The organism is Ensifer sp. GW821-FHT05G01, assembly GCF_059419585.1.
In genome coordinates this window covers 172,449-267,410 of the sequence record NZ_JBWKSC010000014.1, presented here as the reverse complement: position 1 = coordinate 267,410, position 94,962 = coordinate 172,449, and the positions used below count along the sequence as shown (strand labels likewise).

Genomic DNA, 94,962 nt, shown 5'->3' with positions numbered 1-94,962 from the left:
GCCGCCCGAACGCACAACAACACAGGACCGCGCAAGGGTCGCATTCCGGCCGACAAAGTGGAAACTGTTCAGGGACGGGCACGCTCTCGCCACGCCGAAGCAGGAAGGTGCTGCGGCTGAAGAACCGCAACTGGTCGCGCAGGCCTGAAACACGAAAGCGCCGGCACTGCCGGCGCTCCCCCAGTTCATGTTCGCGGATCGCTCCGCTGCCTACTGCCCGGCGGGCAGCGACAGCGGCGCCAGGTCGCGCATCGGCCGTTTCTTCGGATCGTTTTCCGGCGCCTTGCGACACGCGTAATCCTGGGCTTCCTGCAGCAGCGCCACTGCGCCGTCGTAGTCGATCATGGTCGGACGTCCATGACGCACCACGCATTGCCCGTCGACATAGACCTCCTCGACCGCCCGTTCGGCAGCGCAATGCAGCAGGTTGCGCAAGGGATCATAGACCGGCTGCATCGCGTGGTGTTTCAGATCGACGACAAGAAAGTCCGCCTTCGCACCGACCGCAACCCTGCCAATATCGTCACGGCCAAGCGCACGGGCGCCTGCAAGCGTTGCCGTCTCGAGAATATCCGCGGTCGAGACGTCGAACACCGACTTGCCGGAAAGCCTGGCGCAGATCATCGCCTGGCGCATCTCTTCCAGCATATTGAAGGGATAGCTGTCGGTCCCGAGCGCAACGTTGACGCCGGCGCGGCGATACCTGCCCACCGATTCCAGCGCCATGCCGCTTCGCGAAAAGGTGACGGGGCAATGGCCCACTGTGGTGCGCCGTGCCGCCAGCAGGCCGAGATCGATGTCGGTGCGCTGGCGTGTCCAGGAATGGCTGTCGACGAAGATGCAATGGCCAAGGATCAGGTTGTCGCCGAGGACGCCGAGGCTTTCCAGATACTGCACCGCAGTCAGGCCGGTCCGGCGCAGAAGTTCTTCATGCTCCGCCATCGTCTGGGCGGAGTGGATGGTGATCGGCATGCCGCGCTTGCGCGCCTCGGCTGCCGCGTCCTGCAGCAATTCGGCCGAACAGGTTTCGATCTGCGATGGCGCCACCACGCCACCAAGGCGGCCTGAGGGATGGCTTGCGGCCGCATCGACGACATCGAGCGCCCGGGCGAACGCATCGCGGCCGCGCGCCTTGTCCCAGATGAAGTCGAGGCGATGGCTGTCTTCGACGTGCCACTGCGCTTCGCGGAAACCGGGAGCGACGAAGGCGCGGGCGCCGCTTCGCGCCAATGTCGGCAGCCAGCTTTCATGGGGTCCGGCAATATCGAGCAGCGTCGTCACGCCGCTGCGCATCAGGTCGCCCAGCATCACGGTCAACGACGCCTCGATGGCACCGTCGTCGATCTCCAGCAGGTTGGAGTATTCGTAGAGAGCATTGCCCCAAAGCGCTGACGTCCCTGCATCTTCGAAGATGCCCTTGGAGATCGGCTCCTCGCCGGAATGGCAATGCACATTGACGAAACCGGGCATCACCATGCGGTCAACGCCTGAGTTTTCGCTGGTGAAGGCACCGTCGTAGTGTCCGCCGACATGCACGAAGCCGGTCTCGTCATAGGCGACGTCGGCGTCGTAGAGGTAGACATGGCTCTTCGCTTCGGCATTGAAGCCGACGACGGTGTGCGCCTTGCGGATGACGTGAACTGACTTAGTCATGCGTGGTCCTGAAATATTGCTCGAGGAAACGACTGTAAGCGCCCATCAGTGCGCTGAAAAAGAAGTAAACGACCGCGGCGAAGACGTAGCCTTCGAGCACGGCGATGCCCTGCCATTGCGGGTCGCGCATGGCGGTACGCACGGTATCGAGGAAATCAAGCAGGCCAACGATGGTTACCAGCGTCGTATCCTGGAAGAAGCCGATGAACAGGCCAACAAGCGGCGGGATGACCTTCTTCAACGCCTGCGGCAGCACGATCTTGGACATGATCTGCCAATAGTGCAGCCCGAGCGAATGGCCAGCTTCGATCTGCCCCTTAGGCACTGCCTGCAGGCCGCCGCGCACGATTTCGGCGATATAGGCGGCGGCAAAGAGAATGATCGCCACCTGGGCCCGCAGCAATTTGTCGATGGTGATACCGTCGGGCATGAACAGCGGCAGCATGACGGTTGCCATGAACAGGATGCTGATCAACGGGACGCCGCGGACGATCTCGATGAAGCCGACGCCGAGGACACGGATCGCCGGCAGGCTCGAAGCGCGCGCAAGGGCAAGGGCGATCCCCAGCGGCAAGGCACAGGCGAGCCCGACGAAGGAGAGCATGAAGGACAGCGGCAGGCCGCCCCATTGCGTGGTCGGCACGGGTGTCAGGCCGAACATGCCGCCGGCCATCAGCGTGTAGAGCGTCGGCAGGATCACGACGATCCAGGCAACGGCAAGTGCCCTGCCCCAAGTCCGCGGCACCATCGAGACCCCGCAGGCGCCGAGGAACAGAAGCATCGCCGTCAGCGGCCGCCACTGCTCGTCGAAGGGGTAGAAGCCGAAGAAGATATAGCGCAGCTTGGCAGACAGGAACGGCCAGCACGCGCCGCTGGACGCCTTGCACTCCGCCGGCGTGCCGGCGAAGATCGCATCGACGAACAGCCAGCCGATCGCGAGCTTGGCAAGGCCGAAGATCGTGCCGAGGCAGACGATCGTAATCAGGGCGTTGCCCGGCGTTCCGAAATAGGCCGAAAGCCAGGTGCGGTTGTGGGCGGGCGGCCGGGCAGCGGGCGCCGTCAGGGTCGGGTCGGCAACGAAGCCTTCGAACTGGGCCATGGCTCAGCGCTCCCTCAGCGCAACGCGCGCGTTGTACCAGTTCATCACCAGCGAGATCAGGATGGACAGGCCGAGATAGACGGCCATGAAGATGGCGATGGCTTCGATCGCCTGGCCGGTCTGGTTCATGATCGTGTTGGAGACCATCACGAGATCGGGATAGCCGATGGCAATCGCGAGCGAACTGTTCTTGAAGACCGTCAGATAGGTGTTGGTCAGCGGCGGCACGATGATGCGCAGCGCCTGCGGCAGGATGACGAGCTTCAGCGTGCGCGAGCGCGGCAGGCCTAGGGCCGTTGCGGCCTCCCATTGTCCCTTGCTGACCGCTTGAATACCGGCGCGGACGATTTCGGCGACGTTGGCCGAAGCGCTCAGTGTCAAGCCGATCAACAGCGCCACAAATTCCGGCCGCACGTGGTAGCCGCCGGTCAGGCGAAACCGGCCGAGTTCGGGGACGTCAAGAGACACCGAGATGTCGGCGAAGAGCAAGGTTGCCGCAAGCGGCAGCAGCAGGGCGAGCGCGGCGAAGGTCGCAATCGGCATGTCCTTGCCGGTCGTAATCCGGCGGCGAGCAAGGATGCGCTCGATCACCACGGCGGCAACGATGCCGACGACAACGGCGACAAATAGCGCCTCGAAACCGCTTGCCCAGCGCATGGCCGGCATCACCAGGCCGCTATTGGACAGGAAGACGCCCGGCAACATCTCGATCGCCTGCTTGACGGGCGGAAACACCGAGATGATCAACGAATACCAGAGCAGGAGATAGAGGAGCAACGGAACGTTGCGCAGCGCCTCGACATAGGCAAGCATCAAGCGCGACAGCACCGGGTTGTGCGAGAGACGGCCGATGCCGACGAGCACGCCGAGGATCGTTCCGAAGAAAACGGCGAGCGCCGAAACCTTCACCGTATTGGCGATACCGACAAGGATGGCACGGCCGAAGGTATCCGTCGGCTCGTAAGCGATCGCGGTCTCGGTGATGACAAAGCCCGCCTGGCGCGCCAGGAAGCCGAAGCCGGTGGCGATATCCTGCTTGGCAAGGTTGGCGCTCGCCGTACTGAACATCGCCCAGGCGACAAAGACGACGGCGCCGATCGCGACCAGTTGGTAGAGGAACGCGCGGATGCGCGCGTCATAAATCAGGGACATGGCGACACATCTGCCAGGCAAGGGGAACGTCGAAGACGGAAAGGCCCGCGCCTAGGCGCGGGCCGACGAATATCAACGGAACGGCGGTGCGTAGAGCAGGCCGCCTTCGCTCCAGCGGGTGTTCGGCCCACGGGTCAGACCAAGCGCCGTCTTGGTGCCGAGGTTGCGCTCGAACACTTCACCGTAGTTGCCCACACCCTTGACGATGTTGTAGCCCCACTTGTTGTCGAGGTTGAGCATCTTGCCGAGCTCTTCGCTGACGCCGAGCATGCGCTGGATTTCCGGATCCTCGCTCTTGGCCATCTCGTCGACATTGGCCTGAGTGATGCCGCGCTCTTCAGCCGCCATCAGCATCCAGACCGACCAGGAGACGATATCGCGCCAGTTGGAATCGTTCTGTCGGACGGACGGCGCAAGCGGCTCCTTGGAGATCGTCTCGGGCAGAACGACATAGTCGTCCGGGTTGTTGGCGACGGCGCGGATCGATGCCAGGTCAGAGCGGTCGGACGAGATCGCCTCACAACGGCCGGAGAAGAAGGCGTTGCGGTTTTCATCCGGGCTTTCGAAGACGACCAGCTCGAACTTGCCGCCGATCGAGCGGAAGAAGTCGCTGAGGTTCTGGGCAGTGGTCGTGCCGGGCAGCGTGCAGATTGCCGCATCCGTCAATTCCTTGGCGCTGTTGACGCCGAGCGACTTCGGCACCATCAGGCCCTGGCCGTCGTAGAACACGGTCGGACCGAAATCGAGACCGAGCGAGACTTCACGCGAAAAGGTGTGGGTGGTCTGGCGCGACAGCATGTCGATTTCGCCCGACTGCAGCGCCTGGAAGCGGGTGTTGATGTTCGTCAGGACGAAATCGACCTTTTCCGGATCACCGAAAACCGCCGAAGCAACGGCACGGCAGACGTCGACGTCGAAGCCCTGCATGTGACCCTTGGCGTCCGCGGTGGCAAAGCCGGGCGTGCTCATCGAGACGCCGCAGATCAGCTTGCCGCGCGCCTTGACCGTTTCAAGCGTGGTCGCGGCGTTGGCGGCAAACGCCGTCAGGCCGATCGCCATGCCGGCTGCCGTGGCGCAGAGTTGCAGAATTCTTTTCTTCATTTTCCCCTCCCGATGACTACGACAATCTCGACCCGCAGCGGGTCACGCGATCCTCTTCGCATGCCTCCTCCCGCCTGGGCCGGCGCCAGGGGTATACCACCGGCGCCATCAATTGCATACGATAGTCGGATACAAATGGCAACATTATTGTATACAATATTGACGCGCATGGCTGGGGGCGCTATCGAGGTCATGGGACATGTTTTGCCGACCGCATTCGGCTTGCTTGGGGAGGCAACCTTGTCTGAGAGATCTAGCCGCAGCGAGGTCGTCTATCGGTTGTTGCGCCAGGCGATCCTGGAGCAGGCCCTGAAGCCAGGCACCAAACTTTCCGAAGACACGATCGCCGATCATTTCAAGGTCAGCCGCACCAGCGTGCGCGGTGCGCTCGTGCGCCTGAACGCCGAGGGGATCGTCGACCTCAGAGCCAACAAGGGCGCATGCGTGGCCGAGCCGACGCTGGAAGAGGCGCGCGACATCTTCTCGCTGCGCCGTATGCTGGAGGCGGAGGTCATCCGTCGCCTCGTGGCGGACCTCGGCGCCTCAGGCTTCAAGCGCCTTGAGCAGCATGTGCGCGAGGAGCAGGCGGCGCTTTCCGATCACGGACCGCTGTCGATACGCCTTGCCGGCGAGTTTCATATTCTGCTCGCGGAATTGACAGGCTCCCAGGCGCTGACACGGTTTGTGCGTGAAGTCGTCTCGCGCTGCTCGCTGATCCTCGCCCGCTTTGCCCGCCTGCACTCGCCCGAATGCGCGGTCGACGAACATATTCAGATCATTCGCGCGCTGCGGTCGAAGGATACTGCCGCGGCCGAAAAGATCATGCTTGAGCATCTCGACGCCGTCGAGCTTCGCGCCGAACTCAACCCTGACAAGGCCGAGCCGGATATTTCCGAGATCCTGAAGCGCTACGCCAGCGAAAGCTGACAGCCGTCACAACGCCGTTGTTGGCGGTCAACAGCCTTCTCGCTTACAGGCGGCATCACCATCGACCTGAGGCGCGAACCGCGACCGACGCAGGATCAGGTCTATTCGATCGCCCATCTGTCGATGGCCGAGTGGAACGACACCCGCTTTCAACGCGAAGACTTCGTCGAGCTGATCCCTGCCGCCCACGGCGAACTCGACGAGGGCGGCGGCTGGATCGACAATTCGAACGGCGAACTGACGGGGCCACGGCCAGGTTCGTCAAAAGGAAAAGCCGGAGGCCCTGGATCAGGCTCTCCGGCAATCATCAGCGTCTTGGCTTAAGCAGCTCTCGCACGGGCGAGCGCCGCCCGATGCCGACGCTTAGCGGTGGCGCAGCGACAGCATGCCGTCGTCGGCAATACCCGCTTCGATATCGTTGTAGCGGGCGAGCGTCATGTGCGGCGTGTCGGCTGCGGCGTCATGCGCACCGGTGATGACGATGACTTCCGCGCCGGCTGCCCTGCCGGCGAGAATTCCGGCCGGTGCGTCTTCGAAAACGATGCAGTCTTCCGGGCGAACACCCAGTTTCTCGGCAGCCAGGAGATACCCTTCCGGATGGGGTTTTCCGACAGACACATCTTCGCCGGTGATCATCAGCTTCGGCGTCGGGATGCCGGCGGCCGCGAGGCGGCGAACGGCGAGGTCGAGCGGCGCCGACGTGACGATCGCCCACTTCTCCGCCGGCAATGAATTGAGAAAGGCAATGGCGCCCTCGATCTCGATGATGCCTTCGACGTCGGCGATTTCAGCGAGCGCAAGCTCGTGGGCTTCATGCTCCGGATCAACGCCCGGCAGTTCAAGTGTGCGGATCGTGTCCACGGCGCGAACGCCATGGACCGTCTTCATCATTTCCACGGGATCGAGACCGTTGCGCACGGCCCATGCACCCCAGACGCGTTCGACGACGGCCATAGAGTTGAGCAGCGTGCCATCCATATCGAAAAGGAGAGCAGCAAAATTCTTGGCGAAGAGAGATGAAGGCGCGGTATCCAACGGTGATCCCCTGAAGCTGCGATAATGGGCGGGAAAGCCAGCCCGACAGTTTCGGCACACCTACAGCCTGCCGGGCAGGCGCACAACGCAATTCGGCGAACCCTTGATCATCTTCCGCAACGCCAAGTTACAAACGGTCACCGCCGCCAACGCTCAGAAAACCGATGGGGCCACCCGGAATGTCGTCGTCAAAGATGGCGCAGGAAAGACTGCCGCCGAACACGGCCGCCGAATCCACATTTGTGCGGTTGCCAACCGTCGAAGGGTTTCTTCGGCTCGGCGTGTGGCCGTGGCAAAGATGTTTGCCCCAATAGTCACCCGAATAATGATCCGGGCGCCGGATCCAGAGGAAGATTTCGTCGCCCTGCCGCTCCAGCGGCATGGTCTCGTCGACGCCCGCATGCACGAAGATGCGAAACGGCTCGACGATAATGGAAGGAAGCTGCATCAGCCACTTCAGATGGGTTCCGGGAATGACGTTGTCGTAGGATGCCAGTGTCTCTTTGCCACCGTTGAATAACCACCAGTCGACATCGCTCTCGCCGCTACGGGCACCGAGCAGCATTTCCTCATGGTTGCCCTTGAGTGCCAGCCAGCTCCAGCCCTGCTTCTGCGGACCTGCCATGATCAACTCGACGACGCCACGGCTATCGGGGCCGCGATCGATCATGTCGCCAAGAATGATCACCCTGCCCTCAGGCGCATAAGCTTCGATCTGAAGCAGAAGCGCCTGTAGCTCGGCCAGGCAGCCATGGATATCGCCGACGGCAAAGGTCAAATGCTGCGCACACATGCGCCAGTCCTCCGGCGTTCGACGAACACATAGACGCCGCAACGGATGTCCGACGTTTGAATGCGAACGCCGATAGACTGCACGGATGGCGGAAACACGGCAAGGCCGCCAATCGCAGCGCCGGCAAAACAGACGACCCGCCGGTCAGGAATGACGCCTCGTCTCAGGTTCGAACTGGAGCACGGAAATCGTCGTCGCTAGCGACGGGAATTTCCCTTGGCGATAGCCGAACTGGCAATGGAAACGGGATCGCTGGCCGGAAAGGTGTCTTCGAGACCTTCGTCGAGCTGCTCTTCCATCGTTCCCGTGTCATGCGCAGTGCGCGCATTGGGCAGGGGGTCCCTCGCCGCGGCACCCGGACGCGGTTGATTGGACGCCTCCAGCGCCGTTTCGTCGGCTTCAATCGCCGCCGACAGAATGGCCTTTGCCCTGGCCACCGCATTCAACCTGTTCAACGACGCCTGCGCATCCTGCGGACACGTGACCGTGACGACTTCGCCTTCCGCGCCAACGAACTCTACGGTGAAGCCGGCCTTGCCGGCGCGTTCAGCGGAAACCTGTATTCCGACGACCTGCATCAGTTTCTCCCTCAGCAAAAGGACGGATTGCCGGCGCCGACTGGCGTGGCGTCTCCGTCCCCACGCGCTTGCAGCAGACTTGCTGCCGCAAACAAATGGATATGCAGGGAAGTGCGCGGACGGATGCTTTGTTCCAAGCGTCGATCCGATTTGTTCTGCCTCCAGCGGTCGGGCTGGACCGTTAGAGCGCCTTGGCGTCTGGCGGGGCGGTAACAGGCACGACCGCGGCCGGCAGGTCCTTCGCCGTATCGGCAGCCTGGAAGGTTGACACGGCCGGTTTGCCCGCAGGCCCCTGCCGGGTGCAGTTGGCGAATGCATCGAGATCGCGGTTGTAGACCTTCGTCTCAACATCCATCATGCCAAGCACGGTGTGGAACAGGTTGTCATGTGACTTCGGCTGGTCCGTCTCCTTGGCAAGGCAGCTCGTATCGACGCCCATCGCCGCCTGATACGGCTTTGAAAACCATGTGACGAAAGGAACCTGCGTCTGCTCGCGCGGGGCGATCGCATAGGGCGCGCCGTGCAGATAGATGCCGTTCTCGCCGAGGGATTCGCCGTGATCGGACATGTAGATCATCGCGCCCGAGATGTCGTTCTGATGCTTTTCCAACAGGCGGGCAACGCTTGCGAGCACATAGTCGGTGTAGAGGATGGTGTTGTCGTAGGCGTTGGTGATTTCCTCGACCGAGCATTTCATCAGTTCGGGCGTGCGGCAATCCGGTTTGAACTTCCGGAATTTTTCCGGATAGCGCAGATAGTAGGACGGACCGTGGCTGCCGAGCTGATGGAGCACGATGACGCTGTTCGACTTGGTCGCCGACAGCTTCTTGTCCAGTTCGCCGAGAAAAATCTCGTCGAGGCATTCGCCATTGTTGCACAGCGGGCTGTTTTTCTGGCCGGTCATGCTGGCGAAGTTGATGAGGTCGGCGATGCCCTTGCTGCCGGTGTTGTTGTCCCACCAGGACACGGACACGCCAGCGCGGGTCAGCACGTTCATGAGGTTTTCGGTCGAACGGGCCTTCCAGTCGCTATACTCGTTGCGCGGATAGACGGAGAACATGCAGGGAAGCGAAATCGCCGTTGCCGTGCCGCAGCTTGTTGTGTCAGTGTAATTGATGACCCCGAGAGATTTGAGTTCAGGATTGGTTTCCCTCTCGTAGCCGTTCAGCGAGAAGTTCATCGCCCTGGCGGTTTCACCGGCAACGACGACTACGACGACCGGCTTGCCTGCCGCCGCAACGCGCGCGCCCTGCCGGGCATCGGTGCCGAGCGGCTGCACCACGAGGTTGCGCTCCTTGTAAGTCGAGGAAGCGTATCTGACGGCCGCGGAAACGGGCCCGGTCGGATTGAAGCGCTTCATCAGATCCTTGTGCTCGCGGATGACATAGGCAACGCTGGCGAAATCCGAATAGATCAACCCGCCGCTGACGAGCAGGCACGGGGTTATGACGGCGAGATTGAAAGCCGCCTTGGGCAGCAGGCGCCGATGGCGAACCTTGACCCAAAGCACGAACATCGAAGGAATGACCGCGTAAACCAACAGGTGCAGCATCAGGCTGCCGGTCAGAAGATGGCCCGCTTCCGCCTGGGTGGTGACGGCCGCATTACCGATCATGTCCTTGTCGATGATCACACCGAAATAGTCGACGAAATAGGCTGACGACGCGGAGACGACGATGAGGAAGATCAGCACCGGCTTCATGACGTATTTGACCGACGCAAACGTCAAAACAGCGAAAGTCGCAAGCGCGAGCGCTGTCCCGAACGACAGCAGCGACAGCCGCGAGTGATCGAAATACATCACCGCGTGCTTCCAGAAGGAATTGTTGGTGATAGCGAGCAGATAGATGCTGACGATTGCGCTGAGCGTGATGCTGCCGAGCACTGGCCGGCGAATTCTTGGGACCATCAAAACAGTCTTCTCCTGCTGCGACTGCCGGGCCGATTTTTGGCATGCGGCCAACGTTGTCGCGGGCATCCATTAGAGGCGGAGGCCGCGTCATGCGGGGTCGCCGGTTCGATTGCAGCCTCCTCCTGCCCTGTCGAGATACGCCCGGTAAGCTGTCGAAACCCCGTCAAGATTGCCTATTGGCTCTTCGACACCCGTTTTGGTTGGCCCGGGCGAAGGAGTTGGCAGCCGCGGAGAAAGCCCATATGGTCGGGCCAAGAATGGTCATACCGAGACGACTCGATGCGCCTGCTCCTGGTTGAAGACAGTCCGCGACTGGTAGAACTGGTCGGAGAAACCATGCGCGACGCCGGCTGGCGGCTCGACGCTGTCTCGAGCGTTTCGGACGCTGAGGCCGCCATCGCGGCTCAGGAGCACGATCTGATCCTGCTGGACCTCGGCCTGCCGGACGGCGATGGACTGGCGCTGTTGCGCCGCGTTCGTCAGGAGTATCCTGGTCTGCCCGTCTTGATCATCACCGCTCGGGGATCGGTCGACGAGCGGATTGCCGGTCTGGATGCCGGCGCCGACGACTATCTGGTCAAGCCCTTTCACCATCGCGAGCTGTTGTCGCGGTGCCGCGCCATGCTGCGGCGAAATCCGCAAGCCGTGCAGCCGGTGCTCGAGGCGGGCACTCTGCGCTACGACCCTGCAACCGCAGACCTGACCTGCGACGGCGTCGTCGTCCCGCTGCCGCCACGCGAACGTTCGCTGATCGAGATCCTCATGCGCGAGGTCGGTCGCGTCGTGCCCAAACGGAAGCTCGAAACCGCCCTCTCGGAGTATGGCCAGGAAGTCAGCCCCAACGCACTTGAACTCGCGGTTTCTCGGGTGCGCAAGCGGCTGCAGGCCTACGAGACCGGCATCCAGATCGAGACCGTGCGCGGAATTGGTTATCTTCTCAGGCGCGCTTCATGACGAAGCCGAACCCGTCGCTGATCGGTATCGTCTCCCGTCGCATCCTCGCCTTTTCCCTGCTCGCGATGGCAATCCAGATCGGCGTTGTCTTTGCGGACTACTGGTTCGACGACGACAAGCTCAGCGTCCTCATGCTGCAGCAGGAAACAGAAGCGCTTTCCAGCGCCATCCATGTTCGCAACGGCATTGCGAGTTTCGAGCCAGACCGCGAACTGAGTGAACGTTACCTGGACCGCCATGACCGCGATGGTTCGATCTTCCTGAGGGTGCGAACGGCGTCTGGCGCTTTGCTCTACTCAAACTGCACAACGGAATGTGCCGAGCATTTTTTGCCGCTCAGCATCGATGCGCCGAATTTCTGGAAGCGCGAAATTCAGCCGGGAAAGCCGTTCAGCGTCGCCGGAGGGCAGACCTTTGAGCGTGCTGGCGCGACGGTCCTGGTCGAACTGGCCATCCTGAAAGATCCGAATGGCTTCATGTACGGCGCGCTGCTGCACGAGATGTTTGATTCGATGATCGTGCCGATGACCTTGATGTTCTGCCTCGTCATCGGCGCGACGATCTGGTCGATCCGAAGCGCACTGAAACCGGTGGCCATGGCGGCGGCAGCGGCAGATCGGCTGGATCCGCGCGACAGCAGTGCACGCCTGCCGCTCACCCGCATGCCGGAGGAGATTGCGCGTCTGGTCACAGCCGTCAACCGTATGCTGGCCCGGGTTGCCGACCTTATCCAGTCCCAGAAGCTGTTCTCCTCTTCCATCGCGCACGAAATCCGTACCCCCGTTTCGATCGCGAAGATGGAACTCAGCCATATCGACGACCCCCGCGCCCGCAACGCCGAGCGTGATCTCGATGCCCTCACGCATATTCTCGAGCAATTGACCTCACTTGCCCGCGCCGACGCCGTGGATCCTTCGGCCTATCAGACGGCGGATCTTTCGCAGATCGGTGCTGGCCTTGCGGAGGCGATCGCGCCCTTTGTCTTCGATCACGACAAATCGCTGGAATTCGTCGACGAGGGAACGCCCACAGTCACGGTCATCCCGGCGCTCGTCGAAAACATGCTGCGCAACCTGATCGAGAATGCGGTCAAGCATAATCCGCCGGGCACCCGTATCGTGCTGGCCTGCGGCCCGGGCGCAACGGTCAGCGTCGAGGATGATGGCCGGGGGCTGGTCGACCTCCCCGAACATCATGAAGATCTTGGCTACATCAAACGATCGGGTCAGATTGGTCTCGGGTTGAAAATCGTCCAGCGTATCAGCGAGTTGCATAATGCCCCGATCACGGTCGAGACTGCGCCCGACAATGGGACGAAGATTACCATCGACTTCTCAGCGGCGCGGTCTGACGGCATGACGGTTTCATGATCAGCGGCTGCGCGGCTTGCGCCCACAATGCTTCCGATGCAGGCGCCATGCATATATTTTAATCCGTCGCGTTTTTTTGGATGCAGATTCCCTGCCCAATCCATCGCCATATGCTATTGGACTGAGCAATCAGTGATCCAGTCGCCCGCGAGTTTCCATGTCGAAGGCCAGCGCTTATCTCAAGCGTTTCATCCCATCGCTCGTTCCGATCAGCCATATGGAGCGGCTACGCGCGTCGCTTGGCGCGCTTGTCGGCATTCTTCTGACCGGCCTCGTCAGCACGCTGGCACTTGGCGCCGATGCCAACCTGCCGCTGCTGATAGCCCCCATGGGCGCGTCCGCAGTCCTGCTGTTTGCCGCGCCGTCCAGCCCGCTGGCGCAGCCGTGGTCCATCCTCGGGGGCAACATCGTCGCGTCCGTGATCGGGGTTACCTCGGCCCTTCTCATTCCGGAACCGGTCGTTGCCGCGGCAGTCGCCGTCGGGCTTGCAATCGCGATCATGCTGTTACTCGGCTGTCTTCACCCTCCGAGCGGCGCGGTCGCCTTGACTGCAGTGCTTGGCGGCACATCAATCCATGAGGCCGGCTACTGGTTCGTACTGTCGCCGGTCGCGATCAATTCCGCCCTCATCCTCGTCGTCGCCCTGTTGTTCAACAACGCGACGGGCCGGCGCTACCCTCACCTGGCGCCCGCCGGCAACACGCACCGCACCGACGATCCCCTGCCGACGCACCGTCTCGGCATCGTCCCGGACGACTTGCAGGCAGTGCTGGCGCAATATGGCGAAGTTGTCGATATCAGTCCTGACGAGCTCGATGCGCTCATCCATCAGGCGCAGATCCGCGCCTTCAATCGACGCTCGGGCGAAATCACCTGCGGCGAAGTCATGTCGCGCGACGTGGCGACAGCAACGCCGGAGACCTCGCTGCGCAAAGCCTGGCAGACCTTGCTCGAACACGACATCAAGGCCTTGCCGGTTGTGACGGAAAAGGATGGCCTCGTCGGCATCATCACCCAGACCGACTTCATCAAACACGCGATGCTGGCACCGCATGCCGGCTTCACGCAACGGCTCGGCAGCGTCATCGGCTTTGGACCGAAAGCCCCCCGGCTCGTTTCCGAGATCATGACGCGTCGCGTGCAATCGGCACTGCCGGAAACGATGATCGCCAAACTCGTCCCACCAATGGCCGACATGGGGCTGCACCACATGCCCGTCGTCGACGCCGACAACCGATTGGTCGGCATCGTCACGCAGTCCGATCTGATTGCCGCACTCTTCCAGCGCAGGCTGGAGAATGACGACGAGCGCGACGTCGCCTGACATATTCCGAGTTCGCTGCCTGTAAGAGCGCTGCCAAGCCGAGTCTGAGCGAATAGTGCGCCGGGCTTGCCAGCGGCAGGCGTCATCCAAGCCATCATAAATTCATTCGATTGACTTAATTTCTTGGCTGTCGTAATATGCGCACATGATGAAAAACAAGAACTCCCCATCCGGCCCCAAACCCGATCGCGGCGACGCCACGAAAGAGAAGCTGCTTTCGATGTCGATCGATGTCTTCGGACGCTATGGTTTCGACGGCGCAAGCACCCGCAAGCTCGCGGATGCCGCTGGCGTCAACCTGCAGGCGATCCCCTACTATTTCGGCGGCAAGGAAGGTCTCTACATTGCTGCGGCCGAGCATCTGGCGGCGATCATCGGCGGGCACGTCGCCGACCTGCGAACGGTCATCCTGGAGCGCTTGGCACGGCTTGATGCGGAAGGTGTCGCAATGAGCGCCAAGGAGGCACGTGCCCTGCTGACGCAGATGGTCCAGCGCATGGTTGGTTTGTTTGTCAGCCGGCAATCCGAGAGCTGGGCACGCTTCATCATCCGCGAACAGATGGAGCCGACGGAAGCCTTCGCGCGGGTCTATGAGAACATCATGGGACCGATGATCTCAATGGCCGGCCGGCTGGTCGGCACGATCCTGGGTGAAGATCCGGCATCGGAGCGCGTGCGGCTGAAGACACTGTCCTTCGTCGGCAGCATCCTCGTCTTCCGCATGGCGCACGCCGCAGTGTTGCGGCAGATGCGGTGGGACGCCATCGGCCCCGCCGAACTCGAAATACTGAAAAGCCACGCAGCCGGGCTCGTCGAAGGGCTCGGCGAGAATACGGACCGCCAGCCATGAGCCGGAAAATACCCATTGCCGTCGCCGTGCTTGCCGGAGCCGCAGCCGCCGGCTGGTGGTTCGAGCTTCCTGCACGGTTCGGATGGTTGGAGCAGCGGCCGGCCTCGGTGCTCTACGGCAATGTCGATATCAGGCAGGTGTCTCTCGGCTTTCGTGTCAGCGGGCGCATAGCCAAACTGGCCGTCGACGAAGGCGACCCGGTCAAGACCGGTGATCTTCTTGGCAGCCTCGATCCCACGCCTTTTCAGCAGGCCGTGGACGCGGCGAAGGCTGACCTTGGTGCACTGCGTGCCAATCTTGAAAAGCTGAAGGCCGGGGCACGCAAGAGCGAAATCGCTCAGGCGCGGGCCGTCCACGAGGAGCGGATCGCTGAACTCCAGAATGCCGACCTTGCCTATGAGCGGGCCGTGCAGTTACGGCCGAATGGCACGATTTCGCAGGCGAACCTGGATGAAGCGAGTGCAGCACGTGCAGCCGCCGCCGCCCGCACCACCTCTGCCCGCGAAGCGCTTGCGTTGCTTGAGGAAGGAAGTCGGGTCGAAGACATCGCCGCTGCCGCCGCTCAGGTCCAGGCGGCGGAGGCCAGGCTCGCCAGTGCCCGCACCTCGCTTTCCGATACGAGGCTGCTGGCGCCCGACGATGGCATCGTCCTTTCCCGCGTTCACGAAACTGGCGCGATGATTGCGCCGTCGGACACAGCCTATGTGATTTCCTTGAACCAGCCCGTATGGGTGCGCGCCTACATCGCCGAACCCGACCTCGGACGCGTCCATCCCGGCATGAAAGTCGAGATCGTCTCGGATACGGCCCCGGACCGGCCGTACGAGGCAACGGTGGGCTTCATTTCTCCCGTTGCCGAATTCACGCCGAAGTCGGTGGAAACACCGGAACTGCGGACCGATCTCGTCTACCGCCTGCGTATCGTCGTGGCGAAGCCGGGAGTGAATCTTCGCCAGGGCATGCCGGTTACCGTTCGCCTGCCGCCGGCTGCAGGAGGCACATCATGATCGCCGACGAGCACTTCGTGCAGATCTCCGGTGTCGTCAAGCGTTTTGGCAAAGAAGCGCCCGCGCTTGATCATGTCGACGGAGAAATTCTCGGCGGTCGCATCACCGGCCTTGTCGGCCCCGACGGCGCGGGAAAGACGACGCTGATCCGGCTGATGACCGGCCTGATGCTTCCCGACGAAGGGACAGTGGCGGTATTGGGCTTCGACACCGCCAAGGACGCCGCCAGCATTCAGGCATCCATCGGCTACATGCCGCAGCGCTTCGGGCTTTACGAAGACCTGAGCGTGCAGGAAAACCTCGATCTTTACGCCGACCTGCGCGGCCTTCCGCTCGTTGAACGCACGGCGACATACGACGAACTGCTGGAATTCACCGACCTCAAGCGCTTTACATCCCGGCTGGCCGGCAAGCTTTCCGGAGGCATGAAGCAGAAACTCGGGCTTGCCTGCGCTTTGCTGCGCAAACCGCGTCTTCTTCTGCTCGACGAACCGGGCGTCGGCGTCGACCCCATATCCCGGCGAGACCTGTGGAAAATGGTCGAAAACCTGACCGCTTCCGGTATCGGCGTTGTTTGGTCGACGGCCTATCTCGACGAGGCGGAAGCCTGCGACAGGGTGTTGTTGCTGAACGAAGGCAAATTGCTTTTCGAGGGCGCGCCCGCCGAGTTGACAGGACGGGTCGCCGATCGCGTCTTCAAGATTGCCGGCACGACGGGACGAAAGCGCGAGGCCCTTGCACACTACCTTGACGGAGACGGTGTCGTCGATGGCGTTATCCAGGGGGACGCCATCCGGCTCGTCATGGCGCCGGGGTTTGCCCCCCCTGAAGAGCCGGCCGACACGACCGGAACCGCGCCATCGGCAACCGTTGCGCCGTCGCGGTTTGAAGACGCATTCATCGATATGCTGGGCGGTGGTCCCGGCGGCCGTTCGAAGCTGGCGGAAGCCCAGACGCCGTTTGCCAACGAGGATGGCAAGCCGGTGATCGAGGCGCATGGGCTGACGAAGCGCTTCGGCGATTTCACCGCAGCCGACGACATAAGCTTCGACATTCCACGCGGCCAGATTTTTGGCCTGCTCGGGCCGAATGGCGCGGGAAAGTCGACAACGTTCAAAATGCTGTGCGGACTGCTGAAGCCGAGTGCCGGCGAAGGCCGGGTCGCCGGCTTCGACCTTCGCCGTGATGCCGCCGAAGCCCGCAACCGCCTCGGATATATGGCACAGAAGTTTTCGCTCTATGGCGATCTCAGCGTCGCGCAGAACCTGAGTTTCTTTGCCGGTGTCTATGGTTTGTCCGGCGAACGCAAGCGGGAGCGGACGCGGCTGATGGTCGAGATTTTTGGGTTTGATCGCCTGCTCGACATGTCTGCCAAGGACCTGCCGCTCGGCCTCAAGCAGCGCCTCGCGCTTGCCTGCGCCGTTCTGCACGAGCCGGAAGCCCTGTTTCTCGACGAGCCTACCTCCGGCGTCGACCCGATCACGCGGCGTGAATTCTGGACCCATATCAACGGCCTCGTCGAAAAGGGCGTGACGGTGCTGGTCACCACTCACTTCATGGACGAGGCCGAATACTGCGATCGCATTTCGCTCATCTATCGCGGCCGCTCGATTGCGCTCGGCTCGCCCGACGACCTGAAAAAGCAGGTGGCCACTTCTGCGCTCCCCGACCCGACGATGGAGGACGCCTTCATCGCACTGGTGCAGGGATCGGAAGAAAGGCAGGCGGCGGCATGACGACGCCTGCGCAAATCGAGAAACCGACATCCGGACGAGGACGCCGCTTTGCTGCACTGGTACGCAAGGAAAGCTACCAGATCGTCCGCGATCCCAGCAGCATTCTCATCGCCTTGGTCCTGCCTCTGATCCTTTTGTTCCTGTTCGGCTACGGCGTATCGCTCGACACGACGCAGACACGCATCGGCCTCGTGGTGGAACAGGAGACGCCACTGACGCGCGATCTCGCGGCCGGATTCCAGGCATCGCGCTATTTCTCCGTCAGCCTCGGCCGAGACCGCCGCGATTTCGAGGACGATCTCGTGCTCGGGCGGCTCCGCGGGATCGTCGTCATCCCTGCCCGCTTTACGGCCGACCACGCCGCCGGACGGCATCCGGCATTGCAGGTCCTGGTCGACGGCTCAGACCCGAACACGGCCAACTTCGTGCAGAATTACGCCCAGGCGACAGTCGCCAACTGGGAGCGCCAGCAACGCGGGCAAGACGCTGGCCCGCCACCGGCGATCTCAGCCGAACAACGCTTCTGGTTCAACCCGGAGCTGACCAGCCGCAATTTCCTCGTGCCCGGCTCGATCGCCATCGTCATGACGCTCGTCGGCACGCTTTTGACCTCACTGGTGGTCGCGCGCGAGTGGGAGCGCGGCACGATGGAGGCGATGATGGCGACGCCGGTATCGGCAGCAGAACTGCTCGCCGGCAAGCTCCTGCCCTATTTCCTGCTCGGGCTGGCGTCGATGACGCTCTGCGTGCTCCTGGCCGTCTTTCTCTTCGGCGTGCCGTTCCGGGGCTCGGTTGCGGCACTCTATGCGCTCTCGGCGACATTCCTGATGCCGGCACTCGGTCAGGGCCTTTTGATTTCGGCGGCGACCAAGAACCAGTTCCTCGCGTCGCAACTTGCACTGATCTCGGCCTTTCTGCCCGCCTTCCTGCTCTCCGGCTTCCTGTTCGAGATCAACTCCATGCCGACGGTCATTCAGTGGATCACCTTCATCGTGCCGGCGCGCTATCTCATCCCGAGCCTGCAGACGGTGTTTCTGGCTGGCGACATCTGGCCGATGTTCCTGCAGGCGATCGCCGTCATGCTTTTGATCGGCTGCGTCTTTTTCGCGCTCGCGGCACGAAGCACCAGCAAAAGGATCGGCTGACATGTGGTGGACACGGCTGAAAGCGCTGATCGTCAAGGAACTGCTGGCGGTGCTGCGCGACCCTAAGGGTCGGGCGATCCTGATCGGACCGCCGATCCTCCAGCTTCTGGTCTTTTCCTATGCGGCCACGCTCGAAGTGACGAACGTCGACGTCATGGTTCTCAACCGTGACAGTGGCCATTGGGGCCACGAACTCGTCGAACGGATCGACGGCTCCCCAACGTTTCGAAGCATCGCGTTCACCGATAATCAAAACGAGGTTCGCGACGCAATCGACAGGCAACGTACGATTGCCGCCCTGGAGATCGGCCCGACCTTCTCGCGTGACATCGAAGCGGGCCGGCCCGCCGAGGTCCAGATTATCCTCGACGGACGCCGATCGAACGCGTCGCAGATCGTCTCGGGATATCTGGGACGCATCGTCGCCGCGCTTGCCGCCGATACGCCGGCCGGCAAACGCTCGGCCTCCGAGGCAATCGCGGTCATCGCACGAAACTGGTTCAATCCCAACCTCACCTATCAATGGTTCATGGTGCCCAATCTGGTGGCCAGCATCGCATTGTTGATCGGCCTTATAGTCACCGCACTGTCGATCGCGCGCGAAAGGGAACTGGGCACCTTCGACCAGCTAATGGTTTCGCCGCTCAGGACACATGAGATCCTGATCGGCAAGTTGATACCGCCAATGATGATCGGGATGTTCCACATCACGGTCTACATTATCGCCGCGGTCTTCATCTTCGGCGTGCCGCTGCGCGGGTCGCTGTTCCTGCTTTACGGCAGCGCGATATTCTATCTCGCAGCGGTGGTTGGTCTCGGGCTGTTCATTTCAGCGTTGTCGATGACGCAGCAGCAGGCGATCCTTGGCGCCTTCCTGTTCATGGTGCCGGCAATGTTGCTCTCGGGCTTTGCGACACCGATCGAGAACATGCCTGCCTGGCTGCAGCCGGTGACGCTTGTCAATCCGCTGCGCTACTTCCTGGTGATCGTGAAGGGGGTGTTCCTGAAGGATATCCCGCTGGCCGAGGTCGTGCGCCAGACGATACCGCTTTGCGTCATCGCCCTCGTCACGCTCTCGGCCGCTTCGTGGTTGTTCCGTCGCCGGCTGGAGTAACTGTCAGCCCCTGACGAAGCGCTCGATTGCGGAGATTTCATTCTGGCGGATGTCGTGGCCACCGGCATGCCATTCGATTTCAGTGTCGGTGGCCTGTGCCGTGAAATAGTCCGCCAGCGCCTGCGTCTGGGGCGCCGAGCAAATCGGGTCGCGTTCACCGGCCGTGATCAAGACGTGGCGCCCTGCAAGCGCCGCATTGTCCTTCGGCCGGAACGGGATCAACGGATGCATCAGCACCGCCTTATCGAAAAGGCCATACTCGATCAACACGTTGGCAAGAATGTTTGCCCCATTCGAGTAACCGAGGCCAACGATCTCAGACGCCTGGTGTTCGTCGGCAAGGGCCTTGACGAAATCGGCCATCTTCTTCGTCGCTCGGGACAGGTCCGCCATGTCGTAGACGCCCTCACCCGTCCGCTTGAAGAAGCGGGCAGCACCATGCTCCGACACATCGCCACGCGGCGACACGATCGTCGCTTCAGGCATGAGCTGCGCACCGAAGGTGAAGAACTGGTTCTCGTCGCCACCCGTGCCGTGGAAGACGAAGAAAATGGGATTGCCGGGCTGACCGGCCTTCAGTTTGTGGACGTAGCCGTGATCGGCCATGGAGATCTCCTTGTTTCTTGCGGGATGTCGCATCGGCGGCGGGGCATCGCCCGACCGCCCTGCGTCCTAAGCTTCAAGCTTCTGCAGATGGCTTTCGAGAACCGGGCGCAGGTGCTTGTGCTGCTGCGGCAGCTTCAGCGCTTCGCCGAGATGGGCGAGATCCTCGTCGCGGTTGAAGCCCGGTTCGTTGGTGGCGATTTCGAACAGGACGCCGCCCGGCGTTCGGAAGTAGATCGCCCAGAAATAGTCGCGATCGATCACCGGGGTCACCTGATAGCCGGTGTCCATTAGCGCCTTGCGCACTTCGAGCTGCCTTTCGCGATTGTCGACCGCAAAGGCGATGTGATGCACGGAGCCTGCACCCTGGGCAGCGCGATTGAGGTTCGGCATGGTCTCGAGGTCGATCAGACCCGCGCCATTGCCCCCAGGCAGGATCAGTCGTGTAACGCCATCCTTGCGATCCAGTTCCTCGTAGCCCATGAACTTCAGAAGCTCCGCGGTCGCGCCTTCGTCGCGCAGCCGCATAGCCGCCGAATGAAAGCCGCGGATCGCGTGGTCCCCCGAAACACCGCCGTCCGTCCAGGGCGCCCGCTTGTCGTCGCGCACTTCGACAAGCGCAAAGCCGTCGCCATCAGGGCCCGCGAAATTCAGGCGCTTTTCACCGAAGGTCTGTTCCTCCTTGAGGCCGGTGACACCGAGTTTTGCGAGCCGCTCGCGCCAGAAGCCGAGCGCACCTTCAGGAACGGAAAAGACCGTTGTGCCGACTTCGCCGGTGCCGGCACGCCCGCGCGGCATCTGTGGAAACGGAAAATAGGTCATGACCGTGCCGGGGGTTCCGGCCTCATCGCCATAATAGAGGTGATAGACGTCAGGGGAATCGAAGTTCACCGTTTTCTTGACGCGGCGCATGCCGAGTGTCTTGGTGAAGAACTGGTTGTTGGTGAAGGCATCGTCGGCCATCGAGGTCACGTGATGCAGGCCCTTGATCTGATTGAGCATTGCCTTGATCCTTTCCGCCCGCCGAGACCGGGCTTTGTCATGACGCATAGATGCGCTCATCCCGGTCGTTGCGAAAGACAGTCGCCACCAAACGCATTGTCTACGTTTTGTTGACGACAAGGGAAAATCGTTGAACGAACAGTGAGGACATAGCCGACGCCTTGTGGGTGGGCCGGCGCCTGCTTAAGATTGGTATCAGCCACAGCGTGGCTATCGGGAGCGAGCGGGAGGAGGAGCCCAGACATTCCGTGAAATACCGCCTGATCTTTGCCGTCCTCCTGCTGCCGCTGGCGGTTGCCGTCCTTGCCTGGCAGGGCAATGCCGTGGCGACGCGCAGCTATCTCGACGAAGCATCTGCCCAGGCAAACACCGCCCTGCGGCTCGCGGTGGCGGCGCTGGACGGCCACCTCAACCGATACCAGGCCCTGCCCGCCCTGATCGCCGATCACGACGATATCAAGGAGCTTGCCACGCGGCCCCGCGACCGGCGTCTGCGGGAATCGGTCAACGCCTATCTCAAGGATATCAATGGGCTGCTGCACTCCTCCGATATCTATGTGATCACACCCGGCGGCGATACCATCGCCGCCAGCAATTATGACGGCCCGACGAGCTTCGTCGGACAGAACTTCAGCTATCGCCCCTATTTCCAGGAGGCGTTGCAAGGGCGGCAGTCCAGGTTCTACGCGCTTGGCACGACCTCGCTGAAGCGTGGCTATTTTTTCGGCGCTCCCATCCGCGTCGGCGAAGATATCCGCGGTGTCATCGTCTTCAAGGTCGATGTCGAAAGCATCGAGGCGTCCTGGCAGGGCGGTGAGTACAAGATTTTTGTCTCCGATCCCGAGGGCATCATTTTCATGACCGGGACGCCGGAGTGGCTCTATACCGCGATCCTGCCCCTGACGGAGGAGCGGCGCGCCCAGACGGTGGCTTCGAGGCGCTATGCGGATGCCACCGTTCGCCCCTTGCCTCTGACGCGCCACGACAGCGGCGACCACCACTTGATGCGCATATCCGCCGGTCAGTCCGGCCGCGAATATCTTGTCGTGTCGCAATACATGACGGACGCCGACTGGACCGTAAACGTGCTCGCGGACACGGCCTCGGTGAAAACGCAGGCCCTGACGACGACGATTGCGGCGCTGCTGCTGATCTGCCTTGCCGGACTGGCGGCCGGGATCCTTTGGCAGAGACGTGCGCGGCTCAACGAACGCATCTCGATGCAGGCCGAGGCACAGACGGAACTTGAACGGCGCGTAGACGAACGAACAGCGGATCTCGCACGCGTCAACGCGCAGATCGAGGAGGAGATAGCCGAGCGCCGCCTGACCGAGCAACAACTGCGCCGCACCCAGGCCGATCTCATCCAGGCCGGCAAGCTCGCGGGCCTCGGGCAGATGTCGGCGGCGTTGTCGCACGAGTTCAATCAGCCGCTGGCGGCCGCAAAGACCTATGCTGACAGTGCAACCTTGCTGATTGAGCGCGGGCGAACCGATGAAGCCAGCGACAATGTCAGGCGGATCTCCGGCCTCGTCGACCGCATGGCCGCCATCAGCCGGCACTTGCGCAATTTTGCCCGTAAGCCCAACGAGAAGCTCGGACCAGTGCTGATCGAGGATGTCGTGCGCGACACGATGGAAATCGTCACAGTCAGGCTCAAGGCGGCGGCCGCCGAGATCGACATCAATCTCGGGCCGGAGCCGCTGGTGGTTCGCGCCGGTTCCGTTCGCCTGCAGCAGGTTCTGGTCAACGTGATCTCCAACGCGGCCGATGCGGTCGAGGGGCTGGAGGATCGCCACATTCGGCTTCGTGCCTGGCGCGACGGAGACAAGGTTGTGCTTGCGGTCAGCGATCACGGCCCCGGCGTGCCGGCGGCAATCGCCGAACGGATCTTCGACCCGTTCTTTTCGACCAAGGGGGTCGGCAAGGGGCTGGGCCTTGGCCTGTCGATTTCCTATAACATCGTCAAGGACTTCGGCGGCAGCCTTGTTGCCACGAACCTCGCTGAAGGCGGTGCAGAATTCCGCATCGAACTTCCTGTTGCAGACGACCTGGGCCAGGAGGCCGCCGAATGATCGAAAGCCGTGTCCTGCTCGTCGATGACGAAGAGGAACTGCGCCATTCGAGTGCGCAGGCGCTGGAGCTTGCCGGCTTCCGCGTCGAAACGTTTGCCAGCGCCGAGCGCGCCCTGGAATTCATCGGCTTCAGTTTTCCCGGCGTCGTCATCAGCGACATCCGCATGCCTGGCATGGACGGCATGACCTTCCTGCAGCGCATCCGCGAGATCGACGTCGAGGTGCCGGTGATCCTTGTTACCGGCCATGGCGACGTTCAGCTCGCCGTCCGCGCCATGCGCGAAGGCGCCTATGACTTCGTCGAAAAACCCTTCACCGCCCAGATGCTCGCCGGCACCATTCGCCGCGCACTCGACTGGCGCGCGCTGGTGCTCGAGAACCGACGGCTCAAGGCAGTTGCCGGCAAGCGCGACGACATCGAGCAGCGGCTGCCTGGGCGCAGCCAGGTCATGGTCGACCTGCGTTACCGCATCCGCGCGATCGGCGCCTCCGATGCCGATACCTTGATCATCGGCGAGACCGGTGTCGGCAAGGAGGTCGTGGCTCGTACCCTGCACGATCTGAGTGCTCGGGCGAACAGTCCCTTCATCGCCATCAACTGCGCAGCCCTGCCGGAAAACCTGATCGAGAGCGAACTTTTCGGCCATGAGCCAGGCGCTTTTCCCGGCGCGATCCGTCCACGCTACGGCAAGTTCGAACATGGACGCGGCGGAACCATTCTGCTCGACGAAATCGGCTCGATGCCGATCGACCTGCAGGCAAAATTTCTGCGCGTTCTGCAAGAGCGCGTGATCACGCGGCTGGGCTCCAACGAGGTTGTGCCGCTCGACGTCCGTTTCATCGCCACCAACAAGGTAGATCTGGAGCTGGAAGTGGCAGCAGGTCGCTTCCGGCCCGACCTTCTCTATCGCCTCAATGTCGCGACGCTGCGCGTGCCGCCGCTCGCGCAACGCCGCGCCGACATTCCGCTCCTGTTCCTGCAGCTCGCGCGCGAATCCGCTGCGCGTTATGGCCGAGACGAAGTCGAGGTTTCACAAAACATGCTGGCAGAGATGGCGGAACGCAACTGGCCGGGCAACGTGCGCGAACTGCGCAATGCTGCCGAAAGGCTTGTGCTTGGGCTGGACTCCACATCGAGCGAGACCGCCTCGCCCATGACGACCGGCAGCCGCCTGGCAGACAAGGTCGCTGCCTTTGAGAAGGGGCTGATCGCAAACGCCATCGCCGCGCATGGCGGCGCGCTAAAACCGGTCTATGAATCGCTCGGCATCTCGCGCAAGACGCTCTATGAAAAGATGCAGAAGTTCGGACTCGACAAGAAGCTGGTGGCCGCCGACCTGTCCGGCGACGGTGACGGTCTTTAGGCCTGTCGTATAACCCCAACCAAAAGCAGGGGCGCGAACATCGCGCCCCTGCAAAGCTGTGACAGGACTGTTGGCCTCAAACGTTGAAGGCCGCGCCGATCAGCGTCCTGGTATACGGCTCCTTCGGAGCATCGAAGATCCCGTCGGTATCGCCTTCTTCGACGATCTTGCCGTTTTTCATGACGATCACGTAGTCCGACATCGCCTTCACCACGGACAGATCGTGGCTGATGAAGATGTAGGACAGGCCGTGTGAGCGCTGCAGATCTCGCAGAAGCTCGATCACCTGCCCCTGGACCGAGCGGTCCAGCGCCGATGTCGGTTCGTCGAGAATGACGACCTTCGGCTTCAGGATCATGGCGCGAGCAATCGCGATGCGCTGCCGCTGGCCACCCGAAAACTCGTGCGGATAACGGTTGCGCGACGCCGGATCGAGCCCGACTTCCTTCAGCGCTTCGATGGCGCGACGGTCGCGATCGGCGCGGCTAAGCGCCGGCTCGTGCACGTGCAGACCTTCGGTGATGATTTCACCGACGGTGCGGCGTGGCGACAGCGAACCGTAGGGATCCTGGAACACCAGTTGCAGCGCACGCCTGAGCGGACGCATCTGTCCGCGATCGAAGCCGGAAATGTCTGTCGTTCCGAAGCGGTAGTAGCCGCTGCTCGGCAGAAGCCGCAACAGCGCCCGCCCGAGCGTCGATTTTCCGGACCCGGATTCGCCGACAACGCCGATGGTCTGGCCTTCGCGGAGCTTCAGGGTGACCTTGTCGACGGCACGGAAGACGGCGTTGCCGCGGGTGAAGAAGCCGCCGCCGATCGCGTAGTCGACACAGACGTCCCGGCCTTCAAGGATGATCGGTGCATTGTCTGTCGGGGGAGCCTTGCGACCGCTCGGTTCTGCCGCGAGCAGCATCTTCGTGTAGTCGGCCTGCGGCCGCTCGAAGATGTCAGCGGTGGTGCCCTGCTCCACCACTTCGCCGCGGCGCATCACTGCCACCCGTTCAGCGAAATGCTTGACGATGCCGAGGTCGTGCGTGATCAGCACGATCGCCATGCCGAAGCGCTTCTGCAGCGACTTTAACAGATCGAGGATCTGCGCCTGGATCGTCACGTCAAGGGCCGTCGTCGGTTCGTCGGCGATCAGAAGATCCGGTTCGTTGGCAAGCGCCATCGCGATCATCACACGCTGGCGCTGGCCGCCCGAAAGCTCGTGCGGATAGCTGTCGATGCGCCGACCCGGCTCGGGAATGCCTACCAGTTCGAGCAGTTCCAGCACGCGCTTGCGCGCCTGCTTGAATGTGCCGCCGCGGTGATGAACGATCGGTTCGGCAATCTGCCGGCCGATCGTATAGAGCGGATCGAGCGAGGTCATCGGCTCCTGGAAGATCATGGTGATCTTGGAACCGCGCACGCCATTGAGCGCCTTGGGCGAGAGGCCCACCAGTTCCTGACCGCGATAGCGGGCAGAACCGGTGACGGTGCCGTTCTTGGCGAGCAGGCCCATGATGCCCATCATCGTCTGGCTCTTGCCCGAGCCAGACTCGCCGACGACGGCAAGCGTCTCGCCGGTGCGCACATCGAGATCGATGCCCTTGACCGCTTCGACCGTACCGTCCGGCGTCGAGAAGTTCACCTTGAGGCCGCGGACGGCCAGAATGGTTTCGTTTGTGTCAGCCATATCAGCGGTCCTTCGGGTCGAGCGCGTCGCGCAGGCCGTCGCCGACGAAGTTCAGCGAGAACAGCGTCAGAACAAAGAAGATGGCCGGGAAGATCAAGAGCCAAGGGTACGACTGGATATTCTTGGCGCCTTCCGAGATCAGCGCGCCCCAGCTCGTCAGCGGCGCCTGGACGCCCAGGCCGAGGAAGGAGAGGAAGCTCTCGAGCAGGATCACCTTCGGCACGACGACGGTGACGAAGACGATGACGGGACCGATGGTGTTCGGAATGATGTGCCGACGGATGATCTGCCAGTCAGTCAGACCGAGCGCCTGCGCTGCGCCGACGAATTCCCGCCGTTTCAGCGCCAGTGTCTGACCGCGCACGATGCGGGCCATATCCAGCCATTCGACCGCGCCGATCACCAGGAAGATCAGGATGAACGAGCGCCCGAAGAAGACGACGAGAACGACGACGAGGAAGACGAAGGGCAGAGAATACATGATCTCCACCAATCGCATCATGACGTTGTCGACGCGGCCGCCGATATAACCCGACGTCGCGCCATAGACGACGCCGATGCCGAGCGACACGAGACTGGCGAGCAGGCCGACGGCGATCGAGATCTGGCCGCCAAGCATGACGCGGACCAAGAGGTCGCGACCGTTCGAATCGGTGCCGAACGGGAAGTATTCGCGGTCGACCTGGCCGGTCACCTTGAGGGTGCGGCCTTCATCCTCGGTCGCCACGACCTGTGTGTCGCGGAACTCATTGGCACGATCGAAGTAGCGCGTCGCGCGTGCATCGATCGGCTGCTCGGAGGTGATGGTCGCGGTGAAGGTCTCCCCCTCGACGTTGAACTCCTTCAACGTGACGCGGGCGCGTGTCGCGATCCCTTCCATGACCCCTTGCAGGGTGGACGCATCCGGACGAGGCTCGAGGCTCGGCCCGATATTCACATAGGACGGGAACACCTGATCATAGGTGTGCGGCACGAACAGCGGCCCCAGGAACGAGAAGATCGCGATCAGGGCAAGCATGACGCAGCCCGCCATGGCCGCGCGGTTGCGCTTGAAGCGCATGGCAGCCAGCTGGAAGAGGCTACGCCCCTTGGTTTCCGGCGTTGCCGCCGGTGTCTGGACGATATCAGTCATGGCGAACCCTCGGATCGAGCAGGCCGTAAAGAATGTCGACCAAAAGATTGAAAACGATAACGAAGATGGCAACGAGAATGACCGTGCCCATCACCAGCGTATAGTCGCGGTTGATCGCCCCGAGGACGAAGTAGCGGCCGACGCCAGGAATGGTGAAGATCGTCTCGACCACCGCGGAGCCCGTCAGCAACGCCGCCGCGCAAGGTGCGAGGTAGGAGACGACAGGCAGCATCGCCCCGCGCATGGCGTGGGTGACGACAACCGTTCTTGCGGGAAGACCATAGGCCTTGGCGGTGCGGATATGATCGGTGTGCAGCGCCTCGATCATTGAACCGCGGGTCAGGCGCGCGAAGACGGCCAACTGCGGCAGGGCGAGCGCGATCATCGGCAGGATCAGGTAGCGCATCGAACCGTCACCCCAGCCACCGGCCGGCAGCCAGGCGAGGAAGATGGCGAATATCAGCGTCAAGACGGGGCCGACGACGAAGTTCGGCACGGTGACGCCAAGCGTCGAGACCGACATGATGGTGAAGTCGAGGATGCTGTTTTGCCGAAGTGCAGCGATCGTGCCGGCGATGACGCCGCCAATTACCGCGAACAGCAGCGCATACAGGCCGAGTTCTATCGAATAGGGCAAGCCCTTGCCGATCAACTGCGCAACGTTGTTGTCCTTGTAGATGTAGCTCGGGCCAAAGTCGCCGGTCACTGCATTGCTGAGGTAGTGAACATATTGGCGCCACAGGGGCTGGTCGAGCTGATACGTCGCCATCAGGTTCGCCATCGTTTGTGGCGGAAGGGGACGCTCAAGGTTGAAGGGGCCGCCTGGGGCAAACCGCATCAGGAAAAAGGAAATGGTGACGACGATAAACAAGGTCGGCACCGCACTCGCCAATCGGCGAAGGATGAAGGAAATCATGGACGTACTCCGGAGGCGACGCGCGGCATTTTCGCCGCGCGTCGTCCCTGTTCGTTATTCGGCGACGCTCAGGAACCGGCTCAGGTGCTGGTTCGGCGAGTTGTCCTGCCAGCCCTTGACGCGGTCGGAAACCAGCCAAAGGTCGGCCTGGGTCAGAAGCGGAGCGATCGGCTGTTCCTTCATCAGCAGAGCTTCGGCTTCATGCAGCAGCTTGGAGCGCGCTGCCGGATCCTGCTCCTCGTAGGACTTCTTCATCAGGCCGTCGAATTCAGCGTTTTCGAAGTGGCCGTAGTTGAAGGTCTTGTTGGAGCTGAGGCTGAGAGCGAGGAAGTTCTCGGCATCGGCGTAGTCGGCAACCCAGCCGGCGCGCGCCACGTTGAACTTGCCGCCTTCCTGCAGGTAGGCGTAGTGCGACGACACGTCGAGGTTCACCAGCGACACCTTGGCGCCGAAGGTGTTCTTCCACATGTCAGCAACGGCAGTTGCAACGCGCTCGTGGTTCGGGTTGGTGTTGTAGCGCAGCTCGATTTCGAGCGGCTTGCCACCTTCGCCGTAACCGGCTTCCTTCATCAGGGCCAGTGCCTTGTCTTCACGATCGAGCTGCGACAGGGTGCCGAACTCGGCCTTGGACGGCTCACCGTAGCTCTCGATGCCCGGGGGCACCATCGAGTAGGCCGGAAGCTGCGAACCAGCGTAGATTTCCTTGGCAAGGAAGTCGCGGTCAACCGCCATGGACAGCGCCTGACGGACGCGAACGTCGCTATAGGGCTCCTGGCGGGTGTCGAAGGCGTAGTAGTAGGTCGCGAGCGTCGGCGACACGTGGACCTGATCGCCATGGGACTTGCGGAGACGATCGAGCTGATCGGCCGAGAAGTTGTAGGCGAGATCCATTTCCTTGGCTTCGAAGCGGCGGACCGAAGCGGCCTGGTCGTCGATCGGGTAGAAGATGACCTTGTCGAGCTTGACGTTGGCGGCATCCCAGTAGTTGGGGTTCTTGACGGCGGTCAGGCTGTCGTTCGGAACGTGGGCGGCAAGCGTGAACGCACCGTTCGAAACCATGACGCCGGGCTTGACGAAGTCCGCGCCGTTCTTTTCGACGCTGGCCTTGCTGACCGGAAGTGCAGTCTGGTGCGCAAGCAGTTCGAGGAAGAACGGGGTCGGGCGCTCAAGCGTGATTTCAAGCGTCTTGTCATCGACGGCCTTCATGCCGAGCTGGTCGGTCGGCAGTTCGCCCTTGTTGACTTTTTCGGCGTTCTTGATCGGGAAGAGAATGTTGGCGTAACCGGCCGCAACCTTCGGGTCTTCGACACGGCGGAACGAGAAGACGAAATCTTCGGCCGTCACCGGCGAACCGTCGGACCACTTGGCATCAGCGCGCAGCTTGAAGGTGTAGACCGTGCCGTCGTCCGAAAGCTCCCACGTTTCGGCTGCACCCGGGACGATCTTGCCCGATGCGTCATAGACGGTGAGGCCTTCGTAGAGATCCTTCAGGATGAACTCTTCGATGTTGATCGACGTATGGGCCTGGTCCAGCGTCTGCGGCTCACCGGCATTGCCACGATGCAGGACAGCTTCGGCAAGAGCCGGGCTTGCTCCGATGAGCAACGAGCCGATCAGCGCGGCAGCGCTAAGGTTGAGTTTCAGTGAGGCCATTTCGTTTCTCTCCTTCCCCTTTTTTGGGTTTGTGATCGCAGGAGAGAAGTGCAAATCTTTCTCAAACGCAAGGCGGATTCTGCAGCCGGCTGCATCTTTATCTATAGAGCCGTAATTTTGTGAACTTTAAAGTTGTATTTCGTTTGCGATCGTTTTCGTCGTTTTTGCGACGCAGATATGACAGCGGCGCGGTAATCCACGCCTATCTCCTGTAACGTTTTAGATGCGACCGCCATTTTGCCGGATCGAGGCCAAGAATCAGCCGTCGTGCAAACTTCGTGAATTCGAGGGGCAGTTTACGTAATGTGCGAAAAGAAACAGGGCCTTTGCCGCAATCTTCTTGCAGCACATCCACTGAACGGTCACGCAGCGCTTCCTCACAGGCCATTTCCAACTCGGTGCAGCTCGGCATCGGCGCGCGCAAAGGTAGCATTTGGCCCGATCGATCCGACCCGCGGTGACGCACCACTAGAAAGCGAAACGGTTAGATCCGTCCTGTTGCATCCAGTCCACAGTAAAATCGATTGAAGCGCGTCCGGCACCCCTCGCAGCCAGCCTGTCGCCCGTTGCCAAACCACTTTGATGAACTATTGTGCGCCTGACTTCGGTGGGCGCGACCATTTCGCACGCGTTGTCACGTCGCACGACAAATCCGGCCATCGACTGGCGTCGATGAAACCACGTGCGGCGACATGGCCGGACCATTTTCGTCGCGCACCAAGCTGCGCAGAGACATATAAAGGGAGATTATCGAATGGCATTGATCACATTGCGGCAACTGCTCGACCATGCGGCGGAGAACGACTACGCACTGCCGGCGTTCAATGTGAACAATCTCGAATACATTCAGGCCGTCATGCGCGCTGCAGACGCGACTGATTCTCCCGTTATCCTGCAAGCAAGCCGCGGCGCTCGCTCCTACGCGGGTGACGCCTTCCTGCGCCACCTCATCCTGGGTGCTGCTGAAGAATATCCGCATATTCCGGTTTGTCTGCATCTCGACCACGGCGACCAGCCGTCGACGTGCATTTCGGCGATCACCAACGGCTTTACATCGGTCATGATGGACGGTTCGCTTGAAAAGGACGGCAAGACCGTCGCGAGCTATGAATACAATGTCGCAGTCACCGCCGAAGTCGTGAAGATCGCGCACGCGGCCGGCGTTTCCGTCGAAGGCGAACTCGGCTGCCTTGGCAACCTGGAAACCGGCGCTGGCGACAAGGAAGATGGCCACGGCTTCGAGGGCAAGCTGTCGCGCGAGGAACTGCTGACCGATCCGGAGCAGGCTTTCGACTTCGTCACCAAGACCGGTGTGGATGCGCTCGCCGTCGCCATCGGCACCAGCCATGGCGCCTACAAGTTTACCCGTGAGCCGGATGGCGACATCCTGTCGATCGAAACCATTGCCAAGATCAACAAGCGTCTGCCGAACACCCATCTCGTGATGCACGGCTCGTCCTCTGTTCCGAAGGATCTACAGGATCTGTTCAACACCTATGGCGGCAAGATGAAGCCGACCTGGGGCGTTCCGGTCTCGGAAATCCAGAAGGCGATCCCGCTCGGCGTTCGCAAGGTCAACATCGACACCGACCTGCGTCTCGCCATGACCGGCACGATCCGCAAGAACTTTGCCGAAAATCCGGAAAATTTCGACCCGCGCACCTACCTGAAGCCGGCGACGGCGCTCATGACCGAGGTTTGCCGCGAGCGCTTCGAAGCCTTCCGTACCGCCGGCAAGGCATCGAAGATCCGCACCCTGCGCCTGCCGGAAATGGCCAAGCGCTACGCCGCGGCCTGATCGGCATCAGGCACGCCGCCGTCAGAATGTCGGCGGCGTGTTGATCCACAGAAGGACCGTTTCGCCGTCATGCCGGTTTGTCCAGGCATGGCGGCGTTTGCTTTCGAAGTAGAGCGAATCGCCGACCCCAAGGTCGTAAAACTGGTCATTGTCGAGAATGAACTCGACGCGCCCCGAAAGCACATAGACGAATTCCTCCCCCTCGTGCCGGTAAGCGCCTTCGCTTGAAGCACCGGGCTCCAGCACGAAACGATGGCAGTCCATCTGGTTGCGACCGTCGGCAAGGAGTTGGACCGTAACGCCGGGTGTGGTCTTCGGCCAGGCCCGCCATTCTCCCGCGCGGACGACGGCGCGTGCGTCCGCCTCTTCCTCGCCCGAAAGGCTCGAAACCGTCGATCCGAAATATGCGGCGATGTTGTGCAAAACGGCAACTGACACGCCTTGCGAGGTGCGCTCGAGCGTCGAGAGTACGGAAGCGGCAATCCCGATCTCGCCCGCGACCAGCTCTAGCGTCTTGCCGGCGGCATGGCGCAGACTGCGCAATTTGCGGCCGACCTGGTTGTCGATACCGCTCTCTCCCGGCGCAGGCGCGTCATCATCCGCAGCCACCTCGGCTTCGAGTGCTTCTCTGATAGCCGCCGGGTTGAGACCGCGTTCGACGCGAAACCAGGAAATGCGTTTCAGTCGCGCCAGATCGGCTTCCGTGTATTGCCGGTGGCCCGTCGGTGAACGCTCCGGCACGACCAGTCCTTGCGTTTCCCACAATCGGAGCGTCGAGGCGGACACTCCCGCCAATCGTGCAGCCTCGGCAACCTTGTAGCGCACGCCGCTCATTTTCTCTTCCTTGTTACAACCGCCTGGTCCGGCAACGAATCTGCGCCGCACCCGCGCGCTCGCGAACTTATCCGCCCGACCTAAGCTTTTACAAGAATGCCTCATCAGCGCCGGTGTTCTCTCGATCACCAAATTTGATTTGCATTCCATTTTGAAAGATGTACCACTTCCCAAATAAACTTGCAGAAAAAATGCAACATATTGCCTTCGCCAGCAACAGGACACGCACCATGACTAGCCTCACCGATCGTAAGAACGCTGCCATTTCCCGTGGCGTGGGCATGACCACGCAGATCTACGCCGACCGTGCGGAGAACGCCGAAATCTGGGACAAGGAAGGCAACCGCTATATCGACTTCGCCTCCGGCATCGCCGTCGTCAACACCGGCCATCGCCATCCGAAGGTGATCACCGCCGTCAAGGCGCAGCTCGATCGCTTTACCCACACCTGCCATCAGGTCGTACCCTACGAGACCTATGTGCATCTCGCCGAGCGCCTGAACGCGCTTGCGCCCGGCGATTTCGCGAAGAAGACCATCTTCGTCACTACAGGTGCTGAGGCTGTCGAAAATGCGGTGAAGATCGCCCGTGCGGCGACTGGCCGCCAGGCCGTGATCGCCTTTGGCGGCGGCTTCCACGGCCGCACATTCATGGGTATGGCGCTTACCGGCAAGGTGGTGCCGTACAAGGTCGGCTTCGGCGCCATGCCGGGCGACGTCTTCCACGCGCCCTTCCCGATCGAGCTTCACGGCATCACCGTCGAGCAGTCGCTGGCCGCGCTAAAGAAGCTGTTTGCCGCCGATGTCGATCCTGGCCGGGTCGCCGCGATCATCATCGAGCCGGTGCAGGGCGAAGGCGGCTTCTACCCGGTTCCGCCAGCCTTCATGAAGGCACTGCGCGAAATCTGCGACCAGCACGGCATCCTCTTGATTGCCGATGAAGTCCAGACCGGCTTTGCCCGCACGGGCAAGATGTTCGCGATGGATCATCATGAGGTCGCAGCCGACCTGATGACGATGGCAAAGAGCCTTGCCGGTGGCTTCCCGCTCGCTGCCGTCACCGGCCGCGCCGAGATCATGGACGCGCCGGCCCCCGGCGGTCTTGGCGGCACCTATGGTGGCAATCCGCTCGGTATTGCCGCGGCGCATGCCGTACTCGATGTCATCGCCGAGGAGAAACTTTGCGAACGGGCCGAACAGCTTGGCGGCCGACTGAAGCAGCGCCTTGCCGCGATCCGCGAGCAGGCGCCCGAGATCGTCGACATCCGCGGCCCGGGCTTTATGAACGCCGTGGAATTCAATGATGTGAAGACCAATCTGCCGAGCGCCGACTTTGCCAACAAGGTTCGGCTGATCGCGCTCGACAAGGGCCTGATCCTGCTCACCTGCGGCGTGCACGGCAACGTCATCCGGTTCCTGGCACCGATCACGATCCAGGACAACGTCTTTGCCGAGGCGCTCGACATCCTCGAAGCCTCGATCCTCGAAGCGCGCGGTTGACGCCTTGCCGGGCGACCGCTAACGCGGTTGTCCGGGCCGATGAAATGGCTCCGGGCGTCGGGAGGAACGACGCCCGCAAAAACAAACAGGAAGCGGGCCGGTCGGCATGCGACGGGCATCGCTGGAGGACGCCCATCATGACCCTGACGCCGGCCTTGACCAAACACCTGCGTGACGCCGAACTGTTTTCTGGTTTGGACGGCGTTGTGCATTGCGCCGGGAATTGGACGGGCGCGACCTTCGACGTTTTCAACCCATCGAGCGGAGAGTTGCTGGCGTCGTTGCCGGATATGGGCATTGAACAGGCGAGCGCTGCGATCGATGCGGCCGCCGCCGCGCAAGCCCTTTGGGCAGCAAAACCGGCCAAGGATCGAAGTGCCGTGCTTCGACGCTGGCACGACCTGATCATTGCCCATGCCGACGATCTCGCCGCCATCCTCACCGCCGAAATGGGCAAGCCGATCAGCGAGTCGAAGGGCGAGGTGCTGCACGCTGCCGCCTACGTCGAGTGGTACGCCGAGGAGGCCAAGCGCATCTATGGCGAAACCTTCCCGGCACCGGCCAATGACCGACGCATGCTCGTCATCAAGCAGCCGGTCGGCGTCGTCGGTACGATTACCCCGTGGAACTTTCCTGCTTCCATGGTCGCCCGCAAGATCGCGCCCGCACTTGCCGCCGGCTGCGCCATCGTGTTGAAGCCCGCAGAACAGACGCCACTCGTTGCCGGCGCCATGTTCGTGCTCGCCGAGAAGGCCGGCTTCCCTGCAGGCGTCGTCAATCTGCTCTACGCTTCGGAAGGGGCTGCGATCGGGCGCGAACTCTGCAGCAACCCCAAGGTCCGCAAGATCAGCTTTACCGGCTCGACGGAAGTCGGCCGCCTGCTGATGCGCCAGTGTTCAGATCAGATCAAGAAGGTGAGCCTGGAACTCGGCGGCAACGCCCCCTTCATCGTCTTCGACGATGCCGATATCGACGAGGCGGTCGATGGGGCCGTCCAGGCGAAATTCCGCAACGCCGGCCAGACCTGCGTTTCGGCAAACCGCATCTATGTGCAATCGGCCGTGCATGACGCGTTTGCGGAGAAGTTCGTGGCACGCGTCGCCGAACTCTCGGTCGGCGACGGCTTTTCCGCCGGCGTCACCATCGGCCCGATGATCGACCGGCATGCGATCGAAAAGATCGAGGCCCACGTCGCCGACGCCGTGTCGAAGGGCGCCAAGGTGCGCGCCGGCGGTCATCGCATCGGCGCGTCGGGCACGTTCTTCGAGCCGACGGTGCTCACCGGTATCTCGACCGACATGCGCGTCGCCCAGGAAGAGACATTTGGGCCGATCGCTCCGATCATCCGCTTCGAGACCGCCGAACAGGTCATCGCCGAGGCAAACGACACGATCTATGGCCTTGCCGCCTATTTCTACGCCGAAAACCTCAAGCGCGTGTGGCATGTGGCAGAGGCCCTCGAATACGGCATGGTCGGCATCAACACCGGCCGCATGTCGTCCGAGGCGGCTCCCTTCGGTGGCATCAAACAATCCGGCATCGGTCGCGAGGGCTCCCGCCACGGGCTCGAGGACTATCTCGAGATGAAATATCTCTGCATGGGCAACATCTGAGGTTTGACGCGCGGGCCTCGCGCTCAATCGATGATGTGATAGCCGCCGTCGACATAGAGAACCTGCCCGGTTATCAGCCGCGCGGCATCGTGAGCGAGAAATGCCGTAGCGGCACCAACGTCGTCGATGTCAACAAGCTCGCGGGCCGGAGACTTGACCTTGGTCTTTTCCAGCAGCGCGTCGAATTCAGGGATGCCTGAAGCAGCCCGCGTCGCAAGCGCACCGGGCGAAATGGCGTGGACGCGAATGCCCTTCGGGCCGAGCTCTGCCGCGAGATAGCGGACGGCACTTTCCAGTGCCGCCTTGGCGACACCCATGATGTTGTAATTTTCCACCACGACCTGCGAGCCATGATAGGTCATGGTGAAGAGCGTGCCGCCATTCTTCATCAGTGGTTCGGCCAGATGCGCCATGCGGATGAACGACCAGCAGGATATGTCCATGGTCTTCAGGAAGCCCTCGCGCGGCACGTCGACGACGCGTCCGCCGAGCGTATCCTTCGGCGAAAAGGCGATGGAGTGCACGACGAAGTCGAGCTCTCCCCAGGTCTTCTCGATCTCCTCGAAGACCGCTTCCATCTGACCGGGAATAGCCACGTCGAGCGGCAGGAAGATCGGCGCTTCGAGCTCGCGCGCCAAGGGCTCCACATGGGGCTTGGCCTTGTCATTGAGATAGGTGACGGCGACTTCGGCCCCGAAGGCGCGGAAGGCGCGAGCGCAACCCCACGCGATCGAGCGGTCGTTGGCGATGCCAACGATGAGGCCTTTGCGGCCTTCGAGAAGCTTGGCCTTCGCGGCGGGAATGGACATGGATTGCCTCCGTTGGGTCAGGCTACAGCGGTTTTGAGAAGTGCCAGCGTGTGGCGCGCGATCATCAATTCCTCATCGGTCGGAAGAACGTAGAGCGCGACGCGGCTTGAAGCCGTGGAGATCAGGGTGGCTCCGCTGTCGTTGGCGACTGGGTCGAGTTCAGCTCCAAGCCACGCGAGACCTTCCGCGATCCGAGCACGGATCGGGGCGGAGTTCTCGCCGACGCCTGCGGTGAAGACGAAGGCGTCGATGCCGCCGAGCGCGGCCGCAAGCATCCCGGCGTTGAGCCCGCAGCGATAGACGAAGTGATCGATGGCGAGCTTGGCGTGCGGATCGTCGCTTGCCAGAAGATCGCGCATGTCGTTCGACACCGCGGAGAGCCCTTTCAGGCCAGCCTCATGGTAGAGCAGGTCCGAAACTGCCTTCGCGCTCATACCGCGCTGGAGGATCAGGTAAAGCACGACGCCGGGATCGAGCTGACCCGGCCTGGTACCCATTGGCAGGCCATCGAGTGCAGTGAAGCCCATGGTCGTCTCGACGCTGTGCCCGTCGCGCAGGGCACACATCGAAGCACCGCTGCCGAGATGCGCAACAATCACCCCGCCCCGCGCATTGCGTGGCGCGACCTCGCCGAGGCGCTCGGCTATGTACTCGTAGGAAAGGCCATGGAAGCCGTAGCGCCGCACGCCCTCGTCATAGAAGTGGCGCGGCATCGCATAGCAGTTCACCTCTTCGGGGTGCCCGTGATGGAAGGCGGTATCGAAGCAGGCGACCTGAGGCACGTCGGGGTTGATTGCCATTGCCTGACGAATGGGCGCGAGGTTGTTGGGCTGGTGCAAAGGCGCCAGATCCTGATAGCTCGCCAGCCGGTCAAGCACGGCCGCGTCGATCAGCACGGGCGCGGCATAGTCCGGTCCGCCATGCACCACCCGATGGCCGATTGCACGCAAAGTGAAACCCTCAAGCGTCAGCAGCCAATCCCGCGCCGCCGCAATGGCTGCTGGCAAATCGCGAACGGCATCTGCCTCGTAGCTCCGGTCGACGAGTACGGCACCCTCGGCGCTCTTCGCCTGCAAGCGCGGACGTGTGCCGATGCCACCAACCTGACCTTTGATCTGACGGACGAGGCCGGCCTCTGTGATCCCGAAAACCTGAAACTTTAGACTGGACGACCCGGCATTGACGACGAGGAGTGCGTCCATGATCACACCGCCGCAACCTGTGCGACCCGCCGCCGTGCCGCGTAGAGCGCGGCTACGGCACAGGAAGCGAGACGCGTGCGAACCGTATCCGCCCGCGATGTCAGCACGATCGGCACGCGTGCGCCAAGCACGATGCCGGCAGCATCGGCATGGGAAAGGAAGGTAAGGTTCTTGGCGAGCATGTTGCCGGCCTCGAGATCCGGCACCACCAGGATCTGGCCACGGCCGGCGACCGGCGAGACGATGCCCTTGATGCGGGCGGCCTCCGGGTCAATCGCGTTGTCGAAGGCGAGCGGGCCATCGAGCAGGCCGCCGGTGATCTGGCCGCGCTCGGCCATCTTGCAGAGCGCGGCTGCTTCAATCGTCGAGGGGATCTTCGTCGTTACAGTCTCCACCGCCGACAGAATGGCGACACGCGGCTGGCCGAGGCCGATCGTCACCCAGAGATCGATCGCGTTTTGCACGATGTCGCGCTTGGCCTCGAGGTCCGGAAAGATGTTGATCGCGGCATCGGTGATGAACAACGTCTCGGCATGGCCAGGCACATCCATGATGAAGACGTGGCTGATCCTTCGGTCGGTCCTGAGCCCGGTTGCGGAGGCCGCAACTTCCTTCATCAGCTCGTCCGTGTGCAGGCTCCCCTTCATCAGGAGCTCGCCGCGGCCCTCGCGGATCATTGCTACGGCCTTGGCGGCGGCCGCATGGCTGTGCGGCACATCAACGATCTCGCGCCCGCCGAGGTCGAGGCCGTGTTCCGCGGCGACAGAGCGGATCTTGGCCTCCGGTCCGACGAGAACGGGCGCAATCAGGCCCATATCCGAAGCCTCCAACGCACCGCGCAACGATGTCTCGTCGCAAGGATGCGCCACGATCGTCACAGCCGGCGTTTCATCCCGCGCTGCTGCGATCAGGCGGTCGTATTTGGACAGTTCAGGCGTCAATGCGCTTGCTTCAGACACGTCGGAAACTCCCTCGTCGATCAGGATGCCTTGCGATTGCGAACGGTCTTGCCGGCAGTGATCGAGACCGGTGGTTCGCTGCCGAGGCGAAAGAGCGTCGCTACCCGTTGCAGCCGCTCGGCGGCTTCACCCTTCACCGCACCGGACGCTTCGAGGACTTCCCGCAGGGCGGCAAAAGCCGATCGCCGCTCCTCCATCGCCTCCGGCAACAATGCCGGAAGGGCCGCAAGCGCGGCATCTTCGTCGATCAGCAGCATGAAGTATTGCTCCCGCATCACCGCCTTGAACGCGGCAAGATCCAATTGCCGCGTTTCCGGACGAGCCTGCCGCAGCCGGCGCACAGCCTCGAATCCGCGCTCGTCGGCGCCGCCGCGCGCCATGCCGACGAAAGTCAGGGCTCTGGCGAGACCTTCACAGGTCCCGCCCTGCTCCATTCGGGATCGAAGTTCGCCGATCCGCGCCTCGACGAGTTCCTGATGCAGAAGGCTTTTTGCTGCCTTGCGCGGTTTCCCGGCGCGCGCATCGATGCCGAGCGCCGCCTGCAGGGTCGGAGAGCCGTAAATGGCGTGAAAGCTCTGTTCCGAAAGATACTCGGCCGTCCGCCGCCATCCCTCGAACCCGTCGACGATCTGTTGCGACAAGGCCTCCTGCCATGCGACGAAAGGGTTCTCCGGGGCTACCGGCTCGCGGGTTTCACGGACCTGCTCTGCAAGAGCCCTCGCCCAATCCATGAAGGGATTGTCGGGCCCGAACAGCGCATATTGCAGGCGCAGCGGATGCAGATTCCGCATCGCCGCGGCCACCGACGGCGTCACCGCCGCCTTGACTGCTGGCTGCAGGTAGGTGCGGTAGAGCGCGAGATTGACTTCCGAGAGCTTCGCCGCGGTGGCGAAACGGCGTTCATCCTCGGCGTCGTTGCCACCAAGCGCGCGGATATCGTCGAGCGTGCGTGGTTCGCAGCGCATCAGCCATTCGCCGGAAGCGAACTCCCTGCCTTCGGCGACCTCTCCTGCCGGTGTCAGCACGGCTTCGTACAACCCAGGGGGCAACACATCGATCAGGTCGATGTTGGAAGCGAATTCGTCGTGCTCCTTGCGCGCAACACCGGCCGACACGAAGATGCCGAGATGCCCGATCGTCTCATGGACGGTGTAGACGATGGTCTGGCCATAGGCGCGGATCTCGTCGACGCTGTCATAGAGATCGAGGATCCAGTCGAGTGCCTGCTGCGGCGGCGTAATGTTGTCGCCCTTCGAGCAGAAGACCACGATTGGAGAATTTACGTTGCGCAGATCGATAGCGGTTCCATCTGATGTCCGGATCTCGCCGGCCGCAAGCTTGTTGCCGACAAAGAGTTCATCGACGATGAACTGCATTTCCTCAGCGTTCAGCGTCACATGGCCGCCCCACCAGCGCTCAAAGCCGAGATAGCGCGCCGCTTCGGTATCGATCTTCGAATAGAGATTGTACTGCTTGGTCCAGAGCGTGTTGGCCGGATTCTGGTTTTCGAAGTTTTGCACCAGCCAGGCGCCATCGAAGATACCGGCGCCGAGATCGCCGGTCAGCGCCGTTAGCCAGCTGCCGCCGAGAAGTCCGCCGGAATAGCGCATCGGGTTCTGCCCCTTCACGCCGGCCCAATAGGAAAGCGGCGCGCCGGCGATAATGATCGGGCCGAACAGCTCTGGTCTGAGCGCGGCGACGATCATCACGGCCCACCCGGCCTGGCAATTGCCGATCACGCAGGGCTTGCCGTCCGCAGACGGATGGCGCGCAATGACGGTTTCGAGAAAGTTCGCTTCGGCAAGAGCAATATCCTCAATGGTCTGACCGGGCACGGGATCGGGAAGAAAGCCGATGAAATAGCAGGGATGGCCCGCCTTCAGCGCCACGCCGATTTCGCTATCGGCCTTGAAGCCGCCAATTCCGGGACCGTGGCCGGCACGGGGATCAACCACGACAAAAGGCCGTTTCGACAGGTCAACCGCCACACCTTCGGGCGGAACGATCTTGACCAGTGCATAGTTCACCGGCCGCGCGAGCGTGCGCCCGTCACGGATGAGTTCGACCTCGAATTCCAGCACGTTTGGAGCGGTTTGCGTGCGGTGTTCCTCGTATTGCGCGCCGCGCTCACGCATGACGTCGAGAAACAGCACCGAACGCTGCCACGCGTCCAACGAATAGGCGTAAGCGTCAGCAAATGTCGGAATGCTGGTTGGCTTGGGCATGATGTCCACTCCTCGGTGCGATTGAGGGTCGGGCCTGTTCCCGAAGGCTATAGGGCAGTGCAAGTGGTCAAGTGTTGATTTACGTCAAAAACGACATGCGTAGCGCGACCCGAAACGCCTCATCGGGGCCATAGGAATATATCTGCGGAGTGTTGCCGCGAATTCTCACCGTTGCGATATGCTAGGCTCGCACCCGGTCGACGGCGTCCACTTCTCACCTGTAGTCTCGTCTTCTTCGCACTGCAGCATCGTACAGAAACATGCACTCCACAAGACAACCCTTGAAATTTGAGACGCAGCTTGCCAATTGGGGCGAAACCCAAAGGAGGTCCCACCGCGATGAGCGAAACTGAAATGTCCGTAGAGAAACATGTCTTCGAAGCCGATGTAGCCAGGCTGCTCCATCTCATGGTGCACTCGGTCTATTCCGACAAGAACGTCTTCCTCCGCGAACTGATTTCCAACGCCGCGGACGCCTGCGAGAAGTTGCGATACGAGGCGATCGTCTCGCCCGAGCTTTTGGCCGGCGACATGAGCCCCGGCATCAAGCTGACGCTCGACGAGGAAAACAACCGCCTCGTCGTCGAGGACAACGGCATCGGCATGAGCCGCGACGAGCTCGTTGAAGCGCTCGGCACCATCGCCCGCTCGGGCACGCGCGCCTTCATGGAGCGCATCGAGGCCGCCCAGGGCAAGGAAGGCGCGCAGCTCATCGGCCAGTTCGGCGTCGGCTTCTATTCCGCCTTCATGGTCGCCGACAAGGTTGACGTCGTCTCGCGCCGAGCCGGCTCCGATCACGCCTGGCTCTGGTCGTCCGACGGCAAGGGCAGCTACACGGTGGCAGCAGCCGATCTCGCAGACGCGCCGGCGCGCGGCACGCGCATCACCCTGCACCTGATGGACGATGCCAAGACCTACACTTCGCGCTGGACGGTCGAGCGCATCGTCAAGGATCAGTCCGGCCATGTGCCCGTGCCGATCTCAATCGTCGAGAAGCCCGGCGCCGAGCCGGTCTCCGTCGGCGATGGCACGGCGCTCTGGACAAAGCAGAAGAGCGAGATTTCCAAGGAAGACTACGCCGATTTCTACCGCGGCGTTTCCGGCCAGTACGACGACCCGGCATTGACGGTGCATTTCCGTGCCGAGGGCCGGCACGAATATACCGCACTTGCCTTCGTACCTGGCTCCAAGCCCTTCGACCTCTTCGATCAGGACCGCAAGGGCCGGATGAAGCTCTACGTCAAACGTGTCTTCATCACCGACGAGGCGGAGTTGCTGCCGCGCTACCTGCGCTTCGTGCGCGGGCTCGTCGATACTTCGGATCTTCCGCTCAACGTTTCGCGCGAGATGATCCAGGAAAGTCCGCTGCTGTCGAGCATCCGAAAGGGTCTCACCAACCGCGTGCTGACGGCGATCGAAAAGCTGGCCGAGAGCGACAAGGAAACGTTCGACAAGGTTTGGGAAAACTTCGGCAGCGTGCTGAAGGAAGGCATCTACGAGGACTTCGAACGCCGGACGCAGCTGATTGCGCTTTCCCGCTTCCGCACGACCGCGTCCGAAGACGGTCATCGCGGCCTTGCCGACTACGTCAAGGACATGAAAGACGGCCAGTCGGCGATCTATTACCTAACGGGTGACAACCTTGCCCAGCTCAAGGCCTCGCCGCAGCTCGAAGGTTTTCGCGCACGCGGCATCGAGGTGCTGTTGCTGACCGACCCGGTCGACAGCTTCTGGGTGACCTCGGCACCGGATTTCGAAGGCAAGCCGATGAAGTCGATCACGCAAGGGTCGGCCGATCTCGGCAGCGTCGCAAAGCCGGAGGGCAGCACCGACAACGCTCATGAGGCAAGCCAGGCGGTCACGGACTTCGTCGCCTTCGCCAAGGAAACGCTCGGGGAAGCCGTGTCGGAAGTTCGCACATCGGACCGCCTGACGGAAAGCGCTGTCTGCCTGGTGGCGCCGGAGCATGGCCCCGACCGTCAGCTCGAAAAGATGCTGCAGGGCGCCGGTCGCCTCGATGGCGCGGCCAAGCCGATCCTCGAGATCAACCCCGGCCATGCGCTGATTGCGGCAATCGCCGCTTGCCCGGCCGACGACAGCGCCTTCAGGACCGACGCCGTTCAGCTTCTGCTCGACCAGGCGCGCGTGCTCGATGGTGACAAGCCGCAGGACCCGCGCGCTTTTGCTGAGCGCCTGTCGCGCGTCTTCAACCGCGCGCTCAAGGTTTAACGCGCCGGCCCAACAGACTGTAATTGCAGGAGATGAAGGGGTGAGAGGGTGAAATCCCTCTCACCCTTTCGCTTGTTCGGGCACAGGCGTCATATCGATCTCGGCCAGCACCTCGGCCGTATGTTCGCCGAGACGCGGAACACCGCGGTCGAGCACCAGCGAGGCGTCGGAAAAGCGGATCGGCGTTCGGACGCCCGGCGAAGTTCCTCCAGCCGCGCCGGAATGCGGGGTGTCGATCTGCATCTGCCGATGCACGATCTGCGGATCGGCAAAGACGTCGGCGACCGTGTTGATCGGGCCGCCGGGAACCCCGGCCTCTTCCAGCAGCGTCAGAAGCGTATCTCGCTCGAACCTTGCCGTTTCCGCGCTGAGCGCCGGTGTCAGGCTGTCGCGATTCTGAACGCGAGAGGCGTTGGTCAGATAGCGCTCGTCTGTCGCCAGATCAGCGCGACCAAGCAGGTTGCAGAATTTCACGAACTGCCGGTCGTTGCCGACGGCAACGATCAGATGTCCGTCAGCCGTCGGAAAGACCTGATAGGGCGCGATATTCGGATGGGCGTTGCCAAGGCGGCGTGGCGCCTTTCCCGAGACCAGAAAATTGAGCGCCTGGTTGGCAAGCACGCCGGTCATGCAGTCAAGCAACGCCATATCGATCTGCTGGCCCTTACCGGTGCGCTCACGCTGCGCCAAAGCTGCCTGTACGGCGATGACGCCGTAGAGCCCTGTGAAGATGTCGGCAAAGGCGACGCCGATCTTCTGCGGCTCGCGGTCCGGCTCGCCGGTCAGGTCCATGATCCCGCTCATGCCCTGGACGATATAGTCGTAGCCGGCGCGATGGGCGTAGGGTCCATCCTGGCCAAAGCCCGTGACCGAGCAATAGATCAGGCGCGGGTTGACCTTCTTCAGGCTCTCATAGTCGAGGCCATATTTCTCGAGGCCGCCGACCTTGAAATTCTCGAGCAACACGTCGGATTGCGCTACCAGCCGGCGAACGGCTTCCTGCCCTTCCTCGGTGGTGAAATCGAGCACGACCGAGCGCTTGCCGCGGTTGCAGGCGTGGAAATAGGCGGCATCGAGCTTCTCGCCGTCCTCGCCCTCCACGAAAGGAGGCCCCCAAGTGCGGGTGTCGTCACCCGCCAGGCTTTCCACCTTTATGACGTCGGCGCCGAGATCGGCCAACGTCTGGCCGATCCAGGGGCCCGCGAGAATGCGGGCGAGTTCCAGAACACGAATACCCTTCAGTGGCGCTTCCATGACCGGCGGCTCAGAAGAAGGCCTGGAGGCCGGTCTGGGCGCGACCGAGGATCAGCGCATGGACGTCATGCGTGCCCTCGTAGGTGTTGACCGTCTCGAGGTTCACCATGTGGCGCATGACCTGGTATTCCTCGGAAATGCCGTTGCCGCCGTGCATGTCGCGCGCCATGCGAGCGATATCGAGCGCCTTGCCGCAGTTGTTGCGCTTGACGAGCGAGATCATTTCAGGCGCCATCCGGCCTTCGTCCATCAGCCGGCCGACGCGGAGCGACCCTTGGAGACCGAGCGAAATCTCGGTCTGCATGTCTGCAAGCTTCTTCTGGAAGAGCTGCGTCTGTGCAAGCGGGCGGTTGAACTGCTTGCGGTCGAGACCGTACTGGCGCGCCGCGTGCCAGCAGAATTCGGCCGCACCGAGTGCGCCCCATGAGATGCCGTAGCGGGCGCGATTGAGGCAGCCGAACGGGCCCTTCAGCCCCTCCACGTTGGGCAGCAGCGCATCTTCGCCGACCTCGACATTGTCCATGACGATTTCGCCGGTGATCGAAGCGCGAAGCGACAGTTTGCCCGCAATCTTCGGCGCCGAAAGGCCCTTCATACCCTTGTCCAGCACAAAGCCGCGAATGGCGTTGCCATGGGCCTCTGACTTTGCCCAGACGACGAAGACATCGGCGAGCGGCGCATTGGAGATCCACATCTTCGAACCGACGAGGCGGTAGCCGCTCTCCGTCTTGATGGCGCGGGTCTTCATGCCCGCCGGGTCAGAGCCGGCGTCCGGCTCGGTCAGTCCGAAGCAGCCGATCCACTCGCCGCTGATCAGCTTGGGCAGGTACTTCTGCTTCTGCTCTTCCGAGCCGTAGGCATAGATCGGGTAGATGACGAGCGAGGACTGCACGCTCATCATAGAGCGGTAGCCAGAATCGACGCGCTCGACTTCGCGGGCGACGAGACCGTAGGCGACATAGGAAGCGCCGACGCCACCATAGGTCTCCGAGACGGTGACGCCAAGCAGGCCGAGATCGCCCATTTCGCGGAAGATTTCGGGATCGGTTGATTCTTCGCGATAGGCAGCAATGACCCTGGGCTGCAACCGATCCTGCGCATAGGCCCGCGCGGTATCGCGGATCATGCGCTCGTCCTCGGTCAACTGATCTTCGAGGAGGAACGCGTCATCCCATTGAAATTGCGTCTTGCCGGCCATGTCTCTCTCCCATCGGATTTTTCCACTTGCGGTTATGGCAAGCAGAACCAAGGCTTTCAAACGAAATTGAGGCACCGGCTCATGCGTCTGCGGAATGGCCCAGGCGGTCGGGGCAATCTTAACCTTGTTTAGCGACGCCTTATGGACCGAGCCTTATGGTTGTCATATCCTTAACGGGACATTTTATGGGAGTGTGTCTGTCATGGATCGTCGAATCTGCAATGTCCGTTTGACACCGCTCATCTGGTTCATCGCGGTGATGATTGCCGGTCTGATCGCCATTCATTGCTTCGTCATGGTTTGCTGGACGCTGAAGAGCTGCGGGCCCCTCACTGCAACGGTGACGAGTTTCGGCCACCTCTTCGATCTCAATCGCGAGCTCAACATTCCAAGCTGGGCAAGCTCCGTCCTGATCGTCCTGGTCGGCGCCGCTTGCATGCTGGTCGGATTGGCCGAACGGCAACAAGGCGGTTCAGCGTGGCCGTGGTGGGGGCTCGGCGTCGTGTTCGCCTACATGTCTCTGGATGAAGCGGCAGAGCTTCATGGGTTACTCGCCACCGACAAATTGGCATTGCCGGGCATGACGGGCGCCGGATTCGCCTGGATCGTGCCAGGGCTTGTGCTCGCCGCCGTCATCGCCCTGGCCTATCTGCGCAGGGTGTGGCGGCAACCCGCAGAAATACGCAACCTCTTCTTCATCGCCGGCACCATCTATGTCACAGGCGCTCTTGGCTTCGAAGCACTGGGCGGCCTGCTGGCCGATCCGACCTACTTCAACCCCGCCTATCTCGTTGCCTCCACGATCGAGGAAACACTTGAGTTTCTCGGCATGCTGATCATGCTCTACGCCGTGCTGCGCCGATTGGACATGTCGGGACTTGCCTTCGAGTTTACGACGCCGCGCCTGCGTCAACCAGCAGGCGCCACACCGCAGATCCAGCCGACGGATTTGGATGGAGCAACAACCCGCTGATTCTCCACGACGATCAGCGACGGCCATTCGTTCCTGGCATTCTCGCCTCGCGTACATATTGCAAATCCGGGCCAATATGGCGACAAGGCTAAGGGCTGGCTGTAGAGGAAAGCATCCGCACGCAGCTGCCGAATGCCATCCATGAGACAAAGGGAAGCCACGATCCACTCCCATGGCCAATGACCGTCTGGAACGCTTCGCCCACAATCTCGACTGGAACCTGCTGCGCACCTTCGTCGTCGTGGTGGAAGAAGGCAGCATCACCGCTGCCGCCAACAGGCTCTTGCTCCAGCAACCGGCCGTCAGCATGGCGCTCAAGCGGCTCGAACAGACTGTCGGGCAAAAGCTGATCGATCGCCGTCCGGGCCGGTTCGACCTGACAGACGCCGGAGCGAGGCTGCACGCACAGTGCCGCGACATCTTCGCCGCCGTCATCCGCCTTCCGAACGTCCTTGAAACGGCCGGCGAGGAAATCACCGGCCATCTCAACATTCATGTCGTCAGCCATGCCCACAACCCGGCCTGGGATCGCAAGCTCGAGAGTTTCTTTGCCAAGCACCCGAAGGCGACGATATCGGTGACTGTCGCCACGACTGTCGACGTGCTGAGTGCCGTCGAGCGCAACATCGCGACGATGGGGCTTTGCGACGGCAACATCCCGGACTGGCTGAACAAGGCCTTTCACGTCCGCGAACGCTATGCGCTCTACTGCGGCCGCGATCATCCGCTGTTCGGCGTCGAGGGCGTCGATTTCAACGACTTGCGCGGCAATGCTTATATCGCCTTCATCGCCGACGTGCTCGGCGGCCAGCACATGAACTCTGTTACAGCGGTGCGCGCCATCGGATCGTTCGGCCAGCAGGTTCGGGCTGTATCCTGCAATGTCGAGGAGGTTATGCGGCTGATCGCAGCCAATATCGGCATCGGCATGCTGCCGGACCATCTCGCCGCAGCCGGCGTTGCAGAGGGTCGGCTCTGGCAGCTTCCGCCCTACGACAACCTGCCGACGACAGACGTGTTTCGCATCTCAAACCCGAACTCCATTCTCAACCCCGCCGAGGCCGCCTTCCTCGCGCATGTGGCCGACACAGTCCCCCTCGACCACTGCCTCGAGCATCATCAGAATTGATAGCGGCATTTCCCGTTATAAATTTGAACGCAGATCACACGTTGCCTATGGTCCGGCCAAATCAGGAGTGAGGGCGGGACATGCGTGAATTTGATGTGGCTATCATCGGCGGCGGCGTCGCAGGACTATCGCTTGCCTATTTCCTGGCACCGCACCGCTCCGTCGCTATCATCGAACGGGAAGATGGCCTCGGCTATCACAGCACTGGCCGCTCCGCTGCGGAATTCGTGCTGCGTTACAACGCGCCCGAAGTGTGCAAGCTCGCCGCCATCTCCAAAACCTTCTTCGATCAGCCGCCGGAGGGCCTTTCCGACGTGCAGTTGCTCAAGCAGCGCGGCGGCGTGATGATCGCCAACGCGGAAAAGGCGGCGCGGCTGGAGGCGGTGTTTGCTGAAGAGAGTGCAGCCAATCCCGACCTCAAGAGACTGACGGTCGACGAAGCGATCGCGCTCGTTCCGGTCCTGCGACGCGAGTATGTCGCCGGCGCCTTCTACGATCCCAATTTCTGGGACATCGAGGTCGAGAACCTCATGCAAGGTTACCTGCGCGGTGCCCGTCGCCATGGCGCCGAGGTGATCGAGCGCAGCGACGTCATCGCTCCGCGCCGTGAGGGCGACCGCTGGGTGCTCTCGACCAGTGCAGGCGACATTCGCGCGCAAGTCGTCGTCAACGCCGCCGGCGGCTGGGCGGATCCGGTTGCCACTCTCTTCGGCGTGGAGCCGGTCGGCATCGTGCCACATCGCCGCACCGCGATCACCGTGGACCTCCCCGCAGAGATCGACGCCCTGACCCTGCCCGAAATCAACGAGATCGACGAGGACTTCTATATGAAGCCCGAAGGTGGAAGGCTGCTTGCCTCCCCCGCCGATGCCACACCGTGCGAGCCGAGCGACGTCCAGCCCGAGGAGATCGATGTCGCGTGGGCCGCCCATTATGTGGAGGAGGCAACGACCGTGCCCGTCCGCCGCATCTTCAAGAGCTGGGCGGGCCTGCGCAGCTTCTCGCCCGACAAGTTGCCGGTGATCGGTTATGCGAAGGGTCGGACGGATTTCTTCTGGCTCGCCGGCCAGGGCGGCTACGGCATCTTGACATCACCGGCATTGGGTGCTTTTGCCGCCAACCTGCTGATCGGGGCGCCCGCACCCGAGAGCTTCGCCGCCAACGGCCTTGGTGCGACCATCTTTAGCCCGGAGCGCTTCCAGCAGTAGCAACGGGTGTTCCTGTCCGCTGAATGTGTCACATTTTGTTAACGACGTCCTTGAGGGTGTGAACTGTAACACAAACGACAAGAAACTGACATTTCGCTTTCATGAAGCGCCGATATGGCAGGTGTCATACCGATGACCGGTCTCCCCGTAAGAGGACCTGCTAGAAATGTTTCAGTTGAAGAACGTAACCCGCCAGTTCGGCAAGAAGACAGCCGTGAGCTCGGTTACCTTCGACATCCCCCAGGGCCAGATGGTCGGCGTGATCGGCCGCTCCGGCGCTGGCAAGTCGACGTTGCTGCGCATGATCAATCGCCTGGTCGACCTGTCGTCCGGCTCGATCGAATTTGCCGGCACGGAAGTCTCGTCGCTGCGGGGTGCCGCCCTTCGTAATTGGCAGCGCGACTGCGCGATGATCTTCCAGCAGTTCAACCTGGTGCCGCGCCTCGACGTGTTGACCAATGTGCTGCTCGGCCGCCTCAACCATCGTTCGACGGTGCTCAGCATCCTCAACATGTTTACCCGCGAAGAGCGGATCATGGCGATCGGCGCGCTGGAACGCCTCGGCATCGAACAGACGGCATTGCAGGCAGCCGGCACGCTTTCCGGCGGACAGCAGCAGCGCGTGGCGATTGCCCGTGCCCTGATGCAGCAGCCGAAGATGTTGCTCGCTGACGAACCGATCGCCTCGCTCGACCCGCTCAACGCCAAGATCGTCATGGATGCACTGCGCGACATCAACGAGCGCGACGGCATCACCGTGATCACCAACCTTCACACGCTCGATACCGCGCGCAACTACTGCGAACGCATCATCGGCATGGCCCACGGCCGCGTCGTCTTCGACGGCCAGCCAAAGGATCTGACGGCGGCCGCCGTCGCCGAGATCTACGGCGCCGATACGGGCATCGAGGAATCGATGACCTCGACAAGCATCAACATTCCCGCGGCCGTCCCGCAGGAACAAACGGCATCTGCCGGCCTCCAGCCGCTGGCACTGGCCGGCATCTGACGCCCGCCAGGATCGAAGGCCCACGTCAAGGGCACCTCTTTGAAACCGAATATCATCCGGCACAGCCGGAGAAACGGGAGAACCTTATGCTGAAGAAAGCTCTTCTGGGCACTGTTGCCCTGCTCGCCCTCCTTGGCCACGCCCAGGCCGAAGACCTCAAGGAATTCCGCGTCGGCATCATCGGCGGCGAAAACGAAGCCGACCGCCTGCGCAACTTCCAGTGCATTGTCGACAAGCTGCCGGCCGCAATCGGCGTCGAAAAGGTCTCGCTGTTCCCGGCCGCCGACTATGACGGCGTCATCCAGGGCCTGCTCGGCGGCACGCTCGACTACGCTGAACTCGGCGCGTCCGGCTTTGCCAAGATCTACCTCGCCAAGGCTGACGCCGTCGAGCCGATCCTGACGACGGTCCAGACTGACGGTTCGACCGGCTACCACTCGATCATGGTCGCCCGTAAGGATTCGGGCATCACCAAGCTCGAAGACCTGAAGGGCAAGAAGCTCGGCTTCGCCGATCCGGACTCGACCTCGGGCTACCTGATCCCGCTCGTCACGCTGCCGGAATCGATCGGCGCGCCGGTCAAGGAATTCTTCGCTGAAACCGGCTTCGGTGGCGGTCACGAAAACCTCGTTCTCGAAGTCGTCAAGGGCACGTTCGATGCCGGCACGACCTTCGGTTCGGGCGTCGGCGAATTCAAGGACGGCTACACCTCGGGCAACCTGAAGAAGATGGTCGACAAGGGCATCCTCGACATGAACGACCTGGTCGAACTCTGGAAGTCGCCGCTGATCCCGAACGGCCCGATCGTCGTGCGCTCGACGATGAACGACGACATGAAGGCCAAGTTCAAGCAGTTCATGCTCGACCTGCCGAAGACCGATGCCGCCTGCTTCTCCGCCATCCAGGGCGGCGATTTCACCGGCTTCACCGAAGTCAACGCCGACTTCTACAAGCCGATCATCGACGCCCGCAAGGCGACGATCGGCGGCTGATCTTTCCGATCATTCAAGGACGCTGGCCGCCAAAGCGGCCAGCGTTCGCCTTTTTGCTAGGGCGCTGGTAGCGCCTGTCGACAGAGGCCGGCACTGCCGGAACATTCATGGCAACTTCCATGCTCCCGAAGCATCTGAGTGACAATGGCGCGCTAGTGGAGCGTCACTGGCAGGAGCTGAATTCCCGCCGTCGACTCTACTCCTGGCTCGGCTTCGCCGTGCTGATGCTCGCCCTTTCCGGCTCGCTCTGGTTTGCCAACGATTCCAATGCCGGCAAATTCTTCGACCGGCTGCCGCACTTCTTCGATTTCGTCGGCGATCTCGCGCCGCGCGACGGCCTTGAAATCTTCCGCGCCATGTTCGACCTGCCCTCGCCCTATGACGACGGCAGCTTCAAGTACAATTACCCCGAAGGCCGGCTCTACCTGACGGAAAGCTTCTACATTCCCGAATATGTGCACAAGATGCTGGAGACCGTGAACATCGCGATCTTCTCCACCGTCATCGGCACCTTCTTCGGCTTCATCTTCTGTTTCCTCGCCGCCCGAAACCTGATGCCCAATCCGTGGATACGCGGATTTGTGCGGCGGTTGATGGAAATTCTGCGTGCGTTTCCCGAGGTGGTCATCGCCGGCTTCTTCCTGGCGATCCTCTCGCTCGGACCGATCCCGGCGATCGCGGCTGTCTCGATCCACACCATCGGCGCACTCGGCAAGCTGTTCTTCGAAGTGGTTGAGAATGCCGACATGAAGCCGGACGAGGGCCTGCGGGCTGCCGGCGGCAACTGGATCGAGCGAGTCTGGTTCGGCATGGTGCCGCAGGTCCTGCCCAATTTCGCCAGCTATTTCCTGCTGCGCCTCGAGATCAACGTGCGCGCCTCCACCATCATCGGCGCGGTCGGCGGCGGCGGTATCGGCGAGCTGCTGCGCCTGTCGATCGGCCAGGGCCACCAGGCGAAGACGCTGGCGATCGTCATCCTCCTGTTTGCGACGATCTTCGCCGTCGACCAGTTTTCCGCATGGCTGCGCCGTCGCCTCGTCGGCGACCAGGCCTTCCAGCTTGCCCAGTAGGTGCCCATCATGACCTCCGCGAACAGACTAAGCCCGCTCGAAATGGATGCGATTGCGTCGCGCCACCCGCACCTGCTGCAGGGTTCCTCGAACAAGCGCCTGCGCACCATCCTCATCAGCGCTGGCCTCGTGGTCTATCTCATCTTCAGCTGGTGGTTCTTCTCGATCGGGCATGTGCTCGGCAACGCCAACTGGGGCATCGCCGGAACCTATCTTGCCGACTGGGTCTCCTATGAGGTCCGCCCCGAGCTCAAGATCGCGCGCGACAAGACGATGACGATCGACTTCCAGCGCAACTCACCGCTCGGCCCCAATCCCAATCCGTCGTGGGTGGAACTCGACAAGGAGATCGTGACCCGGACCGTCGAGATCCCTGCGTCCGCCACACCGTCGGCAATGCCGAAGGCAAGCTCGTCGTTCAGCTTCATGGCGCCCGGCTCGGCACTGGGCAGCACCGACGCCGCAAGCATGCAAAGCCGATCCGAAACCCGAACGGCTGAGGTCATTACGAGGGCGGTCATCACCCTGAACCGCTCGACGAAGATCGAAGTCGCCGACGGCCTGGTAACGGCCACACACAGGGGCGAAACCCTGACCATGGCCGTCGATGGCCAGGACACCGTCACGCCCCAAGGTACCCTTCCTGCCTGGGCCACACAAAAACGTCCCGGTGAAAAAATCACACTCGCTTTCGGCGCCACCGGCTGGGCGGAAGTCGAAGGCGACGACGTCTCGGTGCGCAACCGTTTCTTCGGCTGGGCCAATTTCCTTTTCGACACGAACTCGCCCTTCTTCGGCAAGAGCTATGGTGAGGTGCTTTCGCTGATCACAGGCGGCGAGCGCATCGATCCGGCGCGATCAAACCTGGGGCTCGCTTGGAACAACATTCTCTACAATGCAGAATGGCAACATCTTGATGTCTGGACCAAGCTGCTGCAGACGGTGGTCATGGCCTTCGTCGGCACACTTTTCGCCTCGCTGGTGGCGTTTCCGCTTTGCTTCCTGGCGGCGCGCAACATTACCCCGAATTTCCTGACCAACCAGATCGTCAAGCGCTTCTTCGACTTCCTGCGCTCGGTGGACATGTTCATCTGGGCACTGTTCTTCACCCGCGCCTTCGGCCCCGGGCCGCTTGCCGGCATGTCGGCGATCTTCTTCACCGACACGGGCACGCTCGGCAAGCTCTACTCCGAGGCGCTGGAGAACATCGATGACAAGCAGCGCGAAGGCGTGAAATCCGTTGGCGCCACGCCGCTTGCCGTCCAGCGCTTCGGCGTGCTGCCGCAGGTACTGCCGGTCTTCGCCAGCCAGGCGCTCTATTTCTGGGAATCCAACACGCGTTCGGCCACGATCATCGGAGCCGTCGGTGCCGGCGGCATTGGCCTTAAACTCTGGGAGGCGATGCGCACCAATTCCGATTGGGAAAATGTCGCCTATATGGTGCTTCTGATCTTGCTGGTTGTGTTTATTTTCGACAGCATCTCGAACGCCCTGCGTTCGCGGCTGATTGGCCAGAAAGCGCATTGACGAGATGAGCGTTTTGCAGCTTCGCCATCATGATGTTGTCATGGAAATCGGCTAGCTGCGCATCGCGTCCCGCGAACAATCGACCCGCCGTCCTGGCGGGCCGGTCGATACAAGAAAGTGAAGACCGTGCGTTATGCAATCTACTTCGCGCCGCCGGCGGATGACCGGCTGTCGCAGACGGCGGCCCGTTGGCTTGGCCGTGACGCCTTTACCGGCGAGACCAGTGAATTTCCGGCACTGGCCGATCTCGATGCCGACACGCGGCACGCATTGACGGCCGACCCCCGACGCTATGGTTTTCATGGCACCCTCAAGGCTCCCTTCGCCCTTGCCGATGGCCGCAGCGAAGCCGAACTGGTCGCAGCGTTTGAAGCGTTTGCCGCAGATGTCGAACCTTTCGAGATACCGGAACTGACACTGCATCAACTCGGCCCCTTCTTCGCGCTCGTCTCTGCAACCCATTGCGAGCCGCTGCAGAATTTGGCGGCTCAAGCCGTCCAGTATTTCGAGCCGTTCCGGGCACCTCTGTCGGCGGCTGACATGGCACGGCGCAATCCGGAAAAATTGCCGGAGCGACAGAGAGAATACTTGAAAAAATGGGGATATCCCTATGTTTTCGAAGAATTCCAGTTCCACTTGACGCTGACCGGGCCCGTCCCCACCGAGACAGCGAAAACCATGCGGACCGTGCTCGATAGCACTTTTGCCGATCATATCGGCGACCCGCTTGACGTTACGTCAGTTGCGCTCTTCGTCGAGCCGCACCGTGGCGCACCGTTCCTGGTCCATTCCCTGCTGCCGCTTGGCGGCGCGACACAACGAAAGATCGCATGAGATGAGCAAAGAACAAGTCCTGACCAACGCCCGCATCGTTCTCGAGGACAGCATCCTCGACGGTTCAGTGCTGATCCGCGACGGCAAGATTGCCGATATCTCGAAGGGCACTGTAAGCACCGGCGAAGACTTCGAAGGCGACTATTTGCTACCGGGTCTCGTCGAACTGCACACCGACCATCTGGAAGCGCACTATTCGCCACGGCCGGGCGTTCGCTGGCTGAAGATCGCGGCGATCCAGGCCCATGATGCGCAGGTGGTCACGTCAGGCATCACCACCGTGTTCGATTGCCTGCGCCTCGGCTCAGACGAGGACGGCGGTTTCCAGAAGGGCGAGATGCGCAGCATGGCCGACGCGCTGGCGCAAGCCCAGCAAGAGGGTCGCCTGCGCGCCGACCACCTGATCCACCTGCGCTGCGAGGTTTCCACTTCGGACGTGCTCGATCACTACGAAGACTTCCAGAACGACCCGCAGGTTAAGCTGGTATCGCTGATGGACCACGCGCCGGGCCAGCGTCAGTTCCAGACGATGGACCAGTACACGCTCTACTACAAATCCAAGCGCGGCCTGTCAGATGCCGAGTTCGAAAAGTTCGTCGCGCGCCAGCAGGCGCTTTCGGCGAAGTATGCCGGCCCGCACCGCGACGCCCTTGCCAAGGCCTGCGCCGAGCGCGGCATCACCATCGCCAGCCACGACGACGCCACGATCGCCCATGTCGACGAATCGATCGGCTACGGCATCAAGCTCGCCGAATTCCCGACGAGTTTCGAAGCGGCCGAAGCCTCCCATCGCGCCGGTCTCAGCGTGCTGATGGGCGCACCCAACATCGTGCGTGGCAAGTCGCATTCGGGCAACATCGCCGCCCGCGATCTGGCCGACCGCGGCGTGCTCGACGTGCTTTCGTCGGATTATGTGCCGTTCAGCCTGATCCACGCGCCGTTCGTGCTGGCTGACGAACTTGAGGCCATCGACCTGCCGAAGGCGATTGCCATGGTCAGTGCGACGCCGGCTCGCACAGTCGGCCTTGACGATCGCGGTCGCATCGCCGTCGGCCTGCGCGCCGATATCTCGCGGGTTCACCGACAGGAAGGCATTCCTGTCGTGCGTTCGGTCTGGCGTGAAGGCCGGCGCGTCGCATGAGTGCGTTCGAACGCAGGCGCGGCGCACTCGTCGTCGTGGTCGGCCCGAGCGGCGCCGGCAAGGACAGCGTCATGGGTTTTGCCGCCCAGCACTTTTCCGACTGTCACGACGTGCATTTCGTCCGGCGCGTCATCACCCGCCCGTCGGACGCCGGCAGCGAGGTGCATGAAAGCGTCTCGGAAGACGATTTTCTGGACATGCAGAAGGACGGCGCCTTCGCCGTCTTCTGGGATGCGCACGGCCTGAAATACGGCATCCCCTCAGCAGTGCTTCAGAATGTCAGGGCCGGCATGACGGCGATCGTCAACGGCAGCCGCGGCGCTCTGCCGGCGTTCAGGGAAACGTTCGGCGACATCGCCGTCGTCGTCGTCACGGCGGAAGCCTCGGTGCTCGCTAAGCGGCTTGCCGAACGCGGTCGCGAGAGCGAGGAAGAGGTGCTGCGACGTCTCAGCCGCCAGGCACCCGACGTCACCTCGGGCCCCGGCGTCAGCGTGATCGACAACAGCGGCAGGCTGGAGATCGCCGGCAACCGCTTTGTCGAACTCGTTGAGCGGCTGCGTATCGACGCGGATCATGCGGCCTAGCGAGCACAGGATGGGAAGGCCACGCATTTGAGCCGCAGCACGCATCGTCTCGTCAGAGCAATTCGGTAACTGCCGCGAACCAGAGACAGAACGAAGCCCCGACGCCCGTCGCGTTTCGGGGCTTTCTTCGTAACGCACAAGCAACTTGCGGACTTAGATCGGGACCTAAACATCAAGCCCAACCTGATGCAGCGCAAACCACAGGTGGCAAACGACATGAGGAGCGTTTGCAACGCATTCGACAAAGCTTTGCAGCAGCGAGCTGCCGGCTACAAACAGATCACGATTTTCTCAGATCATCGTAGAGAATGGCAATCCCGGTCGCCATGACGCCGATCGGCGCCATCCAGATCAGGATTTTGACTGGCTCAACCACGAAGAAGAACATCCACAGGAAGCCAGCTGCGCCGGCCAGCGCCATTGCGGCTCCCAAGGCAAGTGAAATCGCCTTCCTGATCTCTGAGCGGTTATCGTTCTGCATGTCGTGACCGTACACGACGGACGCGTTTTATCAACCCTTGCTGGTGCCAGGCAACGGCATCACCCCTGGCCGATCGCCCAATCAGGGAAGATGACGGCGATGACTTCATCTCGGGTGATACCGCGTGCTTTGGCGAACCCGACGTCTGTGGCCCGAGTCAGGTCGAGAGATCATCCGCGAAGTTCAGTAACACAAGGTGCTCACCGAACTGACGGTGCCGCTCGCCAAGGCGCTGTTCGACCGCGATGTGCGGACTACTCTCCGGTTGGAGTCCGCCCGCCAAACGCAACGGGAATTCTCCCAAAGATCAAAAAGCTAGCGTCGCCAGTTCAACTTCGAAACGGTGGCCAAGGCCTCGTTTCCACGCCACGGTCTCTTTCCTTTTCAGCCGGCTTCCCAAATTTCCTCTTGTGAAGCAAGTTAATATGTATATACATTATATTCAGTGGAGGCGACCTTATGAACGAACTCTCGACCCGCAAGCCGGCATCCGGACTCTGGCGCAACACGCGCCTTGTGACGCTCAGCGAAACCGCCGAAGGTGCTGGCCTCGTCGAGCACGCGGCCGTAGCAGTTGTCGATGGACGCATTGCTTATGTAGGGCCGGAGAACGCACTGCCCGCCGAACTCGCACACAGCCTTGAAGCGACCGATTGCCAAGGCCGGGTAATGACGCCCGCCCTCATCGACTGCCACACCCATCTCGTCCATGGCGGCAACCGTGCCCGCGAGTTCCAGATGCGGCTCGAAGGCGCTACCTATGAAGATATTGCCCGCGCCGGCGGCGGCATCGTTTCGTCGGTGAAGTCGACCAATGCACTGACCGTCGATCAGCTGGTCGAAAGCGCCCTACCGCGCCTCGACACGCTGCTTGCTGAAGGCGTTTCGACCGTCGAGATCAAATCCGGTTACGGGCTGAACATTACGGCCGAACTCAATATGCTGGGCGCCGCCCGCAAGCTCGAAACGCTTCGACCGGTGCGCGTGGTCACCAGCTACCTCGCCGCCCATGCGACGCCCGCGGAATACAAGGGCCGCAACGGCGACTACATCACAGACGTGGTTCTGCCAGGCCTCGACGCGGCCCATGCCGAAGGTTTGGTCGACGCAGTGGATGGGTTCTGCGAAGGCATCGCGTTCTCGACCGCCGAGATCGCTCGTGTCTTCGATCGCGCCAGAGCACTCAGCCTGCCAGTCAAACTCCACGCCGAACAGCTTTCCAACCTCGGCGGCGCTAAGCTCGCGGCGTCATACGGTGCGCTCTCCGCCGACCATCTCGAATATCTCGACGCCGAAGGTGCAGCAGCGCTTGCCAAGGCCGGAACGGTCGCCGTGCTTTTGCCCGGTGCTTTCTATGCGTTGCGTGAAGAGCGTCTGCCGCCGGTTCAGGCACTGCGCGACGCCGGTGCGCGCATCGCAATCGCCACCGACTGCAATCCGGGCACCTCGCCGCTCACCTCGCTGCTCCTCACCATGAACATGTCGGCGACCCTCTTCCGGCTGACCGTTGCCGAATGCCTCGCCGGTGTCACCCGCGAGGCGGCGCGTGCGCTCGGGCTCCTGGGTGAAACCGGCACTATCGAAGTCGGCAAGTCGGCCGACCTCGCACTCTGGAATATCGAAGACCCGGCCGAACTCGTCTACCGCATCGGCTTCAATCCACTTCATACGCGCATCTTTAGGGGCGAAAGGACCGGTCCATGACCATCATTCTGCATCCGGGCTCGGTTCCGCTTGAGGATCTCGAGGCCATCTACTGGACCGGCGAACCTGCCCGCCTACATCCATCTTTCGACGCAGGCATCGAAAAGGCCGCCAGCCGCATCGCCGAGATCGTTGCCGGCAATGCGCCGGTCTATGGCATCAACACCGGCTTTGGCAAACTGGCTTCGATCAAGATCGATAGCGCCGATGTCGCCACCCTGCAGCGCAACCTGATCCTGTCGCACTGCTGCGGCGTCGGCCAGCCGCTTGCCGAAAACATCGTCCGCCTGATCCTGTCGCTGAAGCTCGTCTCCCTCGGCCGCGGCGCGTCGGGCGTCCGGCTCGAACTGGTACGCCTGATCGAAGCGATGCTCGAAAAGGGCGTGATCCCGGTGATACCGGAAAAAGGATCTGTCGGTGCATCCGGCGACCTGGCGCCCCTCGCCCACATGGCCGCCGTCATGATGGGCCACGGTGAAGCATTCTTCGCGGGTGCCCGCCTGTCCGGCGCCGAGGCCCTTGCCAAGGCAGGACTGACGCCGGTCGTGCTTGCCGCCAAAGAAGGGCTGGCGCTGATCAACGGCACGCAGACCTCCACCGCGCTGGCGCTTGCCGGCCTCTTCCGCGCCCACCGCGCCGCCCAGGCAGCCCTTGTCACCGGCGCCATGTCCACCGATGCGGCGATGGGATCTTCGGCCCCGTTCCATCCCGATATTCACGCACTTCGCGGCCATCAGGGCCAGATCGACACGGCCGCCGCCCTTCGCGCGCTCCTGTCGGGCTCGGCCATTCGCGAGAGCCATATCGAAGGCGACGAGCGGGTGCAGGATCCCTATTGCATCCGTTGCCAGCCGCAGGTGGATGGTGCCTGCCTCGACCTGTTGCGATCGGTCGCGCGCGTGCTCGAAATCGAAGCGAATGCCGTCACCGACAACCCGCTGGTGCTTTCCGACAATTCCGTGGTCTCCGGCGGCAACTTCCATGCCGAGCCGGTTGCCTTTGCCGCCGACCAGATCGCGCTCGCAGTCTGCGAGATCGGCGCGATCTCGCAGCGGCGCATTGCGCTTCTCGTCGATCCGGCTTTGTCTTACGGCCTGCCGGCCTTCCTCGCCAAGAAGCCCGGCCTCAACTCCGGCCTGATGATCGCCGAGGTCACATCGGCAGCATTGATGTCGGAAAACAAGCAGCTGTCGCACCCGGCCTCGGTCGACTCCACGCCGACCTCGGCCAACCAGGAAGACCATGTCTCCATGGCCTGCCATGGCGCGCGCCGCCTGCTGCAGATGACCGACAACCTGTTTTCGATTATCGGCATTGAGGCGCTGACGGCGGTACAGGGCGTTGAGTTCCGCGCGCCGCTCGCCACAAGCCCCGAACTTCAGAAGGCTGCCGCAGCCCTGCGTGCCGTCTCGGCGACGATCGAGGAAGACCGTTACCTGGCAGACGATCTGCAGGCTGCCGGCGAACTGGTCGCCTCTGGCACGCTGAATGCCGCGATTTCCAGCGACATTCTGCCGAAACTGGGAGCCTGAGATGAGCGTCTTCGAAGTTCGTCAGGGCACCTCGCCGGTCATTCTCGGCTTTCCGCATACCGGCACGGATGTGCCGGCCGAGATCTGGGAGCGCCTCAACGACACCGGTCGCCTGCTCGCAGACACCGACTGGCACATTCACAAGCTCTACGAAGGGCTGCTGCCTGACGTCACCGTCGTGCGCGCCACCTTCCACCGCTATGTCATCGACGCCAATCGCGACCCGGAGAACGTCAGCCTCTATCCCGGGCAGAATACCACCGGGCTCATTCCCGAAACCGACTTTGACGGGTTGCCGATCTGGAAGGATGGCGCAGCCCCGACCGAGGCCGACACGGCGGAGCGCCTACGCCAATTCCATGCGCCCTATCACGCCGCGTTTCTGGCGGAGATCGAGCGGGTGAAGGCCATCCATGGCATCGCCATCGTATACGACTGCCATTCCATCCGCTCGCATATCCCGTTCCTGTTCGACGGCAAGCTGCCGGACTTGAACATCGGCACGGATATGGGCCGCACTTGCGCGCCTGAAATCGAGAAGGCCGCCGTCGATATCGCCGCTTCGGCCGAGGGTTACACAAGCATTCTCAACGGTCGTTTCAAGGGCGGCTGGACCACCCGGCACTACGGGCGGCCCGAAACCGGCGTGCACGCCATCCAGATGGAACTGGCACAATCGACCCACCTTGCCGCCGAAGAGCCGCCGTTTGCGCTCGACGCGAGCAAGGCAGAACGCCTGCGTGTACCGCTTCGGGCCATCCTTCAACGCATCGAGAACACCGCATTCGACCTTAAAACGCTGACAGGGAGCGAGGCATGAACATGAACAATCCGCGCCACAACATTCGCGACGTGCGCGCCCCGCAGGGCACCACGCTCAACGCCAAGAGCTGGATGACCGAGGCGCCGCTGCGCATGCTGATGAACAACCTCGACCCGAACGTCGCGGAAAACCCGCACGAGCTGGTGGTGTATGGCGGCATCGGCCGCGCCGCCCGTACCTGGGCCGATTTCGACAAGATCGTCGAGACGCTGAAGGACCTGAATGAGGACGAGACACTGTTGGTCCAGTCCGGCAAGCCGGTCGGCGTCTTCCGCACTCACAAGGATGCGCCGCGCGTTCTGATCGCCAACTCCAACCTGGTGCCGCATTGGGCGACCTGGGACCACTTCAACGAGCTCGATAAGAAGGGCCTCGCCATGTACGGCCAGATGACGGCCGGCTCGTGGATCTATATCGGCACGCAGGGCATCGTTCAGGGCACCTATGAGACTTTCGTCGAGGCCGGCCGCCAGCATTATGGCGGCAGCCTGAAGGGCAAGTGGGTGCTGACAGGCGGTCTCGGCGGCATGGGCGGCGCACAGCCGCTGGCAGCCGTCATGGCCGGCGCCTCGTGCCTTGCCGTCGAGTGCAATCCTGATTCGATCGACTTCCGTCTGCGCACCCGCTACGTCGATGAAAAGGCGGAAACGCTCGACGAAGCGATGGAGATGATCGCTCGCTGGACGAAGAACGGCGAAGCCAAGTCCGTCGGCCTGCTCGGCAACACCGCAGAAATCCTGCCGGAAATGGTCCGCCGCGGCATCCGTCCTGACATGGTCACCGACCAGACCTCCGCGCACGATCCAGTTAACGGCTACCTGCCCAAGGGCTGGACCATGGCCGAATGGAAGGCCAAGCGCGAGAGCGATCCGAAGGCTGTCGAAAAAGCTGCGCGCGCTTCCATGCGCGAGCATGTCGAAGCCATGATCGCCTTCCAGGATATGGGCATCCCGACTTTCGACTACGGCAACAACATCCGCCAGGTCGCCAAGGAAGAAGGCCTCGAAAACGCCTTTGCCTTCCCCGGTTTCGTGCCGGCCTATATCCGCCCGCTGTTTTGCCGCGGCATCGGTCCGTTCCGCTGGGCGGCCCTCTCGGGTGACCCGGAAGACATCTACAAGACCGATGCCAAGGTCAAGGAACTGACCCCCGGCAACACCCATCTGCACAACTGGCTCGACATGGCGCGCGAGCGCATCTCGTTCCAGGGCCTGCCCGCGCGCATCTGCTGGGTCGGTCTCGGCGACCGCCATCGCCTCGGCCTCGCCTTCAACGAAATGGTCAGGAACGGCGAACTGAAGGCGCCAGTCGTCATCGGTCGCGACCATCTGGACTCCGGCTCGGTCGCCTCGCCGAACCGCGAAACCGAAGCGATGAAGGACGGCTCGGACGCCGTTTCTGACTGGCCGCTGCTCAACGCACTGCTCAACACCGCGTCGGGTGCCACCTGGGTGTCGCTGCACCATGGCGGCGGCGTCGGCATGGGCTTTTCGCAGCATTCGGGCGTGGTCATCTGCGCCGATGGCACCGACGATGCAGCCAAGCGGCTTGAACGCGTGCTCTGGAACGACCCGGCGACCGGCGTCATGCGCCACGCCGATGCCGGTTACGACATCGCGCTCGACTGCGCCAAGGACAAGGGCCTGCGCCTGCCGGGCATCCTCGGCAACTGACGAACGACAAGGGGCGCCCGAAAGGCGCCCCTTTCTTTTGAGCAAGATGAACTTTCAGCCATAGGCGGCTGAAATTTCGAAATTTTACGCCGTGGCGTTACCGGTCTTACGATTGCCGTCGAGCACCAGCAAAAGCGCCAGGCCGGCAAGTCCGGCGACACCGCCAAGCAGCGCAGTGCCCGAGTAATTGCTGATCCTCGTGCCCAGTGCAAAAAGTCCGGCGCAAAGCCCGCCGCTCAGGAAGATGTTCACAGCGATCAGAGAACTTCCCAGTCCCGGCCGGTCGGCAATCAACTCCTGAAGATAGCTGATCGGGATGGTAATCAATGCGGCGGCGCCGAAGGCGCTGATCAGACTGAGAGCGTAGATGTGCCACGTGGCCGTCGAGAAGCCGAGCAACACCATATAGCCGATATAGATAACCGTCCCCAGCGCCAAAGCCTTGAACGGAGCAAGGTCCATCTGGATGCGCGCCCACACGAGGATGAAAACGACTTCGAGTAAGGCGACGATGCCGACGATGATGCCTATGTCGGTGACGCTTCCGCCGATCTCGTCGGTCATGATCAACGGCAGAACGGCGCCATTGACGTGAAGGGTCGAGGTGATGGTTGCCACGGCGATCACGCGCAGGAAAATGCGTGGCGCCAAGATCTCCCGGAACGACGTCCAATATGAAAGCCGCTTGCCCAGCGCCGGATCGGCGCCGCCTTCATTCGGGAGTGAAAAGAAGACGATCAGCAGATTAACGGCACAGCCGAGACAGGCGAGCAGATAGGCGGGCAGCATGCTGTCTCCGCCGGCCAGCGCAAAACCGACCAGTCCGGGGACCAAAACCCATGCGAGCGAGATGGCGGCCCGCGCACCCGTCGTCAGTGATGCCGCATCGTGGCCGCTCATCCGCCGGGCGATGCTGCGCACATTGGCGAAAAGCAGCGTATAGACTGCGCCGTAGATCGGCAGCAGCAACAGGACGCTGACGACAAAACTCGTCTGGTTCGGCATCGCGTAGACAATGCCGTAGCCGACGACGCCGAACAGGATCGCCGACGACATCAGCAGCCGATAGTTGCCGACACGGTCGGCCAGGATGCCGATCGAGACACTGACCACGACATTCACCGTCGAGGCAACGAGGATCAGCAGCGAATAGAGCGCATCGCTGAGGCCAAGCTCGTTGATGCCGACCACCGACTGATAGGGCGAGGTCGCAGCACCGGCGAAACCGAACAGGAAGATCGCCAGCATGCTGACGCGCATGGCCGGGTTGCGCATGGCGCTGAGAAGCGTGGAAGTCATGATGATGCACGTCCGCGAAGGATGCGATTTCTGAAGGAGGGCTTGGCGCCGGCGGATCTCGCCGGCGATTGGATCATGGCAAACCGCTTAGACCGATTCCGCCCACCGCGCCGAGAGCTTTGCCTCGGGCGAAAACGCGAACTCCTCGTCGAAGGGAAAGACGGGGCGCTGACGGTGCAGGCTTGCAAGGCCAGCGATGTCCTGATTGACGACGCCATCGGTCAAGGCCATCAGGTTGGGATTGGCGATCGGGGCCAGTTCCGGTGAAAGATAGCCGGATTTGACCACCAGCAGCCGAACAGTGCCGGGGTCCAGCCCGAGACGGCTGAAATCGGCGATGTTGTGGTAGGGCCGACGTCGCGCTGAAAGCACCACGTCAATCGCGCCGACACGCACCACCGCCTGGCGCTCATCTTCCGGACCGGGGTCGTCAAGCCGCACGACTTCCACCAGCATTTCCGCAACCGGGCTTGCCGGGTCGAGGCTGCCGCCGATCTTCAGCATCAGCGTTTCGCCGACACCGGCGGCAAAGCAGGCATCGACTGCGGGACGGTCGGCGATACCGGCGATGAGCGCGCCGCGCCAGCCGCGCGCAAGCAGGGCCTTCAGCACATCCGCCCTGTCACCAACGCCGCCCCCGGTCGGGTTGTCGCCGGAGTCGGCAAGGATGATCGGGGTTGTCGTCGCCTTTTCGGCGATATCGAGCATAGCATCCAGCGGCCCCGTGACCGGACCGAAGCGGAAATTGCGACGTTCCGCCCAGTAGGATGCTGCTATGTCAACGGCTGCCTGCTCCGCGGCGGCCTGGTCGGTCGCGGTAACCACGGCGCAGGCCGTTGCACGCGGCTCGTCCGCCCAGACATAGCCGACCATCAGATTGGCATCGAGCACACCCGGTCGAGCGTCGATGTCGGGCAGCTGCAAATAGAGGCTCTTGGCCGGCTCATCCTCGGTCGAGGTGCATTCTCCCGGCAACAAGACCGGGATTTTCGCCCAGGCGACACCCGGTCGGGTGCCGCTGCGCAGCGCCGAAACGAGCATCGTCCAGGCGCGGATCATCGTTTCGCGCGTGTCGATGTGCGGCGCTGTGCGGTAACCTGCAAAGATGTCGATCCGGTCGATGATGCGCTGGCTGACATTGCCGTGCAGGTCGTAGCTGGTCGCGATCGGGCAATCCGGCCCGACGACAGATCTCGCTGCCGAGATCCAGTCCCCCTCGGCGTCTTCCATGCCGTCGACCTTGATTGCCCCATGCATGGCCAGATAGAGCCCGTCGATCGGCAAGGCCTGCTGCAACCGCTCGAGGAATTCTGCCTTGAAGGCATCATAGGTTGGGCGCGAAACCGGCCCGCCGGGCACGGCACGGGCGTGTATGAGCGGCAGATGCTCGACACCCTCGGCGTCGAGGAAATCGAAATATTCTGCTTCAAGCAGATCGGCGCCGCGCAGGACCCGAAAATCCTCGGGGACCATCAGCACCGGCGAATAGGTGCTGCACTCTGTGTGAATACCGCCGACGGCGATGCGCATGAAAGCTCCTGTCACAGTTTTGGGCTCATCGGAGCGATCGCGGCAAAGCGCTGCCAGTCCTTGGCGGATTTCGGGGTCCATGCGGCCTCGGCAATGGCACAAAGCCTCGGGAAGACCAGGCGGTTGAAATAGCCGCGCGACAGGAAATGCTCCGACCAGATGCAGGCCTGAACGCCCTTCATGCGCGGCTTCAACTCTTCCGGAAACTCCCCTTCAGCCTCGTAGCCATAGGTGTGTGCCGGCGTCGCCGTGCCGGCCCAGCTCGCGCCCGGCTCCTGCCAGGCATCCGCCTGCGCCATATCGAGATAATAGGCCTGCCCAGGCGTCATCACGACATCATAGCCTTCACGCGCAAGCTCGATGCCGACCTCCGGTCGCTCCCAGGCCATCAGAAGCGTGTTCTCGGTCGAAACGCCGCCGCCATGGGCAACCTCGTTCCAGCCGGCAAGCTTGCGGCCGCGCATCGTCAGCATCTGCTTGACCTTGTTCAGGAAGAAGGACTGCAACGCAAATGTGCCGGAAAGTCCTTCCTTCTCCATCAGCTTCTTTGCCAGCGGCGAGGCAAGCCAGGATCCGTTGGCAACCTCGTCGCCGCCAATATGGATGTACTGGCTCGGAAACAGCTCGACGATTTCGTCGAGGACTTTTTCAAGGAATTCATAGGTGAAGGCGATCGCCGGATTGAGCGCATTGTTCGGGTAGCCCTGGACGGAGTGATAGCTCTCCGGCGCCTCCTGCCCGTCCGTCAGATCAGGTAGCGCAACGAGCGTGGCCGTGCTGTGGCCGGGAATGTCGATCTCCGGCACAATCTCCACATGAAGCGCTGCGCCTTGAGCGACCAAGGCCCGCACCTCGTCCTGGCTGTAAAATCCACCGACCGGCTCGGCGCCGTTGCCGAGTTGCGGCAGCAGCGGTTCATCCGGACCGCGCAGGACACCGAGCGTCGTCAAGGTCGGGAACGCCTTGATCTCGAGCCGCCAGGCCTCGTCATCCGTCAGATGCCAATGGAAGATATTGAGCTTGAACCAGGCGAGAATGTCGATGAGCCGGGAGACATCAGACGTCGGGTAGAATTGCCTGGAGACGTCGAGATGGCAGCCGCGCCAGCCGTAGCGCGGTGCGTCGGAAATCTTGCCCTGCGCCGGAAAGCGGAATTTTTCCGGATGCGTGCGCGCGCCATTCAGCAATTGCGCGAGCGTCGTCAGCGCGTATTGCCGGCCGGCCGCACCACCATAGGCAAGGCCGATCTCCTTTGTAGAAAAGCTGAGATCGTAGGCTTCGGGCGCGAGTGCCGCATTCTTTGAAAAGACGATCGCCCGCCCCTGGCCAGAGGCGACTAGGCTAAACGGAGCGTGCCCTTCCGAAAACAGCCTATGAAACAGCGCCAGCACGCTGCCGACTGCCGCAACGTCATCAGGCGTTGCACCGGGTGCCGGGTAGAGCACGACAGGAAAGCTGTCACCGGCCCATGCATCGATCTGCGCCGGCCACGGCTGCATCGAAAACGGCAGGTCAAGCTTGCCTTCGGGCAAACGCGGAGGCGGCGGCTCGCTGATCGCATTTTCAAGGAGCAGATCGGAGACGGCAATCGGTACATGCTTGCCGCTTGCAAGCGTGAGATAGGCCGACTTCGCACCATCAGTGCAATGCTTCGCGTTGCGATGCAGACCGCTCACCGTAAACGTCCAGCTTTCGCCGGGGGCAAGGGTCAAGCCCGCCGGCGGCGCGAACTCGTGAAAATTGGCATTGCGGCGCAGGAACGTCGCGTTTTCGCAGGCCTCAGGAACGATGACGCGCGTCAACGAGGTATAGACCAGACGAAAGCCATTAAGCGGCGCTTCCGAAAAATTGAAGAGCGTAAAGGTGAACCGGCCAAATGCGCCGCCATCCGGCTGCCAGGACGCTTCGAAACGATAGGAAACCGGCGTCATGTTCTTCCTCCCAGAAGACTTACAGTCAGTAGTGGCTTGATTGCGAGAAGGTTCGCGCGAGCTCCGCCTGGCCGGCGGTCAGCCCGCAATCGACCGGCAGGCATACGCCCGATATCGCCGCGGCCATCGGACCGGCGAGGAAGTGTACGGCGTTGGCGACATCGTCAGGGTTGACGATACGCTGCAACGGATACCAGCGGCGCGCCTCCTCGAAGACCTGAGGATTTGCGGCGGCCCGCACCTCCCATGCCTGCGTTCGCACGGTGCCCGGCGAAACGGCGTTCGAGCGGATACCGAACTTGCCGTATTCCACGGCGATGAGGCGGGTCAGGTGCAGCAGGCCGGCCTTGGCAACGCTGTAGGCCGGATGGCCGAAGACATTCATGCCGTTGACGGAGGCGATGTTGACCACCGACCCGCGGCTTTCCTTCAGCATGTCTTCCACGGCGCGGAAGCACAGGAAGGCTGCCTCGAGGTTTAGAGCATTGTCCATGCGCCAGATATCCGGCGTCGTGTCGTGCAGGCTGACGGCGCGCGCAGCACCGGCATTGTTGACGAGCGTTCGCACGATCCCCCGCTCTCTCGCAGTGGCGGCCAGTTTGTCGACGCTTGTCGCATCCGTCACGTCACAGGCCACCGCGATGAAGCGCTTGCCGTCGCCGATCTCGCGCGCAGCCTTCTCGGCAGCGCCGCTGTCGATGTCTGCAAGCAGTACGACCTCATGATCCTCGCCAAGGCGCTTGGCGATTGCGCGGCCGATATCGCCGGCTGCACCGGTGACGATGGCGATGGAGTGCGTCATGCGGGAACCTTTCGCGGCAGGTCAGTCTCCCAACAGCTGGCGGTCGTCACCGTCGCGGTGGGTCACCAGCTGTTGTTTGATGCGCCGAAGTGTGACAGTCGCCTGCGGCTGAACCCGGTAGGCAACGAGGCTGGAGAGGATATCGAGCAGCGCCAGATAGGCGATGCGTGTGGAGGTGGGGCGATAGATGTTGTTGCCCTCGGGCAAATCGACGGGAACCGTGATCGTCGCTGCAGCCGCGACCGGGCTGTTGCTCTGGGTCAGCGCAATCGTCGGCACCTTCAGCTCGCGCGCCAGCGTAAAGGCGCGCACCAACTCGGCGTTGCGGCCGGAAAAGGAAGAACCGATCAAAAGGTCGGTCGGACGAGCGGCGGCGGCCATCATCAGCTGCATGCTGTGGTCCGAACTGGCGGTCACGCGCAGGCCGTAGCGAAAGAGCCGGTTCTGCAACTCGCTGGCAATCATCGACGAGTTGCCGCCAGAACCGAAGGCATAGATCATTTCAGCCGTCGCGATCCGCTCGACAGCCTGCTCGATCGCCGCGAGATCGAGCGAGCGATGCAGGAGGAACAGCGCATTTTGCGCCTTGGTGATGATGTCCTGAGCGACATCACCGGTTTCGCGGCTCTTCGGCTCCGGCTTCAAATAGCGCATGCCGATATAGGCGGTGCGCGCCAGTTGCACCTTGAAGTCTGAAAAGCTGTCGCAGCCGAGCCGCCGACAGAAGCGCGTCACAGTGGGGGGAGAAACATCAGCCTTGCCGGCCAGCTCGATGATCGACGCATTCACCGCGAACTCGAAGTCATTCAGAAGAATGTCGGCTATCCGGTTCTCAGATTGTGAGAGCCGGCCTTTTTCTTCCTGAAGTGTCGCGAAAATATCCATCGCCTGCTGATGTCCTTAGGGTCTATCAGCCTTCCTTCGGCTTGTAGGCGATGCAGTCGATCTCGACCTTGCAATCAACCATCATCGCCGACTGGACACAGGCCCGGGCCGGTGGATGCGCACCGAAATACTCCTGATAGATCTTGTTGAAAGTCCAGAAGTCACGCGGATCGTCGAGCCAAACGCCGCAACGCACCACATGCTCGGTACCGTATCCGGCCTCTTCCAGAATGGCCAGAAGATTGGCGATCGCCTTGTGCGTCTGCGGAATGATACCGCCCTCGATGATCTCGCCTTTTTCCATCGCGACCTGGCCGGAAACGTGCAGCCAACCGTCCGCTTCCACGGCGCGCGCAAAGGGTAATGGCTTACCGCCCGCACCGACTTGTTCAGTGCCATACCGTTTGATGGTCATGTGTGCCTTCGTGCAAATTATTTTCTTTAATCGTTGACAAATGACCATAGAAAGCTGAATTTGGCCAGAGAAAAACACCATTCATGAAAAGAATTTCAGTTTAGGGCGAAAACATGCGGGATCCCTTCCTCAATCCGTTCCCCTCCTCCGACACCGCGCGCCATGCCATCTGGGAGATGCTGGTTCCGCGTGACATCGACGCTTTTCTTTCTGCCGATTGGTCGATGGTATCAGGCGATTTTGTCGAAGAGGGCTTCATCGGCATCGACGGACGTCGCCAGACCAATCCCGACGATTGGCGCCTCACCTTTCCCTCGCTTGTCGCCTATCGCGACGAGTGGTTGCGCCAGGCGAAAGACTTCGCTGGGCTTTCTTTCGCCGAAGACACGCGCACCGCAATCTTCACCACGACGACGCTTGAGGACATCGAGGTCAATGGCAACGTCGCGCTCGCGCGCAAGAAGTTTGATGGCGGGTTGAAGAAGTCGGACGGCAGCTTCGACGTGATGCAATGGCAGACGGTTTATTGCTGCCGCCTGCACGAGGGACGCTGGAAGATTTCCGGCTTCACCGGCTACCTGCCGAACCCGATGGGATCGGCTTGAACCAGCGACGCACGGGAAAGGCAACGGCATTGCGGATCTTCACAGCGGCGCTTGCGACGGAAACCAACACCTTCTCTCCCATCTGCATAGACCGTCGTGCCTTCGAGGCGTCGCTCTATGCACCACCGGGCGAGCATCCGGAGACGCCGACGCTCTGTACGGCCCCGCTCACGGTCGGCCGCCGCATCGCAGCGGAAAAGGGTTGGACGCTGATCGAGGGTACCGCCACGTGGGCGGATCCGGCCGGCCTCGTCAACCGCCAGACCTATGAGGGTCTGCGCGACGAAATTCTCGATCAATTGCGCGCCGCACTGCCTGTCGATGCCGTTGTCATGGGACTGCACGGCGCCATGGTCGCCGACGGCTACGAGGATCCCGAGGGCGATCTTCTGACCCGCATTCGCGCGATCGTCGGTTCCGACGTTCTCGTCTGCGCTGAACTGGACCCGCACAGCCACCTCACCGCAAAGCGCGTTTCGGCGGCGGACTTCTTCGTCTTTTTCAAAGAGTTTCCGCACACCGACTTCGTCGATCGAGCGGAAGATCTCTGGCGGATCGCCATCGATACGCTTGAAGGCCGTGTCACGCCGGTGATGTCCGTTTTCGACTGCCGCATGATCGACGTCTATCCGACGTCGCGTGAACCCATGCGCTCGTTCGTCGACAAATTGATCCGCATCGAGGCAGAGGATCCGGACGTCCTGTCGCTGTCGGTTGTGCACGGTTTCATGGCCGGCGATGTCCCCGAAATGGGGACGAAGGTGCTTGCCGTGACCAACGGCAAGCCGGAGAAAGGCGAAACGCTGGCACGGGAACTCGGGCTCGAACTCTTTTCGAAGCGCGGAACCTTCATCATGCCGCAGATCGATGAGAAGCAGGCTGTTGCCGAGGCCTTGGCGGCCACCGAAGGTCCGGTCGTAATTGCCGATGTCTGGGACAATCCGGGCGGAGGAACAGCGGGCGACGCGACCGTGCTGCTCGAAGAATTGCTGGCGCAAGGCGCGACCAACGCCGCTGTCGGAACGATTTGGGATCCGATGGCCGTACAGATCTGCATGGCCGCCGGCGAAGGGGCTGAAATTCCGCTGCGGTTTGGTGCCAAGTCAGCGCCAGGAACGGGTAACCCGGTCGATGGCATCGTCAAGGTCATCAAGCTGGTACGCAACGCGGAGATGCAGTTCGGCGAGAGTTTTGCTCCCTTCGGCGACGCGGCCCTCATTTCCTATCGCGGCATCGACATCATCCTCAACTCGACGCGAGCGCAAAGCTTCGATCCGAGCCTGTTCTCGGTGATGGGCATCGAACCGCAGGCAAAAAGCATCCTGGTCATCAAATCGACCAACCACTTCTACGCCTCGTTCTCCAAGATCGCCGCGCAGATCCTCTATTGCTCGGCCGGAACGCCCTACCCGAACAATCCCGCCAAGACTGCCTATCTGCGCGCGCCCCGGAATATCTGGCCAAAGGTTGCAGATCCGCATGGCCTCGAGAAAGGCGCAGCTTAGTCCCGCTCGCGGCCCTGCTACGGTGGCCGCTCGGTAGAGGGGGCCCTTCGACCAAGCCTTGTTCAATTGCATATGAAAAGGCCGCCGTCCCGATCAGGGACGGCGGCCGATTGCATTGGGAGTGATCGTCAGGCCGCAGCCGGATCGAGCAACTCCATGTCGATATCCGTGAGTTCCACCCGCCGCTCGAGCGCGATACCCGCCTCGTCGAACAGGTGGCAATCGGCGGCACGAATGCCCGTCAGCACCTGTTCTTCGGGGCGAATGGCAACCGTGCCCGGCAGCATCGCACAGTAGTTCTCGCCTTCGCCACCGATCGCGGCGTAGGCAACGGTGTGGGCGCCGAGACGCTCGATAACCGTTGGCGTGACAGACAGAGACAGGTCGCCGGCTCCGAGCAAGATATGCTCGGGCCGCACGCCCAGCGTCAATGTCCGTCCGACCAGACCGGCATGCGGCCTGACCGGAACGACAACAGCCTGCCCCTTGTAGTCGACCTCCACGCCGACATCGCTGACGGCCGTGCAGGTTACTGCCAGGAAGTTCATCTTCGGATTGCCGATGAAACCGGCAACGAAGATGTTGGCAGGCTTGTGGTAGAGTTCGAGCGGCGCGCCTGTCTGAGCGATTTCACCGGCATTGAGGACGACGATCCGGTCCGCCATCGTCATCGCTTCGACCTGGTCGTGCGTGACGTAGATCATCGTAGCCTGCAATTGCCGATGCAGCTTCGCCAGTTCAATGCGCATGTCGGCGCGCAGCGCCGCATCGAGGTTCGAAAGCGGCTCGTCGAACAGAAAGATCTTCGGTTCGCGCACGATCGCCCGGCCGATAGCCACCCGCTGGCGTTGGCCGCCAGACAGCATTCCGGGCTTTTGCTGCAGCCGTTGGTCGAGATGGAGGATGCGCGCTGCATGCTCCACCTTGGCCTTCAGTTTCTCTTCCGGCATCTTTTCTACGCGAAGCGGAAAGGCAATGTTCTCGAAGACGGTCATGTGCGGGTAGAGCGCATAGGATTGGAACACCATGGCGATCCCACGTTTGACCGGCGGCAGGTCGTTGACGCGTTTGCCATCGATCAGGATGTCCCCCGAGCTGGTCTCGTCAAGACCGGCTATCATCCTGAGCAATGTCGACTTGCCGCAACCGGAAGGTCCGACGAAAACGACGAACTCACCGTTTTTGACTTCGAGTTCGATGCCCTTCAGCACCTCGAATGTCCCGTAGAATTTCTGAACCGTATTGAGATTGAGCTGTCCCAAGAAACTGTCTCCGGCCGCCGGCTGGAAGCGGCCCGTTCGTAACGGATTGGTCAGGGCCGCGGACCGAAGATCCGCGGCCCGATGAACTTACTTGTACTCTTCGAGTTCACCAGCCGCCTTCTTCAGGGCGTCGGCCGGCTCTGCCTGACCGGTCACGACCGACTGGACCATGGCGATGACGACGTTCTGGAAGCCCTTGTAGTCGGTGAAGAGCGGCTCCGGACCACCAAAGGCGATACCGTCAATGAACGGCTTCCAATAGGGATCCTTCTTGACGAACTCGTCGACCATCGGCGACGGCCGCAACGGCGTCAGGCCGGCAGCGCCCTGAAGCTCATACTCGCCTTGCGGACCGGGCGAGGTTATGAACTTGGCAAATTCGATCGCCTTCTCTTCGACGCCGGACCCCTTGAACACCGCCAGGCTGTCGGTAATCAGCAGCGTGCCCTCGCCCTTGGCCGAGGGGCCGAGCGGCAGCGGCGCGACTCCCCAGTTGACCTTGGTATCCTTCAGGCGCACGGCGGCACCTGAGCCCGACTGGAGCATGCCAACCTTGCCGTCGAGGAAGATGGCCCGCATCTCGTTCTGTTCGTAGGCGGTCGCACCTTCGACGGAATAGGGCGTGATGTCCTTGTAGGCCTGGAGCGCCGCCAGAACTTCCGGGCTGTCGATGACGATCTTGTCGCCGTCGATCACCTTGCCGTTGTTGGTGTACACCCAGTGCATGAACTGGTGCATCGTGTTGTCGAAGGTCTTGGCCGGAAGACCATAGCCGGCGACACCAGTCTTTTCCTTGATCGTCTTGGCAAACTCGATCTCTTCAGCCCAGGTCTTCGGCGGCTTCTCGGGATCAAGGCCAGCCTGCTTGAACAGGTCCTTGTTCCAGTAAAGCGCCTTGGTCGAGAAGGCGACCGGAACGCCCCACTGGTTGCCGTCGAAGGTCACCGTGTCGACGATGTTGGGGTAGTACGTCTTCTTCTCCTCGTCCGTCATCGGCACGGGCACGATCAGATCGTTCTGGGCGAACTCCTTCAGCGTGCGCGAGCCGACATAGGCCATGGCGACCGGCGTGCCGGCGGCGGCGAGCGTCGTCGCCTTGTCCTGGCACTGAGCCCAGCCGACGACTTCCGGCGTGACCTTCCAGCCTGGGTTCTTTTCTTCCCACTGCTTGATGTACTTGGCATGCACCGCATCCATGGTGTCGCCGCAGTAGATCCAGCTGATCTCCTGGTCGGCAGCCTGGGCAGCAACGCCGCCGAGTGCGGTCGAGCCGAGCAGGGCGAGCGCGAATACCCCTGTCTTGAATTGAATTGACACTTTTTATGCTCCCGTTCTCTGGTGGTTGGTTGGTCTTATTGTTTCACCGCGCCCGCGGTCAGGCCGCTGACGAGATACCGTTGTAGGAGGAAGATCACGACGACCGCCGGCGCGATGCCGACGAAGCTTGCGGCCATGAGTTCGTTCCAGATGACTTCCTGGCGACCGAAATAGGCAAACAGCCCGACCGGCAGCGGCATGAACTCGGTCTTGGAGTTGAAGGTCAGCGCGTAGATGAACTGCTGGGCATAGGCGCCGATGAAGGTGGTGATGGCGACGACCGTGATGCCCGGCATGGCGATCGGCAGGATCACGCGACGCAGGGTATAGAAATGGCTCGCGCCATCGACAAAGGCGGCCTCGTCCAGTTCGCGCGGGATGCGCATCATGTAGGTGCGCAAAAGCCAGATCGCCGACGGGATCAGGAAGGCAACGCCCGGCATGATCATCGCGAGATAGGTGTTGAGCACGCCGAAGCTGCGCATCAGCCGGAAGAGCGGGATGAGAAGAACCGCACCCGAGAACATGTTTACGGCCAGAAACGCCCCGAGCAGCAGCCCGCTGCCGCGGAATTTGAAGCGGGCAAAAGCGTAAGCCGCCGGGATGACCAGGATCAGCACGATCGCGGTCACGATGGTGGATATGAAGAAGGAGTTGAAGATGTAGCGCGCAAAGCCTGGCACGCTCTCCCACATGGTGAAGTAGGCCGCAAAAGAAGCGTTCTCGGGCCAGAACTTGTAGGGCGATGAAAAAAGCAGGCTCAGCGGCTTCAAGGATACGATAAAGCCTTCGACGAACGGCGCCAGAATGAAGGCGAGGAACACGAAGATACCGACATAGATGGCGACGAGTTCGTACCAGCGATAGCGGTTGATCAGGGCAGGCTGGCTCATTTCTGTTCCCCCGCGGACAGACGGCTGGTAACGCGGAAATAGGCAAAGCAGAAGATCGACAGGAAGATGCAGATCAGCACGGCGCGCGCCGCGCCCTCACCGTATTTCTTCGAGCCGATCGCGGTGCGATAGGTATCGATGATCATCGTGGTGGTCTCGCCGTTGGGGCCGCCCTGCGTGAGGATCCAGATGATGTCGAAGGAATTGAAGGTCGCAATCAACGACAGCATCGACATGGTGATCAGCGACGGAACAAGAAGCGGCAGCGTGATCCGGCGGAAACGGTAGAACCGCCCTGCGCCATCCGTCCACGCGGCCTCATAGAGGTCCTGCGGGATCGCCTGCATCGCTGCCAGCATGTAGAGCGTGACGAGCGGCACGCCGATCCAGACGTCAGTGACGATCGTCGCCCAGAAGGCGGTCGAACCGCGGGCCAGGAAAGCGATCGGTCCGTCGATGATCCCCCAGTTCTGCAACACGCCGGAAATCATGCCGAACTGGCCATTGTACATCCAGCCCCACATGAAGATGCCGATGGCCATCGGCACGATCCACGGCGGCATGGTGAGGAGGCGGAAAAGCGCGCGCCCGGGCACGGCGGCATTCAGCATCGTCGCACCGAAGACCCCGATGATCATCTTGATCGAGACCGAAAAGAAGGTCCACACGAAGGTGCGGAAGATGACCTCGGCGAAGGTTTCGTTGAAGATCTTGTCGTAATTGACCCAGCCGACCCAGTTCGTCGTCTTCTTCAGCGAGGCGTCGGTAAACGACAGGATGAAGGTATCGACGAGAGGATAGGCGACGATGACCGTGACGTAGAGCACGGCGGGCAAAAGCAGGATCCAGGCGAAGATGATCGTGCTGCGTTGAACACTCATCCCGCTTCTCCTCTCACGCCGCCCGTGAATGCAGGGCTTCGTCGAAGCGGTCCCAGATGGGCCTGAGATCGATGACGCTGCGCTTGCGGCGGGCCTCGTCCATCGACAGGGCCAGGATGCCGGCTTCAAGCGCATCGATCGTCGAAACAGGCAAGGGCCGGCCATCACGCACGTGGCCGATGATATCGGTCGCCATCTGCTCGTCCGCACCGTAGTGCTGCGACAATTCGGTGGCGGCGTATCTGTTCTCGACGACCTTCTTGCCGGTCAGCATCTCGTGCACGTCGAAATAGCCGCGGATGAAATCGCCCTCGGCCATGCCGCGCGACCCCATGATGCAGAAGCGGCGGAACTGATCCGGCACATTGAGGTTGGTGTGGAAGTTCATGCCGACGCCATTGGCGTACTCGACGATCGCGACCTGGTAGTCGATGATGTCGCCGTCGCTATCGAACACCTTGTCGGACCCCATCCAGCCGCTCGGCTTGCGATGGAAAAGCTCAAGGTCGTTGATGCCCTCGCGCGCTGGGTCGTTGGCCGGAATGAAGCTCTTGCGGCCGCCGAAGCTCGCCACCCGCTCCGGACGAGCGCCGATGACGCCGTTATAAAGGTCGAGGTCGTGGCAGCATTTCTCCAGCATGAAGCTGCCGGAATAGCGCTCGTAGCGACGCCAGTCGCGCATGAAGAAGGCGCCATGATAGGGCTCGATGTGTTCGGATGCCTCGATCGAAACGACCTGGCCAAGCTTCCCTTCCGCAAGCGCTGCGCGAAGGTCCCGGTACATCGGCGCGTAGCGCAGCACCAGGCCGACCATCAGGCGCTCGTGGCCGAATTTCGCCATCAGCTGCGCAAGCTCCAGGCTTTCCTGAACGGTCGTCACAATCGGCTTTTCGCTGAAGACCTTGAGACCGGCCTCAAGCCCGATCCGGATATGATCGAGATGCATGTGGTTCGGTGACCCGATCATCAAGAGGTCGAGCTTCTCGTTGGCGATCAGCTCTTCGGGCGTCGCATAGGCCTTGCCGACGGAGATGCCTTTTTCGACCAGACCCGGAAGTCCGGCCGGCGCCGGATCGACGTATCCCGCGATCTCGAAGTTCTCATCCATGGCTTTGAAAACGTAGCCCAGATATCCCAGACGGAATCCGAGTCCGATTATCCCGACTTTCATGCTCGCACTGTTCCCTTGCCTTATGGCGTAATTTATTTTCGCAGACTGGGACAGTTTTTTGAGGTCGTCAACCCAAATCCGCGTATTTTGTAAAATTGTGAAATTCATTTTCATGGAACGCAGCAAATGCCGCTGTGACAGGCATTCCCCGGACAACCAAAGAGGGTGCGACCTCCGCAACTCTCCGACAGGAGGAAAGCGGTCCAGACCACTATACGTTGCGTGGGTGATTTCTGGTCGGTTCAGGCTTTTGCGAGCAAGCGGTCGCCCCAAGTGCAGCAGCCGTGGCAATGGCCCGGCCAGACAATGGTAGCCTCATCTTGGGATGATCACCGACCGTTCCCTTCAGTGTGATCTGCGCATTTGGCGCAGTCAAGAACGGAACGGCCAGCGCGCTACGAGCGGCAAAGACTTCCTTCTGACGCCCCTATAAAGCACGCTCCATTCCAGCACGCAGTCCTGTGTTCTGACGCAGCGCGCAGCCGATGACCCCAATGGCATGGCAGGCGGTGGGCGGCGCTGCCCTAACGTCCCATTCGAGACCCGAGACTTCGTTCGCCTGCCTGCAGGGCATCGTGGATCAGGACGGCAAGCACCGCAACGATGAGCCCCCCCTGGACGACGAAGGCAAGGTTGTTGGACTGCAGACCGGCGATGATCACTTCGCCGAGCGTCCTTGCCGCAACCGTCGAGCCGATGGTCGCAGTCGCCAGACTGATGACCACGGAAAGCCGGATGCCGGCGAGGATCACCGGCATCGCCAAGGGCAGTTCGATCTTCATCAACCGTTGACGCCCGGTCATGCCGGTGCCCCGCGCCGCCTCCATGATCGATGGCGGCAGGGTCGTCAGCCCCGTCAGTGCGTTCTCGAAGATTGGCAGCAGACCGTAAAGGAAGAGCGCAATCAGCGTCGGCTTTTCACCAAAACCGAAGATCGGCACGGCGAGTGCCAGGACGGCGACTGGTGGAAAGGTCTGCCCGATATTCACCAGGCTGCGCGAAAGCGGCAGGAACTCTGCCCCCGAACGACGCGTCACCAGGATCGCCAGTGCCAGCGCGACGACAGTCGCGCAGGCCGTTGCGATCGCCACCGTGCGCAGATGCAGCAGCGTCAGTTGCAACAGGCTGCCCTGGTTGTAAATCGCCGGCGCATTCTCCTGAACCAGCGGCCGCAACAGCGGTTCGAACCATTGAGGCTGGATGAGAAAGGCGACGAGGACAGCAAATGCAAACAGCCGAAACAGAGTTGGAAGGCGCAGCATCACGTGGGCCCCGCGGCACGCTGAACCAGGCCATCAAGGCTGACCTTGCCGATCAGGGCACCATCGGGGCCAATGACGGGAAGTGCCTTGCGACCGGTCCAAAGAAGCGTCGACAAGGCCTCGCGCTGGGTGGCCGCGCTCGCAATCGCCTCGCCTTCTGCCGCACCCGGCTCGACGGCATCAGCGACAGTTTCGATCGCCAGCAGCCGGAACGGTCGCTCGCCGGCGCCGATCAGGCTTTCGACGAAGGCTGTCGCCGGTTTGACGAGCATCTCGGCGGGCGTTGCGTATTGCACCACTTCGCCCTTGTCCATGACGGCGATCCGGTCAGCCAGATGGAAGGCTTCCTCCATGTCATGCGTAACGAGGACGATCGTCGTTTCGAAGTGCTTCTGGATTGCTAGCAGATCGTCCTGCGCCTTGGCCCGAATGATCGGATCGAGCGCGCCGAAGGGCTCGTCCATCAACAGCACCTTTGGCTCTGCCGCCAGCGCGCGGGCGACACCGACACGCTGCTGCTGGCCGCCGGACAGTTCATGCGGATAACGCGGGCCGAACGCCACCGGATCGAGTTGAAAGAGTGTCAGCAGTTCGGTGACCTTGGCCTCGATGCGGGCGCCATCCCAACCGAGCAATGTCGGCACGGTGGCGATGTTTTGCGCAACGGTACGGTGCGGAAACAACCCATGCCCCTGGATCGCATAACCGATCCGCCGGCGCAGTTCGTAGTCCGGAAGCGAACGGTTATCCTCGCCGTCGAGCTTGATCGTGCCTGATGTCGGCTCGACCAGACGATTGATCATCCTGAGCAAGGTCGTCTTGCCGGAGCCGGAAGTCCCGACGATGACAGTGACCGTGCGTGGCGCGATCGTCAGACTGACGTCCCTGACAACAGTGGTCTCGCCATAGCGCTTGGTAATACCTTCGATCTCGATCATGCGCTTTGCACCCGGTTGCGGTTTGGTGTGGCCGTCTCGATCAGGGCATCGAGGACGATAGCGGCGGTGAATGCCAAAAGGACGGTCGGAACTGCTCCGAGCAGGACTAGGTCCATTGCCGTTTGCCCGACGCCTTGAAAGACGAAGACGCCGAAGCCGCCACCGCCAATCAATGCCGCGATCGTCGCAAGCCCGATGTTTTGAACGAGAACGATGCGAATGCCGGTGAGAATGACCGGGAAAGCCAAGGGAAATTCGATACCGACAAGGCGCTGGAAGTCCGTCATGCCGATGCCGCGCGCAGCGTCATTGGCTTCCCTCGGCACGCCGGCAAGCCCGACCACGGTGTTGGCGACGACAGGCAGCAGCGAATAGAGGAAAAGCGCGACGAAGGCCGGAGCCGTGCCGATGCCGCGGATGCCGATGGCGGCGGCACCCGGAACATGCACCGCGATCCAGCCGAGCGGTGCAATCAGAATGCCAAAAAGCGCGATCGACGGGATCGTCTGTATCGCATTCAGGACGCCGAGCAGACCGTCGCGAAGGCGCGCGACACGATGGCAGAGAATGCCGAGCGGAATGCCGACGATGGTCGCGGCGGCAAGCGAACCCAAGGCGAGCGTCACATGCTTGCCTGCCTCGGCCCAGAAGGTGTCTGCGCGGCTGGCATATTCCTTGAGAAGGGACAAACCGTCCCACGTGCCTGACGTCAGAACAGCGGCAATGAAGCCGAGGACCGCGGAAAGAAAGAGCACGCGCACCAACGGCGACGGCCGCAGCCGGGTCAATGCGTCGGCGGCCAGCAAACCGAGCGCGAACAACAGGATCCAGAACCCGGAGGCCGGCGAAACGCGAGCGTAGGCGTTTTCAGGTGGCGTCAGATGGCCCGCGGCAGCACCGATGCCCAGCGCCAACGCGGCGATCGCAGCAAATGCGGTGCCGAGGCGCAGCCGGCTAGGCGTTTTCAGAACCGCGACAACCACGGTCGCGGTGACAAGGAGGAGAACAACGACTGTCCATGCAGACGGCAGGGCTTCGCCTATCGATTTCGCCTCGCCGGCGACAATGCGATTGGCGCGAAAGGTCGCGAAAGGCGCCAGCAACGCGCCGTAGGCGGCAAGTGCGGCAATGATCACGCCAAGCTTGTCCACGCGGAACTGCATCAGATCCCTTTTTCTCATCCGGCTACCGCTTGACGGACCTTCGTTGTTCCACGCCCATAAAAGAAAACGCTGGTCGGATGCGTGCATCCGACCAGCGTCACGCTTTTGCGTCAACCTATTTCAGGAAGCCGTTCTTCTTCAGGAAGTCCTCGGCGACCGCCTTTGCCGGCTCGCCGCCGACCTGGACGCGACCATTCAGTTCCTGCAGCGTCACCAGGTCGAGTTTCTCGAAGACCGGCTTCAACAGCGTCTCGATCTGAGGGTTCTCCTTCAGCACCGCCTCGCGGATGATCGGAGCCGGCTGGTAGACCGGCTGAACCGACTTGTCGTCTTCAAGCACCACGAGGCCGGATGGGGCGATACCACCATCGGTTCCGTAGACCATGGCGGCATTGGCACCGTTCGTCTGGTTGGCCGCCGCAGCGATCGTCGCGGCGGTATCACCACCTGAAAGGGTGATGAGCTGTTCCGGCTTCAGCGTGAAGGCGTAGGTCGTCTGGAATGCGGGAAGAGCCGCCGCGGAGTTGACGAATTCGGACGACGCGGCAAGTACGACACTTCCGCCGCCGGCAACATATTTGCCGAAATCGGACAGCGTCTTCAGCTTGTTGGCCTCAGCCACATCCTTGCGCAGGCCGATCGCCCAGGTGTTGTTTGCGGGAGACGGCGTCAGCCAGACGATCTTGTTGGCGTCGTAGTCGAGCTTCTTGGCGTTCTCGTAAGCCTTCGCGGCATCCTTCCAGGCCGGGTCGTCCGCCTTTTCGAAGAAGAACGCGGCATTACCGGTATATTCCGGATAGATGTCGATTTCACCGGCGGTAATCGCCTTGCGCACCACCGGCGTGGCGCCGAGCTGCACCCGGTCTACCGTCTTGATATTGTTGGCATTCAATACGGCAAGAATGATGTTTCCGAGCACGCCGCCTTCCGTGTCGATCTTGGACGACACGACGACGTCGGCGTTGGCGGCAGCAGCGGTCAGCGTGAAGGCAAAGGCTGTTCCGATAAGCAGTCTGGTCAGGCGCATGGAGTTCTCCCTCGAAATTCGGTTCCGCAGTTTGATCACGGAATATTCCCGTCGTCCGGGCAAGCCATTCCATATATGTCAGCCTTCGACAAAAAATAGAGCTGCGGGCAGACGGCGCGATGGGTGAAAAATCCCTTCATCCATTATCACCATCGAAACTATAGACTACACCCCAAGCCGGCAGGCGATTGGGCGTTGCAATCGGCGGCGTTGTCGGTCACTCTGATTGCGGCCCGCCATAAAGTCCGCTTTCACTCATGGTTGCGATGCCGCTCGATCCGAACCGCCTGGGGGCTGGCGGCGCGGGCTCGCCCGGCGAACGTTCGGGGAATCAATGTCGATCTACTTTCTCGCGCTTCTTATCGGCGTGGTGGCCGGCCTTCGCGCCATGACCGCGCCTGCCGCCGTCAGCATTGCGGCTGCGGCCGGATGGCTGCCGGTTACCGCGACCTGGGCTGCCTTCATGGGCTTCCGTTTCACACCCTATATCTTCGGGCTTCTCGCGTTGGTCGAGTTCGTCACCGACCAACTTCCAAGCACACCGAGCAGAAAGGTGCCGCAGCAATTCGGCGCACGTATCGTCAGCGGCGGTTTCTGCGGTGCGGTCCTCGGCACGGCCGGCGGCTCGCTGATCGGCGGCCTGATCGCAGGGATCATCGGCGCCGTGATCGGCACGCTTGGCGGCTATGAGGCACGCAAGCGGCTGGTTGCCGCAACAGGAGGCAGGGACCTGCCGATCGCTCTGCTCGAAGACGTCGTTGCCGTGCTGCTCGCGCTCTGGGTGGTGTCCTCGGTGCTATGACGAAACACTTCGATGCCATCATCATCGGCGCTGGCCAGGCGGGGCCGTCATTGGCCGGTCGCCTCGCCGCTGCCGGAAAGTCCGTTGCGCTGATTGAGCGCAAGCTGTTCGGCGGCACCTGCGTTAACACCGGCTGCATGCCGACCAAGGCGATGGTCGCCAGCGCCTATGCTGTGCACATGGCCCGCCGCGGTGCGGATTTCGGCGTGACGACCGGTCCTGTTTCCGTGGATTTCAAGCGCGTCATGGCGCGCAAGGACAAGGTGAGAACCGACGCCCGATCGGGCGTCGAAAACTGGCTCAAGGGAATGGAGAACTGTATTATCTTCGAAGGGCACGCCCGCTTCGAGGATCCGCACACCATTCGGGTTGGCGAGGACATTCTCACCGCCGACCAGATCTTTCTCAACACCGGAGGCCGAGCGGCCACGCCAGATTTTCCCGGTGTCGACGACGTGCCCTTTCTCACCAATGTGTCGATGATGGATCTGGACGTTCTTCCGCGCCACCTGATCATTGTTGGCGGCAGCTATATCGGCCTTGAGTTTGCACAGATGTTCCGGCGTTTCGGCTCCGAGGTGACGGTGATCGAAAAAGGACCGAGGCTGATTGCGCGCGAAGACCCTGACGTTTCCGACGCCGTGCTGGCAATTCTGGAAAAGGAGGGCATCCGGTTCCGGCTCAATGCCGAATGCATCCGCTTTGCCAGACAGGGCGACGATGTCGCCGCCGGCGTCGATTGCACCTCGGGCGCGCCGGAGATCACCGGCTCACATCTGCTGCTCGCAACGGGACGGCGGCCGAACACCGACGATCTCGGCCTCGACAAGGCGGGCGTGAACACCGACGCGCGCGGCTATGTCGAGGTGGATGACATATTGCGCACCAACGTGTCGCACATCTTCGCCATGGGCGACTGCAACGGCCGCGGCGCCTTCACCCACACCGCCTATAACGACTTCGAGATCGTCGCCGCCAACCTGCTCGATGGCGAGCCGCGGCGGGTGAGCGACCGCATCTCCACCTATGCGCTCTATATCGATCCACCGCTCGGGCGCGCCGGAATGAGCGAGACCGAGGCGCGCAAGACTGGCCGCAAGATTGCCGTCGGCAGGCGACCAATGACCCGTGTCGGTCGTGCGGTCGAAAAAGGCGAGACCGAAGGGTTCATGAAGGTGGTCGTCGACGCCGACAGCAAGGAGATCCTCGGAGCATCGATCTTGGGCACCGGCGGCGACGAAGCCGTTCAGAGCATTCTCGACGTGATGTACGCCAGAAAGCCCTACTCCACGATCACCCACGCGGTGCACATTCATCCGACCGTTTCGGAACTGATCCCGACGGTCTTCGGCGATGTCGCGCCGGCAAGCTGACGGTCGGCGAACCGACCGTCAGGCGCTCGTTCAGACCAGCGCCGAGCGCGCCAGATGGTAGAAATACATCGCGCCGCGCTCGAGGATGTCGTCGTTGAAGTCGTAGCGCGTGGTGTGGAGCCCGCTCGAATCGCCGTTGCCGATCAGCACGTAAGCGCCCGGCACCTCTTCCAGCAGGAAGGAAAAATCTTCACTGCCCATCAGCGGCTCGGCGAGTTCGACGAAAGCGCCCTCGCCGAACTTTTCATTGATCACCGCGCGCGCATGGTCGACCGCATCGGCGTTGTTGATGGTCGCGGGGTAGCCGACCTGCCAGCCGAATGTGACCTCGGCGTTGAAGCTCTGTGCCTGGAAACGGGCGATCTGCTCGACGCGTTCCTGCAGCTGCTTGCGCACGACCGGGTCGGTCGCACGCATGCTGATCTCCAGCACGGCCGTATCGGGAATGATGTTCGAGGCCGAGCCCGATTGGAACGAGCCGACGGTCACGACTGAGGGCTGATGCGGCGAGACATTGCGCGACACCAGTGTCTGCAGCGCCATGACGATGCTCGAGCCGACGACGACAGGATCGACCGTGAGCTCCGGCTGCGCCCCGTGGCCGCCCTTGCCCTTGATCGTCAAGGTCAGCACGTCGATGGAAGCGGCCATCGCGCCGGCACGGGTCGAGAAGGTGCCGGCAGGCAAGCCCGGCCAGTTATGAAGCGCAAAGACGCGCTCGCAGGGAAAGCGCTCGAACAGACCGTCCTCGATCATCAGCTTCCCTCCGCCGAAATTTTCCTCGGCGGGCTGGAAGATCAGATGCACTGTGCCGTTGAAGCTTGCGTCCTGCGACAGTGCCCAGGCCGCACCGAGCAGCATGCTCGTGTGGCCGTCATGGCCGCAGGCGTGCATGGCGCCGGGATGTTTGCTCTCATAGGCAAGCCCGGTCTCCTCCTGCATCGGCAACGCGTCCATGTCGGCACGAAAGCCGATCGAGCGGTTGCTGTTGCCGCGCTTCAGCGTCGCGACGATGCCGGTCGTTGCAAGGCCGCGTGTCACTTCGAAGCCCCAAGACTGCAGCAGGCCGGCGACGAATTCTGAGGTCTTGACCTCGGAGAGGCCGATTTCCGGCATCGCGTGCAGCGTGTGGCGGATATTGATGAGTTCGGGCAGGAACTCCGACAGGGTCGCGTCGCGCATGGGTCTCTCCTCAGGCCATCTGCAGGAACTGGCGCAGGCGCGCCGATTTCGGGTCACGCATGACCTGCGACGGGGCGCCGCGTTCCTCGACGAGCCCCTTGTGCAGGAAGATAACTTCGCTTGAGATGTCGCGCGCCAGCGACATTTCGTGCGTCACCATCACCATGGTGCGCCCCTCCTCCGCCAGCTTCTTGATGACGAGAAGCACCTCGTTCACCAATTCCGGGTCGAGCGCCGAGGTCGGCTCGTCAAAAAGCATGACGTCGGGCTTCATCGCCAGGGCACGGGCAATTGCCGCGCGCTGCTGCTGGCCGCCCGAAAGCTGGTTCGGGTAATGATCGCGCTTCGGCGTGATGCCGACCTTCTCCATCAGTATCTCAGCTTCGCCAATGGCATCCTTGCGCGTCATGCCGAGCACATGCATCGGCCCTTCGATGATGTTTTCGAGGATCGTCTTGTGAGACCAGAGATTGAAGCTCTGGAACACCATGCCAAGGCGGGTGCGGATATGTTCGAGCTGGCGCTTGTCGGCGGCAACGAGCTTGCCGTCCTTGCCCTTCACCGTCCTGATCACTTCGCCCGAGACGGTGATTTCACCCTCGTCCGGCGTCTCGAGATAGTTGATGCAGCGCAGCAGCGTGCTCTTGCCCGAGCCGCTGCTGCCGATCAGCGAGATGACGTCTCCGGATTTCGCTTCGAACGAAACGCCCTTGAGTACCTCGACCGAGCCGAAGCTCTTGTGGATGTTGTTCACAGACAGTGCGGTTGCGACCATCGTCGTTCCTCCTGTGGCGCGGCTGCGCGCCTTGTCCTTATGCCTTGGCCGTGCGGTAGCGGGTTAGCCGCTTTTCGACGACGTTCATGATCCGCGTCAGGATGAAGACGACGGTGAAATAGATTATGCCGGCTGCGATCAGCGGTTCGAAGATCAACAGTGACTGGCGCTGCAGCATGCGGGCGGTGCCCATCACCTCGAGAATGGTGATCGTCGACGCCAGCGAGGTCGTCTTCAAGAGGATGATCAGATCGCCCGTCAGAACCGGCAGGCAAGAACGCAGTGCCTGCGGCAGCGTGATGCGCCGAAGGATCAGCGAGGAGCGCATGCCGATCGATTTTGCCGCCTCGATCTGTCCGCGCGGGATCGCCTTGATCGCGCCGCGGATGACTTCGGCATTGTAGGCCGCCTGATTGAGGCTGAGCGCGAAGATCGCATACCACAGCCCGTCGCGCAGATAGGGCCACAGGAAGCTGTGGCGAACCCACGTTCCCGGCAGGACCTGTCCGAGGCCATAATAGACGAGATAGATCTGCACGAGCAGTGGCGTGCCGCGAAACGCGAAGGTGAAGACATAGGCCGGCATCGACAGGACGCGGCGGGGCGAAAGCCGGGCAAGGGCCACAAGCGTGCCGATGACCAGACCGAAGATGCCGGCAACAGCCGTCAGAAGCAGCGTGAGCGGGGTCGCCTTGATGAGGGCCGGCAGGAAGCCGATAACGTTGGAGATCGTTTCCATCAATGGTGCCCCCGGTTCAGGCGGCGCTCGATCTGGGCGATCACCAAGGCCGAGACGAGCGTGATCAACAGGAACAGGACCGCCGTCAGCCCGTAGAAGAAGATGTATTGCTTGGTGCCTGCGGCAGCGCGATAGCCGGTGTAGAGCAGTTCGCTGAACGAGCCGAGCACGCTGATGATGGCGCTTTCCTTGGTGATGGAAAGCCAGAGATTTCCCATGCCGGGCACCGCGTGGCGCATCATCTGCGGCAGCACGATGCGGGTGAAGACCTTGCGCGGCCGCATGCCGATCGAAACCGCGGCCTCGATCTGCCCCGGGGGGACTGCGAGGAAGGCAGACCGCAGCACTTCCGTCATGAAGGCGCCGGAGACGAAGGCAAGCGCGATGATGGCCGCCCAGAACGAGCTGAACTGGAAGGTCTCGGCGACGAGGCCGAAATGTTTCAACAGACGTTCAGCGCCGCTTGCGACCGAGAAGTAAAGAAGCAGGATGACCAGGAGTTCAGGAAGCGAACGCACGACCGTGGTATAGATATCGGCGAGCAGGCGGGGAAGACGATGCTTCGAAAGCTTCCCAGCAGCGCCCAACAGGCCGAAGACGACCGCGACCGCATAGGCGACCACGGAGACCTGCAGCGTCATCACCAGGCCCCAGGCGAAATCGTCGCCCCAGCCCTCGCCGCCCCAGGCAAGCAATTGCCAGTAATACTCCATCCGTCGCTACCTGTTCCCGATTGGTGTCGTCAGCCAAGGGCTGCGATGATGCCCGGACGCTGCGGTCCGTTCGGCAATCGAGGGCGAAGGGGCTCGGCCCGACGCCCTCGAAAATGCACTTACTTCTGGCCGAAGATCCACTTGTCGACAAGCGTCTTGACCTGTCCGTCCTTTTCGAGGGCGGCAAGACCGGCATTGACCTTCTCGAGTGTCGCGGCATCGCCCTTGCGCACCGCATAAGCGACACCTTCGCCGAGAACGGCGTTCTTCGGAACCTCGACCTTGACTTCATAATCGGCGCCATCAGGCGACTTCAGGAACGTCTGGATGTAAAGGTCCGGGATCAGAACGTAGTCGACGCGGCCGGCAACGAGATCGGCGACGGAGTTGTCGGCGGTATCGTAGCTCTTGGCCTCAGCGCCAGGCAGGTACTTGGCGACATAGGCCGACTGCACGCTCGACGTCTGGACGCCGATGATCTTGCCTTCGACGCTGGCCGGATCAATGATCTGACCGGTACCGTCGGCAGCGTCGACCGTCTTGATCTCGCTGGTGTCGGACTTGGCGCCGACGAAGGACGTGCCTTCGGTGTAGTAAGGCGTCGAGAAATCGACGACCTTGCGGCGTTCATCGGTGATCGAGAAGGCGCCGATGATGAAGTCGACCTTGTTTTCCTTCAGCGACGGGATGAGGCCATCCCACGCCATCTGGTTGATGTCGCACTTCACAGCCATCTTTTCGCAGAGCGCGCGAGACAGGTCGGCCTCGAGGCCTTCCCATTCGCCGCCGGCATTGACCTGCGTGAAAGGCATGTAGGGCTCAGGCGTCATGCCCAGGCGCACAGTGTCCTGAGCGAAAGCAGCGCTTGCCGCCATCGAAAGGGCGATCCCTGCAAACAGGGCCGACTTGAACTTCTTCATGATGTTTCCTCCGCGAAATTATGTCTGGATCAGAGCGTGTTGCTGAACCAACGCAGCGACATGCAGGACAGGCCCGCGTCGATCTTGCCGATTTCAGTCGTCTTCATCGGCACGACCTTGTAGCCGAGCTTGTCGAGCATCTCGATCGTGCGCGGGAAGTCCGAGCCGACCATGACGACGTCGTTGACGCGCAGCGCATTGGCCGCCGGCTCTTCGCCTTCGGGAATGATCACCTGCTTGAAGCGATCGAACACGCCGGACTTGGCAAGACGGGCGGTCGACAGCACGGTCTCCTCGTCGAGCAGCGAGCAATCGGTCTTGAAATGCAACACGCCTTCCGGAGTGGCGACGATCTCGCTCTTGCGGCCGAGCTTGTCGAGGCAGGCCTGCAGCGCTTCGGCGCCGACCTTGTCGGTGCGGGCCGAAAGGCCGATCATCACGCTTTCGCGGGTCGTCAGCACGTCGCCGCCGTCGGCAAGGCCGGTGCCCGGCAGATCGAGAACGGTCTCGAACATGGCGCGGAGCGTCGGCTCAATTTCGATGGTTTCCTTGACGCGGGTCGCAGCGCCCGGACGCAGGAGGATCGCGCCTTCCGTGAAGACCAGCGCCGGATCTTCGACGAAGATCGAATCCGGGAAAGCTTCGAGCGCCGGAAGAACGGTAACCTTGACGCCCGCATCCTTCATCGCAGCGATGTAGGTATCGTGCTCGGCCTTCACGCCTTCATAGGTCGGATTGCCACGATCATCGGCGCGCAGACCGTTGACGACGGTGGTCGAGGGCGTGCGGACGATGATGTTGTTGAAATTGTAGACGGGGCGTGCTTGCGACATTTGTAGTACCTTTGGCTTGGATGAGGTGCTTCTATCGATCGGATGTGGCGGCGTAAAGCTTTTGCGTACCGGCTGGTTCTCTGCGCGACAAATGCACCCCGGCGAGCATGCAGCGCACGGAGCCGCCAGCAAGCTCGATGGTGGGCACGTCGAAGGCGAGCACGCGGGCCGAAGCCTCGATCGCCTTGATCTGGTCCGGCCGAAGCGAGGCAAGCGCCCGTGCCGACATCACGACGACGCGGCCATCGGCGCCATCGAGTTCGATCGCGTTACCGGCAAAGTTTTCGATCTGATCGATCGTGAGATCGATGACCTGCCGACCGGTCTCTTCCAGACGCGCACAAATTTCCTGTCGCCTTGCAGCGTCGGGGATCATGCTGGTGCCGATCAGCGCGAAATCCGTGCCGATGCACATCAATACATTGGTATGGTAGATCGAATTGCCATTGCGGTCGACCGCACCAAACATCATTGGCTCGAAATTGAAGTGGGTGCAAAAGCGCTCCAGCGCCACCTCGTTGGTGCGGTTCGAGCGTGCGGCATAGGCGACGCGACCGATATGGTCGAGCACCATCGCACCGGTGCCTTCGAGATAGACGCCGTCCTTTTCGAGGCCGGAATAGTCGATCACGTCCTGGACGCGATACTCGGTCTTGAGCATCTCGATGATGTCGGCGCGACGCTCGCTCTGGCGGCTTTCCGAATACATCGGATAGATCGCCACATGTCCGCCCGAATGGGTGGAGAACCAGTTGTTCGGAAACACCGAGTCCGGGCGCGTCACCGTCTCGTCTTCGAACAGGTGGACAGCGACGCCGGCCACCGACAGGCCGTCAGCCATGCGCGTCACCTCGTCGAAGGCGGCCGTTGCGATCGCCGAGGGCTTGCGCGCCTCGTCGGTCGACTGGAAAGCATTGTCCTTGGCCGTCATCGGGTTCGGGCCGAAATGGTGCGGACGGATCATGACGACGCCCTTCGGCGCCTGTACGGACAGTCTCTTCATGTTATGCAGCGCTCCGCTCGGCAGGTGCCGCCGGCTGCTGCCGGAACAGGCCGTAGAGGTCACGCGGGTGCTCCGGCTGCGTCGTCAGGTCGAGCTCGGTGTAGAAAGCGGTGCCCTGGATCTTGTCGCGCAAGAAGCGCAGCGCCGAAAAATCCTCGGTGGCAAAGCCGACGGAATCGAAGATGGTGATCTGTGCGCTCGAGCGACGGCCTTCGGCATCGCCGGTGATAACCTGCCAGAGTTCAGTGACCGGGAAGTCCGGCGCCATCTGTTGGATTTCGCCTTCGATCCGCGTCTGCTCCGGATATTCGACGAAGACGTCGGCGCGACGCAGGATATCACCCTGCAGCTCGGTCTTGCCCGGGCAGTCACCGCCAACGGCGTTGATGTGCACGCCGGCGCCGACCATGTTGTCGGACAGGATCGTCGCGTTGCGCTTGTCGGCCGTCACAGTCGTGATGATGTCGGCGCCAGCAACGGCCTCTTCGGCGGTCTTGGCGACGACGATGTCGAAATCCATGTCGGCGAGGTTCTTCAGGAACTTGTCCGCTGCCTCGATGTCGATATCGAAAACCTGCAGGCGTTTGATACCGAGCAGCGCCCGGAATGCCAGAGCCTGGAATTCCGACTGCGCGCCAAGGCCGATGATCGCCATCGAGCGAGCATCAGGACGGGCAAGGTATTTTGCTGCCAGGGCCGAGGTTGCGGCGGTGCGCAGCCCGGTCATGATCGTCATCTCGGACACGAGACAGGGATAACCCGTGCTGACATCCGAAAGCACGCCGAACGCCGTTACCGTCTGCAGGCCGACATTGGGGTTCGTCGGATGACCGTTCACGTATTTGAAGCCGTAATGCTCGCCGTCCGACGTCGGCATCAACTCGATGACCCCCGTCTTCGAGTGGCTCGCCAGCCGAGGCGTTTTTTCAAAAGCGTTCCATCTGCGGAAATCGTCTTCGATATACTCCGCAAGACCCAACAGGAACGTTTCAATGCCGATCGATTTGACCAGCTCGATTACGTTGCCGACACCGACATACTGAACCACGATTCCAACTCCATCGGGAAATTCGATAAAGTCAGCCTAGGCATGCAAGAAGCGAGTTGAAATTTGAAACTTGCGCAAATTTTTGCAAAAGATTGCACATATTGCACAACTCCCCTATAAGATTCTTATGCACATCTTCGACGACCTCGACCACCAGCTTATCTCGCTCCTGCGAGAAGACGGCCGCGCGCCATATTCCAAAGTCGCCTCGGTTCTCGGCATATCGCGGGCAACGGTGCAGACGCGCATCGACCGGCTGCTGGAGACCGGTGCGGTCCTGGGTTTCACGCTGCGCGTGCGGCAGGACTATGACCAGCGCGCAATCCGGGCAATCATGATGATCGAGGTCAGCGGGCGAACGACCACAAAGGTGATCAAATTCCTTCGCGGCCTGCCCGAGCTCTACGCTCTCCACACCACCAATGGCGCCTGGGACATGGTGGCCGAAATCCGCGCCAACAGCCTTAGCGACTTCGACCGCATCCTGCGCGAGGTCCGCGACGTCGAAGGCGTGCTCAACAGCGAGACGAGCATTCTTCTCAGCACCATCTGAAAGGGCGCATTCCCGCGCCATCACCAATACAGGCATGACCGTGAGCCACATTCCCCAGATCGATTACGATACCGCTTCCGACGCTATCCGCGCCGCCCACGACGAGGAAGTCCAGGCCCGTGGCCGCATGACCAATATGAAGCGCACGCTGTTGCATTCGCCGACGGCGCACCGGATCTACGCCGAGTGGTTCACGCTGAGGGAAGAATTGCGGCCGGCGCTCGACGATCGGGCGATCTGGCTGGTGTCGCACGCGATCTCCGAGGCGATGGAATCGCCGATCGCGATGGGCTTTTTCCGCCGCGCCTTTGCCAATTCCGGCGTGGACTTTCATTCGCTTGTGCCGACGGCAGACGAACAGCGGCTGATCGACTTCGGCCGGGCGATCGTCGCCGATTCCAATGCTGTGCCTGCAGAGATCTGGGATGGGTTGAAAGCGCGCTATGACAACGCGGCGCTGGTCAACCTCGTGGCGTTTGCCGGAATCATGGTCGCGACCGCGCTGTTCAACAACGTCGTCGAAGTCGAGTTCGACCAGGAATTGGCGCCGTTCATGGATTGAGCGGGCCGTGGCCCGAGACAGTCGGGCCACTCGTACAAAGAGGGTCAATCTGCGTATCGGGTCACAAATTCCGGGTTGCCGCGCAAGGTGTTGCTGACGGTGCAGATTTCATTCTCTGCCGCCTCGGCAATGGCATGCCGCGTCGCTTCGTCAAAATCGCCCTTGATGTCGAAGACAATCTCGAATTTCCCGATGCGTGACGGTTCATCATGCGCCTTTTCGCCGGTCACCTTGGCGCTGACTTCGGTCAAGCGGTCGAGCACGCCAAAGCGGCTGGCGGCAATGCGGGCACTCAAGACCAGGCAGCTCGCGAGCGAGGCATAAAGCAGGTCGAGCGGTCCGTAGCCCGGCTGCGATGGCCCGGTGACAATATCGAGTTCACCGCCGGTGACCGAAGTCACGTGCGGAAAACCGGTTCTGCCCACCGTGGCCGTGGCGCCTGTTTCCCGCGTTCTTACCTTCACGTCTGCCATTCGATTCGCCTTCTCCAATGTTCACGTACCGGGGTCAGCCATCGTGCAGAAGTCCCGGTCCGGTCGCCATGCCGTGGGCCACGCGTGGCCCACGGCTCTGATATGTCCGCGCTCAGTCGCTGACGCAAGTGAGCGCGCGCAGGAATCAGTTCTTCTTGACGAGGCGGTAGAAAACGAAGTCGGACGTGGCGCCGTTGACGTAGCCTTCGACCTTGTCCTTCATTGCAACCTGGGTTGCGGCCTGGAACATGATCACGATCGGCGACTTCTCCTGCACCTTGCGCTGCAGGTCGACATAGAGCGCCGAACGCTTGGCCGGATCGGCTTCCTTCAACGCAGCCTTCGTCTCTTCGTTGAGTTCGGCCGGAACCGCCCAGCCGTTACGCCACGTGGTCGTCGACTGATACTTGTCGTCCGCGTTGTCTTCGTTATAGGCGAAGGCCTTGGCGTTCGAATGCGGGTCCATGAAATCAGGGCCCCAATAGAGCAGCATGGCTTCATGGGTACGGGCGCGGTACTTGGTGATGACCTGGCTGCCGGTTCCCGGAATGATGTCGAAGGTGATGCCGGCTTCGGCAAACGAAGCCTGCAGCGACTGCGCCATATCGGTGAACGGCGTCGAGTTGATGACGTCGAGCGTGACCTTGATCGGCGTCTGGATGCCGGCGTCGGCGAGGATCTTCTTCGCCTTTTCGACATCGTAGGTGTAAGGCGTCTCATCGAGCGAGCCCGGGAAGCCCTTCGGCCAGAATGCCTGGTGGATGTCCATCTGCCCCTTCAGGAAGCTGTCGGTCATGCCCTTGTAGTCGACGAGGTAGCGGGCAGCTTCCCAGACGGCTGGAGGCTGCAGGGCTGCGGCCTTCTGGTTGAACGACAGGAAGTGAACGGCGGCCTGCGGATAAGATTCGACCTTCATGCCGCCCTTGGCGGCAACGCTTGCCATCTGATCCGGCGTCAGGTTCTTCGCCATGTCGACGTCGCCGGTCTCAAGCATCAGCTGCTGTGTCGCGGCTTCTGCGACGTGGCGGATGATCACGCCCTTGATCGCCGGAGCGCCGGCGAAATAGTTCGGGTTGCTCGCAAGGTTCAAAAGTTCGCCAGCGCGGAAAGCCTTCAGCACGAACGGACCGGAACCGGCCGAATTCGCCTTGAGCCAGGCATTGCCATAGTCACCATCGGCTTCGTTCGCCTTGACCGCTTCAGCGTCGACGACCGAGGCCGGACGGGCGGCAAGCACGTTGAGCACGAAGGCCGACGAGAAGTCGCCTTCATACTTGATCGTGACCTTGTTGCCGTCGGCGGTCACCATCTTGTCGATGTTTTCAGGGGTCCAGCCGAGCTGCGTCAGGATGAAGGCCGGTGCCTTGTTGAGCACGACGACGCGCTTGAAGGAGTAGACGACGTCTTCGCCGCGCAGCGGGTTGCCGGAAGAGAAGGTAACGCCATCGCGCAGGGTGAAGTTGATCGTCTTTGCCGCATCGTCTGCGGTCCATTCGCTGGCAAGACCAGGAGAAAGCTTCAGAACGTCAGGCGCATCATACTGCACCAGACGGTCATAGGTCTGCGTCACATATTCGCCGGACGAAAACTCATAGGCTTCGGCCGGATCGATGCTGACGATATCGTCGATGTTCTGGGCAACCACCAGCACTTCGGCAGGGGTCTCCGCCAAAGCTGCCGGAGACACGCTCAGCATAAGGGACGCCGCGAAAACCGCGACCTTGAACATTCTCATCATTGCTCTCCTATTTTCGATGAGGTTTGGTTTTTGTTGTCGTCGCCGGCTTGGGGACTGCCTGAGGCATGCCGGTCTCGTTGGGCAAGGATGTGCGGGATCGGAACAGCGGCAGCGTGCCAGTCCAGATCAGCCGAACGGGTGCATCCGTCTTGTTCCACCAATAGTGTGGCTGGATGCCCCGAAAGTGCAGGCCGTCGCCGGGGGTAAGCGTGGTCTCGTCATCATCGAGACCGAACAGGATTTCACCCGCGAGCACGTAGACCAGCTCCTCGCCCTCATGGCTGAAGACTTCCGAGCGGTGCCCGGCGGGGATGGTGATGACGAAGCTGGAGAGCTGGTTTCCGGCAAAATCCGCGCCGATGCGCTCGTAGGACACGGGCGAGCCACCGACGGAAAAGATCATGCGTTCACTGGCACGCGACAGACCGGTGTCGATCGCCGGCGCCAGGATGAAGTGATTGAGTTCGGCGTTCAGCCCCTGGGCGATCTGCGCAAGCGTGCCGAGCGAGGGCATGGCGAGGTCGCGCTCGATCTGGCTGAGATAGCCGACCGAGACGCCGGCCGCATCGCTGAGCGCCTGCAGCGTCATATGCATCTGCCGCCGCCGCGCACGCACCAGCGCGCCGATCCGCGGCTGACCCGCAGTCGCGGATCGGCCGGATGCGGTATCTGCATCCTCCGATGGCACGGTCACGATGGATTCTCCTCCCCAGTAAAATTTTTTTGATTTAAGCAAACTTATTTATATACTCCAAGCGAATTCTTGCGCTATCGACAGCCGCGACCGCAAGCGAACGAGGGATGGAATCGCCACGTGGCAGACAACAATACGACTACAGCGCCCGCGCCGACGCGCCGCGCGGGGCTACAAAGCCCGGGCAGACGGCGC

Annotated in this window: 84 protein-coding genes and 1 pseudogene (1 of these 85 cut by a window edge); 37 read left to right on the top strand and 48 right to left on the bottom strand. The window is 61.9% G+C overall.

What is annotated here, in order from left to right:
- Window positions 1-210: 210 nt before the first annotated feature.
- The 4 genes from AC07UR_RS28725 to AC07UR_RS28710 all read right to left on the bottom strand — a co-directional run bounded on the left by AC07UR_RS28725 (window position 211) and on the right by AC07UR_RS28710 (window position 5,005).
- Window positions 211-1,653, bottom strand: coding sequence for an amidohydrolase family protein (locus AC07UR_RS28725; protein ID WP_209789932.1), 1,443 nt, complete (start codon window positions 1,651-1,653; stop codon window positions 211-213).
- Window positions 1,646-2,752 carry an amino acid ABC transporter permease gene (locus AC07UR_RS28720; RefSeq protein ID WP_209789933.1) on the bottom strand — a complete coding sequence of 369 codons (1,107 nt, stop codon included), beginning with the start codon at window positions 2,750-2,752 and terminating at the stop codon, window positions 1,646-1,648. The genes AC07UR_RS28725 and AC07UR_RS28720 overlap by 8 nt, the downstream gene beginning before the upstream one ends.
- Before the next feature lie 3 nt (window positions 2,753-2,755).
- A complete protein-coding gene (locus tag AC07UR_RS28715; protein ID WP_173422950.1) occupies window positions 2,756-3,904 on the bottom strand; it encodes an amino acid ABC transporter permease in 1,149 nt (382 codons plus the stop codon).
- Window positions 3,905-3,976: 72 nt separating this feature from the next.
- A complete protein-coding gene (locus tag AC07UR_RS28710) occupies window positions 3,977-5,005 on the bottom strand; it encodes an amino acid ABC transporter substrate-binding protein (RefSeq protein ID WP_209789934.1) in 1,029 nt (342 codons plus the stop codon).
- A gap of 240 nt (window positions 5,006-5,245) precedes the next feature.
- Here AC07UR_RS28710 and AC07UR_RS28705 point away from each other — a divergent pair, with 240 nt between their 5' ends.
- Window positions 5,246-5,932 carry a GntR family transcriptional regulator gene (locus AC07UR_RS28705; RefSeq protein ID WP_234941760.1) on the top strand — a complete coding sequence of 229 codons (687 nt, stop codon included), beginning with the start codon at window positions 5,246-5,248 and terminating at the stop codon, window positions 5,930-5,932.
- 51 nt (window positions 5,933-5,983) lie between these two features.
- A pseudogene (locus AC07UR_RS28700) lies at window positions 5,984-6,256 on the top strand (hypothetical protein); the annotation flags it as partial.
- Between the two features lie 39 nt (window positions 6,257-6,295).
- On the opposite strand, the gene AC07UR_RS28695 reads toward AC07UR_RS28700, so the two are convergent.
- The 4 genes from AC07UR_RS28695 to AC07UR_RS28680 all read right to left on the bottom strand — a co-directional run bounded on the left by AC07UR_RS28695 (window position 6,296) and on the right by AC07UR_RS28680 (window position 10,250).
- Window positions 6,296-6,967 carry an HAD family hydrolase gene (locus tag AC07UR_RS28695; protein WP_209789936.1) on the bottom strand — a complete coding sequence of 224 codons (672 nt, stop codon included), beginning with the start codon at window positions 6,965-6,967 and terminating at the stop codon, window positions 6,296-6,298.
- A gap of 127 nt (window positions 6,968-7,094) precedes the next feature.
- Complete coding sequence (locus tag AC07UR_RS28690; protein WP_173422954.1) at window positions 7,095-7,760, bottom strand: metallophosphoesterase family protein; 666 nt, start codon at window positions 7,758-7,760, stop codon at window positions 7,095-7,097.
- A gap of 197 nt (window positions 7,761-7,957) precedes the next feature.
- Complete coding sequence (locus AC07UR_RS28685) at window positions 7,958-8,338, bottom strand: hypothetical protein (protein ID WP_173422955.1); 381 nt, start codon at window positions 8,336-8,338, stop codon at window positions 7,958-7,960.
- A gap of 181 nt (window positions 8,339-8,519) precedes the next feature.
- The gene (locus AC07UR_RS28680; RefSeq protein WP_209789937.1) at window positions 8,520-10,250 is read right to left on the bottom strand and encodes a phosphoethanolamine transferase; all 1,731 of its coding nucleotides are present in this window, start codon (window positions 10,248-10,250) and stop codon (window positions 8,520-8,522) included.
- A 279-nt stretch (window positions 10,251-10,529) separates the two neighbouring features.
- On the opposite strand from AC07UR_RS28680, the gene AC07UR_RS28675 reads away from it, so the two are divergent.
- The 8 genes from AC07UR_RS28675 (at window position 10,530) to AC07UR_RS28640 (ending at window position 19,750) form a co-directional block, all read left to right on the top strand.
- Window positions 10,530-11,204, top strand: coding sequence for a response regulator transcription factor (locus tag AC07UR_RS28675; RefSeq protein ID WP_077505651.1), 675 nt, complete (start codon window positions 10,530-10,532; stop codon window positions 11,202-11,204).
- The gene (locus AC07UR_RS28670) at window positions 11,201-12,574 is read left to right on the top strand and encodes a sensor histidine kinase (RefSeq protein WP_209789938.1); all 1,374 of its coding nucleotides are present in this window, start codon (window positions 11,201-11,203) and stop codon (window positions 12,572-12,574) included. Before AC07UR_RS28675 ends, AC07UR_RS28670 begins: the two co-directional genes overlap by 4 nt.
- 157 nt (window positions 12,575-12,731) lie before the next feature.
- Window positions 12,732-13,898, top strand: a complete 1,167-nt coding sequence (locus tag AC07UR_RS28665) for an HPP family protein (protein WP_209789939.1) — start codon at window positions 12,732-12,734, stop codon at window positions 13,896-13,898.
- Between the two features lie 145 nt (window positions 13,899-14,043).
- Window positions 14,044-14,748, top strand: coding sequence for a CerR family C-terminal domain-containing protein (locus AC07UR_RS28660; RefSeq protein ID WP_209789940.1), 705 nt, complete (start codon window positions 14,044-14,046; stop codon window positions 14,746-14,748).
- Window positions 14,745-15,755 carry a secretion protein HlyD gene (gene hlyD / locus AC07UR_RS28655; protein ID WP_209789941.1) on the top strand — a complete coding sequence of 337 codons (1,011 nt, stop codon included), beginning with the start codon at window positions 14,745-14,747 and terminating at the stop codon, window positions 15,753-15,755. The genes AC07UR_RS28660 and hlyD overlap by 4 nt, the downstream gene beginning before the upstream one ends.
- Window positions 15,752-17,491, top strand: coding sequence for an ATP-binding cassette domain-containing protein (locus AC07UR_RS28650; RefSeq protein WP_209789942.1), 1,740 nt, complete (start codon window positions 15,752-15,754; stop codon window positions 17,489-17,491). Before hlyD ends, AC07UR_RS28650 begins: the two co-directional genes overlap by 4 nt.
- The gene (locus AC07UR_RS28645) at window positions 17,488-18,636 is read left to right on the top strand and encodes an ABC transporter permease (protein WP_209789943.1); all 1,149 of its coding nucleotides are present in this window, start codon (window positions 17,488-17,490) and stop codon (window positions 18,634-18,636) included. The genes AC07UR_RS28650 and AC07UR_RS28645 overlap by 4 nt, the downstream gene beginning before the upstream one ends.
- Before the next feature lies 1 nt (window position 18,637).
- Entirely contained in the window at window positions 18,638-19,750 is a 1,113-nt protein-coding gene (locus tag AC07UR_RS28640; protein WP_209789944.1) for an ABC transporter permease, read from the top strand.
- Window positions 19,751-19,753: 3 nt separating this feature from the next.
- Here AC07UR_RS28640 and AC07UR_RS28635 read toward each other — a convergent pair whose 3' ends face one another.
- Both AC07UR_RS28635 and AC07UR_RS28630 read right to left on the bottom strand, forming a co-directional pair.
- Window positions 19,754-20,356 (bottom strand): alpha/beta hydrolase, encoded by a 603-nt coding sequence (locus AC07UR_RS28635; protein ID WP_209789945.1) that lies wholly within the window; start codon window positions 20,354-20,356, stop codon window positions 19,754-19,756.
- Window positions 20,357-20,422: 66 nt separating this feature from the next.
- Window positions 20,423-21,355, bottom strand: coding sequence for a VOC family protein (locus AC07UR_RS28630; RefSeq protein ID WP_209789946.1), 933 nt, complete (start codon window positions 21,353-21,355; stop codon window positions 20,423-20,425).
- A gap of 248 nt (window positions 21,356-21,603) precedes the next feature.
- Between AC07UR_RS28630 and AC07UR_RS28625 the strand changes: the two genes are divergently transcribed.
- Window positions 21,604-23,430, top strand: coding sequence for a sensor histidine kinase (locus AC07UR_RS28625; RefSeq protein WP_209789947.1), 1,827 nt, complete (start codon window positions 21,604-21,606; stop codon window positions 23,428-23,430).
- Window positions 23,427-24,794, top strand: coding sequence for a sigma-54-dependent transcriptional regulator (locus tag AC07UR_RS28620; protein ID WP_209789948.1), 1,368 nt, complete (start codon window positions 23,427-23,429; stop codon window positions 24,792-24,794). The genes AC07UR_RS28625 and AC07UR_RS28620 overlap by 4 nt, the downstream gene beginning before the upstream one ends.
- A 76-nt stretch (window positions 24,795-24,870) precedes the next feature.
- Here the strand turns inward: AC07UR_RS28620 and AC07UR_RS28615 are convergent, their stop codons facing one another.
- Genes AC07UR_RS28615 through AC07UR_RS28600 form a run of 4 tightly spaced genes read right to left on the bottom strand, consistent with a single transcriptional unit; the run spans window position 24,871 to window position 30,173 of the window.
- Complete coding sequence (locus AC07UR_RS28615; RefSeq protein WP_173422968.1) at window positions 24,871-26,472, bottom strand: ABC transporter ATP-binding protein; 1,602 nt, start codon at window positions 26,470-26,472, stop codon at window positions 24,871-24,873.
- Window position 26,473: 1 nt separating this feature from the next.
- On the bottom strand, window positions 26,474-27,604 hold the full coding sequence (locus AC07UR_RS28610) for an ABC transporter permease (protein ID WP_209789949.1): 1,131 nt from the start codon (window positions 27,602-27,604) through the stop codon (window positions 26,474-26,476).
- Window positions 27,597-28,520, bottom strand: coding sequence for an oligopeptide ABC transporter permease OppB (oppB, locus tag AC07UR_RS28605; protein ID WP_173422970.1), 924 nt, complete (start codon window positions 28,518-28,520; stop codon window positions 27,597-27,599). The genes AC07UR_RS28610 and oppB overlap by 8 nt, the downstream gene beginning before the upstream one ends.
- Window positions 28,521-28,574: 54 nt before the next feature.
- Window positions 28,575-30,173: a peptide ABC transporter substrate-binding protein gene (locus AC07UR_RS28600; protein ID WP_173422971.1), complete on the bottom strand. Its 1,599-nt coding sequence runs from the start codon at window positions 30,171-30,173 to the stop codon at window positions 28,575-28,577.
- A 754-nt stretch (window positions 30,174-30,927) separates the two neighbouring features.
- Between AC07UR_RS28600 and fba the strand changes: the two genes are divergently transcribed.
- Window positions 30,928-31,971 carry a class II fructose-bisphosphate aldolase gene (gene fba / locus AC07UR_RS28595; protein WP_057211221.1) on the top strand — a complete coding sequence of 348 codons (1,044 nt, stop codon included), beginning with the start codon at window positions 30,928-30,930 and terminating at the stop codon, window positions 31,969-31,971.
- A 21-nt stretch (window positions 31,972-31,992) separates the two neighbouring features.
- On the opposite strand, the gene AC07UR_RS28590 is transcribed toward fba, so the two are convergent.
- Window positions 31,993-32,805, bottom strand: a complete 813-nt coding sequence (locus tag AC07UR_RS28590) for a MerR family transcriptional regulator (RefSeq protein ID WP_173422972.1) — start codon at window positions 32,803-32,805, stop codon at window positions 31,993-31,995.
- Between the two features lie 230 nt (window positions 32,806-33,035).
- Between AC07UR_RS28590 and AC07UR_RS28585 the strand changes: the two genes are divergently transcribed.
- Both AC07UR_RS28585 and AC07UR_RS28580 read left to right on the top strand, forming a co-directional pair.
- The gene (locus AC07UR_RS28585; RefSeq protein ID WP_209789950.1) at window positions 33,036-34,304 is read left to right on the top strand and encodes a 4-aminobutyrate--2-oxoglutarate transaminase; all 1,269 of its coding nucleotides are present in this window, start codon (window positions 33,036-33,038) and stop codon (window positions 34,302-34,304) included.
- A gap of 137 nt (window positions 34,305-34,441) precedes the next feature.
- Window positions 34,442-35,917, top strand: a complete 1,476-nt coding sequence (locus tag AC07UR_RS28580; protein WP_209789951.1) for an NAD-dependent succinate-semialdehyde dehydrogenase — start codon at window positions 34,442-34,444, stop codon at window positions 35,915-35,917.
- A 23-nt stretch (window positions 35,918-35,940) separates the two neighbouring features.
- On the opposite strand, the gene fabI is transcribed toward AC07UR_RS28580, so the two are convergent.
- From fabI to AC07UR_RS28560, 4 genes are read right to left on the bottom strand one after another with little or no spacing between them, the layout of a single operon-like run.
- Window positions 35,941-36,726, bottom strand: coding sequence for an enoyl-ACP reductase FabI (gene fabI / locus AC07UR_RS28575; protein ID WP_209789952.1), 786 nt, complete (start codon window positions 36,724-36,726; stop codon window positions 35,941-35,943).
- A gap of 17 nt (window positions 36,727-36,743) precedes the next feature.
- On the bottom strand, window positions 36,744-37,928 hold the full coding sequence (locus AC07UR_RS28570) for an acetate/propionate family kinase (RefSeq protein ID WP_209789953.1): 1,185 nt from the start codon (window positions 37,926-37,928) through the stop codon (window positions 36,744-36,746).
- A 2-nt stretch (window positions 37,929-37,930) separates the two neighbouring features.
- Entirely contained in the window at window positions 37,931-38,887 is a 957-nt protein-coding gene (locus AC07UR_RS28565) for a phosphate acetyltransferase (RefSeq protein WP_209789954.1), read from the bottom strand.
- A 20-nt stretch (window positions 38,888-38,907) separates the two neighbouring features.
- Entirely contained in the window at window positions 38,908-41,112 is a 2,205-nt protein-coding gene (locus AC07UR_RS28560) for a DUF3141 domain-containing protein (RefSeq protein ID WP_209789955.1), read from the bottom strand.
- A gap of 339 nt (window positions 41,113-41,451) precedes the next feature.
- Here AC07UR_RS28560 and htpG point away from each other — a divergent pair, with 339 nt between their 5' ends.
- Entirely contained in the window at window positions 41,452-43,341 is a 1,890-nt protein-coding gene (gene htpG / locus AC07UR_RS28555; RefSeq protein WP_209789956.1) for a molecular chaperone HtpG, read from the top strand.
- 60 nt (window positions 43,342-43,401) lie between these two features.
- Here htpG and AC07UR_RS28550 read toward each other — a convergent pair whose 3' ends face one another.
- Together AC07UR_RS28550 and AC07UR_RS28545 are read right to left on the bottom strand one after the other, a co-directional pair.
- Window positions 43,402-44,595 (bottom strand): CaiB/BaiF CoA transferase family protein, encoded by a 1,194-nt coding sequence (locus tag AC07UR_RS28550; RefSeq protein WP_209789957.1) that lies wholly within the window; start codon window positions 44,593-44,595, stop codon window positions 43,402-43,404.
- Window positions 44,596-44,605: 10 nt separating this feature from the next.
- Complete coding sequence (locus AC07UR_RS28545; protein WP_209789958.1) at window positions 44,606-45,793, bottom strand: acyl-CoA dehydrogenase; 1,188 nt, start codon at window positions 45,791-45,793, stop codon at window positions 44,606-44,608.
- Between the two features lie 94 nt (window positions 45,794-45,887).
- On the opposite strand from AC07UR_RS28545, the gene AC07UR_RS28540 reads away from it, so the two are divergent.
- The 10 genes from AC07UR_RS28540 to phnN all read left to right on the top strand — a co-directional run bounded on the left by AC07UR_RS28540 (window position 45,888) and on the right by phnN (window position 56,260).
- Window positions 45,888-46,766 carry a DUF8692 domain-containing protein gene (locus tag AC07UR_RS28540; RefSeq protein ID WP_494700217.1) on the top strand — a complete coding sequence of 293 codons (879 nt, stop codon included), beginning with the start codon at window positions 45,888-45,890 and terminating at the stop codon, window positions 46,764-46,766.
- A 172-nt stretch (window positions 46,767-46,938) separates the two neighbouring features.
- Window positions 46,939-47,895, top strand: a complete 957-nt coding sequence (locus AC07UR_RS28535) for a LysR family transcriptional regulator (RefSeq protein ID WP_209789960.1) — start codon at window positions 46,939-46,941, stop codon at window positions 47,893-47,895.
- An 80-nt stretch (window positions 47,896-47,975) separates the two neighbouring features.
- Window positions 47,976-49,103, top strand: coding sequence for an NAD(P)/FAD-dependent oxidoreductase (locus tag AC07UR_RS28530; protein WP_209789961.1), 1,128 nt, complete (start codon window positions 47,976-47,978; stop codon window positions 49,101-49,103).
- A 166-nt stretch (window positions 49,104-49,269) separates the two neighbouring features.
- The gene (gene phnC / locus AC07UR_RS28525) at window positions 49,270-50,112 is read left to right on the top strand and encodes a phosphonate ABC transporter ATP-binding protein (RefSeq protein WP_209789962.1); all 843 of its coding nucleotides are present in this window, start codon (window positions 49,270-49,272) and stop codon (window positions 50,110-50,112) included.
- Window positions 50,113-50,198: 86 nt separating this feature from the next.
- Window positions 50,199-51,104 carry a phosphonate ABC transporter substrate-binding protein gene (phnD, locus tag AC07UR_RS28520; protein WP_173422986.1) on the top strand — a complete coding sequence of 302 codons (906 nt, stop codon included), beginning with the start codon at window positions 50,199-50,201 and terminating at the stop codon, window positions 51,102-51,104.
- Window positions 51,105-51,211: 107 nt separating this feature from the next.
- Window positions 51,212-52,174, top strand: coding sequence for a phosphonate ABC transporter, permease protein PhnE (gene phnE / locus AC07UR_RS28515; RefSeq protein WP_173422987.1), 963 nt, complete (start codon window positions 51,212-51,214; stop codon window positions 52,172-52,174).
- Between the two features lie 9 nt (window positions 52,175-52,183).
- A complete protein-coding gene (gene phnE, locus AC07UR_RS28510) occupies window positions 52,184-53,701 on the top strand; it encodes a phosphonate ABC transporter, permease protein PhnE (protein WP_209789963.1) in 1,518 nt (505 codons plus the stop codon).
- A 126-nt stretch (window positions 53,702-53,827) separates the two neighbouring features.
- On the top strand, window positions 53,828-54,535 hold the full coding sequence (locus AC07UR_RS28505; protein WP_209789964.1) for a DUF1045 domain-containing protein: 708 nt from the start codon (window positions 53,828-53,830) through the stop codon (window positions 54,533-54,535).
- 1 nt (window position 54,536) lies between these two features.
- Window positions 54,537-55,676: an alpha-D-ribose 1-methylphosphonate 5-triphosphate diphosphatase gene (locus AC07UR_RS28500; RefSeq protein WP_173422990.1), complete on the top strand. Its 1,140-nt coding sequence runs from the start codon at window positions 54,537-54,539 to the stop codon at window positions 55,674-55,676.
- Window positions 55,673-56,260, top strand: a complete 588-nt coding sequence (gene phnN, locus AC07UR_RS28495) for a phosphonate metabolism protein/1,5-bisphosphokinase (PRPP-forming) PhnN (protein ID WP_209789965.1) — start codon at window positions 55,673-55,675, stop codon at window positions 56,258-56,260. Before AC07UR_RS28500 ends, phnN begins: the two co-directional genes overlap by 4 nt.
- 280 nt (window positions 56,261-56,540) lie before the next feature.
- Here the strand turns inward: phnN and AC07UR_RS28490 are convergent, their stop codons facing one another.
- The gene (locus tag AC07UR_RS28490) at window positions 56,541-56,741 is read right to left on the bottom strand and encodes a hypothetical protein (RefSeq protein ID WP_209789966.1); all 201 of its coding nucleotides are present in this window, start codon (window positions 56,739-56,741) and stop codon (window positions 56,541-56,543) included.
- A gap of 459 nt (window positions 56,742-57,200) precedes the next feature.
- On the opposite strand from AC07UR_RS28490, the gene hutI reads away from it, so the two are divergent.
- From hutI to hutU, 4 genes are read left to right on the top strand one after another with little or no spacing between them, the layout of a single operon-like run.
- On the top strand, window positions 57,201-58,445 hold the full coding sequence (gene hutI / locus AC07UR_RS28485; protein ID WP_209789967.1) for an imidazolonepropionase: 1,245 nt from the start codon (window positions 57,201-57,203) through the stop codon (window positions 58,443-58,445).
- Entirely contained in the window at window positions 58,442-59,977 is a 1,536-nt protein-coding gene (gene hutH / locus AC07UR_RS28480) for a histidine ammonia-lyase (RefSeq protein ID WP_209789968.1), read from the top strand. Before hutI ends, hutH begins: the two co-directional genes overlap by 4 nt.
- Window position 59,978: 1 nt before the next feature.
- Window positions 59,979-60,797, top strand: a complete 819-nt coding sequence (gene hutG, locus AC07UR_RS28475; protein ID WP_209789969.1) for an N-formylglutamate deformylase — start codon at window positions 59,979-59,981, stop codon at window positions 60,795-60,797.
- A 2-nt stretch (window positions 60,798-60,799) separates the two neighbouring features.
- On the top strand, window positions 60,800-62,473 hold the full coding sequence (gene hutU / locus AC07UR_RS28470) for a urocanate hydratase (RefSeq protein ID WP_057218298.1): 1,674 nt from the start codon (window positions 60,800-60,802) through the stop codon (window positions 62,471-62,473).
- Between the two features lie 84 nt (window positions 62,474-62,557).
- On the opposite strand, the gene AC07UR_RS28465 is transcribed toward hutU, so the two are convergent.
- The 6 genes from AC07UR_RS28465 to AC07UR_RS28440 form a co-directional block, all read right to left on the bottom strand.
- On the bottom strand, window positions 62,558-63,772 hold the full coding sequence (locus tag AC07UR_RS28465; protein ID WP_209789970.1) for an MFS transporter: 1,215 nt from the start codon (window positions 63,770-63,772) through the stop codon (window positions 62,558-62,560).
- A gap of 87 nt (window positions 63,773-63,859) precedes the next feature.
- Complete coding sequence (locus tag AC07UR_RS28460; protein WP_209789971.1) at window positions 63,860-65,302, bottom strand: M81 family metallopeptidase; 1,443 nt, start codon at window positions 65,300-65,302, stop codon at window positions 63,860-63,862.
- An 11-nt stretch (window positions 65,303-65,313) separates the two neighbouring features.
- The gene (locus AC07UR_RS28455) at window positions 65,314-67,233 is read right to left on the bottom strand and encodes a beta-N-acetylhexosaminidase (RefSeq protein WP_209789972.1); all 1,920 of its coding nucleotides are present in this window, start codon (window positions 67,231-67,233) and stop codon (window positions 65,314-65,316) included.
- 25 nt (window positions 67,234-67,258) lie between these two features.
- A complete protein-coding gene (locus tag AC07UR_RS28450; RefSeq protein WP_209789973.1) occupies window positions 67,259-68,035 on the bottom strand; it encodes an SDR family oxidoreductase in 777 nt (258 codons plus the stop codon).
- Window positions 68,036-68,056: 21 nt separating this feature from the next.
- Window positions 68,057-68,920: a MurR/RpiR family transcriptional regulator gene (locus AC07UR_RS28445; protein ID WP_077501810.1), complete on the bottom strand. Its 864-nt coding sequence runs from the start codon at window positions 68,918-68,920 to the stop codon at window positions 68,057-68,059.
- Window positions 68,921-68,945: 25 nt separating this feature from the next.
- Window positions 68,946-69,335 carry a RidA family protein gene (locus AC07UR_RS28440; RefSeq protein ID WP_173423000.1) on the bottom strand — a complete coding sequence of 130 codons (390 nt, stop codon included), beginning with the start codon at window positions 69,333-69,335 and terminating at the stop codon, window positions 68,946-68,948.
- Window positions 69,336-69,448: 113 nt separating this feature from the next.
- Between AC07UR_RS28440 and AC07UR_RS28435 the strand changes: the two genes are divergently transcribed.
- Both AC07UR_RS28435 and AC07UR_RS28430 read left to right on the top strand, forming a co-directional pair.
- The gene (locus AC07UR_RS28435; RefSeq protein WP_209789974.1) at window positions 69,449-69,940 is read left to right on the top strand and encodes a hypothetical protein; all 492 of its coding nucleotides are present in this window, start codon (window positions 69,449-69,451) and stop codon (window positions 69,938-69,940) included.
- 29 nt (window positions 69,941-69,969) lie between these two features.
- Window positions 69,970-71,445: a M81 family metallopeptidase gene (locus AC07UR_RS28430; protein ID WP_234903101.1), complete on the top strand. Its 1,476-nt coding sequence runs from the start codon at window positions 69,970-69,972 to the stop codon at window positions 71,443-71,445.
- 128 nt (window positions 71,446-71,573) lie between these two features.
- Here the strand turns inward: AC07UR_RS28430 and AC07UR_RS28425 are convergent, their stop codons facing one another.
- The 9 genes from AC07UR_RS28425 to osmF form a co-directional block, all read right to left on the bottom strand.
- Window positions 71,574-72,707, bottom strand: a complete 1,134-nt coding sequence (locus AC07UR_RS28425) for an ABC transporter ATP-binding protein (protein WP_209789976.1) — start codon at window positions 72,705-72,707, stop codon at window positions 71,574-71,576.
- Window positions 72,708-72,794: 87 nt separating this feature from the next.
- Window positions 72,795-74,024, bottom strand: a complete 1,230-nt coding sequence (locus AC07UR_RS28420) for an ABC transporter substrate-binding protein (protein WP_173423004.1) — start codon at window positions 74,022-74,024, stop codon at window positions 72,795-72,797.
- Window positions 74,025-74,059: 35 nt separating this feature from the next.
- On the bottom strand, window positions 74,060-74,917 hold the full coding sequence (locus tag AC07UR_RS28415; protein WP_173423005.1) for a carbohydrate ABC transporter permease: 858 nt from the start codon (window positions 74,915-74,917) through the stop codon (window positions 74,060-74,062).
- Entirely contained in the window at window positions 74,914-75,798 is an 885-nt protein-coding gene (locus tag AC07UR_RS28410; RefSeq protein ID WP_209789977.1) for a carbohydrate ABC transporter permease, read from the bottom strand. The genes AC07UR_RS28415 and AC07UR_RS28410 overlap by 4 nt, the downstream gene beginning before the upstream one ends.
- Window positions 75,799-75,811: 13 nt before the next feature.
- Window positions 75,812-76,969, bottom strand: a complete 1,158-nt coding sequence (locus tag AC07UR_RS28405; RefSeq protein WP_209789978.1) for a Gfo/Idh/MocA family protein — start codon at window positions 76,967-76,969, stop codon at window positions 75,812-75,814.
- A 524-nt stretch (window positions 76,970-77,493) separates the two neighbouring features.
- Window positions 77,494-78,231 carry an ABC transporter permease gene (locus AC07UR_RS28400; RefSeq protein WP_209789979.1) on the bottom strand — a complete coding sequence of 246 codons (738 nt, stop codon included), beginning with the start codon at window positions 78,229-78,231 and terminating at the stop codon, window positions 77,494-77,496.
- Window positions 78,231-79,169 carry an ABC transporter ATP-binding protein gene (locus AC07UR_RS28395; protein WP_173423009.1) on the bottom strand — a complete coding sequence of 313 codons (939 nt, stop codon included), beginning with the start codon at window positions 79,167-79,169 and terminating at the stop codon, window positions 78,231-78,233. Before AC07UR_RS28395 ends, AC07UR_RS28400 begins: the two co-directional genes overlap by 1 nt.
- Window positions 79,166-80,332 (bottom strand): ABC transporter permease, encoded by a 1,167-nt coding sequence (locus AC07UR_RS28390; RefSeq protein ID WP_327795838.1) that lies wholly within the window; start codon window positions 80,330-80,332, stop codon window positions 79,166-79,168. Before AC07UR_RS28390 ends, AC07UR_RS28395 begins: the two co-directional genes overlap by 4 nt.
- A 115-nt stretch (window positions 80,333-80,447) precedes the next feature.
- Window positions 80,448-81,359, bottom strand: a complete 912-nt coding sequence (osmF, locus tag AC07UR_RS28385) for a glycine betaine ABC transporter substrate-binding protein OsmF (protein WP_209789981.1) — start codon at window positions 81,357-81,359, stop codon at window positions 80,448-80,450.
- A gap of 334 nt (window positions 81,360-81,693) precedes the next feature.
- On the opposite strand from osmF, the gene AC07UR_RS28380 reads away from it, so the two are divergent.
- Together AC07UR_RS28380 and AC07UR_RS28375 are read left to right on the top strand one after the other, a co-directional pair.
- Window positions 81,694-82,161, top strand: coding sequence for a DUF4126 domain-containing protein (locus AC07UR_RS28380; protein WP_173423012.1), 468 nt, complete (start codon window positions 81,694-81,696; stop codon window positions 82,159-82,161).
- Window positions 82,158-83,534, top strand: a complete 1,377-nt coding sequence (locus AC07UR_RS28375; protein ID WP_209789982.1) for an FAD-containing oxidoreductase — start codon at window positions 82,158-82,160, stop codon at window positions 83,532-83,534. Before AC07UR_RS28380 ends, AC07UR_RS28375 begins: the two co-directional genes overlap by 4 nt.
- Before the next feature lie 30 nt (window positions 83,535-83,564).
- On the opposite strand, the gene AC07UR_RS28370 is transcribed toward AC07UR_RS28375, so the two are convergent.
- The 8 genes from AC07UR_RS28370 to ocd all read right to left on the bottom strand — a co-directional run bounded on the left by AC07UR_RS28370 (window position 83,565) and on the right by ocd (window position 90,750).
- Entirely contained in the window at window positions 83,565-84,716 is a 1,152-nt protein-coding gene (locus AC07UR_RS28370) for a M20 aminoacylase family protein (protein WP_209789983.1), read from the bottom strand.
- Window positions 84,717-84,726: 10 nt separating this feature from the next.
- The gene (locus AC07UR_RS28365; protein WP_173423015.1) at window positions 84,727-85,491 is read right to left on the bottom strand and encodes an ABC transporter ATP-binding protein; all 765 of its coding nucleotides are present in this window, start codon (window positions 85,489-85,491) and stop codon (window positions 84,727-84,729) included.
- 37 nt (window positions 85,492-85,528) lie between these two features.
- Window positions 85,529-86,230 carry an ABC transporter permease gene (locus AC07UR_RS28360; RefSeq protein WP_209789984.1) on the bottom strand — a complete coding sequence of 234 codons (702 nt, stop codon included), beginning with the start codon at window positions 86,228-86,230 and terminating at the stop codon, window positions 85,529-85,531.
- The gene (locus AC07UR_RS28355; RefSeq protein WP_077501832.1) at window positions 86,230-86,943 is read right to left on the bottom strand and encodes an ABC transporter permease; all 714 of its coding nucleotides are present in this window, start codon (window positions 86,941-86,943) and stop codon (window positions 86,230-86,232) included. The genes AC07UR_RS28360 and AC07UR_RS28355 overlap by 1 nt, the downstream gene beginning before the upstream one ends.
- Window positions 86,944-87,062: 119 nt before the next feature.
- Window positions 87,063-87,863 carry a transporter substrate-binding domain-containing protein gene (locus AC07UR_RS28350; RefSeq protein WP_173423017.1) on the bottom strand — a complete coding sequence of 267 codons (801 nt, stop codon included), beginning with the start codon at window positions 87,861-87,863 and terminating at the stop codon, window positions 87,063-87,065.
- Between the two features lie 29 nt (window positions 87,864-87,892).
- Window positions 87,893-88,696: a dimethylarginine dimethylaminohydrolase family protein gene (locus tag AC07UR_RS28345; RefSeq protein WP_173423018.1), complete on the bottom strand. Its 804-nt coding sequence runs from the start codon at window positions 88,694-88,696 to the stop codon at window positions 87,893-87,895.
- A gap of 31 nt (window positions 88,697-88,727) precedes the next feature.
- Entirely contained in the window at window positions 88,728-89,699 is a 972-nt protein-coding gene (ctlX, locus tag AC07UR_RS28340) for a citrulline utilization hydrolase CtlX (RefSeq protein WP_209789985.1), read from the bottom strand.
- A gap of 1 nt (window position 89,700) precedes the next feature.
- The gene (ocd, locus tag AC07UR_RS28335) at window positions 89,701-90,750 is read right to left on the bottom strand and encodes an ornithine cyclodeaminase (protein WP_209790272.1); all 1,050 of its coding nucleotides are present in this window, start codon (window positions 90,748-90,750) and stop codon (window positions 89,701-89,703) included.
- A 124-nt stretch (window positions 90,751-90,874) separates the two neighbouring features.
- Between ocd and AC07UR_RS28330 the strand changes: the two genes are divergently transcribed.
- Both AC07UR_RS28330 and AC07UR_RS28325 read left to right on the top strand, forming a co-directional pair.
- On the top strand, window positions 90,875-91,300 hold the full coding sequence (locus tag AC07UR_RS28330) for an Lrp/AsnC family transcriptional regulator (RefSeq protein WP_025428636.1): 426 nt from the start codon (window positions 90,875-90,877) through the stop codon (window positions 91,298-91,300).
- Between the two features lie 40 nt (window positions 91,301-91,340).
- Complete coding sequence (locus AC07UR_RS28325) at window positions 91,341-91,862, top strand: hypothetical protein (protein WP_209789986.1); 522 nt, start codon at window positions 91,341-91,343, stop codon at window positions 91,860-91,862.
- Window positions 91,863-91,906: 44 nt separating this feature from the next.
- Here the strand turns inward: AC07UR_RS28325 and AC07UR_RS28320 are convergent, their stop codons facing one another.
- From AC07UR_RS28320 to AC07UR_RS28310, 3 genes are all read right to left on the bottom strand, one after another.
- Complete coding sequence (locus AC07UR_RS28320) at window positions 91,907-92,335, bottom strand: OsmC family protein (RefSeq protein ID WP_173423022.1); 429 nt, start codon at window positions 92,333-92,335, stop codon at window positions 91,907-91,909.
- 145 nt (window positions 92,336-92,480) lie between these two features.
- Window positions 92,481-94,070, bottom strand: coding sequence for an ABC transporter substrate-binding protein (locus tag AC07UR_RS28315; protein ID WP_209789987.1), 1,590 nt, complete (start codon window positions 94,068-94,070; stop codon window positions 92,481-92,483).
- A gap of 10 nt (window positions 94,071-94,080) precedes the next feature.
- Window positions 94,081-94,767, bottom strand: coding sequence for a helix-turn-helix domain-containing protein (locus AC07UR_RS28310; RefSeq protein WP_327795839.1), 687 nt, complete (start codon window positions 94,765-94,767; stop codon window positions 94,081-94,083).
- A gap of 120 nt (window positions 94,768-94,887) precedes the next feature.
- Here AC07UR_RS28310 and AC07UR_RS28305 point away from each other — a divergent pair, with 120 nt between their 5' ends.
- A protein-coding gene (locus AC07UR_RS28305; protein ID WP_173423024.1) for an ABC transporter permease crosses the window boundary here: on the top strand, window positions 94,888-94,962 show its 5' portion. Its footprint extends 1,002 nt past the window's final position; 75 of the gene's 1,077 nt are visible here — the first part of the coding sequence; the start codon lies at window positions 94,888-94,890; its stop codon lies beyond the right edge, outside the window.

Coding starts and splice junctions, on each gene's coding strand:
- phnE (WP_173422987.1), top strand. CDS start 51,212: ATGGCAACTTCCATGCTCCCGAAGCATCTGAGTGACAATGGCGCGCTA.
- hutH (WP_209789968.1), top strand. CDS start 58,442: ATGACCATCATTCTGCATCCGGGCTCGGTTCCGCTTGAGGATCTCGAG.
- AC07UR_RS28460 (WP_209789971.1), bottom strand. CDS start 65,302: ATGCGCATCGCCGTCGGCGGTATTCACACAGAGTGCAGCACCTATTCG.
- AC07UR_RS28455 (WP_209789972.1), bottom strand. CDS start 67,233: ATGACGCCGGTTTCCTATCGTTTCGAAGCGTCCTGGCAGCCGGATGGC.
- AC07UR_RS28710 (WP_209789934.1), bottom strand. CDS start 5,005: ATGAAGAAAAGAATTCTGCAACTCTGCGCCACGGCAGCCGGCATGGCG.
- osmF (WP_209789981.1), bottom strand. CDS start 81,359: ATGCGCCTGACCAGACTGCTTATCGGAACAGCCTTTGCCTTCACGCTG.
- AC07UR_RS28410 (WP_209789977.1), bottom strand. CDS start 75,798: ATGAGTGTTCAACGCAGCACGATCATCTTCGCCTGGATCCTGCTTTTG.
- AC07UR_RS28650 (WP_209789942.1), top strand. CDS start 15,752: ATGATCGCCGACGAGCACTTCGTGCAGATCTCCGGTGTCGTCAAGCGT.
- phnD (WP_173422986.1), top strand. CDS start 50,199: ATGCTGAAGAAAGCTCTTCTGGGCACTGTTGCCCTGCTCGCCCTCCTT.
- AC07UR_RS28400 (WP_209789979.1), bottom strand. CDS start 78,231: ATGCTGCGCCTTCCAACTCTGTTTCGGCTGTTTGCATTTGCTGTCCTC.
- AC07UR_RS28585 (WP_209789950.1), top strand. CDS start 33,036: ATGACTAGCCTCACCGATCGTAAGAACGCTGCCATTTCCCGTGGCGTG.
- AC07UR_RS28435 (WP_209789974.1), top strand. CDS start 69,449: ATGCGGGATCCCTTCCTCAATCCGTTCCCCTCCTCCGACACCGCGCGC.
- AC07UR_RS28315 (WP_209789987.1), bottom strand. CDS start 94,070: ATGAGAATGTTCAAGGTCGCGGTTTTCGCGGCGTCCCTTATGCTGAGC.
- AC07UR_RS28675 (WP_077505651.1), top strand. CDS start 10,530: ATGCGCCTGCTCCTGGTTGAAGACAGTCCGCGACTGGTAGAACTGGTC.
- fabI (WP_209789952.1), bottom strand. CDS start 36,726: ATGTCCATTCCCGCCGCGAAGGCCAAGCTTCTCGAAGGCCGCAAAGGC.
- AC07UR_RS28360 (WP_209789984.1), bottom strand. CDS start 86,230: ATGGAAACGATCTCCAACGTTATCGGCTTCCTGCCGGCCCTCATCAAG.
- hlyD (WP_209789941.1), top strand. CDS start 14,745: ATGAGCCGGAAAATACCCATTGCCGTCGCCGTGCTTGCCGGAGCCGCA.
- AC07UR_RS28445 (WP_077501810.1), bottom strand. CDS start 68,920: ATGGATATTTTCGCGACACTTCAGGAAGAAAAAGGCCGGCTCTCACAA.
- AC07UR_RS28685 (WP_173422955.1), bottom strand. CDS start 8,338: ATGCAGGTCGTCGGAATACAGGTTTCCGCTGAACGCGCCGGCAAGGCC.
- AC07UR_RS28630 (WP_209789946.1), bottom strand. CDS start 21,355: ATGCTCAATCAGATCAAGGGCCTGCATCACGTGACCTCGATGGCCGAC.
- AC07UR_RS28350 (WP_173423017.1), bottom strand. CDS start 87,863: ATGAAGAAGTTCAAGTCGGCCCTGTTTGCAGGGATCGCCCTTTCGATG.
- AC07UR_RS28660 (WP_209789940.1), top strand. CDS start 14,044: ATGATGAAAAACAAGAACTCCCCATCCGGCCCCAAACCCGATCGCGGC.
- AC07UR_RS28355 (WP_077501832.1), bottom strand. CDS start 86,943: ATGGAGTATTACTGGCAATTGCTTGCCTGGGGCGGCGAGGGCTGGGGC.
- AC07UR_RS28330 (WP_025428636.1), top strand. CDS start 90,875: ATGCACATCTTCGACGACCTCGACCACCAGCTTATCTCGCTCCTGCGA.
- AC07UR_RS28560 (WP_209789955.1), bottom strand. CDS start 41,112: ATGCCCAAGCCAACCAGCATTCCGACATTTGCTGACGCTTACGCCTAT.
- AC07UR_RS28635 (WP_209789945.1), bottom strand. CDS start 20,356: ATGGCCGATCACGGCTACGTCCACAAACTGAAGGCCGGTCAGCCCGGC.
- phnN (WP_209789965.1), top strand. CDS start 55,673: ATGAGTGCGTTCGAACGCAGGCGCGGCGCACTCGTCGTCGTGGTCGGC.
- AC07UR_RS28640 (WP_209789944.1), top strand. CDS start 18,638: ATGTGGTGGACACGGCTGAAAGCGCTGATCGTCAAGGAACTGCTGGCG.
- AC07UR_RS28370 (WP_209789983.1), bottom strand. CDS start 84,716: ATGCGCGACGCGACCCTGTCGGAGTTCCTGCCCGAACTCATCAATATC.
- AC07UR_RS28545 (WP_209789958.1), bottom strand. CDS start 45,793: ATGGCCGGCAAGACGCAATTTCAATGGGATGACGCGTTCCTCCTCGAA.
- phnE (WP_209789963.1), top strand. CDS start 52,184: ATGACCTCCGCGAACAGACTAAGCCCGCTCGAAATGGATGCGATTGCG.
- AC07UR_RS28500 (WP_173422990.1), top strand. CDS start 54,537: ATGAGCAAAGAACAAGTCCTGACCAACGCCCGCATCGTTCTCGAGGAC.
- AC07UR_RS28405 (WP_209789978.1), bottom strand. CDS start 76,969: ATGAAAGTCGGGATAATCGGACTCGGATTCCGTCTGGGATATCTGGGC.
- AC07UR_RS28590 (WP_173422972.1), bottom strand. CDS start 32,805: ATGAGCGGCGTGCGCTACAAGGTTGCCGAGGCTGCACGATTGGCGGGA.
- AC07UR_RS28645 (WP_209789943.1), top strand. CDS start 17,488: ATGACGACGCCTGCGCAAATCGAGAAACCGACATCCGGACGAGGACGC.
- AC07UR_RS28615 (WP_173422968.1), bottom strand. CDS start 26,472: ATGGCTGACACAAACGAAACCATTCTGGCCGTCCGCGGCCTCAAGGTG.
- AC07UR_RS28390 (WP_327795838.1), bottom strand. CDS start 80,332: ATGCAGTTCCGCGTGGACAAGCTTGGCGTGATCATTGCCGCACTTGCC.
- oppB (WP_173422970.1), bottom strand. CDS start 28,520: ATGATTTCCTTCATCCTTCGCCGATTGGCGAGTGCGGTGCCGACCTTG.
- AC07UR_RS28725 (WP_209789932.1), bottom strand. CDS start 1,653: ATGACTAAGTCAGTTCACGTCATCCGCAAGGCGCACACCGTCGTCGGC.
- AC07UR_RS28665 (WP_209789939.1), top strand. CDS start 12,732: ATGTCGAAGGCCAGCGCTTATCTCAAGCGTTTCATCCCATCGCTCGTT.
- AC07UR_RS28550 (WP_209789957.1), bottom strand. CDS start 44,595: ATGGAAGCGCCACTGAAGGGTATTCGTGTTCTGGAACTCGCCCGCATT.
- AC07UR_RS28380 (WP_173423012.1), top strand. CDS start 81,694: ATGTCGATCTACTTTCTCGCGCTTCTTATCGGCGTGGTGGCCGGCCTT.
- AC07UR_RS28465 (WP_209789970.1), bottom strand. CDS start 63,772: ATGACTTCCACGCTTCTCAGCGCCATGCGCAACCCGGCCATGCGCGTC.
- AC07UR_RS28715 (WP_173422950.1), bottom strand. CDS start 3,904: ATGTCCCTGATTTATGACGCGCGCATCCGCGCGTTCCTCTACCAACTG.
- AC07UR_RS28600 (WP_173422971.1), bottom strand. CDS start 30,173: ATGGCCTCACTGAAACTCAACCTTAGCGCTGCCGCGCTGATCGGCTCG.
- AC07UR_RS28375 (WP_209789982.1), top strand. CDS start 82,158: ATGACGAAACACTTCGATGCCATCATCATCGGCGCTGGCCAGGCGGGG.
- AC07UR_RS28490 (WP_209789966.1), bottom strand. CDS start 56,741: ATGCAGAACGATAACCGCTCAGAGATCAGGAAGGCGATTTCACTTGCC.
- AC07UR_RS28320 (WP_173423022.1), bottom strand. CDS start 92,335: ATGGCAGACGTGAAGGTAAGAACGCGGGAAACAGGCGCCACGGCCACG.
- AC07UR_RS28345 (WP_173423018.1), bottom strand. CDS start 88,696: ATGTCGCAAGCACGCCCCGTCTACAATTTCAACAACATCATCGTCCGC.
- htpG (WP_209789956.1), top strand. CDS start 41,452: ATGAGCGAAACTGAAATGTCCGTAGAGAAACATGTCTTCGAAGCCGAT.
- AC07UR_RS28690 (WP_173422954.1), bottom strand. CDS start 7,760: ATGTGTGCGCAGCATTTGACCTTTGCCGTCGGCGATATCCATGGCTGC.
- hutI (WP_209789967.1), top strand. CDS start 57,201: ATGAACGAACTCTCGACCCGCAAGCCGGCATCCGGACTCTGGCGCAAC.
- AC07UR_RS28620 (WP_209789948.1), top strand. CDS start 23,427: ATGATCGAAAGCCGTGTCCTGCTCGTCGATGACGAAGAGGAACTGCGC.
- AC07UR_RS28580 (WP_209789951.1), top strand. CDS start 34,442: ATGACCCTGACGCCGGCCTTGACCAAACACCTGCGTGACGCCGAACTG.
- AC07UR_RS28530 (WP_209789961.1), top strand. CDS start 47,976: ATGCGTGAATTTGATGTGGCTATCATCGGCGGCGGCGTCGCAGGACTA.
- AC07UR_RS28440 (WP_173423000.1), bottom strand. CDS start 69,335: ATGACCATCAAACGGTATGGCACTGAACAAGTCGGTGCGGGCGGTAAG.
- hutG (WP_209789969.1), top strand. CDS start 59,979: ATGAGCGTCTTCGAAGTTCGTCAGGGCACCTCGCCGGTCATTCTCGGC.
- AC07UR_RS28365 (WP_173423015.1), bottom strand. CDS start 85,491: ATGGTCGCAACCGCACTGTCTGTGAACAACATCCACAAGAGCTTCGGC.
- AC07UR_RS28450 (WP_209789973.1), bottom strand. CDS start 68,035: ATGACGCACTCCATCGCCATCGTCACCGGTGCAGCCGGCGATATCGGC.
- AC07UR_RS28540 (WP_494700217.1), top strand. CDS start 45,888: ATGGCCCAGGCGGTCGGGGCAATCTTAACCTTGTTTAGCGACGCCTTA.
- AC07UR_RS28670 (WP_209789938.1), top strand. CDS start 11,201: ATGACGAAGCCGAACCCGTCGCTGATCGGTATCGTCTCCCGTCGCATC.
- AC07UR_RS28415 (WP_173423005.1), bottom strand. CDS start 74,917: ATGAGCCAGCCTGCCCTGATCAACCGCTATCGCTGGTACGAACTCGTC.
- ctlX (WP_209789985.1), bottom strand. CDS start 89,699: ATGAAGAGACTGTCCGTACAGGCGCCGAAGGGCGTCGTCATGATCCGT.
- AC07UR_RS28570 (WP_209789953.1), bottom strand. CDS start 37,928: ATGGACGCACTCCTCGTCGTCAATGCCGGGTCGTCCAGTCTAAAGTTT.
- fba (WP_057211221.1), top strand. CDS start 30,928: ATGGCATTGATCACATTGCGGCAACTGCTCGACCATGCGGCGGAGAAC.
- AC07UR_RS28535 (WP_209789960.1), top strand. CDS start 46,939: ATGGCCAATGACCGTCTGGAACGCTTCGCCCACAATCTCGACTGGAAC.
- AC07UR_RS28610 (WP_209789949.1), bottom strand. CDS start 27,604: ATGACTGATATCGTCCAGACACCGGCGGCAACGCCGGAAACCAAGGGG.
- AC07UR_RS28395 (WP_173423009.1), bottom strand. CDS start 79,169: ATGATCGAGATCGAAGGTATTACCAAGCGCTATGGCGAGACCACTGTT.
- phnC (WP_209789962.1), top strand. CDS start 49,270: ATGTTTCAGTTGAAGAACGTAACCCGCCAGTTCGGCAAGAAGACAGCC.
- AC07UR_RS28720 (WP_209789933.1), bottom strand. CDS start 2,752: ATGGCCCAGTTCGAAGGCTTCGTTGCCGACCCGACCCTGACGGCGCCC.
- hutU (WP_057218298.1), top strand. CDS start 60,800: ATGAACAATCCGCGCCACAACATTCGCGACGTGCGCGCCCCGCAGGGC.